A 108,906-nucleotide genomic window follows, 5' to 3' on the forward strand; every position below is an offset into this window, starting at 1 on the left:
GGCACAGGAATGATCGGCGCTGGCTCGGCCGCGTTGCGCAGGGTCATGTCCGCTTCCTTGAAGCTTCGCAAAGACTCCGAGGGCGATGATCAGTCCACCAATCCGGACAACCAAGCGCTTGCCGGCGACTCTATCAACGCAATCATCGAAGGCGAGATCATACCGCGCCTCCTGATGGCTCACGCCATTGGTACAGGCGGGGCCGTACCCCATTCGGAGATCGATCCTTCCGCCGCGAACAAATTCGCGCTGCTGCCCTTGCGGCTCGAGGCGGCAAACTTGCTCGAGGAGGTCGATGCTTTCCTGGCCGATGGTGTCAGTGTCGAAGCGGTTTTCCTCGACCTTCTTGCTCCGGCAGCGCGCCGTCTTGGCGAGATGTGGGAAGACGATGAAGCCGATTTCCTGGACGTCACGATGGGTTTGTGGCGACTGCAGGAAGTTATGCGCGAGATTTCCGCGCGCGCTCCCATTCGCCCGCCGCTTGCGCCGCCTGAGGCGGCCCGTGCGCTTTTCGCGCCGATGCCGGGCGACCAGCACAATTTCGGCGCGCTGATGATGGACGAGATTTTCGCCCGCGCAGGGTGGAACAGCAGGGTTCTGACCAAGCCTTTGCGCAAGGAACTTCTCGACGCGCTCTCTAGAGAGCCGTTCGACGTCGTAGGATTGACGCTTTCACGCGATTGCCCTAGCGCCGCTGTAACAAACATAATCAAGGCGATGCGCAGCGTGTCTGCAAATCCGCACCTCTCTATTTTAATCGGTGGTCGAATGATCAACCAAAACCCTGCACTAGTTGCCGAAGTGGGAGCCGATGGGACCGGCGCCGACGCTCGGGCCGCACTCGATGTGGCAGAGCGATTGGTCCAGTCCGCCGTGGTGCGTGCGCATATGCTGAAATAGGGTGGGCCTGTAGATGCTGACCCGAAAGCACTCCATCGAAGGTAAGAATCCGTTCGGCAAGGCCGCCGAGCTTTTCAACTCGCTTGACGCCGACGCGGCGATGAAGCTCGCGATGGTTGCTGGTGACATCACCCTCGTGCTCGACGACACCGGAATGATTGTCGACACCGCCTTCGATCCCAAGGAATTCCCCGGCTTTGAAGGCTGGGAAGGCACCAACTGGATCGACACGGTTACTGTCGAAAGTCGCCCCAAAGTCATGGAAATGCTGGCAGCCGCGAGGCGCGGTGAGGTGCAGCATTGGCGCCAGGTCAATCATCCGACCCGCGATGGCGATGTACCAATCCGCTATGCCGTTCTGACTGTCAATGGAGGCGAACACCGCATCGCCTTCGGGCGCGATCTGCGCGAGGCCGGCAAGATGCAGCAGCGTCTGCTTCAGGTGCAGCAATCGCTTGAACGCGACTATCTGCGCATGCGCCAGCTCGAAGCGCGATATCGGATGCTGTTCGAGATGTCGGGCGAGCCGGTCATGATCGTCGAGGCCGCAACCCTGCGAATCCGTGAGGCCAACCCCGCTGCTCACACGCTGATGGGTGTTCGGTCGGGAAGCTTGCCGGGCAAGAAGCTCCCCACGCTTGTGGAAAAAGCATCGCGTGACACGCTTCAAAATCTCGTCGGAGCGGCACTGGCGTCCGAGCATGTAACACCTTTGAGTGTGACCCTCACGAAGGGCTCCACAGAGGTAGCGGCCACCGCTGCGGCCTTTACTCAGGACAGGGGGCAATACCTCCTTCTCAAGCTTTCGCCTCAAATGGATCAAGGCGATGCAGGCGGCTTCTCTCCGGCGCTCGAGCTAGTCGATCAGATGCCGGACGCATTCGTCTTGGCCGATTCCAACCTCGACCTCGTCAGTTGCAACAACGCTTTCGTTGAGCTGGTGCAGGCCGCCAGTGTTGACCCGTTGCGAGGCCGGGCGCTGGCAAGCTGGATTGGACGTCCGGGCATCGATCTGGAACTGATCGAGGGTCAGATCGACCAGTATGGATGTGCCCGCAACGTCTCGACCGTGCTTCGCATCGGCGATAACATCGAGGGCGAGCCGATCGAATTGTCAGCGGTGCGCTCAAGTGGCGAAGGTGGGTTGTACGCTTTCGTGATCCGTCCGATCGGCCGCCGGTTGCGCGATTTGCCACCCGGATCGCAGGACCTGCCGCGTTCGGTGGAGCAACTCACCGACCTTGTCGGGCGGATGTCGCTCAAGGAAATCGTGCGCGAAAGCACCGATCTTATTGAGCGCTTGTGCATTGAGGCGGCGCTTCAATACACCTCGGACAACCGCGCATCGGCCGCGGAAATCCTCGGCCTGTCGCGTCAGAGCCTCTATTCCAAGCTTCACAGGCATGGGCTTGGCAACCTGCCGAGTGATCCCGAATAGGCCACTTCAACGCGCGCCGAGGGCCTGCGCAGGAGCTTTGGGTAGTCCTCCGCTGGCTCATTCACATCAATTGCATCGTGAAATCAGGTGTTTGGAGATTCGCGAGATCAAGGCGCTTTCGGCGAGGCTGTGCTGCATGCGCGCCCGCTCTGCGCCGCTAAAGACTCGCAATCGGCGCTCAAAATCCGGATATCGTCGCAAAACGGGTGATCGGACACATCATAGTGTCCAATTAGTTTGACGCATACGCCTGTCAGGCATAGATTTACGACATGGAGAGGTCCGCCGTCTCAACTCGCGAAGTGCCCATTACTCAGGCGCCAGCGCCCTTGCGTCCCAGACCTCGTGATATTCTCGAACTGCTCAAGCCGATCACGTGGTTCCCGCCGATGTGGGCTTTCATGTGTGGTGCTGTCTCGTCGGGAGCTGGCCTCGACGGGCGATGGCTCTTCGTGTTGGGCGGTGTGTTGCTTGCAGGTCCGCTCGTTTGCGGGACGAGCCAGGCCGTCAACGATTGGTTCGACCGCCATGTCGATGCCATCAATGAACCTGACCGCCCCATACCCTCAGGCCGCATTCCCGGACGCTGGGGGCTCTATATCGCCATCATGGCGACCATCGTTTCAGCAGTGGTCGCATGGCTGCTCGGACCGCTGGTCTTCGTCGCAGCACTCGTCGGGCTGGCACTCGCATGGGGTTACAGCGCGCCGCCGTTCCGCTTCAAGACAAGCGGTTGGACAGGTCCGGCGGTTGTCGGCCTTACCTATGAAGGGCTGAGCTGGTTCACTGGCGCTGCGGTCATTCTTGGCGCGATGCCGCGCTCAGAGATTCTGATCGTTCTGGTGCTCTACAGCCTGGGCGCCCACGGCATCATGACGCTCAACGATTTCAAAGCGGTTGAGGGCGACAGGGCGACAGGCCTTCGCTCGCTTCCCGTCATACTGGGGGTGACGCCCGCAGCGCGCTTTGCCTGCGCGGTCATGGCGCTCGCGCAAATCGCGGTCATTGCGCTTCTGGCCTATTGGGGCCTTACGCTTTCAGCTTTGATCGTCGGCGGGGTGCTGTTGGCTCAGTTTGCGGCCATGCCGCGCCTGCTTGGCAATCCGAAGCGCTATGCACCCTGGTATAATGGCGTGGGCGTGACGCTTTATGTTCTCGGCATGCTTGCCGCTGCCCTCGGCCTTGGGGGTTACATCTGATGCACGCGCCAGCAGCGCCTCCGGCGAATCGTGGCCTGTCATGGCTGGCGATTATCCGCATCGGCCTGGTGCAGGCCTCGATCGGGGCAATGGTGATGCTTATCACCACGGTCCTCAACCGGTTGATGGTGGTCGAGTATGCGTTGGCGGGAGCCATCCCGGCGGCACTTGTTGGTTGGCATTACGCGGTCCAGCTGGGTCGGCCCCTATGGGGACATGGCTCAGACAAAGGCGGTAGCCGTTCGCTCTGGATTGCGGGCGGGATCGTGGTCCTAGGCCTTGGCGCGATCATGGCGGTTCAGGCGACGGTGATGATCCAGCAGGATTTCACGCTCGCAATGGTCATCGCTGTGCTCGGCTACACGCTGATCGGCGTCGGTGTCGGGGCGAGCGGGACTTCGGCGCTGGCGCTGCTGGCATCGGGTGTCGCGCCCGAACGTCGCGCAGCTGCTGCGGCGGTCACCTGGATCATGATGGTCGCCGGTATCGTCGTATCGGCCATCACGGTCGGCGCTTTGCTACAACCGTTTTCGCCAGAGCGCCTGTTATCGGTCGCGTCGGGCCTGCTTCTCACCTGCATCGCTATTACCTGCATCGCGATCTACCGGATTGAGCCGCGATCGGGCGCGGTGCTTGCCTTTGCTGAAACCGCAAAGAGCGACCCGCCTCCCGACTTCAAGGAAGCCCTGCGCGAGATCCTGCACGAAAAGGCCGCGCGCCGCTTCACGCTTTTCATCTTCGTCTCGATGATGGCCTTCAACATGCAGGACCTGATCCTCGAGCCATTCGCAGGATTGATCTTCGGCATGACGCCGGGCCAATCCACGCAGCTTGGCGGCATGCAGTCTGGCGGCGTGCTCGTCGGCATGATCGTAGCCGGGATCGGGGGCAGCGCATTTGCCGGACGGCTCCCGTTCGAGCTTCGCCACTGGATCGTGTTCGGCTGCCTTGGATCGGCGCTCGCGCTCGCGTGCCTCGCGATGGCCGCGCAGGTTGGGCCGGGCTGGCCGATTGCCCTGAACGTCTTCGTCCTCGGCTTTTGCAACGGGTTGTTCGCGGTTGCTGCGATCGGCGCGATGATGGGTCTTGCCGGGGCCGGCGAGAAAACGCGCGAGGGCGTGCGTATGGGCGTCTGGGGCGCGGCGCAGGCGATTGCATTCGGTCTGGGCGGAATGCTCGGTGGGGGCGGCCTCGATCTTGCCCGCCGAGCGATCGCGCATGACCCCAGCGCATTTCAGATAGTTTTTGCCATTGAGGCGGGTCTTTTCGTGCTCGCCGCATGGCTCGCGGTGCGTGCCACCGCCAGAGGGCTCGCGCCTGCGCGCGCCATTATCGAGAGGGACGAAGAGGTGTTTGCATGAGCGAGAAAATCTACGATGTCGTTGTCGTTGGCGGAGGCCCCGCTGGCGCAACCGCTGCAAACGACCTCGCGCTTGCGGGCCATTCGGTGCTGCTGATGGAGCGCGGCGGACGGATCAAGCCGTGCGGCGGAGCCATTCCGCCGCGCGCCTTGGATGATTTCGACATTCCCCAATCGCTTCTGGTAGCCCGCGCTCGCTCTGCCCGAATGATTGCTCCCTCGGGACGCGCCGTCGATATGCCGGTCGGCGAGATCGGCTATGTCGGCATGGTCGACCGCGAGGAGTTCGATGAGTGGCTGCGTGAGCGTGCCCGCATGTCCGGCGTGGAGCGCCTGACCGCCACTTTCGACAAGGTCGAGCGCGACGAACACGCACACCCAATCGTAACCTTCAGGCGCGAACGCGGCGGGCCAATCGAAAAGGTCCGTGCACGCTGTATCATCGGTGCAGATGGAGCACGCTCCTCCGTTGCCAAGCAGTGCCTGCCTGATGCGGAACGGGTCAAATGCGTCTTCGCCTATCACGAGATCATCAAGTCGCCGCAAATGGGCATGATCGCAAACGACGATGCTTACGATCCGGACCGCTGCGACGTCTTCTATCAAGGCAAGCTCTCGCCCGATTTCTATGCGTGGGTGTTCCCGCACGGCGATACGGCTAGCATCGGCGTCGGCAGCGCAAACAAAGGCTTTTCGCTGCGCGGCGCGGTTTCCGAAATGCGCAGTGAGCTCGACCTAACCCGCTGCGAGACGATCCGCCGCGAAGGCGCGCCCATTCCCTTGAAGCCATTGAAGCGCTGGGACAATGGCGCTGACGTCATCGTCGCGGGTGACGCGGCCGGCATTGTCGCCCCGGCATCGGGCGAGGGCATCTACTACGCGATGGTCGGCGGACGCTACTCCGCTGAGGCGGCATCGCAGATGCTCCTGACCGGCGAGGCCAAGGCGCTCAAGACCGCGCGCAAACGCTTCATGAAGGATCACGGCCGCGTTTTCTGGATCCTCGGGATCATGCAGTATTTCTGGTATTCGAGCGACAAGAGGCGCGAGCGTTTCGTCGATATGTGCGACGACAAGGACGTCCAGCAGCTCACCTGGCAGGCCTACATGAACAAGAAGCTGGTTCGGAAAAAACCGCTCGCCCATGTGAAGATATTCCTGAAGGACACAGCGCACCTGCTCGGCCTCAGACCGGCGAGTTCGTAACGTTTTTCAAGCGGCGGGAGAGGGATCACCAGCCATGAGTATGAGCAAGACCTGGATATTGCCCGCTGTCGTGGCGGCCATTGCTGCGGCTATCGTTGCGGTTCTCGGAGCAACGATCACCGATCTGGGGCCATGGTATCAAAGCCTCGAAAAACCGGGCTGGAACCCGCCCGATGTCCTGTTTCCGGTGGGCTGGACGATCATATTCGCGCTTAATACCGCAGCGATTGTCTCGGCGTGGCGCGCCGCGCCCACGCCCAAGGTCTCGGATACGATCATCGGGCTGTTTGCGCTCAATGCGTTTCTCAACATCACGTGGTCGATGATCTTCTTCCGCATCCAGCGGCCCGACTGGGCGTTTATAGAAGTGTTGCTCTTGTGGCTCTCGATCGTGGCCCTGGTCGTCTATTGCGGAAGGTATTCGAAGCCAGCAGCCTTGCTGTTCCTGCCCTATCTGCTCTGGGTGACATTTGCCGCGGCGCTCAACTGGGCGGTGGTTGATCTCAACGGCCCATTCGGCTGAGCGCGCCTGAGCAACCATGGACATGATCGAAGCCTTCTTCGCGAGCGGTCATGCCGCCGATCTTGTGCTGGCGGTGCTAGGGGCGGAGGCGGTGTGGCTTCGCACCCGCGAATGGAGTTGGGCGCGGATATTGGGGCTGGTGGGGCCCGCGGTATTCATAGTGCTTGCTCTTCGCGCCGCCTTGGTCGGGGCCGGTTGGGAGTGGGTCGCGGTCTTGCTCGCATTTTCGCTGCCCCTGCACCTTATGGACCTGCGCACGCGGTTGTCAGGGGCCGGGTAGGTTGGTGCAGACTTTATCTGGTTGACGACCAGATTTGCGTACATTGACAGCGCGATCCCAAGGCGAAACAACGCGCTCCCACCTCGATGACGTCAAAGGCGCGCCTTGATCAGAATCCTCTTCGCTATTTTCGTTCTACTGGTCGGAGCCGCCGTTGCGTGGAATTTCGTACGGGGTGATGAGTATTCCTCGGTAACGATCTACAAGAGCGACCGAAGCCTGCGCAATGTGATGAAGTGCGTCTCCAGCAACCGCACACGGATCAAGACTGACATTCAGCCTATCAATACCTGCCGGACCAATCGCAGGGCTTGCTCAAGAGGTATGACGTATCTCTCAGCAGATGGGCAAATGCGTATTTCAGCGCGGCATTCCGATGACATCGTCGAGATCAGGGTTTCTCACAATCAGCTGCTCTCATCATCGGCTATCGAGACCTTGGAGCGCTGCATCCGATAGGTCCGTAACTCCCTAGTCCACCCGCTTCGCCTGCGCTCCCATCGGACACAAAGAGCCCTCATTCATTCTCAAACCAAAAAGCCCGGCCGCGCATCGCTGCGCAGCCGGGCCTTCTGGATAGATAGACCTATGAGGCGTTTGAACCGCCTAATTCATCGGAGCGTAGTAGTGCTCCTGTGCCCATAGGTACCAGTTGTCGACAACGGTTCCTGAAAGCAGGATGCCGATGCCGCCGGTAAGGGTCGTGAGAACCGCGAACCACCACGCCCAGCGGTGGATCGATTCCATCGTGGCGTTGAAGCCCATGGTCCAGCGCCAGAACAGACCTGCACGCTCAGACGCAGTCCCGCGATCGGTGATCTGCTCGATCTCGCGTTCACCGCCGTAGCGGCCAACCGCGAGGATCGTAGCGCCGTGCATGGCGAACAGAACTGCCGAGCCATACAGGAATACGATCGAAAGCGCGTGGAATGGATTGTAGAACAGGTTCCCGTGAATGAGCGAGAAGTTGTTGGTCCAATCCAGGTGGCTAAACACCCCGTAAGGCACTGCCTCTGCCCAGCTGCCAAGCAGCAGCGGCCGAATGAAGCCAAGCACGAGGAACAGCCAGATCGCCGAGGAAAACGCCCAGAAGATATGGAGGCCCATGCCAAGCGCCTTTGCCCGGTAATATGTCCGGGCGAGCCAGCAGAGTACCGCAATCGTCAGGAAAGCGCCGGTCATGATGAACCAGCCACCCTCATTGAGCGGCACGAACGGGCTGAAGCCGTATTCCGGTCCCGGAGGATCAAGCGAAAGCCAGAACAGCTCGCGCATGAAGGTCTGGGGATCCCAACCGGCCTGAGCCCAGAAGTTGAGCCCGATGATCATGAAGGCGGCAAAGCCGAAGACCAGCGAGAGCGTGCCGAGCAGGCCAAGATAGATCGGACCGATCTGAGCCTGACCGAACTTGCCCATCCAGTAGCTGTAGCCAGTGGCCTTGATCCGCGGCTCGTTACCGGGCGGCAGCGGCACGCCCATTTCGGGCGGCCCCTTGACCTGGATTTGGGTGAAGATGTTTTGATAGGTAGCCATCAGATCGGTTCTCCTTCCCAAATCGGGATAGCCCGCCAGAATTCCCAGAACTCGATCCAGCTTCCTGCGTACAAGGTACCCGAAATCACGATGCAGATGGCGCTCCAGAACCCTGCGTTGAGCGCAAGGAACAGCCCGACACGGTGGATGCCCAGCGTGCCGACCGAATAACCGATGAAGTCACGGAAATACGTGTCTTCGTATTCGGGTGAGCGGACCTCGTTGCCTTCGCCGGTGTTGACCGCCGAAAGAACCAGACCACCATGCAATGCAAGCGCGAGACAGTTCGTGAAGAAGAACGTGATCGCGAGCATGTGCACCGGATTGTAATGGAAATTCACGTAGTTGTAGCCCGTGTACGAAACCCAGTCCAAGTGCGACCAGATGCCATACGGGAATGCGTGCCCCCAGGCGCCCATCCAGAACGGACGGATCACGTTGAGAGTAACGAAGGCGAAAACCGCGACGCTGAATGCGATCGGCACGTGGTAATTCATGCCCAGCTTGCGTGAGATTTCCGCTTGCCTCATCACCCACGACCCGAAAGCGACGATCGCACACAGGGTAATCACCTGGTGGTATCCGCCCTCGGCAAGAGGTGCAAAGGCTAGCCCGGCTTCTATCGGCGGTGGCTGGATGTCGATAAGCCAGGGGTTGAGGGTCGGTCCCTGCGCTGCAGCGGCAAAGATCAGCATTGTGCCCAACAGGGCGCTGATCGCTACCAATACACCGAAGAACCCAACGTAAAACGGCCCGACCCAAAAATCAAAAAGGTCGCCGCCGATTATTGTGCCACCGCGCACGCGGTATTTCCGCTCGAAACTAAGGAGCGCCATAGGTCCATCCTTCCCACCTCAAGGGCGGGCGTTATCGTTGCGTGTCGGTCTGTGGGAGGCAGGCAGGCGAACCTGCCCCCTCACGAAGTTTGGCTGTTCAGCTTCAAAAGCTTGGCCAACTCAGCGGATTAGCTGAGCCAGTTGTAGCTTTCGGTGCTGAGCAGGATGAAGTGGATCGTGAACGCCAGGACAGCGAGGCCGACATGAAGTGCGACCAGAGTCCGGCGAACATCGAAATGATGCCAAATCTTGTACATAATTGTTTCCTTATTCCATGAGCTTGGTTTGCCGATGCGCACGCCCGATAAGGGCGAGAGCGAGGGCAATCAGGCGGTTTGGAAGATCAGAGCGGCAGCCAGGGCTTGTTAGCCCAGATGAGAATGTGGGCTACCACTGCAATCGCGACGTAGAGTCCAAAGGTTCCCATGAACGCGCCATGGATTTCCTTTGCTTCTTCGTCGGTCAGGTAAGTCCCCACGCTGGGGCGATCACCATCGGCCATAGTCGTATCTCCGTATAGTTACATTGGAGCGGGAGCTGGATTGCCCCCGACGGTATCCGCGCGTGATCCCCCACGTGGATTGCGGATGCCCGATACATTCAGGCAAGTTGCGTAGCCTCGTCATGCCACCTCTCCTTCGAGAAGCGCCTTGGCGAGACAATCTGCGGAAACTGTTGTTGCGCCCTTTTGGCGCGCGGCTGCCTCAGCGGCATCGCGCAGCCTCTTGGCAGCGGAAATTCGGATGAGCACCGGCTGCTTCTCTACCAGCTCGTCGAGCCGGACCTTGGCATCCGCATCCCATTGCAGCTCTCGTTCGAGGCGGGCAGGGGTTGCCTCGCCCTTGTCCATGTCGGTGCCGAGCGGGAGGATATGGAACAGCGCATCGAACAGCGCGTTGCACACTTCCTGCACAAGATAGGTCGCACCCGAATAGCCCATGAAGGGCGTGCCGATGTGGCGGCGAATGGCTGCACCGGGAAAGCTTGCCGGAATGAACATGCCGCTCGGGCCGAGCCCGCCGGCGCATTCGGCCATGTACATGCGCTCATTATAGCTGCCGAACACGACCAGGGGACGGCTGTTATGAATGGCGGCGCGCACTTCGTCGTTCTTGGGCTTTACGCCAGCCTCGCGGCTGAAGGCGAAGGCGCAAGGGAGCCCCATGTCTTCTTCGAGGAAGTGACGGATGCCGCGTGCGTAAGTGTCGTTTGCAACGATGCCGAAATTGGCGGTGCCGAAGAAGTCCTGCGTGACGGAACGCCAAAGGTCCCAAAGCGGCTTGATCGTCGTGTGTTTTTCGCGCTCGATGAAGGGTTCAGGGTCAAGCCCCAACTCTTCGCCGAGCGCACGGAGAAACTTGGTGGTGCTGGAAAGGCCCACTGGCGCTTGGAAATAGGGCCGTTCTAGCGTTTCGCACAGGTTGCGGCCGAATTCGCGGTACATGCAGACATTGGCGTCTGCCGTTCCCAGCGCGCGGATGTCGGCAAGATGGCAGCCGAGCGGGAAGACCACGCCGACTTCGGCTCCGATCCCTTCGATCAGGCGGCGAATTTCCGCGAGATCCGAAGGCATGTTGAACATGCCGTAGGACGGGCCAATGATGTTGACGACCGGCTTTTCGCCTTCCTTGCGCTCTTTCACCTTGGGCGCCTTTTTCGGCCCGAACTCGGTCCACAGCCATGTCAGCGCGCGGTCTGCCGATTGCCACTGATCCTCGTCGATCGTGCGCGGCAGGAAGCGCTTGATATTGGTGCCTTCGGGCGTGACACCGCCGCCGATCATCTCGGCGATGGAGCCGGTTACCACGACGGCAGGCAGTTCTGGATCCAACGTCTCCCAAGCGCGCTTCATCGCGCCTTCGGTGCCGGTTTTGCCCAGTTCCTCTTCGCCAAGGCCGGTCACGACAATTGGCAATTCATGCGGGGGCAGGGCGTCGGTGTAGTGCAGCACGCTGGTCACGGGCAGGTTTTCGCAGCCCACCGGACCATCGATGATGACCTGCAGGCCCTTTACCGCCGTGAAGACGTAAGTGGCGCCCCAATATCCGCCGGCGCGATCGTGATCCAAGACAAGCGTCATGTGCCCACCGCCTCGGACGCCTTGCGCGCCGCTTCGTTGAGGGCCGCGTATTTCTTGCGGAATTTGGGCCTGTCGATGGGAGTGTCTTCCCATACTCCGGTGGCGTGGCCATCGCCGACGCCTTCGAAGAAATCGCGCATCTTGTCGAAGCGATGTTTGTTCGAAATTGCCGCGTTCACGACCTGCGCGAGACTGCCTGCGCCAGCTGGCCCCATCAGGGGGCGAGCAGAAATCAGGTTGGTGAAATAGAGCGACGGGATCGCCTTCGCCTTTGCGTGCTGGACCACCGGGGTGGTGCCGATTGCAAGGTCGGGCTGGAATTCGTCGACAGCCGCGATGTCGTCTTCGAGGCTCGCGCGGAAGTTCACACGGATGCCCTTCGCCTCGAGCCATTCGCGGTCCGGATCGGACCACTTGGTCCGGGGGCAGGCGCTCCCGACATAGCGGACGTCCGCGCCGCTTTCGACAAGCAGGCGCGCGACCAGCAATTCGGAGCCTTCATAGCCCGACACCGTGATGCGTCCATTGACCGGCATTGCCGAAAGCGCGCCGCGGATTGCGCCTACAAAACGATCTTTCGCGCCGTCGACCTTCGCTTGCGCGATACCGCAGGTCTGTCCGATCGCATCGAGCCAGGCGGCGGTCCCTTCTGCGCCCACCGGGGCGGAGCCGAGGACCGGGCGGCCAGCGGCTTCGAATTCGCGAACGCTGGCGGTGTAGAACGGGTGGATCGCCGCGACCGCAGCACAGTCGAGCGCCGAATACAGTTCACGCCACTCGCGAGTAGGAACAACCGGACCGGCCGCAAGCCCTAGCGGTTCGAGCATCTGTGAGATGCCGACGGGATCAGCCGGGAACATCTCTCCTAACAGAGTGATGGTGGGCCGGTCCGGTCGTTCCTTTGGCGCTGCGACAGGGCCCTGGGTGGCCTCTTCGCGCGCATAAGCGAGCATCGCGCCCGCGAGTACGTCTTTCGCCTCGGCATGGGTAGGAATGCCGAAACCGGGAACGTCGATCCCGATGATGCGTACGCCGTTGATCTCGTTCTTGAGCAGCCGCAGCGGGACACCGCTGGCCGTGGGCACGCACAGATTGGTGACGACGATTGCGTCATAGTGTTCGGGATCGGCGAGGTCTTCGACCGCTTCCTTGATATCCTCGAACAGCTTGCCGGTGACGAGCGTTTCGGACGAGAAAGGCACGTAGCCCACCGTCCGCCGAGCGCCGTAGAAATGCGATGTGAAGGTCAGACCGTAGACACAGCAGGCCGAGCCCGACAGCACGGTCGCGGTGCGCTTCATGCGAAGGCCGACGCGCAATGACCCGAAGGCAGGGCACATCGATTGCGGCTGGTCGTGCGGGCCGACGGGGTAGTCCGCCTCGTAACGGTCGAGCACTTCGCTCTTACCCGCCTTGCGCGCAGCTTCGCGCATGGTCTCGCCGCTTGCGCAGCCGCCTTCGGCAGGCGCGCTCATGTCGAGCCGGTCAGCGGTGCGTTGCGCGTTCGAGGCGGGTAAATCGGTCAGATCAAATCTCGTCGTAAATCACTTCAAGTGACGGCTTTTCTTCGAATGTTCCGCCGCGCATATCGGCCTGGGTGGCCGGGATCAGCTCTACGTTCCCGCCCGTTTCTTCCGGGCTGAAAAGATTGAGCAAGCCATCCTGGTCGAGTGGAGAGGGTTGGCGCGGCGGTGCCTCCGCGACGTTCGTAGCAAGCTCTTCGAAAAGGCTCGCCCATTCGCCGCCCGGCGTTCCGATAATCTGGTAATTGGCGCTCTTTCGCCGGATGTCTTCGTTAGCGGGGATCGCGGTGAGAACCGGGATATCGACCGCTTTTGCGAAGGCTTGTGCCTCGCCCGTGCCGTCATCCTTGTTCACGATCATGCCGGCAACGCCGACATTGCCGCCCATCTTGCGGAAATATTCGACCGCGTGGCAGACATTGTTGGCGACATAGAGCGATTGCAGATCGTTCGAGCCGACCACGATCACTTTCTGGCACATGTCGCGCGCGATCGGCAGGCCGAACCCGCCGCACACCACGTCGCCGAGGAAGTCGAGCAGCACGTAATCAAAGCCCCATTCGTGGAAGCCGAGCTTTTCGAGCAGTTCGAAGCCGTGAATGATCCCGCGCCCGCCGCAGCCGCGACCGACTTCCGGCCCGCCAAGCTCCATCGCGAACACGCCGTCGCGCTGGAAACAGACGTCCTCGATCGTGACGTCTTCACCAGCGAGCTTCTTCTTGGACGATGTTTCGATGATGGTCGGGCAGCTCTTGCCGCCGAACAGCAGGCTGGTCGTGTCCGACTTGGGATCGCAGCCGATCAGCAGCACGCGCTTGCCTTGCTGCGCCATCATGTAGCTGAGATTGGACAGGGCAAAGCTCTTGCCCGAGCCGCCCTTGCCATAGATCGCGATGACCTGCGTCTCGCTCTTGGCTTCGCCGGTGTGGACCGGATCGGGCTCTTCTGCGGCTTCGTCGCGCAGGGCCTGAGCCTGGGATTCAAGCATCGTCATTCAGTACCGTTCCAATCGAGAACCATCTTGAGACAATCGGGATCGCTGAAGGCCTTGGGATAGGCCTCGCTTGCGGATCCTGCGGGACTGTGGTCCGAGATCAGTCCAGTGAGATCGAGATCGCCGCAGTCGATCAGCGCCAAAGCTTGGGCTAGATCGTCCGGGTGCCATTCGGCAGCGATGCGCAGGCGCGCTTCCTTCATGAAAGCGGGCGCAAAGGCGAAGTTGATGCGGTCGGAATAGAAGCCGGCGAGCGTCAGTTCGCCGCCCTTGGCGAGCCTGCCGATAAGCGTATCGAACAGCCCTGCATCGCCGCTTGCATCGTAGATCGAGCGATAATCGCGCCGATCATCGGTTTCGCCGTCCGTCACCGCGTAACCGACAGCGCCGCTGCTGCGATGCGCGTTCTTCTCCCAAACGGTGGGAGCAGGTGCGCCGAGCGCCAGAGTGAGCCGGGCCAGCAAGCGCCCGAGAACGCCGTGGCCGATGATGAGATCGGGCGGTGTGCCGCCATTGATTGCGTGAAGCGCGGTCGCGGTGAGGGCGCAAAGCACCCCGTCGGCGCCTAGCCGTTCTGGCACGGGAAGGGCGCGGGCCGATGGGAGCACCACCCGCTCAGCCGTGCCGCCGAACAGCCCGCGTGCGCCGGAATAGCAATTGGCACCGGGCACAAACACCCACTCACCAATGCGCGACCGGGCCGACGGACCTGCGTCGGCGACGCGTCCAACCGATTCGTAACCAGGGACCAGCGGATAACCCATGCCGGGAAATTCAGGCATCTGCCCGGTCCAGAGGAGCTTTTCAGTGCCGGAGCTGATTCCGCTCCACGCAATATCGACTAGGACGTCGCTGTCACCGAGCGCGTTCAACTCAAGCGCCTGAAGCGCAAGGCGCTCAGGTCCCTCAAGAATCACGGCCAATGTTTGCATGGTCCTGTCACACTCCCCGTCAAACCACTGCCCGAGCCGCGATCCCTTCGACTCGTCCAATGAGAGCAAAAACCTTTTTGCTCATCCGTGTGCTACGCCTTACACCCCTAAGTGTCAATTAAAGCGGACAGCTTATAGTCAGGCTGACGCGACAAGTATGCTGGCGTTGACCGGTTGCGGGGTCGCGACAAAGCGAACCCTGGCAAATCCGGCCTTGCGGAGCATGTCGGCAATCTCGCCCGTTGATCGGGCGCGGCCAGAGCCCATCGCCCATAGATAGAGCCCGAAGAACGCCTCCCCCATGCGCTCAGCGCCGGGCGCGCGGGCCATGGGCTCTGCGATCATCAGGCGGCCGCCGGGGGCAAGGTTGGCGCGGATATTGGCTAGCAGCCGTGAGGCGGGTCCGTCGTCGTGATCGTGCAGAATGCGAACGAGGCTGACGATGTCGTATCCGGTGGGGATCGGGTCTTCGAAGAAATTGCCTGGATGCGCGCTCACCCGATCGCTGCCGAACCTGTCCTCGAGCACCGTGGCGCCTTGGTCTGCGACTTCCGGCAGGTCGAACAGGCCGAGGTGGAGCGTTGTGAAGGCTTCGCCCATTCGCGAGAGAAACGCGCCGTGCCCGCCGCCAACATCAAGCAGGCGTGCGCCTTCGGGAAAGCGGAAGCTTGCTAGCACCTGGTCGGCGACGAAGTGCTGCGATGCGGCCATCAACTCGGAATATTCTGAGGTCTCCTGTCCGCGCTCGGCAGCTCCATGCAGTGCGCCTGCATAGGACCAGTAGCGCGAAAGCTCGGTCGGTTCCTTGCGGTCTTTTCGCAAAAGCTCCAGCGGGTCGGCGAGATCGCGGTAAAGGAGCCGATGGTGGCGGATCATCGCCTGCGCGCCCTTGTCAGCTGCCAGAACCGCGCCCGCTTCGCCGAGCATCCAGCCGTCGCTGATCGGCTCTTCCGATAGATTTAGCGGCCTTCCTGCGCGAAGCAGGGTCAGCGCCGCTTCCTCACTCAGATCGAGGTCGACCGCGACGCGCCGGTGGCTCACCGGGCCGGAAGCGAGCAGGTCGAACAACCCGCTTTCGACATAGGCGCGCAGGATCTGCGAATAGGTGAAGCCTGCCACCAGGTCGAAAGCCTCGCTCGCGCGGGTTTTGGCGATGCGCCGGATGAGCGGCAGCTTGGCAGCCCAGTACTGGAATCGCGGGTTCGCGAACACGCGGTTACGGCGTGCGACATAGCGGACCTTCCAGCTGTCCTTGGGCGATCCCTTACTCATGCGCGCGGCTGTGATTTACACTGCATATGTCCAAATGATTGGACAGATGCTAGGCTTGCGTCAATGATGTTGTCCGGACTCGGAGCTTTTGCAGCATCGGGCAAGGCGCACGGAAAGTGGGGAGATGGGCGGCAGAGTCGTCGTGATCGGAGCCGGAATGGGCGGGCTTGCCAGCGCCGCACGGCTCTCTGCGCGCGGCTATGACGTGACGGTCGTCGAGAAAGAGGAGGGCGTCGGCGGAAAGGCGCGCCGCGTCACTGTCGATGGCCACCCGGTCGATGCTGGCCCCACTGTATTCACCATGCGCGATGTGTTCGACGAGATCTTCGCCGAATGCGGGATGCGGCTCGACGATCGCGTCCGCATCCGCCGCGCCGAGATCATCGCCCGCCACGCTTGGGACGACAGCGAAACGCTGGACCTCTTCGCCGACCCTCTGCGCAGCGAGGAAGCGGTGGGCGACTTTGCCGGAGCAGAGGCAGCGCGCCTCTATCGCGAGTTCCGACACACGACGCGGCGCATGCATGACATTCTCGACAAGACGATGATGCGCGGCGACAACGTTTCGAGCCCGCTCCCGCTGTTGTGGCGCATCGGCCTGTGGCGCTTTTCAGACTTTGCCGCGATGCGCCCGCACCAGTCGATGTGGAACGCGCTGCGCGAATTCTTTCCCGATCCGCGCCTTCGCCAGCTGTTCGGGCGCTATGCCACCTATTGCGGCTCCTCGCCTTTCGATGCGCCTGCGACGCTCATGCTGATCGCGCATGTCGAGGCGACCGGCGTGTGGCTGATCGACGGCGGCATCCACGCGCTTGCAGAGGCGCTCCAACACGCAGCCGAGGCCAAGGGCGCGCAATTCCGGCTCGGCACATCTGTAGCGCAGATCCTGACTGAGCGTGGCAGCGGCGCGAAGGGAGTGCGGCTCGAAAATGGCGACGTGATCGAAGCCGATGCGGTAATCTGCAACGCCGATCCCAACGCAATCGCGCAAGGATGTTTTGGCAAATCGAGCGAGCGCGCGGTCAAGGCGCTCGCCCCAGAAAAACGCTCGCTTTCCGCGATGGTCTGGTTCGCCCATGCTAGGACGAGCGGTTTCGACCTCACCCATCACAACGTCTTTTTCTCGCGCGATTACCGGCGCGAGTTCGACGAGATCGCAAGCGGCCAGGTTCCGAGCGAACCCAGCGTCTATGTCTGCGCGCAGGACCGGGGAGGCCATGCGGCCACCGCCTCATCCATCGCGCAAGGCAAGCGCGAGCGCATCCAGATCATCGTCAACGCTTCCGCCAATGGCGACACACATTCCTACCCAGACGAGGAGAAAGAGCGATGCACCACGCAGATGAGAGCGACGCTCGAAAGATGCGGGCTGGAGCTGGAGCAGGACATGCCCCAAGAGCTCGCCAGCCCGGCGGAATGGGAACGGCTGTTCCCGGCAACCGGGGGGGCACTTTATGGCAGAGCGTCTCACGGCTCGGCAGCTTCCTTCCTGCGGCAAGGCCCGCGAACGAGGATGCCGGGGCTTTATTGCGCGGGCGGGGCGACGCATCCGTCAGCCGGGGTCCCGATGGCCGCCTTGTCCGGGCTGTTGGCAGCGAAGAAGGTCGACGCGGACCTCGCTTCAACGAGGCGATCGAGCCGGGTGGCTATTCATGGTGGTACGTCGATGCCATCAGCGAGGACGGGCGCCACGGGCTGACGATCATCGCGTTTCTGGGAAGCGTATTCTCACCCTATTACAAGCGCAGCGGGCGGGGCGATCCGCTGGACCATTCCTCGCTGAACGTCGCGCTTTACGGCCCTTCGCATCGCTGGGTGATGCATGAGCGGCCGCGCGCCGATGTGACGCGCGATGAGCGCAATCTCGAAATCGGGACGAGTGCTGTTCGCTGGGATGGGAATGTGCTCGAAATCGATATTGAGGAGCGCGACACGCGGCTCTTCAACCCGATCCACCGAAGGGTGGCTGGCAAGGTGCGCGTCCATCCCGAAGCTCTCAATCCAGCGAGCTTCGCGCTCGACCCGGCGCAGAACCATATCTGGCACTGCATGGCCCCGCGCGCCCGGATCGAGGTCGAGATGGAGGAGCCCGGCATCTCATGGAGTGGGAGCGGCTATTTCGACCACAATCGCGGACGCGAAAGCCTCGAGAGCGGCTTCAACATGTGGCATTGGTCGCGCGCTCACATGCGCGAAGGCGCGGTGGTCTGCTACGAAGGCGAGCGTTCGGACGGCTCGGTTTTCGCAAGCGCAATCCGTTTTAATGCCGACGCGATCCCTGAAGAGGTCGACCTGCCTCCCATTGCCTCGCTGCCCAAGAGCGGCTGGCGGATCGAGCGACGCACGCGCTCCGACATTGGCGTGGGCCATGTGCGCAGGACATGGGAAGATACGCCTTTCTATGCGCGCAGCGAGCTTGCCTCGAAGCTTTACGGTGAAGAGGTCGTCGCGGTGCAGGAAAGCCTCGACATGCGGCGCTTTGCCTCGCCGGTGGTGCAATTCATGCTCCCGTTTCGAATGCCGCGGAAGAAGGCTTAGTTCGCCTCTTCCCTCGTTTCAGCAGTGGCCTTCTCCGCAGCCTCGCGCGCCTCGCGCGCTTCGCGTTCGGCGCGCATTTCGCGCACTTCCTTGCGCATCTTCCACCACTGCCAAAAGCACACCCCGATCGCGATGCCGTAGAACAGCGCGATCTCGATCCAGCCGAAGTTTTCGGTGAAGTTTTCCATCGCGGTGGCTCCTCCTTAATCGGCGGGTGCGAGCGTTTCTGCGGCAAATTCGCGGATCATTTGCGCCGCGCGCTCGGGCTCTTCCTCATGCGCAAGATGGCCGAGGCCTTGGAGCACTTCAAGCCGCGACGTCGCAAGCCAGGAATGCGCTTCCTTCGCCCAATCGAGCGGGATCGCGGCGTCATCGGTCGAATGAACCAGCAGTACCGGATTGACGACCTCGTCCATGCGGGTGCGCAACGTCGGTAGATCCCAGTTTGCCATCATCGCCAGCGCGCCTTTTGTGTGGCGCGGGTTCTTGAGAAGCGCGGAATAGCAGGCAAGCCCTTCGGCATCGATGCGTGAATTGGTCGACTTATAGAGGAACCGATCCGCTTCTCCGCCAAAGCTCGCCGCCGCCGAGAAAATGCGCGGGACGAAGGGATTGACGAACAGCACCTTTGCAATCGCCGGAAAGACCTGCGCGGCGAGCCCCGGAAATGGGCGAAGCGCGGAATTGAGGCCGATTATCGGCCCGCGGAATCCGTGGTCGAGCGCGATCTGCAAGGCCAGCGCCGCTCCGGCTGAATGGCCGACGATAATGTCAGGCTCGAACGCGGTCTCGTCGAGCAGCCGCCTTATCGCGCGCGCCATGCGTAGGAGCGATGTGTCATCGGGCAGGTGACCATGCGTGAAGGCATGGCGCGGCAAGTCGCAGGCGAGCAGTTCGAAATCGTCCGCCAGCGCCGGCATGATACCGCGCCAGCTGTGCACCGATGCGCCCGTTCCGTGGAGCAGCAAGATGCGCGGGGTACCCGCGTCTCCCATACGCTGGACGTGCCAGTTCGCGCGTCCAATACGCACGAAGCTAGACGCCTCGCGATGCGGCCAGATTTGCCCTTCGCGGTTCCAGCTGAGCGCTGCGCTCATGCTGGCTCTCGCATGTTGGTCGAGATCGCTGAATGCAGCGCCTTGGCGTCAGCGCGGGGTAAGGCGAGGTAGCGCGCCTGCATGTTGGCAGCGAGTTCCTGCCCCTCGCGTCCCGGCCTTGCCGAAATGTCGACCACGAGCGCATCGTATCCTTCGCGGGCGATGGCCTTGGCGGCGACTTCGGCGTCTTCGCCCGCCTGCTTACGACCCGGCTGGCCCCTTGCATCGAGGTTGGCGCGTCCATCGGTGAGAACGATCAGGCTCGGCGTGCGGCCTTTGCCTGCGACCGACCGTGCCAGTTCGCGTGCGGCGCTGAGCCCCATGGCGAGCGGGGTTCCGCCGCCGCCAGGAAGCTCTGCCAGCGCGCGCCGGGCGCGGGTGAGCGAGCGGGTGGGCGGTAGGAGCAGGTCTGCATTCTCCCCGCGAAAAGCAATGAGCGCGACCTCCGAGCGGGTGACATAGGCCTGCGCGAGCATCAGTTCGACCGCGCCCTTGGCCTCGGCAAGCCGGGCAGCGGCAGCCGATCCGCTCGCATCGACCGCGAAGATCGTGACGCGCGCGGCCTTTTCCTCATAGCGGCGGATGCGCAGGTCTTCTTTGCGCATCAGGATCGGGGCATCGGGATCGGCATCGCGCTCGCGGCGTCTCACACCCTGCCACGGAACGGCGGCGCGCAGTGTGTCGATGAGCGCGAGTCTCGCACCTCCACGCGGCATACCGGCGCGTGCGCCCAGCGGCTTGCCGCGCAGGCCAGCCTTGCGTTTCTGCCCTGTGCCCGCCGCGCCGCGCTTGGGCGTCTTGCCATTCACCAGCTGTTCGAGAAGATCGCGCGGGATCGACGCTGCAGCAGCTTCGACGAGCATTTCCTCCAGCTGCTCGGGCGAGGGCATGTCGCTGTCGTCGGGTGTGTCGCTGCTCTCTGGCGGGGGAGGGGGCGGTTCCTGCTCCTGCTCTGGCGGTGGTTCGTGGGGCGGCAGCTGCGTGGCACGAGGCGCAATTACAAGACGCGCGGCTGCTTCGAGGTCGGGTTTGCCGACCTCCTTGCGCCCTTCCAATGCGGCGTGAGCGCGGGCGGCCTCGGCGGCGTGAATCAGCGGGCGCAGCGAAGGGACGCCAAGCGCGGCCCCGGTCGTGGCAATCGCTCCGAGCGCATCATCCGACAAAGGCGCGGCTTCGCCCAATGCCTTCGCGCCAAGCTCTACTCCGCGCCATTCGCGCGACTGCGATAGGTCGCACAGGAACGCCAGCCGCTCGGTCAATGCCGCAGGCGGGGCGTCCTCGGGCTCGATCCCATCGTCTAGCAGAACCAGCGCAACCCGCCGGTCATCCAGCGCTTGTGCGAGCCTGCCCGCAACAGCTTCGTCCAGCCGCTCAGCCATGGGCACGACAAGCACGCCGCCCTGAGCTTCGGCCAGCAATCCTGCGGTTTCGATCGGCTTGCCGGCAGCAAGACTCGCCGCGATGTCTATCCCGCCGAGCAGTCGCTCATCATCGACATGGCCCGGCAGGCGGCGGGTAGGGAGGGCATCGCCAATGGCTGCCACCAATGCGTCGCGCGCAGGCGAAGCGCCTCGCAGCACCATGCCGCCAAAAAGGGTGGGGTTCTGGATGAAGAGCTGTGCGGCGCGGATCGCGTCGTGGAGCGGATCAGGAGCGCTTCCGCTCACCCGAACAGCTCGTCAATCGCGCGCGTGATGCGCACGGTCGAGCCGGTTTCGTCGAGCACATCGCGCCGCAATCTGTGGCGCAGCGCCGAGGGAGCAACCGCAATCAGATGCTCGCGCCGCACGGCCTTGGCGCCCTTGAGTGCCGCCAGCGCCCGCGCTGCCCGCATCAAGGTGAGTTCACCGCGAAGGCCGTCGGCTCCCACCGCAAGGCACAGATGCGCCGCATCGGTCAGCACGTCTTCGCTCGGCTCAAGCTTTTCAAGCCGCTTCTTGCCCCGCGCGATCTGCTTGAGGATTTTCTCGTCTTCGCCCGCCCACTTCGCCGCAAAGGCTTCGGGGTCGCGTTCGTTCGCGGCGACAAGGCGCATGATCTCGACCCGCGTTTCAATGTCGGTGGGCGTGCGCACTTCGACCGAGAGGCCGAAGCGGTCGAGCAATTGCGGGCGAAGTTCACCTTCTTCCGGGTTGCCGCTGCCGATCAGGACAAAGCGCGCCGGGTGGCGCACGGAAAGCCCTTCGCGCTCGACCACGTTCTCACCCGAGGCGGCCACGTCGAGCAGCAGGTCGACAAGGTGGTCTTCGAGCAGATTGATTTCGTCGATATAGAGAAAGCCGCGATGGGCCTTTGCAAGAAGGCCTGGCTCAAAACCTTTCTCGCCTGACCTCAAGGCACGTTCGAGGTCGAGGCTGCCAATCACCCGGTCCTCTGTCGCGCCCAGTGGCAGGTCGACGAAGGGCACTGGCCTTTTGCGCAAGGGCCCGCCGCCGCACACCTCGGGATAACGCTCGGCATCCTCTTTCGAGCCGCCATAGGCGCAGTTCTGGTGCGCGGTAATCGGCGGTAGCAATCCAGCAAGCGCGCGCGCCGCTGTGCTCTTGCCTGTCCCGCGGTCGCCGAACACCATCACGCCGCCAACACTTGGGTCGACCGCTGCGATAAGCAGCGCTCGCTTCATTTCGTCCTGTCCGACGATTGCGGAGAATGGGAACCGGGCCATGTAAGGCGCCTTGTGAACCCTCAAGCGCCATTCGACAAGCTTAGGTTACACCTGGACTGACAATTTATCCTGACAGTTCAGCGCTTCGCGCTCCGCGTGAGCAGCAAGACCGGGAGCAATCCGGCGGCGAGCAGGATTAGCGCGGGGATCGAGGCTTCGACCAGCCGCTCGTCGCTGGCGAGGCGGTAGGTGCGCGTGGCGAGCGTTTCGAGATTGAACGGGCGAAGGATCAGCGTCGCGGGCAGTTCGCGAACCGTGTCGATGAAAACGAGCGCGGCGGCTGCGGCAAGGCTGGGCGAGAGCAGCGGCACGTAGATCTTCGCCAACACCCGTGCAGGGCCTGCGCCAAGCGAACGCGCTGCCGCGTCGAGCGAGGGCGGGATTGCAGCAAGCCCTCCATCGACGCTGTTGTAAGCGACGGTCAGGAATCGGACGGCGAGCGCATAGACAAGCACCAGCGACGTGCCGGTCAGCACCAGTCCGCCGGTATAGCCAAATGTGTCGCGCAGCCCCCGCGTCAGCCCGATATCAAGCGCGCCGAGCGGAGCCAGCAAGCCCACGGCGAGCAGCGCGCCCGGCATCGCATAGCCGAGCGTCGATGCCCGGATCGCCCCGCGCGTGATGCGACTTTGTGAGCGGGCTTTGGCAAAGCCGAGCACCAGCGCGGCGAAGAGGCAGACAAGGGCGGTGGCTAGACCAAGCCACAGGCTGCCGCTTGCATAGTCCCAAAGGTCGCCTGCCGCCGCGATTGCCGTATTGCTCACCGACATCATCGCGAGATGGACCGCCGGGATGACGAAGCCGAGCAACACCGGAAGCGCGCAGGCGAGGCTCGCCAGTGCCTTGCCCATGGGAGAAAGCTCCACCAAAGGCGTGTCCTCGCGCGCGGCAAGACCATCCTTGCTCGCTGTGCGACCCGTTCGTGTGCGCGCTTCCCAGGCGATCAGCGCGATGACGAAGATCAGCATGAAGGCGGCGAGCTTGAGCGCAGCCTGCTTGTCGCCCATCGCAAGCCAGCTGCGAAAGATGCCGGTCGAGAAGGTGGGAATCGCAAAGTATTGAGCCACGCCAAAGTCCGCGAGCACCTCCATCAAAACCAGCGCCAAACCCCCGGCAATCGCTGGACGAGCGGCGGGTAAGGCGACGCGCCAGAATGCCCGCGCAGGTGTCGCGCCAAGGCTACGCGCGGCGCGGAATTGCGACAGGCTCTGCGCGGCAAAGGCGGAGCGGGCGAGCAGGTAGACGTAAGGGTACAGTACGATGCCGAGCACAAACGCACCGCCGGTGAGCGAGCGGATTTCGGGGAACCAGTATTCGCCCACAGACATGCCGAAAGTGCTGCGGAGGCCGCTCTGCACCGGTCCTGTAAAATCGAGGAGGTCGGCATAGAGATAGGCCGCGATATAAGCGGGGACCGCGAGAGGCAGCACCAACGCCCAGGCGAACAGGCGCCTTCCCGGAAACCGAGCCGCGCTCACCAACCATGCGCATCCCGTGCCGACCACCAGCGCAAAGCCGCCTGCCATCACCATCAGCGCCAGCGTATTGGCGACATATCGTCCCAGCACGGTCTGCGCGAGATGCGCAATCGCCTCGAACCCGCCTTCGGGAGCTGCGACAAGAATGGCGACAATCGGCAGCGCGGCAAAAGCGGCCAGCACCAGAGCGCAAAGCGTCCAGCCATCAAGCTGCAAGCGCGCAGCTGAGCTTGCCTTGGCCCCATCGACCTGCGTAATGCGGCTCACCTGCATTTGCCGGGTGCGTTTCCAAAACGGACAATCATGTGAGCCTTGAATTTCGTCATATTGCCCATGCTTACGGAGATGTTGCGGCGCTCAAGGCCGTGTCCTTTAGCGCGAATGCCGGAGAAATCACCTGTCTGCTTGGATCGTCGGGTTGCGGCAAGTCAACCTTGCTGAACCTCGCGGCTGGCTTGCTCGAAGTGCAGGAAGGCAGCGTCAGCGTCGGCGGAGAGGTTATGGCGGAGCCCGGACGAAACCCGCCTCCCGAGGCGCGTCCGGTGGGCCTCGTGTTTCAGGACGGCGCGCTTTTCCCGCACATGACAATCGCGAAGAACATCGCGTTCGGCCTGCCGCGCGCAAGTGCGAGCGAGGCGTTGATCGAGGACTGGCTAGAGCGGGTCGGGTTGTCAGGGCTGGGTGGACGCTACCCGCATGAACTTTCCGGCGGGCAGCAACAACGCGCTGCTCTCGCCCGCGCGATGGCTCCGGGGCCAAAAGTGCTGTTGATGGATGAGCCATTTGCCAGCGTGGATATTGTTTTGCGGCGACGTCTGCGGCGCGATTGCCGACGCCTGCTGCGCGAGGCAGGGACGACCACGGTGATGGTCACGCACGACCCCGAAGAAGCGCTCGACGTGGGCGACCGGATCGCGGTGATGGAAGGCGGACGGATCGTCCAGTTCGGCACGCCTGAAGACTTGCATGAGCGGCCTGCGACCGCCTCGGTCGGGGCAATTTTCGGGGGCGCGCAGATTCTTGTCGCCGAGCGCGAGGGTGAGCAATTTCGCACGCCCCTTGGGACATGGCCGATCGAAAGCGTTGCTGGCGATGTGCCGCCGGGGCCGGATGTCGACTTGCTGATCCATGCCGAGGCACTGGTTTGCGAGCCGGACGCCGGTGGCCTCGCCGTGCTCGACGTTCACCCGCTCGGCGTTGCGAGCCGGGTGCTGGTCGCAAGCGAAAACGGCGAGGAAATCAGCATCCAGACCACCTCTCCGGTAGAGGAGGGACAGCGCTACCGCGTCACCCCGCGCGCAGGGAGCGTTCGCGCCTTTGAGCGCAATTAGAGCTTGCATTCGCCATTCTACTATTGCAAATCATTCGCAAGAATGACGGAAGGAACATCCATGAAGAAACTGATTCTCGGCAGCGCGTCGCTCGTGCTTGGCGCTCTTGCTGTGACGGCCTGTGCCGATGGTGAAGGTGAGGCGAGCGGCGCCGACAATGGCGAGGTCAACATCTATTCCTCACGCCACTACGACACCGATCTGGCGCTCTACGAGGACTTTACCGAGCAAACGGGGATCACCGTAAACCGCATCGAGGCCGATGCGGACGCGCTGATCGAACGGATCGAGAGCGAAGGCGAATTTTCGCCTGCCGACCTTCTCATCACTGTCGACGCAGGCCGCCTCTGGCGCGCCGAGGAAGCGGGCATTCTCTCCGCCGTCCAGTCCGACGTGCTGACCGAGCGTCTGCCCGATCACCTGCGCCATCCCGATGGCCTGTGGTTCGGCCTGTCGACCCGTGCGCGCGTCATCATCTACAACAAGGACGCAGGCGAACCAGAAGGCCTCGACACATATGCCGAGCTTGCCGATCCGGCATATCGCGGCGACATCTGCATCCGCTCCTCTTCCAACATCTACAACATCTCGCTGCTTTCCGCGCTCATCGCGCATGACGGGGTCGAAAGCGCAGAGGAGTGGGCGAGCGGCGTGGTCGCCAACTTTGCCCGCGATCCGCAGGGTAACGACACTGCGCAGATCGAAAGTGTTGCCGCAGGCGAATGCCGGATTGCGGTGGTCAACTCCTACTACCTCGCGCGCTTTGCCGGCGGCGATGAGGAGCAGCGCGCGATCTTCGACAAGCTTGGCGTTATCTTCCCCGACCAGGATGGGCGCGGCACGCACATCAACCTGTCGGGCGCAGGCGTAACGATGAACGCACCCAACCGCGAGAATGCGATTGCCTTCCTCGAATACCTGACCTCCGAAAGCGCGCAGCGTTACTTCGCGGATGGTAATAACGAGTATCCTGCCGTTGCCGGGCTCGAGGCCAACTCGGCGGTCGAACAGCTTGGCGAGTTCAAGGCCGACACGCTCAACGCAGCCGAAATCGGGCGCAATCAGGCGCAGGCGGTGCAGGTCTTCGACCGCGCAGGCTGGAACTGATCCAGCCTTGCCGGGCGCGTCACCTTCAAAAGGCGCGCTTTAGGGCGAAAACGCTAATCTACCTTGATGCGAGGGGGCAAAACCGCCATTTGCCCCTTCAAGCATGAGGCGCGCCCCGCGCCTGGCACACCTGAATTCGAGGCCGATGTTTTGACTGAGACTGCCACCACCACCTCTCCCATTCCCCCGCGCGATGCGTTTCAGGAAAGCGGAGCGATTTCCGTTGAGACCGTGACCGAGGTCCATCAATGGAACGAGGAACTTTTCAGCCTCAAGATGACGCGCCCAGCCGCATTCCGTTTTCGCTCGGGTGAGTTCATTATGATCGGCCTGCCCAAGGAAGACGGCAAGCCCCTGCTGCGCGCGTATTCGATGGCGTGCCCGTCCTATGCCGAAGAACTCGAATTCCTTTCGATCATCGTGCAGGACGGCCCGCTGACCTCGCGCCTTCAGCACATCAAGCCGGGCGATCCGATCTATCTGGGCAAGAAGCCGACCGGTACGCTCGTCACCGACGCGCTGCTTCCGGGCAAGCGGCTGTTCATGCTCTCGACCGGGACCGGTCTTGCACCTTTCATGAGCCTCGTACGCGATCCCGAAGTCTACCAGATGTATGACGAGGTGATCGTCGTGCACTCGGTCCGCCGGGTTGCCGACCTTGCCTATCGCGACCTGCTTGAAAGCAAGCTCGAAGGCGATCCGCTGCTTGAGGACGAAGACCGCGAAAAGATGATCTACGTCCCCACCGTGACGCGCGAGGAGTTCCACACCTCGGACCGCATCCAGGTGCTGATCGACGATGGCCGCCTGTTCAAGGACAGCAAGGGCCCCAAGAAATTCGACCCCGAAACCGACCGCGTCATGCTGTGCGGTTCGATGGCGATGATCAAGGACCACGCCGCCGACCTTGAAGCGCGCGGCTTCGAAGAGGGCGCGAACAACAAGCCCGGCCAGTTCGTGATCGAGCGCGCTTTCGTAGGCTGATCTCGGCCACGCCGCAGGGGCGAATTCACCCCGCGTTCATGGCCGATCCTGACACTCTCCTGCGGCGGGTAACAGGAGGTGTCTCAAATGTTCGCAAGGTCTCTTTTCGCAAAGTCCGCTGGCGCAGCCGCGCTGCTCGCTGCAACAATCGCCCCGGTCGCCGCTTCGGCGCAGGTGACCGAAGGCGCGCGTGGTTCGTTCCAGCCCAGCTATCACCTCGTGCAGTTGTCGGTCGCGTCGGCTGGCATGTCGACTGAAACATTTGAGGCGCGCACCAAGGAAATCGCTTCCTGCGCGGACGCGATCAACGTTGCCCGCGACATCGACGCAGAGATTACCCGCAATCGCTTCGTCCCGCAGGATCGCCTGCCGGGCGCAGTACAGGATTTGCTCCGCGATCTGCCCACCGGACAGGCCTCACCCGTCTTCAGCAATGACGGCGAAACGATGCGTGTGCTGGTGATCTGCAACAAGGCAAATTGAGCCGCCGCGGGCAGATTGCCCCCTTTACATGAGCGTGGCTCTGAGGTTCAGTTGCACCTCGCAACTGGACCTTAGAGAGAGACCACACCCGCATGCTCGATACCGCGCAACGCACCGCCTACAACGACGATCACGAAGCCTTCCGCGACACCGTTCGCAAGGTCTTCTCCGAACACATGGAGCCGTATCTCGACGATCACGAGGCGGACGGCCTTGTCCCGCGCAAGGCGTGGAAGGCGCTGGGTGAAGCAGGGATGCTGTGCCCGACGGTCAAGGAAGAAAACGGCGGGTTGGGCCTCGATTTCGGGTTCAACTGCGTGCTCGCCGAAGAGCTTGCTTACATGGGCTCGTCCGCCGGCTTCACCCTCCAGAACGACATCACCGTCAACTATTTCGAGCGGCTGGGAAGCGAAGAGCAGAAGGCGAAGTACCTCCCCGGCATGATCTCGGGCGACATCATCAGCGCCATCGCCATGACCGAACCGGGCACGGGCAGCGACCTGCAAGGGATAAAGACCACCGCGATTGAGGATGGCAATCACCTCGTCGTCAACGGCTCCAAGACCTACATCACCAACGGCCAGAACGCTGATGTCGTGATCGTGGTCGCCAAGACCAATCCGGCGGAAGGTGCCAAGGGCACGTCGCTGGTTCTGATCGATGCAGGCACTCCCGGTTTCGAAAAGGGCCGCAACCTCGACAAGATCGGCCAGCATTCGGCCGATACCTCGGAGCTGTTCTTCGCCGATGTGCGCGTGCCTAAGACGAACATCCTTGGCGGAGAAGGGCGCGGCTTCATCCATCTGATGGAAGAGCTGCCGCAGGAACGCCTCAGCATCGCGGTCTCCGCGCAGGCCGGAGCGCAGCGCGCTTTCGACGAAGCGGTCAACTTCACCAAGGACCGCAAGGCGTTCGGCACCACCGTCTTCGAATTCCAGAACACCAAGTTCACTCTCGCCGACCTCAAGGCCAAGCTGCAGGTCGGCTGGGCGCATCTCGACTGGGCGATAGCGCGCCACCTTCGCGGAGAGCTGACCACCGACGAGGCATCGGCTGCCAAGCTGTGGCACACCGAGATGCAGTGGGAGATGGTCGATGCCTGCCTGCAACTGCATGGTGGGGCAGGCTACATGAACGAATACGCCATTGCCCGCCTGTGGCGCGACGCCCGCGTCGCCCGCATTTATGGAGGTACAAGCGAGATCATGAAGGAAGTGGTCAGCCGCGCGATTTGAGGACGCCTAAACCAGTCTCGGTCCGATACACCCATTGTCCGAACCTCAACCATTGGCTTGGCCCGTGCTGGCGTGGGCCTGGATGGTGCTTATCGGCATTGTGGCTCCTGTCACGGTGACATTTTTGATTGCGCAGGGGCAATCTTCATTGCCGCTGAATTCGGCGATTGGCCCGATACTCGCCATCGGCATGATGGGCACCGGAATGATCGCGGCGGCAGCGGCGGGACGCTTTGCGGCAGGCGTGTTGCTCGGTCTGGCGATCGGTATCGGCCTGCTGTTGCTTGCACAGTCGCTGGGACGACAGGTGCTGCCCTATCTGCCTGCGCTCGGGCTCGCGGTTCTTGCCGCGAGTATCAGTTTCGCAGCGCGCGGCGCTCTATTCGCGAAGAGCATGGGCGGCAAAGGCTGGTTGATGGCGCTGTTCGTGGTCGCCGGTGAAGCGGCGATTTTGCTTACCGCTTTGGCAATGCCGGGCGCGCTGCCGGAATGGCTGCTGGCGTTGCTGCCAGCGCAATGGGCCAGTTTGGCAATACAATCCGGTTTCGCCGAGGCCGGAATGCTCGGAGCATGGGCGGCCTTACTCGCTCTGGGCGGAACGGCGGCGGCGACGCTCTTGGTGGCAAGGCTTTGGCCAAGCCGCTGGCCTTACCTGGTGATGTTTACAACGTGGCTAGGTTTGTCGGCACTGGTGTATTACCACTCGTGATCTCCGCTCAACTGACCGAAACCGTAGGAGGGTCGCGAATGTGCCAGTTCAAGATGCTCTTGCTCGCACCTCTCGTTTTGGTCGCTGGGTGTGATACCCCGAGCGGAGCAAGTTTTCCTCCTGATCGCCAAAAGCTGCTCGTATCTGACGAAGATTACCTCGCAAATGAGTATTGTTGGGGTGGCGTTAGGCTGGAAGAGAAAGGAACATGGATCCCGGTTGAGTTTGCCGTCGATGAAACTGAGAACTTTACCAAAGTCGGCATCTCGTCACAGACTTGCGAGCTTCTTTCGATAGTCGACTTCGAACGAGACGCGTCGCAAGTTCCACCATATTTTCCCTTCGAATGGCACGCAGATCATTTCGAGTTTGTGTTCTCCGATGACCTTGATGATCAAGACAGTTTGTTCCGATCATCAAGATTGCTCTCGTCGCTGAGCATGGTGAGCGTAAAATACTCGGATGCCGTGGTCTTTTTAGACGGCTATATGAAGCTCGGTCCCGATTTTAGCCTGCCTGCTGGCGGTGGCACCGCATTCACCGTTATTGCAGTCAAGAGTGGCCAAGCGAGAGAAAACCAATGACCAGCCCACTCGATTTCACCGACAAACGCGTCCTCGTGATCGGCGGTTCGAGCGGGATCGGAAATGGCATTGCGCAACGCTTTCAGGCGCACGGCGCTGAGGTTATCGTCACTGGCACCCGGCCCGATGCGGGCGATTATCTGGAAGCCGAGGACAGCGACTTTCGCGGCCTTTCTTATCGCCAGCTTGATGTGACCGACCGTGAGGCTGCGGCGAAGCTTGCCGCTGAGATCGGCGCGATTGATGTGCTGATCCAGTGCCAGGGGATCGTTCGCTATGGCCGCAAGGAGTTCGAGCGGCCCGGCTGGGACGACGTGATCGACGTCAACTTGAACTCAGTCGCCGACTGCGCGTGGGCGTTTCATCCTGCGCTTGGGCAAAGCGACGGGACGATGATCGTCGTGTCTTCGGTGGCGGCGTTCAAGTCGGTGATCGGCAACCCCGCCTATGCGGCGTCAAAGGCTGGCGCGGCGAGCCTTGTGAAAACACTGGGCGAGGCGTGGGCGAGGGATGGCATTCGCGTCAATGGCATCGCGCCGGGGCTGGTCCCGACCAAGTTGACCGCTGTCACTACCGAGCACCCCGAACGGCTGGAGGCTTCGCTGCGCTCGATCCCGCTTCGCCGCATGGGTACGCCCGAAGACATGGCGGGCGCGGCGCTGTTCCTTGCATCGCCCCTGTCGAGCTACATGACCGGGCAGACGCTGGTGGTCGATGGCGGACTGACGCTGAGTTGAGGCCCGCGTCGGTTTCCTACTGGATGGGCGACTGCTAGAACGCAGTCTCAAGCATTGTCACGCCGCCGAGATCTGGAAAGTCACATATCCTACAGCCGCATTTCTCGAAATTGCCAATTTTCACAGGGCCTTGCGGGCAGGGCTCATATTTTCAAACCAACCCCTTGCGTGGTCCATCGAAGGAGTAACCGCTCATGAAATTCACCCGTCTTGGAAACTCGGGCCTGATGGTCTCGCGCCTGTGTCTTGGCTGCATGAGCTATGGCGACACGACCAAGGGATGGCACGGCGACTGACTGCTTGATGAGGATGCAAGCCGCCCGTTCTTCCGGCAGGCGCTGGAGGGAGGGATCAACTTCTTCGATACCGCCAACGTCTACTCCGGCGGAACGTCGGAAGAGATCACGGGCAAGCTGCTCGGCGAGATGGCGCGGCGCGATGAGATCGTGGTTGCGACCAAGGCGTACTTCCCGTGGCGGCAGGCTCCCAATGCCGGGGGCAATTCGCGCAAAAGCCTGATGCAGGCCATCGATGACAGCCTGACGCGGCTGGGCATGGACTATGTCGACCTGCTCCAGATCCACCGCTGGACGATGCGACGCCGATCGAGGAGACGATGGAGGCGCTGCATGACATCGTGAAGGCGGGCAAGGCGCTGCATATCGGGGCGTCCTCGATGTATGCATGGCAATTCGCCAAGGCGCAGGAAACCGCGCGGGCGAATGGGTGGACGCCCTTCATCTCGATGCAGAACCAGCTGAACCTGCTCTACCGCGAGGAAGAGCGCGAGATGCTGCCTCTGTGCGAGGATGAAGGCGTGGGCGTGATCCCGTGGAGCCCGCTTGCACGCGGGCGGCTGGCAAGGCCGCTTGGCGAGGAGACGGTGCGCTCGAAAACCGACGGGGTGGGCAAGGCGCTCTACAAGGACGAGGACGAGGCCGACCAGTCGATCATCACGGCGCTTGCAGAGCTTGCCGAGAAACGCGGCGATGCGATGGCGAGCATCGCTCTCGCCTGGCACTTCACCCGGCCAGCCATGTGCGCGCCGATCATCGGCGCGACCAAGCCGCACCACCTCGAAGCTGCGCTTGCCGCAGTGGAGCTTGAACTGGCCGATGACGAGGTTGCTTTGCTGGAGAAACCCTATCGTCCCAAACAGCCCACTGGCCTTGGCATGGGGCTACCGCCGATGGAGACGGTTTCGGTCAGGAGTTGAGCGTCTTAGCGCCGGTTTCGGGCGGTTTGTGACAAGCATGACGAACTCGTGTGCTTCTCGTCACGAACGCGTCACAAGCGCGCGTCAGTTCCCGTGGTGCACTGCCTTTGCAACCACTGGACTTGGCCCGGCTCATGGATGTCATAACCGTCTTCCTGACCAGCGATCTCGGCGATGGCCCGGATAGCTTTCGCGAAGACTTCATCCATGATGGTCGCCGGATCACCTTCGACCGGCTGGGGGCCGATGGCCCCAAACGGCTCGTCGATGGCGCATTGTGGGTCTTCGTCGACTGGGTGATGGAGGACCTCGCCGGGCTCGAAATGTGCCGCCGGTTGCGCGCTGATGAGCGCACCGCCGAAGCGCATATCACGATGGTGCTTGAAGAGGACGACGAAGAGGATCGCCGCCGGGCGCTGAAGGCCGGAGCTGATGACTATGTGGTTGGTCCGCTCAGCCGCACTGGCGTGCTCGACCGGGTGCTCGCGCTGCAGAGCAAGACGCCCGACCGGCACGCAACACGCCGCACCCAGATTGGCGAGCTGTCGATCGACATGGCGGCCCTTCAGGCGCGCTGGGCCGATGAGCCGATCAAGCTGCGGCCCAACGAGTTCCGACTGCTGCGCTTCTTCGCGGAGAACCCCAACACGGTGATGAGCCGGGATGACCTCATCGCGGGGCTGGGCAAGCGCGAACCGCAGATCGACGAGCGAACGGTCGATGTCTGGGTCGGACGGCTGCGGCGCGCGATCAAGGCGGCGGGTGGCGGCAACCCACTGCGCACCGTGCGCGGGGCAGGTTACGTCTTCGACATCGGCTGAGCGCGCCAGCACTTCCAGAGCTCCAACGAAAAGGGCCGCTCCCATGATGGAAGCGGCCCTTTTGGAGTGCCGGAGAGGTCAGGCGATCAGAAGTCGGCCTTGATCCCCAGCGAGAAAGACGTTCCCACGTCGAAGGTGTTGAACTCCACTCGGTTCGCGCCGAGCTCCTGGAACTCGAAGTTGTCGCGGCCAGTGATGTTGCGGACCTCGAAGCTCAGCTCCATCGGAACACCAAGCTGAAGCTCGGTGCGAGCGACGATGTCGATCGTGAGGCCCGGATCCTCGACGAAATCGGGCTGCGCGCCGGCACGCTGCGTCACACGCTCGCTCGCATAGTTGAAGAGCACTGAGAGCTGCTGCGTCTTCTCGGTGTCCTCGATCCCGATCGAGATGTTGGCGAGGTGATCGGACTGACCCACCAGCGGAGCGCCATCGTCGAAGATGAGGCTGGCAAGCTGATTGGCGTTGCCGGGCACCGGTGCAATGTCGGTGTCGCTGACCGAAAGCTCCGACTGGGTGTAGGTGTAGTTGGCGATGAAGAGCAGCTGCTTGGTCTCCCAGAAGCTGCCGCCCATGCCATACAGGTCAATGCCGTAGACCGCGTCGAGCTCAAGCCCGTAGAGCTCAGCCGAAGGTGCGTTTGCAAAGCTGGTGAAGACCTGGCCCGATGCGACGTTGAACGTGCTCTCGATCGGGTTGTCGATCTCCTTGTAGAAGCCTGCTAGGCTCACCCGGTTGGGACCGCCCATATAGTACTCGGCGCGGACTTCGGCGTTGATCAGCTCGGAGTCCTGAAGCAGCGGGTTACCCTGGAAGAGCCGGTTGGATTCCGGATCGAAGTAACGCTGCTCGACGAGCTCGCGGAACTGCGGACGGGCGATCGTCTGCGATGCCGAAGCGCGCAGCTGGAAGTCGGGAATCGGCTCCCACGTAATCGTACCCGAGGGCAGGAAGTAGTCGTTGAAGATGTTGGTCGGCGTCGCACCTGCAATCGGGGTGTTGAACACAGACTGGTCAAGCGCCACGACCTGGCTTGCATCTTCGTAACGAAGACCCGCTTCCAGCGTCAGCGTGTCGGTCGGCAGCCAGCGCACGAGGCCGTAGCCAGCCTGCGTTTCGAGAGCTGCATCAAACACAGGGAATGGCGTTGCTTCGGTCAGGTTCACATTGAACCCTGAGAGAGTTGCGCCGTTGATAATGTCGCCCGGACGACGAAGGCCGAGCGCAACCGCTGCGGTTTCGTTCAGGCCCAGATCGACATTGGCAGGGTCGGGCGAAATGAACGGACGAAACTCGCGGCTCTCCGAACGGCGGTCGGTGTCCGAATAGGCGTAGCCGACGGTCGCCTCGAAGTTGTCGGTGATCTCGTAGCCGAGGTCGATGCCGCCATACCAAAGCTCTTCTTGCAGGTCGTCGAAGGCGACCGTGGTGATCCCTGCGTCGGACAGCTGGTTGAAGTAGGCGACGAACAGATCGCCGAACTGGTTGCCGGTGAAGTTGGTGCGGGTGTAGCTGAAGGTCGTGTTGAACGGCGCTTCGCGATCGGTGCGAGCATAGCCGCCACGCAGATCAACGCTGAGACGATCAAAATCGAGCTCAGCAACAAGCTGCGTGTCCATCAGCTGACGCTCAAACCATGCGGTCTGCTGGTTGATGAAGTCAAAGCCTGTCTCACCGGGGAAGGGATCGAAGGCTTCCTCAAGACGTGCGGTCTTGAGAGTGTCGCGGATGTAGAGGTTGGTCCAGCGAACGGTGTGCGGTCCGAAATCCAGACCTAAGCCGAGGAGGCCGTTCACCAGGATGTTCTCATCGGTGATGAAGGTCTCGCTGGTTTCGAAAACCTCGCTGAGGTCGTTGTTGCCGCGCTGCGAGAGGACCTGGCGGTTGCGCAGGCTGTTCTTGATAGAAGCCGTCGCAATCACGCCGAGGAAGGTGTCATCGCCAAGCTCAAACGAAAGCCCGCCGGTGATCGAGCCCGAGAAATTCGGGCGCTGCGAGTTGTCACGCTGGAGAGTTACCAGGTTCAGCGGGAAAAGCTGACCGGCAATGCCTTCGGACGTTGCAAGGTCGACCGTACCGATACGCTCGCCGCTGTCGAAGAAGGCCTGCAGGTTCGACGGAATGTCGCGGTTGCCGTTGTCGAAACCGAACGAGTCCAGATCGGAGCCGAAATAGGTCAGGCCGTTCTCGAACGTGGTCTCGCTGTCACCGCTGATGCCGAAGCTGACGGAAAGGAAGTCCTCTACCGGGACTGCCTTGGTGGTGAGGTTGATCACACCGCCGCCGAACTCGCCCGGATAGTTGGCAGAATAGGTCTTCTGCACAAGGCTCGATGCAATGACGTTGGTCGGGAAGATGTCGAGCGGAACGACGCGGCTGAGCGGTTCCGGGCTTGGAAGGGGAAGACCGTTGAGGAGGGCGAGCGAGTAACGATCACCCAGACCGCGAACGAAGACGCGGCCGTCGCCGACGAGCGAAAGGCCCGTCACACGGCCGAGCGCGCCTGCAATGTCGCCTTCGCCGGTACGTGCGATGTCCGCTTCGGACAGGACGTTGAGCACCTGCGTGGAGGAACGCTCCGGATTGCGGTTGCGACGTCCGGTAACGATGATCCCCGATCCTCCGGGAACCGAGATATCGGGCTCTTCAACCTGTTCGTCCTGCGGGTCCTGCTGGACGTCCTGCGCCAGTTCGTCGGTCTCGTTCGTATCGGTCGACTGAGCGTGCAGGACCGTTGGAAAAGTGAGCGACGTGGTGAGAAGCAGCAGCCCTGCCAGGCGCTTGCCAGTCGACATAGTGTGAGACCCCCTCATGATTAGGTCTTGTAGATCGGATCGAGCCGGAAGGGCCCGTAAATGGCAAAATGGGAGGCGCCAGAAACGGGCGCCTCCCACAAAGATCGAAAGGCGCCGATTAGTAGACCGGCAGCGAGGTGCAGTCGCCGGTGGCGCTGCCGAAGTCGAGGATCGACGAGTTGCAGGTCCAGTCACCGAAGTCGTCGGCGATGGCGCTTGCAATGGCGCCAACGAAGCCGAGGTCGGTGAAGAAGGACGAACGGGCGGTCGCGTCGAAGGCGGTCACGCCGTTCTCGAACGAGCCGTTCACAACCGTGTCGACCAGCGTCAGCGTCGCGGTCACGTCGTTGTTGGTACCGGCATCGACAACCGCCTGAACCTGTGCGTCCGAAGGACCGTCAGAGCCGCGAACCGGGCGATCAACGCCGTCGCAAACCACTGAGTCGAAGCCGATCAGAGCGTCGAGCGTGATCTGCTCGTCGACGCGGATGCAGACGTCGGCTGCGGTGTCGAGGTCGATGACTGAGTTGGTCACGCCGAGAGCAGCACCGCCGCGAACGCGCAAAGCCTGGCCCGAAGCTGACGAACGCTGGACGAAGGTGAAGTTATTGAACTGGCCACGGCTCTGCGGGAGAGCGTTGCCAGGCGTGCCGTCACCCAGATCGTCGGGCGAGTCGAATTCGACCAGGCTGTCACCGGTGTTGGTGCGCTGAACAGCGATGCCGGTTTCGATGTTGGTCTGAACGCCGCTGTCGAGGTCGATCGAGTCGTCCGACGCGCCGATCACGGCGAGGTTACGGACGTTGACCGAGCCGCCGAAGAATTCGACACCGTCATCCGAGCTGTTGAACGAGAGGAGGTTCTCGATAACCGTGCCCGAACCGGTGCCGCCGGTGGTCAGCGACTGAAGTTCGTTCGCCTGCTGAAGCTCAAAACCCGAGAAGCGGATCTGGTTGAAGGTGAACGAACCCGAGCTGTCTGCATCGTCGGTGCCGCCGAACGGCGTTGCAACGACGGTACCTTCGAGCTGCTGCTCACACTGCGGGTTGGCGTTGGGAGCCGAAGCGGTGTTGAAGACCTGGGTCGAACAATCCGAGACCGGAGCGCGGCCAAGAAGAACGACGCCACCCCACTGTGCATCGCTGCCGTCGCTCGAGAGGCCGAGAACGTTGTCGCGGCTTGTCCAGACGATCGGGCGATCGGCGGTGCCGTCAGCTGCGATGGTGTTGCCGCGGTTCACGACGAAGAACGATTCGGCCTGCGCGAAGAGGATCACGCCCGGTTCGATCGTCAGGTTGACGTCGCTGCCGGTGCTCGAGAAGCCCTGGTCGGTGCCGACGTTTACGCGGCCCGAGATCTCATAAAGAAGGCCGTCGATGAAGGGCAGGGTGTCGTCTGCGTTGAAGGTCGTCGGTAGCTGACACACGCGATATTCGCCGGTCGGGCCTTCGATCGTGCCTGCGTCGGTAAGACCGCCGGTCGATGCAATTGTCGGGCAGCCAGCAGCCGGAGTGACCAGTGACTGGGTCGGCGTCGGGGTCGGGGTCGGGGTGGGAGTTGGCGACGGATTGTTGATGATGATGTCGCCGCTGGTGCCAGGCGAGACGATTTCGTCTGCGCCGCAGCCCGCAAGAGCAACAATGCTGGCGCCAAGGACGAGAGTGCGTTGGATATTCTTCACAGCGAGCGGTCCCCTAGAAAAACCGAGAATCGAAAAATCGAAAGCGCGCGAATGGTGGCGCCGCAGACTCCGCTAGGGACGGTAAGTGACAGAATTTTTGCTGTGCGATGCTTTTTGCGACAGGACTGTCACATGACTGAAAAAAGACAAATGCGACTGAGCAAAATTACGTAACTGTAACATAAATGAAATAGGGGTTCGCATTCAAACTACTGAAATATCGATGAAAAATACCGTTCAATGGCAGCTGTATGACAATGTTACAGTTGTATTGCATTTTTAAGAAACACGTCGCATCATGCTCTCACAAGAAAAGGAGGGCATGCCAATGTCATACAAAAACAAGAACCGGCTCGGCCTGACAGCGATTCTCGCAGCGAGCGCTGCAATCGCGGTGCCTGCACACGCACAATCTGTGACGCCAACCGATGCAGGTCTGTCGGCGCAGACACTGTCGGACGGAGAGACTATCCGCGCCATCGCCGCGCTCGAGGCTGAGCTTGAAGCGCATCCGGGCGATCCTGCGCTGCTCATCAATCTTGGCATCGCACATGCGCAGATAGGCGAGATCGATAAGGCCCGTGCAAATTTTGAAGCAGCGATGCGCAGTCGCGAAGTGCTCGACCTCGAGACAGCTAACGGAACCACGACGGATTCGCGCCGGTTGGCACGCAAGGCCATCGCAATGCTGGATCGCGGGGAGTTCCTTCCTGAGCGGGCAAGTGGCAGCCAGTTCACCTTGCGTGACTGATTGACGGCCACAGCAACAAGCGCGGTTCGGGCTCGCAAAGGTTGGCCGTGCTCTTTGCTTTGAAAGCGGATGCCAAAAATCCGCACTTGTGGCTTTATACTTTAGGGCGCGTCTGAGGTGCCCTTTACAGCGGGCGCGAAGCACATCGCTTCGCGCCCGCTTTTGTTTGCCACTTCGTCGCGAAGAAAGGCCGCAAGGACGGTCTGGAGCAGAGTGTGTTCTGCGAGACTGTCACCCGCTTGTCATTTACGGTAGACAAAGGAGAAGCCTCTGGAGGACAGCAATGATTCTCGCGCGTGCGAGCAGATCTGTATCGCTGGGCATGACACTCCCGTCGGCGCTTCTGGCGCTGGCATTTATGGCGAGCACGGCCCACGCTGACGTCATGGAAGTTGACGCAGACGGTGCCCGTTGGGTGGCCGGAGGTCAGCGCGTGGAGGCTGCGAACTCCGTGCTTGTCGGCGAAACGGATCAGGGCTTTCTGGTCGAAGACGGCGCGACAGAATTAAGCGCGATCTACGTCCCGGAAAACATCGTGGGCGACACGGTCCGTCACGCTTCCGGCATCCCGCCGCAATATGCAGCCAAGATCCATGAGCTCGCGCAGCGGTTCGATCTGAGCCCCGCTTTGCTCGAAGCGGTCGTCTGGCAAGAAAGCCGCTGGCGCCCCACCGCTGTGTCGCATGCAGGAGCGCGCGGTCTTGCTCAATTGATGCCTGGCACGGCGCGTGATCTTGGCGTCGATCCGGATGATCCAATGCAGAATCTCGAGGGCGGGGCGCGTTACTTGCGCGAACAGCTCGATCGTTTCGAAGGCGATCTCGAAAAGGCGCTCGCCGCCTACAATGCAGGGCCGGGGCGGGTGATCCGTGCTGGCGGCATTCCCAATATTCGTGAGACGCGCCAATATGTTGCCGCCATTATGGGTCGGCTGTCGAACCATTCTCGCCCCGGCGCGCAATAGGCGCAAGATTGCCCGGGCTTCTCCGTTTAAAGGACTATGGATTACCCAATGACTTCGCTTTCTCGTCTTTCGGCCCGTCTGGCTGCTTTCCTCGCGCTCATCGCCATGCCGAGCGCCGCCTTCGCGCAGCAGACGCCCCAGCAGAGCGGTGATCCGATCACGACCGCGCTCGTCTGGATGCAGTCGATCCTGCTTGGCCCTATTGCGACCACGGTTGCCGTCATGGCTGTCGCTGGTGTTGGCTTCATGATGCTGACCGGCCGGATGAACTGGCGCTATGGCGCAACGGTCATAATCGGCGTCTTCATCATTTTCGGCGCGCCGCGCCTCGTTGCGACGATCAGCGCGGTGTGACCTAGGCGATGAGCGATCTCGTCCGTCACCCGGTGCACCGCACGCTGACCCGCCCGCAGATGTTCATGGGCGTGACGATGAATTTCTTCATCATCAACATGATGGTGACGACGATTTCGTTTCTGATCCTGAATTCGTTCTGGATCGTGCCGGTGCCGTTCGTGATGCACGCCATCGGCTATTTTGCTTCGCTGCGCGAACCGCGTATCTTCGATTTGTGGATCACGAAGGTATCGAAATGCCCGCGCATTCCGAATTTCCGTCGTTGGGGCTGCAACAGCTACGCGCCTTAAGCGACGATTTATCCGCCTCTTAGGGAGGGGCACAGATGGTGAAATGGATCGGACCTGCCGCATGGAGCGCGCGAGAAACGCGTGTCGGCGATCGCCTGCCTTACGAGCGGCTGATCGACGAAAGCACCGTGCTGCTGCGCGATGGATCGGTCATGAGCGCGATCCAGGTGCCCGGCCTGCTGTTCGAGACTGAGGATTCCGACGCTCTCAACGCACATGCCGCGACGCGCGAAGTGGTCTTGCGTTCGACGCTAGATGCGCGCTTCGTTCTGTATCACCATGTGATCCGTCGCCGGGTTGAGGTTGAACTCGACGCCGAGTTCCCCGATCCGCTCTCGCGCCATATCGATGCGCGCTGGAAAGAGCGGCTTGCTGGCGGCTCGCTGTTCATCAACGATCAGTTCGTCACGCTCATCCGCCGTCCCGCACGCGGTAAGACCGGCTTGCCGGAGCGCATGAGCAAGTTCTTCTCTCGCCAGGGCAAGGAAGAGCTTGAGGCCGATCCCAACGATATCCGCAGCCTGAAAGCGGCAGTTACCGGTCTGACGGCCTCGCTGTCGGCCTATGGTGCGGCAGTCCTCGGCGATTATGTCGCGCCGGGAACCAAGGACGGCACCAATTCCGAGATGCTCGAGCTGCTCTCGGCGCTCTATAATGGCGAGATGCGCCCAGTTCGTCGTCCCGATGCCGACACTGACATTGGACACATGCTGCCTTATCGTCGGTCCAGTTTCGGTCTCGATGCGATGGAGCTGAAGGGTTCGGGCAAGCCAGACTTTGCAGCGATCATCGGATTGAAGGATTATCCCGAGGCGACCTCGCCGGGACTGCTCGACGGGCTGCTGCGCCTTCCATACGAGATGGTGGTCACCGAAAGCTACGCCCCGAATGAGCGTACAACGGCGCGCGAGAGGATCGACCTTGCGCTGCGTCGCTCGCGGTCGGTCGATGAAGAGGCAGCTGCTGAACGCGCCGACATGATGGCCGCGCGCGACGAGCTTGGTAACGGCTCGGTCGGCTTTGGCGATCATCACCTCACCGTGCTGGTGCGCGAGCGTTCGCTAGACCGGCTTGACGAAGCGACGGCCGCTGCATCTGCGGCGCTTGCCGACACCGGTGCGATCGCCGTGCGCGAGGACACAAATCTCGAGCCGTCGTTCTGGGCACAGTTCCCCGGTAACGAGGAATTCGTCGTGCGCCGCGCGCTCATTTCCTCGGCCAACATGGCGAGCTTCGGCAGCTTCCACGGCTTTGCGCTGGGGCAGGCATCGAACAATCACTGGGGCGATGCTGTCACGCTGCTGGAGACGACCAGCGCGACGCCGTTCTTTTTCAGTTTCCACCACGGCGACCTTGGCAACTTCTCGGTGATCGGGCCGTCGGGTTCGGGTAAGACGGTGGTGATGAATTTCCTCGCCGCGCAGGCGCAGAAGTTCAAACCGCGCACGATCCTTTTCGACAAGGATCGCGGGGCGGAGCTGTTCATTCGCGGCATCGGTGGGCGCTACGACCGAATCAATCCGGGTGAGCCGACCGGCTTCAATCCGCTCTCGCTCCCCGATACGCCTGCGAATAAGGCATTCCTGCGTGACTGGCTGGGCGTGCTGCTAAAGGCCGAGGGGCCCGAGGAATACGCGACGATCAGCGCGGCGGTCGATGCGACTTATGCCAACGATCCAAGCCTTCGCCGCCTGCGCCACTTCAAGGAATTGCTGGCCGGTGCGCGCCGGCCAGAACCGGGCGACCTCGCCGACCGCCTGAGCGCTTGGATCGGAAGCGCCTCTGGCGATGGCGGCGAACATGCGTGGCTCTTCGACAACGAGAAGGACGCGCTCGACCTCGACCAGCGCGTGCTCGGTTTCGACATGACGCAGCTGCTTGAAAACCCGCGTCTGCGCACGCCGACCATGATGTACCTGTTCCACCGGATCGATGAGCGGCTTGACGGTGAGCCGACCATGATCCTGATCGACGAGGGCTGGAAGGCGCTCGACGACGAGGTTTTTGCCGCGCGCATTCGCGACTGGCTCAAGACCTTGCGTAAGCGCAATGCGCTGGTCGGATTTGCGACGCAGTCCGCCCGCGACGCGCTCGAAAGCCGCATCTCGACGGCTCTGGTCGAGCAGACTGCTACGATGGTCTTTATGCCGAACAGTCGCGCACGCCCCGAAGATTACTGCGACGGTTTCGGCCTTACCGACCACGAACTTGCGCTGATCCGCACTTTGCCCGCGCATTCGCGCTGCTTCCTCGTGCGTCAGCCCGATGCGAGCGTGGTGGTGCGGCTTGATCTGTCGGGCGCACCCGAAGTGCTGACCATCCTTTCGGGCCGCGAAAGTGCTGTCCGGCGGCTCGACCTACTGCGTGAAGCCGTCGGTGACGAGCCAAGCGCATGGTACCCGGCGCTCACCAACAAGGCGTGGCCCGACGGCGGGAATGGCGCGGTCGACGAGGACGGCTCGCCCGTCTGGCAGGCGGCGGAATGACGACAAGCTGCGACCTTGCAGCCCAGGACATGGGCACAGGCGTCGCTGCGGCGCTGACCGCGGTCGACTGCATCGCCAGCCAGGTGAGCGAGCAGGCTTTCAACCGTCTGTTCGGCGCCGAAGGGCAGCTTGGCGTGGTACTGACTGTCCTGCTGACGATGTATGTCGCGTTTTTCGGCTTCAGCCTGATGCTGGGCCGCTCGAACCTGTCGGTGCGAGCAGTCATCCCGAAAATGATGACCATCGGCCTCGTGCTGACTTTCGCGACGAGTTTTGCTGCGTTCCAAACCGTGTTCTACAATCTCGTGGTTGGCGGACCCGACCAGATCGCTGGCATCCTGACCGACAGTCAGGGCTCGGCGACTGCCACCTTCGCAACCAAGCTCGACATCGTGTTTATCGCTGTGCAGCAAGCATCGACCGGGCAGACCGACATCAACCTGTTTTCACCACCTGGAATGATGTGGGCGGGGGCGATGCTCCTCCTGCTGGGAACAGTCGGCTTGCTTGTCACTGCGCGTATTGGGATTGCCCTGCTTCTGGCAGTTGGTCCGATCTTTGTCGTGCTTGCCCTGTTCAATGGGACGCGCGGTTTGTTCGTTGGATGGCTCAAGGGACTGGTCATGCTCGCGCTCGGCCCGCTTTTCGCAGTGGTGGGCGGTTCGATCATGCTGGAGCTTGCTGTGCCGATCCTCGCCGCACTCGTCGCCGTACCGGGCCAGATCGATCAGCAAGCCGCGATGGGTTTCTTCGTGGTCGGCTTCGTCCACGTGGTGCTGATGCTGATGGCATTGCTCGTTTCCGCAGTGATGGTCGCCAAATGGGAAGTCTTCGGCTTCGCGCGGCCCGACAAGGTTGTCGACCGCGCTCCGGAACCTGCCCTCGCAGCCGCTCAAGCTGCCCCGGCGAGCCAGCCCCGGTCCACTCAAGTCGCCCCGACAGCGTCCGCCAACGCTGCAGCGCAGCGCCGCATTGACGTAAACGTGCCCAGCCAATCCGCAGCGAATGATAGTGGCTCCAATGGGCCGACGACCGTTCGCGAGACGAAGGTCTTCGCGACATCTTCAGGCAGCGGTCAGGCCGCGCCGGGCAATGCGCAGGTTTCGCGCACCCGTGGGATCGGCAACCGGTTCCGCTCGGCAGGTGCCAACAACGCTCTTTCGAAATCGGAGACCAAGTAATGATCCGCGCCGAACAGCTTCGGCTCCCACTGACTGCTCTGGCGGTTGCGCTTGCCCCGGTGGCTGCGCTGCCCGTCGCAGCGCAAGAAGCAGAAACCGTTCAGGAAACGCCCGGCGGCGATCCTCGGCTTGTGACGCTCGTTTTCGACGAAACCCGCGTTTACACCATTAACGGAAAAGTCCGCGTCCAGACGACGATCAAGTTCGCGCCTGATGAAACGATCCAGAATGTCGGCATCGGCGACAGCAATTCCTGGCAGGTCCAGCCAAATCAAGCGCAGTCGATCCTGTTTGTGAAGCCCTTGGAAGCGAGCGCTCGCACCAACATGACGGTCGTGACCAGCAAGCGCACCTACCTGTTCGATCTCGTGGCGAGCCCTCGCAACGCGCCGCTTTACGTGATGCAGTTCCGCTATCCCGAGCTTGAGAAAGCGGCTGAGGAAGCCGCACTGGCTGCCGCCGCCGCTCAGGAGCGGGAGGAGGCCAATGAGGTCGAGCTTGCAGCGGCGAACGATCCCTATGCTGTGGCGGACCCTGCCATGCTCAACTTTGAATGGGCGGGCGAAGGCAAGAGCGAGCTTTTGCCAGCGCGCACCTATGACGATGGCGAAGCGGTATTCCTGACCTGGCCCGCCGGCACAGCCATTCCGGCGATCCTGATCACCAACGATCAAGGCGATGAAGGGCCTGCCAATTTCACCGTGCGCGGCGATACTGTCGTGCTCGATATGGTCCCGAGCGAAATCATCCTGCGCTCGGGCAATGATAGTGCTACACTGACCAACAATGGCCCGGTGCCTTCGCGCCGCGTCAGCGCCGCGAGCGATCGCGGTCGCGGATCATGAGGGAGATGAAGTAATGCGTCTTGCCATGCGTCTTCCGCCCAAGAAGGGCGATAACGGCAATGCCGAGGGCGGCGACCCGCGCGACGGCGAATCCGCAGAAGTCATCGATCTTGCGAGCCGCAACGGTTATTCCGCCGTCGCCGAGCGCAAGACCAAGACCGAAGGGCTGGGCCTTGCTGCAGGTGTTGCGATTGTCGGCTTGCTCGGAGCGACAACCTTCTGGGCGATGACGGCGGCGGAACTGCCCGATGCGGAAAACACGGGCGGGGTGGGCGCGCAGCCAGCCCAGGCCGCTGCGGTCCCTGCGACCGAGCCTGCGTCGGTTCCTGTTCCTGCCCCCGTCGTTGCACGGCCCGATCCGGCACCGGCTCCGATCCTCGCCAATCCGCCTGCCGTTGCTGCAGGTCCGGCGACCAACCCGCTCGCCAGCCCGACCATGATCTATGATGCAAGCCGTAACGCGTTGAATGCGCAGGCTGCTGAAGCTGCACCCGGTGCGGTGGTCGCCAGCGGACCGGGTGTCGGCGATTCCGGGGCCATCGGTTCTGCAGCAGCCTTTGCAAGCGCTGTGGGCGGCGTCGGCGGTGCTCCCGCGCAGGCTCGACCGATGGTCAATCCGGCCACCACCGTGACCGAAGGCACGATGATCCCGGCGGTGCTCGAAACCGCGATCAACACCGATGTTCCGGGCTATGTCCGCGCGGTCGTGAGCCAGGACGTGCGTAGCTTTGACGGGACGAACGTGCTGATCCCGCGCTCCTCGCGTCTGATCGGCCAATACCAATCGGGCGTGCAGCAGGGTCAAAAGCGTGCTTACGTGATCTGGACCCGCCTAATCCGTCCGGATGGCGCATCGGTCAACATCGCCTCGCCCGCTGTCGCCTTTGACGGCACCACTGGTCTGGAAGGCGATGTGAACAACCACTTCTTCCGCCGGTTTGGTTCCGCCATGCTCTTGTCGGTTGTCGGCGGCCTTGGCGCTATCGCGTCGGGCGGGACTTCAGTTGTCCTAGGCGGAGCAGGGCAGAGCGCTGCCAGCATCGCTGCGCAGCAAGACGGCCAGATCGGCCCGACGATCCGCGTGCGCATGGGTGAACCGATCCGTGTCTTTACCGCGCGCGACCTCGACTTCACCGGCGTTGCCGAGTGATTTGAACCGATAGCGACGATTATGACTGCCGATATCCATCCGCTTCCTTCAGGAGCAGGCCAGTCCGCCTCCTCGCAGGAGCCGGAGGCGGCGAGCGCGTCTGACGCGCCCATCGGCGGTGAGCGCAGCGTCTATCTCGACGCCTATCTCGCGCCGTTCAAGCGCTGGCTCGACCGCGATACCGTGACCGAGATCATGGTCAACGAACCGGGCGAGGTTTGGGTCGAAGATGCGTCGGATCCTGGCATCAAGAAGATCATCACGCCTGAAATCGACGACCGGCTTGTCCAGCGACTTGCCGAGCAGGTGGCGCGGGTAAGCCACCAGGGCATCAACCGCGAACACCCGCTCCTGGGCGCAACACTGCCCGATGGTGCACGCATTCAGTTCTGCGGCCCTCCCGCAAGCCGCAAGCATTGGGTCATGGCGATCCGTCGCCACCGCCGCCTTGATCTACCACTCGATGCCTATGACACCGGCCCGCTCGCTGGAGAGCAGGTGATCGAGATGCCGGATCCGCAATTCCAGCCTATCGAATATCTGCGCGAAGCCATCCGACATCGTCGCACGATCCTTATTTCCGGCGGGACCAGCACGGGCAAAACGACGTTCCTCAACGCCATGCTCGGCGAAATCCCACGCGAAGAGCGCGTCGTTTTGGTCGAAGATACGCCTGAGCTGAAGTTTCCGGGCGAGAACTCGGTTGGCCTCGTCGCGGTGAAGGGCGAGTTGGGTGAGGCCAAGGTCACGCCCAATGAGCTGCTACAGGCTGCCCTACGTCTTCGCCCTGACCGGATCGTTCTGGGTGAGCTTCGCGGTGCCGAAAGCGTCTCCTTCCTTCGCGCGATTAATACAGGTCACCCAGGGAGCTTTTCGACCATTCACGCCAACTCGCTGCGCGGCGCTTTGGAGCAATTGTCGCTTATGGTGATGCAGACCGGGATTGGCCTGACCCGAAGCGACACGATCTCTTACGCCGCCAGCGTGATCGATGTGATCGTCCAGTTGGGACGGGACGCGAATGGCAAGCGCGGTATCACGGCGATAGCGGACAGTCGCACCTTGGTTTGAAGCTTCGCGCGCCGGTTCACGCGCCTGCGAATTTGACATTCGTGTGACAACAGCGTTTGCGTGATTTACACGTCGCGCGCACACGAACATTGGGCGCAGTGTGTAACGCAGTGAGCGCAACGCGTTGGCGTGCGTCAACAGCCGTGTGGAGCTTCGACAGAAACGCGAATGAGCAGCCAGCCTATCACCAGCGATCAGACCGTTTCGGCTGCGTCTCCGCCGTCGGCACCTCCTGCGACCATCGCGCCCGGTGGCGACGCTTACTTCAACCGCGAATTGTCGTGGCTTGCCTTCAACGAGAGAGTCCTCGCAGAGGCATGTAACGAGCGTTATCCGCTGCTTGAGCGCCTGCGGTTCCTGTCGATCTCTGGCAGCAACCTTGATGAATTCATGATGATCCGCGTAGCGGGCCTGGTCGGTCAGGCGCAGCGCGGAATCGACAAACCAGCCATCGATGGCCGCACTCCAACCCAGCAACTCAGCGCCATACGCGAAAAGCTGGCCGAATTGTCCGCGCGCCAACAGGATATCTGGCGCAACCTGCATGCGCTGCTTGCCGAAGCCGACATTCATATCGCCGACGAACAGCGCGTGAAGCCCGCCGCTCACAAGTGGCTCGAGGCGTTCTTCCTCGAAGAAATTCTTCCCGTGATCACGCCGCAGGCGCTCGATCCTGCGCACCCATTTCCTTTCGTGCACAACGAAGGAATGGGCCTGCTGTTCACGCTCAGCCGCGATGCGGACAAGGAACAGATTATGGAGATGATCCTGATCCCGACCGCCTTGCCGCGTTTTGTCCGGGTGCCGGGTGACATCGCCGGCGCAGGGGAGGCGGTCTACATCTCGATAGCAAGCCTCATCCAGCGCTACGCAAAGAAGCTCTTTCCGGGCTTTACAATCGAAGGCGACGGACTTTTCCGCGTGCTGCGCGACAGCGATATCGAGATCGAGGAAGAGGCCGAGGACCTCGTGCGCACCTTCCGCAGCGCGATCCAGCGCCGTCGGCGCGGGCAGGTGATCCAGCTTGAGCTGGAAGAAGACTTTGATCCGCAGGGCGAGGAGATCCTGCTCCAGCAACTCGGAGTGCACGAGGCCGCCGTCATCAAGACCGACGGAATGATCGGTATCGACGGCCTTGCCGAGATTGTCGATGAAGACCGGCCCGATCTCAAGTTCGACGCCTATTCACCGCGCTATCCAGAGCGCATTCGCGAACATGACGGCGACGCCTTCTCCGCCATTCGCGAGAAAGACATCGTCATTCACCACCCCTACGAGAGCTTCGAAGTGGTGGTCGATTTCATCCGGCAGGCGGCTGCCGATCCGGATGTCGTCGCGATCAAGCAGACGCTTTACCGTGCAGGGTCTCAGTCCGCCGTCATCAGCGCACTGATCGAGGCGGCGGAGAACGGCAAGTCGGTAACTGCGGTGGTCGAACTGAAAGCCCGCTTCGATGAGGAACAGAACCTCAAATGGGCAACCAAGCTGGAGCGTGCCGGGGTGCAGGTCATCTACGGCTTCACCGACTGGAAAACCCACGCCAAGGTTGCGATGGTAGTGCGGCGCGAGGAGAGCGGTTTTCGCACATACTGCCACTTTGGGACCGGAAACTACCACCCGATCACGGCCAAGATTTACACTGACATGAGCTTCTTCACCGCCGATCCCAAGCTGGGTCGCGATGCGGCGAAGATGATGAATTTCGTAACCGGCTATGTCGAACCGCATGGCCTTGAAATGATCTCGATCGCGCCGCTGGACCTGCGCGAAGAGATCTACGAGCGCATCGACGCCGAGATCGCTAATGCGCGCAAGGGCAAGCCAGCCGCGATCTGGATGAAGTGCAACCAGATCACGGACGAAGGCATGATCGACCGCCTCTACGCCGCCAGCAATGCAGGTGTTCGCGTGGAACTGGTGGTTCGCGGCATTTGCTGCCTGCGCCCGGGGGTCGAGGGCCTTTCGGAGAACATCAGGGTCAAATCGATCATCGGACGCTTTCTTGAGCATTCGCGCATTTACGCTTTTGCGAACGGCCGCGCGATGCCGGGGCCAAATGCGCGAGTTTACATCTCTTCGGCCGATCTGATGGGCCGCAACCTCGATCGCCGTGTGGAATCGCTTATTCCGATTACCAACCGGACCGTCCATGACCAGATTCTACAGCAGGTGCTGCTCGCCAACATGCTCGACACCGAGCAAAGCTGGTGGCTCCATGCCGATGGCAGCTATTCGCGGGTCGAGACCGATGGGAAGCCTTTCAACTGCCACCGCTACTTTATGACCAACCCCTCTCTGTCGGGGCGCGGGGGCGCCTTGGAGGCGGGAGCGGTGCCTAAGCTCAGCTTGCGCCGGGGACGTGCTGGATGAGCTCGAAACGGAGGCGTGCCGAGCGCGATGGAACATTTGCTGGGGCAACTCCGGGCCGTGCAATTATCGATATCGGCTCCAACACGGTCCGCATGGTCGTTTACGGTGGCACCATGCGCGCGCCGACGGTGCTGCTCAACGAGAAGGTGAGCGCGCGGCTTGGCCGTGATATCGCAACTGATGGTAAGCTTGCCGATGAGGCAATCGAGTTCGCTATGCGCGGGCTCAAGCGGTTCGCCCTGTTACTCGAAGACCTCGGTGTCGACGACGTTGAGACGGTCGCAACTGCCGCAGTCCGCGAGGCGAGCAATGGCTCCCAATTTGTCAAAGAACTGAAGAAGCTGGGCTTCAAGCCCCGGATCATTTCGGGCGAAGAGGAAGCGTGCTTGAGTGCGAGCGGAGTGGCCGGCGCTTTTCCCGGCGCGACCGGGACCGTCGCCGATCTTGGCGGCGGGAGCCTCGAACTCGTCACCATCGAGAATGGCAAGCCAGGCAAGGCGGTCTCGCTTCCACTCGGCACTCTGCGTCTTCCAGAATACCGCGGAGACTCGCGAAGCGAGATGCGCAAAGCGCTGGAAAAAGCGCTCAAGAAGGGCGCACCTCAAATCGAGAAGGGGCAGCCGCTTTATCTTGTGGGCGGCACGCTGCGCACAATGGCGGTTTACGCCATGCAGGAGCAGGGGCATCCGCTATCGGACCCTCATGGCTTTATGCTCGAGCCCGATGAAGCCAAGTCGCACATCGGCAAGGCGCTTGCCAAAGAGAGCGTTGAGAGCCTGAAAGAGCGCGACCGTATCTCCTCGATGCGTGCTGAGAAGCTACCTGATGCGTCTGTCCTTGCAGAGGCGATGCTTTCGCGCTTTGGCCCGAGCTGCCTGATCTTCTCCTCATGGGGCCTGCGCGAAGGCCTGCTCTACGACCGGCTACCCGATCACGCGAAAGCGCAAGACCCACTGCTTGCCGGTGTAGGCGTTTTTGCGACCCAGCGCGGCTCTCCCCAGACGCTGGCTGCGCGCATAGCGGGCTGGACCGTCGATGCTGCCCCGCCGCAGAAGCATGGGACCGAACGGCTTAGGTTAGCTGCGACCATGCTTGCTCTCGCATCGATGCAGATCGAGCCCAACATCCGTTTGCCGCAGGCAATCGACTGGGCGCTGCACAAACGCTGGATCGCGGTCAGCAGCAAGGACCGCGCTATGCTCGCCGCAGCAATCGCGGCGAACGGCAACGCTCTCGATCTGCCCGACGAAGTCCGCGAGCTTGCCAGTGAAGACGCCTTGAACGAAGCCATGTGCTGGGGCCTTGCGGTGCGCCTCGCTCGCCGCTTGGGCGCGCGTTCGCGGCGTTCGCTTCAGGTCAGCCGTCTGCTGGTCGCGGAAAAGACCCTCGTCCTGCGCCTTGCCGAAAGCCACGAGGCCTTGTTCGGCATTCCGACCGAGAAGGACATGAAGCTCCTAGCAGGCAGGCTAGGATTCGACTGGAAAGTCGACATCATTCCCGATGATGAGCTTCTCGAAAACGAGCTGATCTAGGCTGCTGACTTAGTTTCCTTGCCCGAAAAGGGTGAGAAATCGGTGTCGGTGTCGAACAGGTCCACGCCTTCGGCCTTCTTGAGCTTCGCGACGACCAGATAGGTCACGGGCGTGAGCGCGGCTTCCCAGATCACCTTGAGCAGCCAGTTTGTGATCATCACGGTGATGACGGCTTCGGTTGTCCAGATGCCGAGGAAGGCGACCGGGTAGAAGATCAGGCTGTCGACACCTTGTCCCACCACGGTCGAGCCGATGGTGCGGGTCCACAGGGCCTTGCCCTTGGTCCAGACCTTCATCTTTGCCATGACATAGGAATTGACGAACTCGCCAGCCCAGAACGCGGTGATCGAGGCAAGCACGATGCGCCAGGTGCTTCCAAAAACGCTTTCATAGGTTTGTTGGCAGATAGAGCCTGTTGGTCCGTCGGGATCGGTGGTGGAGGTAAGAGGGCCTTGCCCGTCAAACCCGCTCGCCCCGCAAGCCCATCCGTCAAAGGCTGGCAAGCTGACCACGACGTAGCTCATGAACGCGAGGAAGATCATCGCCGCAAAGCCGGTCCAGATCACGCGGCGCGCGCGGGCAAAGCCGTAAATCTCGGTGAGGACATCGCCGATGACATAGCCAAGCGGAAAGAACAGGATGCCCGCGCCATAGATAAACACGCCATCGGGAGCGGGCCACCAGCCTTCGGGCCAGAAGGCGACGTCGACAAAAGTCAGTTTGGCCGCACCGATAATATTCGACAACAGCAGGATCGCGACAAAGGCCGCCATCACGAAATCGTAGTATCGGAAAGTCACCGGGGCATGGCTGGTCGCCTGGATTCCGTCATTCGGGTCTTGGTCGAAGGCGGCGCCGGGATCGGCCGGGTCGGATGTGTTTTCCATATGCGCGGGCACTAGCGCGATTCCCATTGGCCGCAAAGCACGCTAATGGGTGCCGGTTCCGAACAGGAATGCGCGCCCGTAGCTCATCTGGATAGAGCGCGAGACTTCTAATCTTGAGGCAGCAGGTTCGAGTCCTGCCGGGCGCGCCATCTCATACAGTAAATATCTGATTTTATTGAGAGAAAAAGCGGTTGGACAATACCCGTTTTTGATGGGGTGCGCATAAGGTGCGTATTGCCGGCGAAAAACGGTCCGGATCAGTTGACCCTGTTCATTTTTTCCGCCACATATGAGGCAGAAAAAATGAACAGGTGGTGATTCCATGGCGACAGTAATCGTAGCAAAGCCGAACGAGATCCGTAATGAATTGGAACGCATCGGCTTAACCGCTGAGCAGGTTCTTGAGATTGTCCACGCAATGGCAGGCGCCAAGGCGGATGCGACAGAGAATGACCCGCCTGGCGCAGCTGGTTGGTCGGCATGGCGAATGGGCATTCGGCGGTCACGCGAAGTCACGATCCATGACAAACGTTTTCCTGACTGGGAGCGCGATGAAGACGGCCAGGTGAGTTCGGTGGTTAATCGCAAGCTGGGTGTGCGGTTGCTTGTTTCGAATACCGGCGACGGAACCGGGATCGAGGCGGACGATCGTTTTCCGCAGAATCGCTCAAAGAAGGGCGCTGCGACTGACCGTATTGTTCAAACCAATCAGGGCGCGTTCGAGTTCATGGAGGAGGCGACTAATGTCGTAGCCTTCCCGAAGGTGGCAGATGCGGAGCATGGGCTTACATCATGGTATGTCTGTGTCTATTCAGACGGACAAGATGTTCGCGCCGAAGTGTCTTGTCCCATTGATATCGAAGGTGGCTTTTTCACAGGTTTCAGTAAGCGGATTATCATCATCGGAGACGATGGATCCGGCATTGGGCCAATTGATGGGTCGAAAACGGATGGCGACGTAATCGAGATCGATATTCCCATCGCTCGGAAGTAATTATGTCTTTTAGTTCTGCGCGCTTCAGCGTCGCCCGACAAAGGCGATTGCTGAAGCAAAAAGGATTCGCTGAGTTACTTGGGGTGGCGCAGCATACCGTTTCCCGATGGGAGAAAGGCCTGACTGAGCCTGATACTGAAATGGTGGAGAAAATCGCCCGAGCTCTGAATTATCCGGTCGAATTCTTCTTTCAACCCGACATCGAAATACCAGAAGCTGAGTTGGTTAGCTTCCGCAGCCAGACATCAATGAAAGCCGCAGTTCGCGATGCGGCCTTGTCCGCAGGCGCGTTGGGGTTCTTGGTATCTGACTGGGCTGAAGAACGATTTTCTTTGCCTTCAGTCGATGTGCCAGACCTTCACTCTCTAGACCCAGAAAGTGCTGCCAGGACTTTGCGCGCCGATTGGGGGCTGGGTGAACAACCGATTTCAAACATGATTCATTTGATGGAGGCTCATGGGGTCCGTGTGTTCTCGCTGGCCGAGAATTCAGTTACCGTGAATGCATTCTCTTTTTGGAAAGACGGCACGCCCTTTGTTTATCTGAATACGATAAAGAGTGCAGAAAGTAGCCGTTTTGATGCCGCACATGAGTTAGGCCACCTCGTTCTTCATCAAGATGGGAAAACGACAGGCCGTGAAGCGGAAGATCAGGCAAACAGGTTTGCATCTGCATTTCTGATGCCGCGCGCAGACGTTCTGGCGCATATTTCTGACGTCTATTCGCTAGATCAGTTGATTAGATTGAAACGTCGTTGGAAAGTTTCGTTAGCCGCACTCAATTATCGCGTTCATAAGCTGGGCATCACAACCGATTGGCGAAATCGCGATCTGTGTATCCAAATCTCACGCCAAGGATTCCATAAGAATGAGCCGATGCCGATCGAGCGCGAACGGTCGATGGTATGGGAGAAGGTCCTCAAACTGCTCTGGAATGACAAGATGACTATTAGGGTCATTTCAGAGGAACTGTCCCTGCCACATGCTGAAGTCGATGCATTGATTTTTGGGGTGGTGTCGAACAACGCGGCCCCACCTTCGTCTTCGCCTCAAGGGTTGTCGCTCGTGCGATCTGAGGCGAAACGATAGTTTATCACTTTGGAACAGCCTTAGATCTAAACACTTTAAGGCTGCTGACTCGCCCAAACATAAGTTGGACAACGCGCAATGGGATGTGGCGGGTTCCCGTGGGCTATTTGGGTAGGTTGGACATCGGCAAGATGCTGAAAATAGGCAATTGCGCTATTCCTGCCGGGCGCGCCAACTTTCATCCATCGCAGCTCAGACACGGCTGGTGCCGGGACGGATCTCGTCGCGCGCCGAGTCCGCTCCCGTTCATATTGGAATGACAAGTGTAGTCATCGAAGCAAACAGGAGACCAACCATGACCCGTATCCTCGTCGCCTCGCTGGCAGTTGCCGGAACTCTCTTTTCGGCGCCTCTAGCTGCGCATGACCGCGAAATTGTTGTCGAGCGCTACCGCTCGCTTCCGCCTTCACCCAACAATTTCACGAACAAATGGTGGGTCGATTACCAGACCGACATCAGCGAGGCTCGCCGCGAGCTGCGCAGCGATCTGCGCCGTGCGACCGATGCAGAAGACCGCTTCGATGCGCGCCGCGAATATGAGCGCGAGCTTGAAGATGCCAAATACGATTACGAGAAGGAGATGCTCGAGCGCGGCTATCGCGTCGTCAGTTTCCGCGAGAACCGCTACCGCATGGCGCGTCGGTAAAGCGCACGGTCAGCCGCGTGCGACAGTTTCGAGCAGTTCGGAAGTGATCGGGTAGCCCGCGTCCTCCATGATCGTCAGCATCGGTTGGGCACCAGTGGTGTCGACGCGCGGGACGATCGTCTTGACGGGGATCGCTTCGGCCTGCGCGCGTGCCTCTTCGAAACTTGCGAAGAGCGCAAGGCGCTCAAGATTTCGCCGGGTCGGAAAGATCAGCTTGATTTCGCCTTCCTCTGCCATCCTCAGCGCGCCCTTTGCGCTGGTCCAGAAGAGGCGGGTGTTCTCCGAATTGTCGATCGAAACGTCGACTTCGCCGGTGCCCAGATCGGCAAGGTAGAAGCGCGTGTCGTAAAGGCGTGACAGGTTCTCGTTCTTGGGGAACCAACGAGCGAAGGGCACGATCTGATCGAGGTCGAGTGTCCAACCGAACGCTTTCAGCACTGGCTCAAGTTCGTTGCGCTTTTCAAGCATCGCGCGGGCCTCGGCGGCTTTCGATGCGTCGATATCGCCTGCAAGTCCAAGCGCCAGTCCGGTTTCCTCGAGCGTTTCGCGAATTGCGGCGATCTGGTGTGCAGCCTCATCGGAGGTGATCGCGCCGCCGCTGTCTGCCGCGGCATCCTCGCCGAGCGCGAAGTCCTCAGGATCGACCCGGCCACCGGGAAACACCGCCATACCGCCAGCGAACACCATGGTGCGCGATCGGACCGTCATGAGCACCTGAGGGTCGCCGCCTTCAGGATCGTTTCGGAAGATGATGATTGTGGCGGCGGGAATACCTTGCGGTGCAGATTCGCTTGTCATGCAGCCAGTGATGGCGCGCCTTCGCCCGCTTGCCAAGGGCAGTGAGGCGCGGTGTCGGGATCCCTTACAGCCGAAACAAAGGTTAAAGGCTGCTAACCATCATGAACGGCACAATTCCGAGGCTTCGCTGTTTTGGCACGGCAAGTGCATAAGAGAGCGCGAAGAATGTGGTCTTCGAATTGAGGTGCGGCCTTCCTGGTCTCTGGGTCTCACCTCCTCAAAGAAAAAGCCGCCTCGCACTTCCCGTTGCGAGGCGGCTTTTTTCTTTGCCGATCAGCGAAGTCGGTCAGCTTTCGATCTTGGCGACTTTGTTCTCGTCCATCATCTGCTGGAGTTCGCCCGCTTCGAACATTTCCATCATGATGTCGCTACCACCGACAAACTCGCCCTTCACGTAGAGCTGGGGGATGGTCGGCCAATCGGAGAAGGTCTTGATCCCCTGACGCACTTCCATGTCCTGGAGCACATCGACGCTTTCATACTGAACGCCGCAATGGTCGAGGATCGCCACAGCGCGGCTTGAAAAGCCGCATTGCGGGAAGAGCGGGGTGCCCTTCATGAACAGGACGACGTCGTTCTCGCCGACGAGGGTGGAAATGCGGGTGTTGATATCAGCCATTCTAATGGGCCTTCGTTCTGCGTGTTCTTGTGTCGAAAACTACGTGGGGACCACGGTGGTCACTTGCAAGGCGTGCAGTTCGCCGCCCATGCGCCCGCCGAGAGCGGCGTAGACCATTTTGTGCTGCTGCACGCGGGTCTTGCCGACGAATTGCGGAGCGGTCACGACCGCGGCCCAGTGATCGTTGTCGCCTGCAAGGTCAGTGAGTTCTACGCTCGCACCGGGCAGAGCAGCGAGAATCGCCGCTTCGATATCAGGGCCGGACATGGGCATGGGGCGATCAGCTCTCGCTCATGTATTGGCGCTTGGCCTCGATCGCCATTTCTTCGAGCTTCGCGCGGATGTCGGCTTCGCTGACATTGGTGTCCGCTGCGGTCAGATCGCCGAGCAGCTTGCGAATGACGTCTTCATCACCAGCTTCCTCGAAGTCGGCCTGTACGACAGACTTCTTGTAGGCCTCGGTTTCTTCGGGCGTGAGGTTCATGATCCCGGCAGCCCATTCGCCGAGCAGGCGGTTGCGGCGTGCCGCGATCTTGAATGCGGTTTCTTCGTCGAGTGCGAACTTGGCTTCTTCGGCGCGTTCGCGGTCTTTGAAATCGGTCATGGTGATCCCCTTGGAAAATACCTCTTTGAAATAGGGTCGGGCAGGGCGCGCGGCAACAGGCATTCGCTCTGCTGACCCGTCAATTTAGTCCATCGTAACGACAAGCTTGCCGACTGCCTCGCGGTTTTCGAGCTTGGCAATCGCTTCGCCCGCGCGTTCGAGCGGGAAGGTTTCGGAAACGAGCGGGTCGATCTTGCCTTCCTTCATAAGCGCGAAAAGCTCCTTCACCTGCTCGACGAACTTGGCCGGCTCGCGTGCGGTGAAGGCTCCCCAGAAGACGCCGCAGATATCGCAGGACTTGAGGAGCGTAAGGTTGAGCGGCATCTTCGCGATCCCCGCCGGGAAACCGACGACCAGAAACCGGCCTTCCCATGCGATCGAACGAAGCGCGGGTTCGGAATACTGGCCGCCCACGATGTCGTAAACGATGTTGGCGCCGTTGGGGCCGCATGCTTCCTTGAACTTGTTGGCGAGTTCCTTGGATGCGGCCTTGTCCATCTCTTCGCGCGGATAGATCACCACCTCGTCAGCGCCGGCCTTGCGGGCGACTTCGCCCTTGGCCTCGCTCGACACAGCTGCAACCACGCGCGCACCGAACGCCTTGGCGAGTTCGACTGCGGAAAGGCCAACGCCGCCTGCCGCGCCGAGCACAAGCACGACATCGCCTTCCTTGATGTGTCCGCGATCCTTGAGGCCGTGGATCGTGGTGCCGTATGTCATCAGGAGCGATGCAGCTTTTTCATGCGGCACCCCGTCGGGCACCGGGAACATGCGATTGGCCGGAACGATCGCCTTTTCGCGAAGCCCGCCATTGCCGATCCCGGCCATGACATTGTCGCCGACCTTGAAGCCTTCGACGCCTTCGCCAACCGCTTCGATCACGCCCGCGATCTCACCACCCGGCGAATAGGGACGCTCCGGCTTGAACTGGTAGAGGTCGCGGATCATCAGCGTGTCGGGATAGTTGATCGCACAAGCCTTCACCGCGACCAGCACCTCGCCCTTGCCGGGCGTGGGCGTTGCGATCTCGTCGAGCGTCAGCGTCTCAGGGCCGCCGACTTCGTGCGTGCGGATGGCTTTCATGTGAGGTCTCTCCCTTAGATATTGGTGCCTGCCGCAACCCACGCTTGCGCGGATTTGCGACGGTCTTCGAATGTCGTGATCGCGTCGCTGCTTTCGAGCGTGAGCGACACTTCATCAAGCCCGCCGAGAAGGCAGTGCTTGCGGAACGGATCGATCTCGAAGGTGAAGCGGTCTTGGAACGGCGTGGTGACGGTCTGGTTTTCAAGGTCAACGGTGATCTCATGGCCATCCTTTGCCACTTCCATCAGCCGGTCGATCACTTTCTGCGGCAGGACGACGGGCAGGATCCCATTTTTCACCGCATTGCCTGAGAAGATGTCCGAATAGCTCGGTGCCATCACCGCGCGAATGCCGAGGTCGAGGATTGCCCATGCGGCGTGCTCCCGGCTCGACCCGCAGCCGAAATTGTCTCCCGCGATCAGGATCGGAGCGCCCTTGTAGGCGGGGTCATCGAAGACATTGTCTTCGCTTGCGCGAATGCTCTCAAAAGCGCCTTCGCCAAGCCCTTCGCGGCTGATGGTCTTCAGCCACTTGGCCGGGATGATGATGTCGGTGTCGACATTCTTGGCGCCGAAGGGAATGGCGCGGCCTTCGACCTGAGAGATGGGATCCACTTGCCCGTCCCTTTAGTCGGTTTCGGGCGGCTCGCCCGAGGGGATTGTCTTGGAGGGCTCTACGGGCTTCTTCGCTTTCGAGCGCTTTCCTGCATAAAGGAGAGCGGCGGCGATAGCTGCGGAACCGATGGCACCGGCAGCGGCGATAGCGGCTTTGGAGGTCTTGGTCATTGGTGTCTCATGCTGAGGGGTGAGGGGAAAGGCAAGGGGCAGTTGAGTAGGTGGGCAGTTCTGTCGTCAGGCGATCAGCACGTCTTGTCCGATCACGCCTCGTTCGCGCCGCTCGCTTGGCTCTGATACTCCATCCCACCCAAGGCCGTCCATGAAGCGAGCTTCGATACCTGCGACCTCGGCAGGTGTGAACAATCGCATATTCGCGCCCATCCGGTCCGCTTGCGAGGCCTCGCTGGCAATCCAGTGGGTCGTCACGCCGCAGTGGCTGCATGAATGAAGTTCGACCATCGGATTGTCGATGTCTTCGCGTTGAAAGCAGACCGTCTCACCCGTCACACGAAGCGCTCCGCGTGAGAAGTAGCTCCACGCCGCTCCGCTTTTCCGGCACAGGCTGCAGTCGCAAAATGTGATCGAGGTTGGGCGCTCGGGCAACGCTACCTCCACCTTGCCGCACAAGCAGGTCGCCTTCATTCGGTCAGTTCCCTCACGTCCGTGAGCCTGCCGGCGATTGCGGCCGCAGCGGCCATGGCGGGCGAGACGAGGTGCGTGCGAGCGCCGGGGCCCTGGCGGCCTACGAAGTTGCGATTGCTGGTCGAGGCGCAGCGTTCGCCGGCAGGGACCTTGTCGGGGTTCATGCCGAGGCAGGCCGAACAGCCCGGTTCGCGCCATTCGAAGCCCGCATCAACGAAGATGCGGTCGAGCCCTTCTTCCTCCGCCTGGCGCTTCACAAGGCCCGATCCGGGCACGACGATCGCCCAGCGCACGTTGTCCGCCTTGTGGCGGCCCTTCAGAACCTTTGCTGCGTCGCGCAGGTCTTCGATGCGGCTGTTGGTGCAGCTCCCGATGAAGACGTTTTCGATCGCGATCTCGGTCATCGGCGTGCCGGGGGTAAGGCCCATGTAATCGAGGCTCTTGGCCGCCGCTGCTTGCTTGGATGGATCAGCGAAGCTGTCAGGTGATGGGACTGTGCCAGTGATTGGGAGCACGTCTTCAGGGCTGGTGCCCCAAGTGACGGTTGGCGCGACATCGGCGGCGTCGATAGTGACCGATTTGTCGAACTGGGCGCCCTCGTCGGTGCGAAGCGTGTTCCAATATGCGACCGCATGATCCCATGCGGCGCCCTTGGGCGACATCGGGCGGTCCTTGAGGTAACGGAACACGGTATCGTCGGGCGCAATTAGACCGGCACGCGCGCCAGCCTCGATGCTCATGTTGCAGACGGTCAGACGCTGCTCGACGCTCATTTGCTCGAACACCCGGCCGCGATACTCGATGACGTGGCCTGTGCCGCCAGCGGCGCCAATCACTCCAATGATGTGAAGGATGAGATCCTTTGCGGTGACGCCCGGTCCAAGCTCGCCCGTGACGCGCACCTCCATCGACTTCGAGCGCTGGAGCAGCAGCGTTTGCGTCGCGAGCACATGCTCGACCTCGCTCGTCCCGATCCCGAAGGCGAGCGCGCCGAGGCCGCCATGGCTCGCCGTGTGCGAATCGCCGCATACGATCGTGGTGCCGGGGAGCGAGAAGCCCTGTTCCGGGCCGACCACGTGGACGATCCCCTGCTCGGCATCGGCATCGCCGATATAACGGATGCCGAAATCGGGAGCGTTGCGTTCAAGCGCTGCGAGCTGCGCTGCGCTCTGCGGGTCCTCGATTGGCACCTTGCCGCCTGCCGCATCGCGCCGCGCCGTCGTCGGCAGATTGTGATCAGGCACAGCAAGTGTGAGTTCGGGCCGACGAACTGAGCGCCCTGCAAGCCGCAGTGCCTCGAAAGCTTGCGGGCTGGTCACTTCATGCACGAGATGGCGATCGATATAGATGATCGCGGTCCCGTCATCGCGGGTCTCGACCACATGGTCGTCCCAGATCTTGTCGTAGAGAGTGCGCGGTTTGCTGGCCATTTGAAGGGGTCTTTCGGGTATTTAGAGCCATGCGTTAGCGTCGGGCTGAGGCTTGAAGCAAGCCGCACTCTGCTTTCGATGCGATTTCGGTGCAGTTTGTCATGGCAATGCAGGGTTACTTGGGCTAACTGACATTCATGTCAGCAATGCCCTTCCGCTTCCCCATCACCGTTACCCCTGAAGACATCGACTTCATGGGGCACGTCAACAATGCGCGTTACCTCAACTGGGTGCAGGATGCGGTGCTGGCGCATTGGCGGGGCCTTGCTCCGGCGGAAGAGGTCGCGTCCAAGGCCTGGGTCGCTCTCAAGCATGAGATCACCTATCGCAAGCCCGCCTTTCTCGAAGACGATGTCATCGCACAGACCGTGCTCGAACGCTTCAACGGGGCTCGCGCGTTCTATCATACGGTGATCCGCCGCGGTGAAGACGTGCTGGCCGAAGTGCAATCGAGCTGGTGCTGCATTGATGCCGAAACGCTGCGTCCCGCGCGCATCGGAGAGCATCTGCGCGAGTTCTTCTTCCCCGAAGACTGAGCGTCTACAAGCGATTGTACAGGCGCGCCCGGCTCCCCTATACGCAACCCGATGGCCGCCCCTAGCGTATCTACCAACATGAGCGAGCAACGCTTCACCTTGCCTTATCGCAGCGTGCAGGGGCTGATCGGCCTTGCCCTTGCCGCGCTGATTGCTGGCGGGTGGCTGGGTATCCATGCCTACGCGATGTTCGTGTTTGAGCTTTCGTGGTCGAACCTGCCCTTCGCGATCCTTATGGCGGCGGTGCAGTGCTGGCTTTCCGTTGGCGTCTTCATCGTCTGCCACGATGCGATGCATGGCAGCCTGCTGCCGGGCAAGGGGAGAGTGAACGCTGCGATCGCGACGGTGCTTCTGTTCCTCTATGCGGGCTTTGCTTGGCGCACCTTGCGCGACGCGCATCATACGCATCACCGGCTCGCTGGGCACAAGGGTGATCCCGATTTCGACGAGGACAACCCGTCGAGTTTCGCGCGCTGGTACTGGACCTTCTTCAAGCGCTATTTCGGTTGGCAGTCGCTGATCTTCGTGCACACCGTGGTCGGCATCTACTGGCTGGTGCTGGGCATTCCGATGGTCCAGATCGTGCTGCTTTACGGAGCGCCTGCGCTGCTTTCCTCGCTCCAGCTGTTCTACTTCGGCACTTACCGCCCCCATCATCACGCCGACGCCAAGCCGTTCGCCGACAAGCACAATGCGCGCACCGATGGTTTTTCGACACTGACGAGCCTTTTGACCTGCTTTCATTTCGGCTATCATCTCGAGCATCACCACCGGCCCGACGTGCCATGGTGGGCGCTGCCCGCCGCGCGCCGCGCGAGGGTGGTTGAACAGTCGTATGAAGCAGGAACCGTGAGGAAGGAGATCGCAGCATGAGTTGGCCCGCAGCCATCGCCGTCACGCTCGGCGCTCTGATCTTCATGGAGTTCTTTGCGTGGTATGCACACAAGTACATCATGCACGGCTGGGGCTGGGGCTGGCACCGCGACCATCACGAGCCGCACGACAACAAGCTTGAGAAGAACGACCTGTTCGCGGTCGTCTTCGGCACGATCAACGCAGGCATGTACATCTTCGGCGCGCTCTATTGGGACGCGCTTTGGTGGGCGGCCTTGGGCGTCAACCTCTACGGCGTGATCTACGCTCTCGTTCACGACGGCCTCGTCCATCAGCGCTTTGGCCGATACGTGCCCAAGAACGCCTATGCCAAGCGGCTGGTGCAGGCCCACCGTCTTCACCACGCCACCATCGGCAAGGAGGGCGGGGTGAGCTTCGGCTTCGTGCTCGCGCGCGATCCGGCCAAGCTCAAGGCCGAGCTCAAGCGCCAGTCGCAGAGCGGCGAGGCTATCGTCCGCGAGAGTGCCGGGGCCTGATCGGCCTGACCGGCGCGGATGGGCGGCAACCACAACCTCTCCGGCGAGTGGGACGGCACCTTCGCTTATCCCGATGTCCCCGAAGCGGGGCCCGTCACGCCCTTCCTTGCTCGCCTCAGCGAAGCGGGCGGCGTGCTGAGCGGCAGCGTGATCGAACCGCACGAGTTCGCCGGAGGCACCGCCGAAGCGACGATCAGCGGCACCCGCATCGGCAAGGCGGTCCACTTCGCCAAGACCTATCACGGCGCTGGCTGGGAATACCGCCAGACCGTGCTCTATTACGGCACGCTCAACGATGACGGGACGCGCATTGCGGGCGAGTGGCATATCGACCACTGGCGCGGACCCTTCGAGATGACCCGCGATCCCCCTCCGGCTGTCGAAGTCAGCGTCAGCGAGGAAGCCGAGGTCAGTGTTTAGAACTGATCTGCTGGCAAGTGATGGAACGCGCAAAGGGGTGTTTGGGAAAAACGCAGCTGCCTTGCTGAACTTCGCAAAAGTGTGCAAATTCAATGGTTTGAATGAGGCGTTCGCGCGAGTTCCCATGTAGGACGTGTGACCTTTCGATTTTCACCAACATCTTGCTGAAGTCGATCGAAGATACAGGTCATCACCCGTGTAGGAAAATTGTGAGGCGCTATCCGGTGTCGGCCCCTTCACCGAGCGGGCTGAGTGCCTATTCTGCGCGCGTCACGATCCAGCCGCCGATGATCACCAGCACCGCAACCGACGCCCAGACCCACGGTTGGCCAAGCGTAAAGCCCGTGAATGCGACCCCGGCGCTCATGGCTGCTACAGAGGCGACCTTGGCCTTGCGCGAGATCGCCCGGCGTTCGCGCCAGTCGCGGATTTGCGGCCCCCAGCGCGGATCGGCGAGAATGCGCTGCTCCCATTCCGGATTGCTGCGCGCAAAGCAGAACGCGGCCAGCAGCAGGAACGGCACAGTCGGCATAAGCGGCAGAACCGCTCCAATCGCGCCAAGCGCAACGCAGATGATCCCGGAGACGAGGTAAAGCCAGCGCACCGGATCAGCCGCCCGGTCCGCTTTGACGCAAATCCATTCCCAGCACCGGCAACACACGTCCGGATACCGAGCCCGATGGCTCCTCCCCGACCGGCTCAAATCCAATGCTGCGGTAAAACGGGACGGCATCAGGATCGGCAGTCACGACCATTCTGGCTGCCCCTTTGCGCTCTGCGGCATCGCGTGCCCAGGCGAAGAGCGCCTTGCCGAGCCCTGTTCCGATCAGGCGCGGCTCCACGAAGAGTTTCTCAAGCTCGCTCAGCGCTCCGTCGATCCGAAGTTGCGCAAGCCCAGTGATGCTGGCGTCATCCTCTGCGACGATGACATCGCTTGTCGCAAGGTCTTCGCGGGTTAGCGTCAATTCCACCCGGCATGCCTCGATGAAAGCAGCGTCGTATCCCCAATGCGCCTTTGACCGCAGGCAAAGCGCGCTCGCTCGCTCCAGCTCCTCCGCACGCAGCGGGCGGAGCAGGGGGTCAGGCATCGGCCAGACGCGCCGCGTGCTCCTTGACGAGCGCGATCATGTTGGGAACGCCCTGTGTGCGATTGGACGAAAGCTGGTTCTTGAGATCGAAGGGGTCGAGCGCGGCGGTCACATCCATCTCGGCCACTTCGCGCGCGGGCTTGTCCTGCACGGCGGCGATGACGAGCGCGACGATGCCCTTGGTGATTGCCGCGTTGCTGTCGGCAAGGAAGTGGAGGGCGCCATCGCCTGCCGTCTCGGTGGGATAGACCCACACCGCTGCCGAACAACCGCGCACGAGGGTCGCTTCGGTTTTCAGCGCGTCGGGCATGTCCTCAAGCTCGCGCCCGAGCTCGATCAGCAGGCGGTAGCGTTCATCGCCTTCGAGGAATTCGTATTCTTCCTGGATATCGTCAAGACTTCGCATGGGGGCGCATTTAGGATGCGCGGCTGCGAAGCGAAAGGGGCGTGGGCGAGTAAGCCGCGAAACAATTCGCTTAAAGCTCAACTCCGCTGGCAATCGCTTCGAGCTTCTTGATCCGCTCTTTCATGTCGGCAAGCTCGATCCGGGCTGCACCGACGCTGGCGCCGCCTTCGATTTCGGCTGCGGGATCCGGGCGGGTGGTGCCGCGTTCGATCTCCTCGCGCTTCAGTTGGAGCCAGCCCTGCCACGCTCGCAAGAGCGCAAAGGCGACCACGGTGATGCCAACAAGGCAGGTTGCGGCGATAACGAGTACGGGGTCCATCATCATTGGCTCTGCTCCTCCTTGGACGGGAGTGGGGTTGAAGCTATCGATCCCTCGCCAGGGCTTCTGAGAGCTTCGATTTCAGCGGCGATGCGCGCACGTTCGCGGGCATCCATCGTGTTGTTGTCGGTTGCGATGCGTTCGAGAACGTGAAGGCGCTCGCGCAATTGTTCCATTTCGCGCCGGGTCTCTTCGATCTCGGCGCGGCTTGGGCGGTCGTCTTCGTCATGGGCGCGCGGCGTCCACGTTTCGTTGCCTTCGGCATCGGTCGTGATGCCGTGGCGCGCCTTGGCCATCTGGACGATCCCCCAGACGACGATGGCGATAACAGCGACGATGGCCCACGAACTCATTACTGGTTTCCTCCAAGCTTCGGTTTGGCAGCCGGTTCACGCAGCGCCTCGATTTCTTCGGCAAGGTCGATCGAGCGGTCGGTCGCGATGCGTTCAAGCACGCGGACGCGTTCTTCGAGGTTCATGCCTTCGGACCTGTCGATGGCCTTTCGGTTCTTGCTCGTCCGGCGCCAGCGCATGGCGAAGTAGACCGCTGCGCCCGTGACACCGGCCACGACTGCCGACATCTGCATGGCATCGAACATCAAGGCGGTGTCAGGGCCAAACATCAGCCGTTCTCCAACTGGCGGCGCGATTTCACATCGTCGCGCAGGGCTTCGATCTCATCCGACAGCAGCGAACCGCGATCGGTTGCGAGGCGTTCGAGCACCTTGAGGCGATCTTCGATCATCTCGGTGCGTTCGGCGATCTGGCTCACCGTTTCGCTGGACTTCGATCCGATCAGCGAATGTTCGCGTGCCCACTTCTTGTGGGCGTAGACCTTGGCAACGATCGCGTTGATGCTGATGCCGGTGATCGCGACCACGACAGTGATGAAACTGAAGATGAGGACGAGATCCATATCCATTATGCGTTCCCTTCATCCTTGCGGTTTTCGAGGCGGCGATCCTTCAATTGGTCGATCTCGCTCGACAGGTGATAGCCGCTGTCGGTGACGATGCGTTCCACGTTCGCGAGCCGGTCCTTTACCGAGCCCAGTTCCGCGCGAAGCTCTGCGTTTTCCTGGGTGAGCAGGGTCACGCGCTGCTTGGCTTCGTGGTCGGTTTTCGGGTGGAGAGCCTGTCCCCACGAACCGTCAAGCGGGTAGCCGTTCTGGATGCGCAGCTTGGTCGTGTAGATCCAGCCGAGCACACCTGCGCCTCCCACGGCGAGAGCGCCGCCGATGATCCAGGGAAGGTTCGGAATGATGACTGCAGCAGCGTCGGGGCTCATTGCTGTGTTTCCTTCTGGCCAAAGTTCAGGGGAGTGCCGCTGTCGGTGCTGGAGGGTTTGTCGCGCAGCGCCTCGATCTCTTCGGAGAGCGTGTAGCCGCGGTCTGTGACGATCTTTTCGAGCACGATCATGCGGTCCTGCATGGCGTCGAGCTTATTGTTGAGCTCGCGGTTTTCCGCCTTGAGCTTCTCATTCTCGCCGCCCGTGTCGCGCTTGGAGGTCTTGCCGCCCCACTCGTCTTCGAGGTCATAGCCGTGCTTGGCGCGGATCCAGTTGTTGATCAGCCATCCGCCCATGCTGACAGCGATGATGGCGATGACGAAAGAGGGGCCGCCCCAATCCATTATGCGGTTTCCTTGTTGCTGATGTTGAGGGGGACACCGGCGTCGCTGTCCTCGACCGAACGCGTGTCACGCAGTGCTTCGATCTGGGTCGCGATGTCGTAGCCGCGGTCGGTGACGATGCGTTCGAGCACCTGGACCCGGTCTTCGAGCTTCTGGACCTGCGCGGCGTATTGCGCGGCTTTCTCAGCCGTCGCGTCGGCGGTCGCGTCCATCTTGAGCTCTGCCATCTTTTGCTGATGCTTTGCCCAGATCGCGATGACCGGGATCGATACCCCAATGATCGGAATGAGAAGTGCGAGTTGACCCGGATCCATGACTTAATTGCCCCTTCGTGTGTTGACGCGCCTCAGCGCAGTTTTTCAATCTCGTCGGCCGTTCTGCGGGCCGGGTCGATGGCGATCTGCTCGAGCACCGCGATCCGGTCCTGCATCAGGCTGACGGTTTCCTTCAGCTCGACGTTCTCGTGTGTGAGAGCCGCTGACCTGTTCTGATTGCCAGACTTGATCCGCGCCATTTCGCGGCGGTGGCTCAGGAACATGCTGGTCAGTCCCAACACACCGGAGAACGCCAGGATCACGAGCATTGCGTTCAGGAATACTTCGCCGATTGGCATGACCCTATCTCCCCTACGAACGCTGGATCAGCGCAGTTGTTCGATCTCGGCCGTCAGGCGCGGGTTGTTGCTGACATAGTAGGTTTCAACGTCAGCAAGCCGGCGGTCGATGTCCCGGAAGCGGGAGCGAATTTCGCGCGCCGTGCGCTTCGGGCTCTGGCGGACACGCTGCCAGTACTGCTGTTCCTGATTGTCGCGGTACAGGTGCGGCGGCTTCTTCTGGAGGAGCGCGCCAGCAATGAAGTAGGCGATCAGCGGCCAGCCGAGCGTGATGGTGAGAACCACCATGCCGAGGCGCAGCCAGAAGGCGTCGATCCCGGTGTAGTCCGCAATGCCGGAGCACACTCCCATCAGCTTTGCATTGTGCTTGTCTCGATAAAGCGAGGTGCGGGGACTATTCATTGGCTGGCTCCTTTCTTTTCGGCCATCAGCTGTTCGAGTTCGCGCAGCTGCTGGTTGTCGGTGTCCTGGTCGGCCTGAAGGCGCTTGACCGGATTGAATGATGGGTCATCGGAAGCGACCAGACGCTCCACCGTATCCATGCGCTCGTCGAGGCGCTTAGCGAGGTTGTAGAGCTCTTCGAGCAGCACCTCGTCGTCAGTGGTGATCGTGGCTGCCGTCTTCCACTTGGTCACGTAGTGGAGGATCAGCCACGGCAGGCCGATGAAAAGCATCGGGATGATTATAAATTCGGGGTCCACGGTTCAATTCCCTGTCGTGTTTCTAATCGTTGTTCAGTCGTCTTTTTCAGGCTTGCCGAGCGCTTTTTTCATTTCCGCAAGCTCATCGTCGATCGCATCGGCACCTTCGAGCGCGGCGATCTCGTCAGAGAGCGACGGCGGCTGGTCCTGACCGATCTGGATCGCATCGGCGCGCCCTTCGGCATAGTCGACGCGGCGTTCAAGCTGGTCGAAGCGGGCAAGCGCCTCGTCCGTGCGTTCGGTGCTCATCAGCGTGCGCAGCTTCACACGGTTTTCCGCGCTTTCGAGACGCGCCGCGATAGCGGTCTGGCGGCTGCGGGCTTCGCGCAGGCGATGCTGCAGCTTCTGAATGTCGTCTTCGTAAGCGCGCAGCGCGTCGTCGAGTACGGCGATCTCGGCGCGCAGCTGGTCTGCCATGCCGGTCGCTTTCTTCTTCTCGACGAGAGCAGCGCGAGCCAGGTCTTCGCGGTCCTTCGAAAGCGCGAGCTGCGCTTTCTCGCCCCAATCTGCCTGGAGCTTGTCGAGCTTGACGACGTGACGGTGCATTTCTTTCTGGTCTGCAATCGTGCGCGCCGCGCTTGCCCGGACTTCCACCAGCGTTTCTTCCATCTCGAGGATGATCATGCGGATCATCTTCTGCGGGTCGTCCGCCTTGTCGAGCATGTCGTTGAAGTTCGCGGCAATGATGTCACGAGTGCGGCTGAAAATGCCCATAAAGGCTACTCCATCTAGGAACGGGTTAGTGCTCTGGCGCGAGTCGTCGTCACGATCGCTTGAGCCATGAGTTTGCGTCGGGGTGGGGCTGCGACGCAAGGCCTCGATTTCTTCGTCGAGACGCGAGAGCTTTGAGGGGTGGGCCGAAGCGCTGCCGTCGGAGCGAACGCGCATCGGGGTAAGCGCGTCGCTGAGATCGGCATTCGCGACTGGAGACTTGCGCTCCGGCCCGAAAGGATCACCACCTGGAATATCGTCCCGCTTGCTCACAATCAGCCTCAAGCGAGCTCGACCAGCATGGTGCTGTTGCCGCTGGGTTGTGCAATGTGAGCATCTTCCAGACCCAGGTTCATCTGGCTGGTCAGAGCGATCATCGCGACCATTGCAGCGACGCTGGCGAGCGAGGCGTGGCCAAGCTTGCTGCGGAAGAATGAGGCGTTGTACATTGTGGGTCTCCAAGAACGTGTCTGCGTTTGCCCCCATGTCTGCAACCAGCGTGCCAAACTTGAAAACCGGCGGAAACCCTTGGTTTTTGGATGACTCCCGCATGAATGGCATGGTTCCTATTGCCAAACATTGGGATTTTTCACTATAGGTTAGTGCAAGGAGGGATCATGGAGCGCGAAAACCAGTTTATCGGCCAGTCCGGCGCCTTTCTCGACGCGGTCGAGCGCGCCTCGCGTGCTGCGCCCATGAGCCGACCCGTTCTGGTCATCGGCGAGCGCGGAACCGGCAAGGAACTGATCGCCGAACGTCTCCACCGCCTGTCGACCCGTTGGGACGAACCGCTCGTCACCATGAACTGCGCCGCGCTTCCCGAAAGCTTGATCGAGGCCGAATTGTTCGGTCACGAGGCGGGCGCTTTTACGGGTGCTACCAAGGCGCGCGCGGGAAGGTTCGAGGAGGCCGACAAGGGCACTCTGTTTCTCGACGAACTGGGCACCTTGTCGATGGGCGCACAAGAACGCCTGCTGAGAGCAGTCGAATATGGCGAAGTGACCCGCATCGGTTCCTCGCGCCCGGTCCGCGTCGATGTGCGCATTGTCGCCGCAACCAATGACGACCTGCCCAATCTTGCCGAAACCGGGGAGTTTCGTGCCGACCTGCTTGACCGACTGAGTTTCGAAGTCATCACGCTTCCTCCCCTGCGCGTGCGCGAAGGCGACGTGGGCGTTCTGGCCGAGTATTTTGCACGGCGAATGGCGGCAGAGCTCGACTGGCATGGCTGGCCGGGCTTTGCGCCGCACGTGATGAACCAGCTCGAAGAATATGGCTGGCCCGGAAATGTGCGCGAGCTGCGCAACGTGGTCGAACGCTCAGTCTATCGCTGGGACGATCCCGACACGCCGATCGCGCATGTTCAGTTCGACCCGTTCGACAGCCCTTGGAAACCGGCAGCGCCGAGCCACCGCCGCTCCAATGCTCCAGTTCCCGCTGCGCCGTCTTCCGCGCCCGCCGCCAGCGACTTTGCGACGCAGGCTCCGTGTTTCGACGAGATCGAGGATCTGCGCGCTGCGGTCGATGCGCATGAGCGAGCCATCGTCGAACATGCCCTTGGCAAGCATCGCTGGAATCAGCGCCAGACCGCAAAGGCGCTTGGCCTCAGCTATGACCAGCTGCGCCACTGCATCAAGAAGCATGCCCTGATGGAAGAGGCCGACTGACCTGTTTCGCGTAAACATGGGCCAATCGGCACGTCTCTAGGGCAACCAATCCTTAAGCGCGGGCCTCTACGCCTGCTTTGTGATGCGAAAAAGCACCCTCCTGCAAAGTGTGTCGTCCGGGATTCGTTCCTATGGCCAGAGCATCATCCTGACCGCAATCTTCGCGACTGCGGTCTGGTATCTGGGCCCGATGTTGCTTCACGACCTGATGGATCCAGAGATGCGGGAGATCGTGGAGTTGCGCGAAGAGGCGGGAGAACGCGCCATCGCTGGCTATGAGGCGGCTTCCCAGCGCAGCGAGCACGCGTCTCAGCTAGCCGATGAAGGCTGGGGCGACGAGGTTGCCGATGATGCGTGGGGCGATGATGCCCGACAGCAACCTCCGGCTAATGGCCTAAGGGAAACACCCTAGGTACGCCTCAAGAACGGCTTTGCCATAAGGCCTTAGCAATGCTTGGCCATGAACCGCCCATCTGCTCTTTTACGTAAAGCCTATGCTCCTGACGATCCGATCCAGGTCGGCAGGCGCGGCGCCCCGCGACTTCGACTGGCGATCCCTGCGAAGCTCGTCTCGCGCTACGATACGCGCCGGTGCATTCTTGTGGATCTTTCCCTCACCGGGGCGAAGGTCAGTCTCCAAGATCCGCTCGCCAAGGGCGAAGACGCTCTGCTGCAAGTTGGCACGCTCGAGCCGTTTGGCGAGGTGGTGCGGTGCCAAAAGGGAGTCCATGGCGGGACAGTCGGTCTTTCATTCGATCCTCCTCTCAGAGAGGCCGATGTGCTGGGCGTGCGCGCCTTTGCTGAACGGTACGAAGAAGACGAGGTGCGCGCACTCAGAGCAGAGGTGAGGCGCTGGGTCACCGGAGTTTGATAAACCCACGCGGTAAAAAACATTCTGCGTGTGACGCGGGGCTTGCCAAAGCCGGGTCGGACGCCTAACTGAGCACCCATCCCGACATCGTCGAAACTTTGAAGGGGCTGGCGCCGCGAGGGGCCGGCACAAACGGCCCTTGCCATTTCGATGATGTCACAATTGAAGAGTAACACGCCGCCGCATGACCGACATTGCACGTCTTACAGACCTGATCGAACCTGAAGCCGAGGCTTTGGGTTTCGAACTGGTGCGCGTGAAGATGATGCCTTCCGAGGCTGGCGATGGCGGGGAAGCCTTGCAGATCATGGCGGAAGACCCCGCCACCGGTCAGCTGGTGATTGAACAATGCGCCGAGCTCTCGCGCCGCGTTTCCGACATGATCGATGCGCGCGAGGAAGCGGGCGAAGTTCTGATCGAAGGCGCGTATCATCTCGAAGTGTCCTCGCCCGGCATCGACCGCCCCCTCACCCGTGAAAAGGACTTCACGAACTGGGCCGGTCACGAAGCGCGGATCGTCATGACCAAGGGCTTCGACGGCCAGCGCGTCTATAAAGGCGAGCTTGGCGGCATCGAAAATGGTATGGTGACCATCGACGATGCCAAGGCGGGTGAGGCAAAGCTCCCGCAAGACCAGATTCACAGCGCAAAGCTTGAGCTTACCGACAAGCTTATCGCTGCAACCAAACCCATCGACACCACTGGTGCCGAAGACATTGTAGAAGACCAAGAAGAAAAGGCAGACGACTGATGGCCAGTGCCATTTCCGCCAACAAGGCAGAACTGCTCGCGATTGCAAACTCCGTCGCTAGCGAGAAGATGATCGACAAGACCATCGTCATCGAGGCGATGGAAGAAGCGATCCAGAAATCGGCTCGCAACCGTTACGGCGCCGAGAACGACATTCGCGCAAAGCTCGATCCCAACACCGGCGACCTGACGCTGTGGCGCGTGGTCGAGGTCGTTGAAGAGGTCGAGGACTACTTCAAGCAGGTCGATCTCAAGCAGGCTCAGAAGCTTCAGGACGGCGCGAGCGTCGGCGACTTTATCGTCGATCCGCTGCCCCCGGTCGACCTTGGCCGTATCGACGCGCAATCGGCAAAGCAGGTGATCTTCCAGAAGGTCCGCGATGCAGAGCGTGAGCGCCAGTTTGAAGAGTTCAAGGACCGCGCAGGCGAAATCATCACCGGCGTGATCAAGTCGGTCGAGTTCGGCCACGTGATCGTGAACCTTGGCCGCGCAGAAGGCGTCATCCGCCGCGACCAGCAAATCCCGCGTGAAGCCGCCCGTGTTGGCGAGCGCGTCCGCGCTCTCATCACCAAGGTCGAGCGTAACAATCGCGGACCCCAGATCTTCCTGTCGCGCGCTGCGCCTGACTTCATGCGCAAGCTGTTCGCTCAGGAAGTGCCCGAGATTTACGACGGCATCATCGAGATCAAGGCCGCTGCCCGCGATCCGGGTTCGCGCGCCAAGATCGGCGTCATCAGCCACGATTCCAGCATCGACCCGGTCGGCGCTTGCGTCGGTATGAAGGGTAGCCGCGTTCAGGCTGTCGTTCAGGAGCTTCAGGGCGAAAAGATCGACATCATTCCGTGGTCGGAAGACACCGCGACCTTCGTCGTGAACGCGCTTCAGCCGGCAACGGTTGCCCGCGTGGTCCTCGACGAAGAAGATGGCCGCATCGAAGTGGTCGTCCCGGATGACCAGCTGTCGCTCGCCATCGGTCGCCGCGGCCAGAACGTGCGTCTCGCCAGTCAGCTGACCGGTCACCAGATCGACATCATGACCGAGGAAGAAGCTTCGGAGAAGCGCTCCAAGGAATTCGCCGAACGCTCCAAGATGTTCGAAGAAGAGCTCGACGTCGACGAGACGCTTTCGCAGCTGCTCGTGGCCGAAGGCTTCGCGATGCTGGAAGAGGTCGCCTACGTCGAAATGGCCGAACTCGCCGCAATCGAAGGCTTTGACGAAGAACTCGCCGAAGAGCTTCAGAGCCGCGCGATCGAAGCCCTTGAGCGTCAGGAAGAAGCGCATCGCACCGCCCGCCGTGAACTTGGCGTTGAAGATGCGATTGCCGAGCTGCCTCACCTCAACGAAGCGATGCTTGTCACGCTTGGCAAGGCGGGTCTCAAGACGCTCGACGATGTGGCCGATCTTGCCACCGACGAACTAATCGCGAAGAAGCGCGAAGCACCGCGCCGCCGAAACAACACCGACGGTCCGCCGATGCGTCGCCCGCAGCGCGAGCAGGACAAGGGCGGTGTGCTTGGTGAATATGGCCTCACCGAAGAGCAGGGCAACGAGATCATCATGGCTGCCCGCGCACACTGGTTTGAAGACGAGGAGCCCGCTAGCGCTCCCGCTGAGGAGGCCGCCGATGCGGACTCCACCCAATGAGCGCGTAAACCCCGACATCGCTGAAGAAACAGCTCCCGGAAACGCTTCCGGGAGCGAACGCCGCTGCGTCCTTTCCGGCGAGGTGCACCCTCGCGAGGAATTGATCCGGCTTGCCGTTGCGCCTGATGGATCCGTCCATCCCGACCCTGCGGGCAAGGCCCCGGGCCGCGGGGCGTGGATCGCGCCCGATCGCGCTGCGCTTGAAAGCGCGATGGCGGATGGCCATCTCAAGCGGGCGCTGATGCGCGCATTCAAGGGTGGGCCAGCCAATGACGACGGAAAGCGCGTTCCGCTTTCCTACAGCGACGATTTGCCGCACAGGATCGGATCCGCGCTGGTCAAGGTCCTTGCCGACAGGCTGGGTCTTGAACTGCGCGGTGGAAACATCGTGCTTGGGTCTGCGAAGATCGAAGAACATGCCCGCACGGGCCGCATCGCGCTTTTGCTGCACGCCACCGACAGCAGCGAGGACGGGCGCAAGAAGCTCGACCAGGCATGGCGCGTGGGGATGGAAAAGCAAGGATCGGGTCAGCGCGGGACAGTCTTGCCACTGGACCGCGATGCTCTGTCTGTGGCATTGGGCCGCGAAAATGTCGTCCATCTGGGCGTTTCGGGCCCGCGCGGTGTCCGGTCGAAAGGACCGAGCGCGGCAGACCGGGTAGGGCAGGCGGCCATGCGCCTGTCTCGTTTTATGGGGAGCGACCCTCCCGAATAGCGGCCCCTGATGACGTAGAAGCACTGATGCAGATATGCGCGCCGGGATCTGCCCAGCGCGGCGACAGAAGAATTTTTGAAGGACGAACGAGCTAGAATGAGCGACGAAGAAAAAAAACCTGCACGTAAACCGCTGGGCCTGAAAAGGGCGGTCGATGCTGGCGAGGTCAAGCAGACCTTCAGCCATGGCCGTACCAACAAGGTGGCGGTGGAAGTGAAGCGCCGCCGCAAGCTCGTGAAACCGGGCGAAGCGCCTGCGCCTGAGCCGACACCTGCACCGGAGCCTGCGCCAGAACCTGCGCCCGAACCGGTCGCCAAGAAAGAGCCGCCCAAGAAGGCCGCTCCCAAGAAGCCTGCACCGGCTGCGGAAACCCCGCAGGAACGTGTCGCTCGCCTTCAGCGCGAAGCCGAGGAAGACCGCCTGAAGCTCGCCGAAGAAGCGCGCAAGCGTGAAGAGCAGAAGGCAAAGCAGGCTGCCGAGGAAGAAAAGAAGCGCCAGGAAGACAACAAGAAGGCCGAGGAAGAAGCCGAAAAGCGCGCCAAGGAAGAAGCCGAAGCCGCCAAGCAGGCCGAAGCCGAACCTGAGGCTGCACCGGCCAAGGAAGAATCGCCTGCCGCCAAGGGCAGCCCGACGCCTGCTGCGCGCAAGTTCACGCCTGTCGCCCGGCCCGAGCCCAAGCGCCCGGCCAAGAAGAAGGAAGACAAGCGCGCCGCCAAGGACACCGGCGGCGGCGGCAAGGACAAGCGCCGCTCTGGCAAGCTGACCGTCACCAAGGCTCTGAACGAGGACGAAGGCCGCCGTGCACGCAGCCTCGCCGCATTGAAGCGTGCGCGCGAAAAAGAGCGCCGCATGCAAGGCGGCGGCTCCTCCAAGCCGCGTGAAAAGCAGGTCCGCGACGTGATCGTCCCTGAAGCCATCACGGTTGGCGAGCTTGCCAAGCGTATGGGTGAGAAGGGCGCCGACCTCGTAAAGGAGCTGTTCAACCTCGACATGATGGTCACGGTCAACCAGACCATCGACCAGGACACCGCAGAGCTGCTGGTCGAACAGTTCGGCCACAACATCGAGAAGGTCTCTGAAGCCGACGTCGATATCGACACCGAAGAGGACGTCGATCCGGAAGAAACGCTCAAAGCCCGTCCTCCAGTCGTCACGATCATGGGCCATGTCGATCACGGCAAGACCTCGCTGCTCGACGCTCTGCGCGGCACCGATGTGACCAAGGGCGAGGCCGGTGGCATCACCCAGCATATCGGCAGCTACCAGATCACGACGAAGGACAAGCAGAAGATCACCTTCCTCGACACGCCGGGCCACGCCGCGTTCACCGAAATGCGCCAGCGCGGCGCCAACGTGACCGATATCGTGGTGCTGGTTGTCGCGGCGGATGACGGCATCATGCCGCAGACGATCGAGGCGATTAATCACACCAAGGCAGCCGGCGTCCCGATGATCGTTGCGATCAACAAGATGGACAAGCCTGAGGCTGATCCCAACAATATCCGCAGCCGCCTGCTCGAGCACGAAGTGATCGTCGAGGCGATGTCGGGTGACGTGCAGGACGTGGAAATCTCCGCCAAGGAGAAGACCGGCCTTGATGAACTGCTCGAGAAGATCGCGCTTCAGGCCGAACTGCTCGAACTCAAGGCGCGTCCGGATCGCGATGCCGATGCAACCGTGATCGAGGCACAGCTCGACAAGGGCCGTGGTCCTGTCGCAACGGTGCTGATCACGCGCGGCACTCTCAAGCGCGGCGACACTTTCGTCGTCGGCACCGAGAGCGGCCGTGTGCGTGCGATCGTCAACGACCAGGGCAAGCAGATCAAGGAAGCCGGTCCGTCGATGCCGGTCGAAGTCCTTGGCCTTGGCGGCGTGCCGTCGGCTGGTGACCAGTTGACCGTGGTCGAGAACGAACAGCGTGCCCGCGAAGTTGCGGAATATCGTCAGGAAAAGGCGACCGAGCAGCGCACCGCGCTTGCTCCGACCAGCTTCGACACGATGTTCAACAACCTTCAGTCGAACGTCATCGAGTGGCCCGTTTTGGTGAAAGCCGACGTGCAGGGTTCGGTCGAGGCAATCGTCAACGCGCTGCACAACATCTCGACCGACGACATCAAGGCACGCGTGCTGCACGCAGGCGTTGGCGCCATCACCGAAAGCGACGTGACGCTCGCGGCGGCTTCGAACGCTCCGATCATCGGCTTCGGCGTTCGCCCGAACGCGAAGGCGCGCGAGCTGGTGAAACGCGACGGTGTGCGCATGATGTATTACGATGTGATCTATCACCTCACCGAAGACGTCGCGAAGGAAATGGCCGGCGAGCTTGGTCCCGAGCGGATCGAAACCGTTGTTGGCCGTGCTGCGGTCAAGCAGGTCTTCAAGTCCGGCAAGAAGGACAAGGCAGCCGGTCTGCTGGTCGAGGAAGGCGTCATCCGCAAGGGTCTGTTCGCCCGTCTCACCCGCGAGGATGTCATCGTTTCGGCGACCACCATCGCCTCGCTGCGGCGCTTCAAGGACGACGTCGACGAAGTCCGCGCTGGCCTCGAATGCGGTGTCGTGCTCGAAGACACGAACGACATCCAGCCGGGCGACCAGCTCGAGGTGTTCGAAGTCGAAGAGCGCGAACGGACACTGGAAGTCGGGTAACGACTGCCCAGCTGCGTCATGGATTGGCGACACCAGATCGAGGAGGGGGCCGAAGGGTCCCCTCACTCCAACCTTCTCGGCTCGCGGTTCGTTTCCTTCGACGAGGAGACAGCGACCGCGACCATGCATTTCACCGTCAAACGCGAGATGACCACCTGGCGCGGAGGCGTTCAGGGTGGGCTTGTTGCGGGCTATCTCGACGATGTGATGGGCTATGCTTATGTCGCCGCGACCGGCGGAGAGATGGCACCGCTCAACCTCGACATTTCGATGAGCCTCATCCGGCTGATCCCTGATGGCGCGACAATCATCGGCAAGGGCCGGGTGGTCAAGGCCGGGCGGCGCGTGGTCTTCCTCGAAGGCGAACTCCTGGGCGAGGATGGGACAGTCTATGCCCGCTCCACCTCGACCGCGATCCCGACGCCGCGCCCGTCTCCAACCGAAACGGGCATGGGCTGATGGCAGCCAGCGGGCAACGCTATCTCGCGCTTCTCGGAAGCATCAATATTGGCGGCAACCGCATCAAGATGGCTGACCTAAGGGCGGCTTTGGAGGATGCTGGGTTCAAGGATGTCGCGACCGTCGCCGCCAGCGGCAACGTGATCCTCACGGACGAGCGCGATCCCGCCATGCTCGAAGTGCAGCTGGAAAGCCTCGTTCAGGATCGCTTCGGCTTCAAGTCCTGCGCCATGGTGCGAACCGTCGACGAGGTGCGCTATTCGATTGATGAAAACCCGTTTCACGGGACCGGACCAGAGCATGGCTCAGACAAAATGGTTCACTCGATCTTTCTCAGCCAGCGGCCCGAGCAAAGCGCGGTCGACGCACTGATTGCCGATCATGCCAGCAAAGGAAGCGAGCGGCTTGCTCTCGGCGACCGGGTGCTGTTTCTCGATTACATTTACGGCGTTGGTGTGTCGGATCTGTCGAACAAGGTGCTCGAGCGCCGCCTCAAGTGCAAAGGCACCGCGCGCAACATGAACTCGCTGAAGAACATCCTATCGAAGATGGGCTGAGCGCAAGCGCGCTCTGCTTACGCAAACAGAAACGGGCGGGCGATGGCATTCCATCACCCGCCCGCTTAACGCCCGTCCGAGCGTTATCTCTTAGTTCGGCGAACCCACAGCCGGAGCAGCGGTGTTGACCTTGCCAGCCTTGGCGGCAGGCACGCGGTTTTCATTCGCATTGCGATCGTTTTCGGCGCGGCGCTCGGTCGTACGAGCTTCGGCGCGCTTGTCGTCGGCCTTTTCAAGGTTCTGTTCGTGGCGCTCAAAAGTGCCGGGGGTGGCAATGCGCTGTGCTGAAGCCATCGTGGGGGCGACGAGAGCAGCAGCAACGAGTACCGAAGTCAGCTTTTTCACGGGGGACATCCTCATCTGGTTTCATAAGTAACTAGGGGACTTTGTATCTATGCAATTGCGACTTAATGTCAAGTAGAGCCGCTGAGCCCATTTGCTGATGAATTGGCAAATCGGTCGCGAGACTGTACGGCGGCGCGCAAACGAAGGTTACAACCATGGCCAAACGACAAGATTTCACCGCAGAACAGCAATCGGTCCGCGTCCTAAAAGTGGGCGAGCGGGTGCGTCACATCCTGTCCGAACTGCTCGCGCGGCAGGAAGTGCATGACGAGGTGGTGAGCGCCTCGAACATCGCGGTCACCGAAGTGCGCATGACGCCAGATCTGCGCCACGCGACTGCTTATGTGAAACCGCTTCTGGCCGCTGGCCCCAAGATCACCGATGCCGACGTGGTCCACGCGCTGCGGCAGAATACCGCGTTTCTCCAGCGCGAGGTTGCAAAGCGGCTCGGGCTCAAATTCGCGCCCAAGCTCAAGTTCCGCAGCGATGAAAGCTTTGCTGAGGCGGACCGGATCGAAGCGCTGTTGCGCGATCCGAAGGTGGCGCGTGATCTCGACGAAACGGGTGAGGAAGACGCCGAATAGGCGCTTACATCCCGCGCGGCACCATTCGCGCGTCCAGCTTGATATCGACCTTGTTGCCAACGATCAGCTGGTAACTGCGCATCCCGTATTCGCGCCGGTCGATCTCCATGTCTCCGGTGAAGCGAACTGCTTGGCTGCTCGCAATGCTGGGGTCGCTGGCGAAGGTTACTTCGAGCGTTTCGGTGTTGGTGACGCCGCGAGCGGTCAGCTCTCCGGTCACTTTGCCTTTTGTCGGTGAGGTGAGATTGAGCGACGTGCCGACGAAACGGATTGTCGGATAACGCTCGACCCAGAAGAACTTTTCTCCGCGTAGCCTGCGCAGTGTGGTTTCGTCAGGCGCCTCAAGCGCACGCGCATCGAAGGTTACGTCGATGACCGCACGCTCAGGCGCGCCGGGCACGATGCGGACATTGCCCGACATTTGCGGGAAGCGGGCGGTCTTGCTCGATAGGCCGAAGAAGGGAACGCGCGCCGACACCTGGCTTGCCGTCGCATCGAGGCGATAATTGAGGGTCGATTGCGCCGCCGCTGTCGTCGGGCCCGACTGCGCGACGATTGCCGTCGGGACAGCCAAAGCCATTGCGCTGGCGAGGATCAGGCGAAGGACGGTCATGGCATTGCTCTCCTTACACCTTACTACGCCCGAGGGCCGGGTTAGGTTTCACCCTTCACCCGGCGCCTGGGCCTGTTTGGCGCGTATCTCAGCCCGTCGGCAGGACGTAGCCAACCGGCGCGTCCGGACCGAGCGGGATACCGAGATAGAACCATACCACGATCAGCAGCGTGCCCGAAACGAGCAGCCAGATCGAATAGGGCAGCATCATCGCGGTGAGGCTGCCGAGACCGAAGCTTGGCTGCCAACGCTGCGCAAAGACAAGGATCAGCGGGAAGTACACCATCAGCGGCGTGATGATGTTGGTCGCGCTGTCGCCGACACGGTACGCTGCCGTTGCGCCTTCCGGGCTGATGCCGAGGAGCATGAGCATCGGCACGAGGATCGGCGCAAGCAGCGCCCACTTGGCGCTCGCCGAACCCACGAACAGGTTCAGAAGGCCTGCGAACAGAACCATCAGGCCCAGAACCAGCGGCAGGGGCAGTCCGGTCGACTGGATCGCAGCTGCGCCATGTACTGCCGAAATTAGGCCAAGGTTCGACCAGCCGAACATCGCAACGAAGTGAGCGGCTGCAAAAGCGAGGACGAGGTAATAGCCCATGTCCTTCATCGATTCCGACATCATGCCGACAAGGTCGCGGTGATCCTTGATCGTGCCGGTGGCGCGGCCATAGGCCCAGCCGGTTGCGAGGAAGAGAACGAAGAACGCCGCCACCAGCGACTGGTAGAACGGGCGAAGCACCGAGTGGATCGAGCAGTCCGCTGCCGGGATGCCGTCGCAAGCGGCTTCGTTCATCAGCGGCGTGCCGGGCGCAAAGACCATCACGGCCCACAGTACGACGACAGCAAGCGCAGCGAGCCCCGCTGCGCGCAGGCCCTTGCTAACGGTGGCCGGATCGCCCTGGCTGAGTTCGTCTTCCTCGCTTGCACCGGCCTGAGCGCCGCCCTTCCACGGGCCTAGCTTGGGCTCGATAATCTTGTCGGTGACATACCAGATGATGGGGAGGAAGATCAGCGTCATCGCGCTGATGAAGTACCAGTTTCCTGCAAGGTTGGCGGTCCAGCTGGGGTCGAGCGCGCTTGCGCCGACGGCCTCTTCGGTAATGCCGAACAAAAGCGCATCGAGCTGACCCGGCGACACATTGGCTGAGAAGCCGCCTGAAACGCCCGCAAATGCCGCCGCGATACCCGCCATCGGATGGCGACCGGCTGCGGCAAACAGGATCCCTGCAAGCGGGATCAGCACTACGTAACCGGCGTCAGCCGCGTGGTTGCCGATCATCGCGACCAGCGCGACGACGGGGGTGAGGAGCTTCTTGGGAGCGCTCTTGACCGCGCTCGCCATGCCGGCGGCGAAAAAGCCCGAACGCTCGGCCACGCCTGCGCCCAGCATCACTACCAGCACATATCCTAGCGGGTGGAAGTGTGTGAAAGTCTTGGGCATTTCGACCCAGAGTTTCTGGATGTTCTCGGCGGAAAGCAGGCTCACGGCCGCGATCACCTGCGGCTGTCCGGTAGCCTCGTCGATCGTGGTCGGATGGAGCGCCGAAACGCCAAGTGCCGCGCTCAGCACCGAGATCGCAACCAGCGCGATGATCAAGTAGAAAAACAGGAATACCGGGTCCGGCAGCTTGTTTCCGTTTCGCTCGATCCAGCCGAGAAAGCCGGTCATGTGCTGCTCGTTATTGGTCGCTTGTGCGGCCGATGCCATATTCGTGATCCCCGTAAGTCAATTCCAGTAGTTCGCGTGAGGGCTAGCATCGCGCAGCGTGGCTGTCACAGGGATTAATCAACAGCCTTGCGCGGGGGACATTCTGGTGCGCTTCGAGCACGCTCGCTAGGCTCGGCGGTGATGGCAAAGCTCTATTTCTACTATTCCAGCATGAATGCCGGAAAATCGACCACGCTGCTTCAGGCCGACTTCAACTACCGCGAGCGCGGGATGCGAACGATGCTGTGGACTGCGGCGCTGGATACGCGCAGCGAAGGCATGGTGCGCAGCCGGATCGGGCTTGAGGCAGGCGCGCATCTTTACACCCCTCAGACCGACCTGCTCGCTGCGATCAGCGCGGCGCATGAGGACACGCCGCTCGACTGCGTGCTGCTCGACGAGGCGCAATTTCTGACCGAGGAACAGGTCTGGCAACTTGCCGCGCTGGCCGACGAAAAGGGCATTCCTGTGCTGTGCTACGGCATCCGAACAGACTTCCTCGGCAAGCTGTTTCCCGGCTCCGCAGCGCTGCTTGGCATCGCCGATGCGCTCGTCGAGCTGAAAGCGGTGTGCCATTGCGGGCGAAAGGCGAGCATGAACCTGCGCGTCATGGAGGACGGCACCCCTGTCAGCGAAGGCGCCCAGACCGAGATCGGCGGAAACGACCGCTATCTCGCCTTGTGCCGCAAGCATTTCAGCAAGGCGCTCAAGACTGGCGTGGTCGGCGCAGACTAGCGAAGCTTCGTGCGCCGCCCCATATGGGGGCCATGTACGACAACCTTGTCTTCGCAGCGATGGTCATCCCTTGCATCGTCATTGCGATTGTCTTCCACGAAGTTGCGCACGGCTACGCAGCCAAGGCGCTTGGCGATCCGACCGCCAGTGAGCGCGGGCGGCTGACGCTCAATCCGATCAAGCATGTGGATCCCATCGGCACACTGCTTGTGCCGGGCGGGTTGTTGCTCTTGGGCGGCCCGCCGTTCGGCTGGGCGAAGCCGGTGCCGGTCAACCAGCGGCGGCTCGACAACCCGCGCTTCGGCATGATGGCGGTCGCCGCCGCGGGGCCGGGGATCAACTTCGTGCTCGCGACCCTAAGCGCGTTTCTCCTCGCAAGTTTCGGACAGGGTGTGGGGCTGGTCGAAGGGCCGGGCGGACTGGTCTTTGTCGCTGACGCGGTTGGCGAAGCGCTGACAGCGGAAACCGCGCTACTCTATTTCGTGCTGATCAACCTGTTCCTGGGCCTCTTCAACCTGTTGCCGATCCCACCGTTCGACGGTTCGCACATCGTTGGCGGGCTCTTGCCAGATCGTCTGCGTCGCCACTGGATGCGGTTGCAGAGCGTGGGCGTTCTGCTGATCGTCGGAGTGATCGCCTACAGCTGGATTTTCGGCACTGGCTGGCTTGAGGTCACGATCCTGCCGTTGGTCGATGCGGCCTTCGTCTTCCTGTTCGGCCTGTTCGGATACAATCCCGGCTTTTTCTAGGCCGCGCTGGCTGCGTCGATAAAGCGCGCCTGAGGGTGACGCTTGAGCAGTTCGGCCATCCAGACGCCGCGCTCGCTTGCGGGGATGCAGGCGACGATGCATCCGCCAAAGCCGCCACCGGTCAAGCGCGCGCCAATTGCACCGAGGCCTTGAGCAGTTTCCACCAGCGTGTCGATCTCGGGCAGCGACATTTCGAACAGGTCGCGCATCGAGACATGGCTTTCATTCATCAATTGCCCAAGCCGAGCGACATCGCCATCGCGCAGCGCCTTAGCCGCCGCGAGCGTGCGCTGGTGCTCGGTCACGCAATGAAGCGCGCGGCGCTTAGGCACTTCGTCGATATTGGCGCTCTCGACTTCGGCTTGATCGAGCAGGCATAGGTCTTCGGTGCCAAAATGGCGTTTGGCCGCATCGCATTCGGCCTTTCGGGCGCCGTAGCGTCCGTCCGTCAGCTTACGGGTCAGACCGGAGTGCACGACCACCATCTCATGCCCCGCTGGCAGCGGCAGGATTTCCCAGTCCAGTGACTTTGTGTCGAGCGCCATCGCGCTTCCGGTTGAGGCCAGGGCGACTGCCATCTGGTCCATGATGCCGCACGGTACGCCCATATACTCGTTCTCGACCCGCCGTGCTGCGATAGCGAGGTCTACGTCGCTCAGGTCGCTCCCAGCCGCTTCCCGCGCAGCCTTGAGGATCGCGACGATCAGGGCCGCGCTGGAGGACAAACCCGATCCTTCGGGAACGCTTGAGGTCACGTCGAGCGCCGCGCCCCCTTTCAGCAAGCCGAGTGCGTTCGCCTCGCGCAATGCTCCGACGCATGGGTCCGACCATTCGCCCTCCGCATCGTCGGAAAGCTCACGCATGGCGGGCGCGTCGTAGTTGAGCGAGCTCACCGCCACCGAGCTGTCGCTTCGCGGGGCCAACGTCACCTCGATCCCGACCGACAAGGCAACGGGCAGCACCCAGCCGCCATTATAGTCGGTGTGCTCGCCGATCAGGTTGACGCGGCCCGGCGCGCGTGCGGTGAATGTGGCGCTCACGATCCGGCCTGTTCGCGCAGGGCCTTGGCCGCGCTTTCGGGCATCACGTCGACGGTGAAGGTGCCCGTGTGCTGTTCGACAGAGGCAAGATACTTGATCCGCCCTGGCGCGCGCAGCAGCGGATAGAATTGCACGGTGAAGTGGTAGTTCGTGGCCCCGTTGCAGCGGTCCGGATTGGGCGCGGCGTGGAATGCCATCATGGTTGCCGCGGGTCCTTCGAACAAAGCGTCGTAGCGCCGGGTCAATTCGCCAAGCCAATATGACAGCGCGCCAAGCTCTTCATTGGTGCAATCCCATGGCCCTGCGCGGCGTGTCTGAGGGGCGATCCATGTTTCATATGGAAAGCGAGCGAAACGCGGCACGAAGGCCGCCATGCCGCCCTCGGTGCCGAGGCCGTAATCGGGCATCGCCGCTTCGATCTCGGCAGCAAGGTCATAGCCACTTGCAAAGGCATCGACGGCGCGGGCCTGCACTTCGGGTATGCGGTTGAAGCCGTAGATTTGCCCGTGCGGGTGGTGGAGCGTGACGCCCACCTCGTCGCCGCGGTTTTCAAACGGCAGGACGTAATCGCAGCCATTGGCGAAGTGCGTGTCGTATCGATCAAGCAATGCGCCGATGAGCACCTGCCTCCGGTCCGATCCAATCGTGTGCAGGCTGCCTTCCGCCTCGGGCGCATAGACGACCACGTCGCATGCGCCCAGCGCAGGCTCGGTCTCGACCCCATCGATGACGGCCGCTTCGCTCGCGCCGGAATGATAGGCGGCAAACTTGTTCTCGAACACGGCGCATTCGAAGTCCGCGAAGGGGATTTCGGTTTCGGGACCGCCGGGGAGGGTGGGAGCGAGCGGGTCCTCGGCTGCCGATGGCTTGAAGGTCCGGTTCTGCCGATGCGCGGCGTACACGTTCCATTCCTGCCGCAAAGGGTGGCGGCGAAGTTCGCCGCCTTGCGCGATGTCTTCGTAGCTCTCCGACACGATCGGAAGGGTGTGCGGCGTGCGGCCATAAAGGTGCAGCATGCGCCCATCGGCCTTGCGGTGATCGCGCCGATGGAGCGGCCCGCCAAGCGCGCGTTTGAGGGCAACATTGTCGCTCACGCAGTCACCTTGCGGGCATCGAACCAGCGCGCCACTTTCGCCTGCGCGGCGTCGTCGATGTGAAGGTAGAGTTTCGAGCGGCGCTTGAGCACATCTTCGGCGGTTGCAGCGAATTCGTGCTCGACCAGATATTCAAGCTCGCTCGCATAAAGATCGCCGCCAAGGTGCTCGCCAAGGTCGTTGATCCCCTGCGCATCGCCCAAGAGGTCGATCATGCGCGTTCCATAAGCTCGCGCGAGGCGCAGAACCGTCTTCTCATCAAGCCACGGGAAGATCGCCGCTTGATCTCCCACGAACCGGTCGAAATAGATCGGGTCGATCTCGCCGCCCGGCAGAACTGCGTCCGCAGTCCAAGATCCGCCATCTATCCCAATTCTTTCAAGCGCATGTTCGGCAAGCTTGCGATAAGTTGTCAACTTACCTCCGAAGATCGAGAGCAGCTTTGGCCCGTCCTCCTCGAGCTCGAATTGGTAATCGCGCGTGACGGTGGAATTCGACGCGGCCTTGTCCTCGTAAAGCGGGCGCACCCCGGCATAGCTGGCGACGGCTTGGTCGGGCGAGACGTCGGTGCGAAGATACTCGTTGGCGGCCTTGCAAATGTAGTCGGCCTCGTCAGCGCTGATGTCGATGTCCGACGGGTCGCCGGTGAACAGCACGTCAGTGGTCCCGACGAGCGTAAAGTCGCGCTCATAGGGGATCGCGAAGATGATTCGGTCGTCCTTGTTCTGGAAGATGTAACAATGCTCGCCATCGTACAGCTTCGGGAAGATCAGGTGGCTGCCCTTTACAAGACGCAGATTGGCATGGGTTTCGCCCGGAATGGCGCGGCCAAGCACTGTGTCGACCCAGGGGCCGGCGGCGTTGACGACCATCCTTGCGGTGAGTGTTTCCTCGCTGCTTTCGCTGCGCAATCTCGCGGTCCAATGCGCATCCCCGCGTGTCAGCCCGATGCATTCGGTGCGCGTGCGGATCGACGCGCCGCGTTCCTTCGCGTCCATGCAATTGAGCACGACGAGACGCGAGTCTTCGACCCAGCAGTCGGAATATTCGAAGCCATGCGTAAGGCGTTCTTCGAGGACGTCCGCATGCGGGGATTGGCGCAGGTCGACATTGCGCGTGGGCGGGAGGAGTTTGCGACCGCCCAGATTGTCATAAAGAAACAGACCAAGGCGCAGCATCCACTTGGGCCGCAGTCCCTTGTCATGCGGCAACACGAAGCGAAGCGGCCAGATGATATGCGGTGCCATCTTGAGCAGCCGCTCGCGCTCGATCAGGCTCTCGCGGACTAACCGGAATTCGTAATGCTCGAGATAGCGCAAACCCCCATGCACCAGCTTGGTCGAGGCGCTTGAAGTATGCTGCGCGAGGTCGTCCTTTTCGACGAGGCAGACCTTCAGCCCGCGCCCAGCCGCATCGCGCGCGATGCCTGCGCCATTGATGCCGCCGCCGACCACCAGAAGATCGAAATCTGTTTCCATAAGAGTCGCTTACTCGCAGGACTTGAGGTGATAGATGAGGCAGGTGTCAGGATGGGTCAGCGGCGGTTGAATACCATAGGTGGTCAGCACCGCGCCGGATACTACGGTTCCCTCTCCTTGAAGGTCGGCCGCGTCAATGATCGATGGCGATGAGATCGAGGGATTGTGCGGCGGCCAAGCGAGCTTGATGCGGTAGCTCTTCGCTGGATCTAGGCCGGGGAAGATAATGCGCGCAGGCAAGGTCGCGGTTTCGAGGTCCAGCACGGTGAAGGCGAACAACGCCTCGCCTGCATCCTTGGCCACGCAGCCGACAAGGTTGGTGTTGGGCGCGCTCTCGCCGCGCCAGAATCGGCCCGAGTGGATCAGGTCGCGATGCTCTTTGTGAAGCGCAATTCCCGTTTTCAGCACATCGATATCGCGCTCGTTCTCGCGCCTCAGGTCGAGTTCCATGCCCATGTGGCCGAAGATCGCGCTTGCGACCCGAAAGGCCATCGAGAAACGGCGCCCGGTGATGTGACAGGTCTTAGGCCCGACATGGTTACCTAGCACGCGAAGCGGGAGGAAATGTGACGCGCCGCGCATGATCGAATGGCGATGACGCGCATCGTTATTGTCCGACGTCCAGACGCGGTCGGCGTGGCGCAAAATGCCGAGATCCGCGCGAGCGCCGCCCGACGAACAGCTTTCGATTTCCAGAGCCGGATGCGCCGTGCGAAGTCGCTCAATCAAGGCGTAAACGGCCCGCGTCTGCCGGTGCATAACCGCGCGTCCGCCGCTCGCCGGGTGCTGCGCGTCGCGGTTCATGTCCCACTTGATGTAGGCGATGTCGTATTCCTCCACGAGCGCGTTGATGCGCTCGAAAAGATACTCGGTAACAGCCGGATTGGTGAGGTCGAGCGTCAACTGATTGCGCGATGCGATAGGCTCGACGCCATCGACCCCTAGCACCCAGTCGGAATGCGCGCGGTAGAGGTCGCTGTCGGGGTTGACCATTTCCGGTTCGAACCAAAGACCGAACTCCATCCCGAGCTCGCGCACGCGATTGGCGATCGGGTGAAGACCGTTCGGATAGACGTCAGTCGAGACCCACCAATCGCTAAGGCCCGCAGCGTCATTGCGGCGCGAGCCGAACCAGCCATCGTCGAGGACGAAGCGTTCTGCTCCGACGTCAGCCGCTCGCTCAGCGAGTTCGAGGAGCGTCGCTTCATCATGGTTGAAATAGACCGCTTCCCACGTGTTGTAGTGGATCTGGCGCGGCTTCGCGAAGGCTCGTTTGTCTAATAGCTTTTCTTGCAGGTGATCGTGGAAGGCGTGGCTGACGCCGTTCAGGCCATCCATCGACCACGCGGCGAGCATGTCCGGCGTGCGGTAACTCTCGCCCTCGGCCAACCTCATTTCGCCGGGGAAGAACATCTCCCCCATCTGCACGAAACCGCGCCCGTCGCTGTGGCGGTCGATGCGCTGGCGGTGGTTGCCGCTCCAAGCGAGGTGGAAACCGAGCGCGAGGCCGCTTGTCTCGCCGGTTCTCTCGGCCGCGAGGATGCCGCCAGGGTAAACATCGTGGCTGGTGCGCCCGGCCTTGTTCTCGCGCACGATGCTGCCTTGGAAGGCTGGGACTTCCTCGACCTGAAACTCGTTTGCCCAGCGGCCTGTGAAGCTGAGGTAGCGGGACAGGCGCTGGTCGAAGGGCAGGCAAAGAGCCGCACACCACTCGAGCTCGAAGGGCTCGCTGGCATTGTTTGTGATCTCGGTGCTTGTCGTCAGGAGGCCAGTAATGGTGTCGAGGGCGAAGCGGTGGGTGCTCGAAAGGCTGCTATTTGCATGCTCACATCGGATGGAGAGCGAGGCTGGACCGTGCGTATCCACGGATACGACCCTCAAGTCGACAGCCCAGTCCTTGCCGCCGCGATGCCCGATCAACCCCGCCGGACCCGAAATGCCTGTCCCGATCGTGTGAAGCAGCGACCCGCGCTGGTGCTCCGCGGGTCCTCCCGGCGCGTGCTGGCGGGTTGCGAGCAAGGCGAGTTCAGCAGTGGAAGCTCCGACGATATCGGGCCCCGCATAGACAATATGGGCCCGCTCGCCGACCGCAGCCTCGAACGCGACCAGCGTCCCGCCCGCGCGAAGTTCGAACCATGCAGCATTGTCATCAACAGGCCTGCTCATCGAGGATCGCCATGCGGCACCGACTGTTATAGGACAACCCAAATCCGCGACGAAGAAGCGGAATTGCGGAGAGAACAGTCGACATGAGCACCACCCAGGTCGCGGTATTTTTGGTCATCACCGCGCTGATTGCGCTCGCAACCTACCTGCATTGTCGCGGCAAGCGCGGCGCAGGGCCGCAGGATGAGCGCGACTACTTCCTCGCGAACGGGGGTCTTGCCTGGTATTTCGTGGCAGGCTCGATCACGCTTACGAACCTGTCGACCGACCAGCTTGTCGGCATGAACGGCAACCAGATGGTGCTCCTCGCATGGTGGGAATTTGCGGCAGTCGCGGGGCTGTTCATCCTCGCTTATGTCTTCCTGCCTGTTTACTACAAGAACAACTGCACGACGACGACCGAGCTTTTGCAGAAGAAGTACGGCGACAAACACATTCGCGCACTCATCAGCGTGCTGTTCCTGTTCGGCAACCTGTTCATCTTTCTGCCTGCGATCCTCTATGGCGGTTCGCTGTTCCTGCTCTCGCTGGCGGGGCTGCCGACCGATCTCGGCACGATCATGGTGAGCGCTGTCGTGCTTGCCGCCGTTGGAGCCGCTTACGCGATCTTCGGGGGACTGCGCGCTGTGGCCGTATCGGACACCTATTCCGGCGTGCTGGTTCTGAGCCTTGCGCTGCTGGTCGTGTTTCTGGCGCTGCAAGCCATTGACTTCGACTTGACCGGCATTCCGGCAGAGCGCCTGACGCTGGTGGGTGACAATGACAGCCCGATCCCTTGGCACACACTGCTCACCGGCATGATCTTCATCCAGACCTTCTACTGGTCAACCAACCAGACGATCACCCAGCGCGCCATGGCTGCGCCCAACATTCGCGAGGCTCAAAAGGGCGTCGTGGTTGCAGCCGGCATACGCTTGCTCATCGTGCCGATCATCGTGGTGGTGCCCGGCATCGTCTCCTACAAGTTGTTCGGCGATGTCGGAGACGTCGCTTATGGGCGGATCGTGGGTGAGGTACTGCCGATCTGGCTTTCCGGAGCCTTTGCCGCGGCCATTGCCGCTGCGATCCTCACCAGTTTCAACTCGATCCTGAACGCGAGCGCCGCGCTGTATGTTTGCGACTTGCACGAGGCGTATATCGGCGACGTCACGCGGGTCGGAAAGCTTGGCGCGGCGGTGTCGATTGTGATGAGCGTGCTTGCGCTCGCCCTCGTGCCGTTCTTTGCAAGCCAAGAAAGCCTCATCAACACGGTGCAGCAGCTTTACGGCCTGCTCTCCATGCCGATCCTCTCCGCTTTTGTCGTGTGCCTCATGTTCAAAAACGTGAAGGCGGGCGCGGCGATGATCGGGGTGGTGACGGGCGTCGCGTTCTATGGCTTCTGGAGCATGGTGTGGGAACCTGCGCACTACATCCACGGCATGTTTGCGACGCTGATCCTGTCGATTGTAACCGCGCTGGTCGTCAACAAGCTGGTGTTCGGCGCGACGCCGCAATTTTCGCTGGGCGGTGAGGACACCGAAGAGGCCAGCGACAGCCTTGCAGCGAGCACCGCTTGAGGCTTGTCATCTGATCGCCTAGCGGGAGCGCGATGAGCGAAACAAAGCCTGCACCCCACGGATGGATCATCCTCGACAAGCCGCGCGAGCTTGGCTCGACGCAGGCGGTGGGGGCTGTGAAGCGCAATTTGCGCGAAGGCGGCTATGCCAAAACCAAGGTGGGGCACGGAGGCACGCTCGACCCGCTGGCTGAAGGCGTGCTTCCGATTGCGCTGGGTGAAGCGACCAAGCTTGCTGGCCGCATGCTCGATGCGAGCAAGATCTACGACTTCACCGTGAAGTTCGGGGTGGAGACCGACACGCTAGATACCGAAGGCGAGGTGATCGAGCGCAGTGACGTACGGCCAGGCCTGCCGGAGATTGAAGCCGTGCTGCCGCAGTTCACCGGACCGATCGAGCAGGTTCCGCCCGCCTATTCCGCGCTGAAGGTCGACGGCAAGCGTGCCTACGATCTTGCACGGGCAGGGGAGGAAGTGAGCCTCAAGACCCGCGCTTTGACGATCCATTCGCTCACCATTGCCGATGGCCCGCATGAACGGGACGAAATCACTCTCACCGCGCATGTTTCCAAGGGCACATACATCCGCAGCCTTGCACGCGATATCGCACGCGCTCTTGGAACCTGCGGGCACGTTACCTATCTACGTCGCACCAAGGCCGGGCCGTTCCTTCAGGAACAGGCGATTTCGCTGGACAAACTCAACGAAGTCTCTAATGGCGCTGCCCTTGAAGATCTCCTCCTGCCGTTAGAGGCAGGGCTGGACGACATCCCGGCCCTCAACCTCACCCAGACAGACGCGCAGGCGGTCCGACAAGGCCGGGTCCTGTCTGGAATGCCCCAATCATCCGGGCTCTATTGTGCGATGCTGGACAGTGTGCCGGTGGCGCTGATGGAAATTTCGGATGGCATCGCGAGAGTGGTGAGGGGGTTCAACCTTCCCGATGTCGCTGAGTAGAAAGAGAAATACATGTCGGTAGCACCCGAACGTAAAGCTGAAATCATCAAGGACAACGCACAGGCCAAGGGCGACACCGGTTCGCCGGAAGTCCAGGTCGCGATCCTTACCGAGCGCATCAAGAACCTGACCGAGCACTTCAAGTCCAACCACAAGGACAACCACTCGCGTCGCGGTCTGCTCATGATGGTCAACAAGCGCCGCAATCTGCTCGCATACCTCAAGAAGAAGGATGTCGAGCGCTACAACGCCCTGATCCAGAAGCTGGGTCTGCGTAAGTAAGAGTTTCGGGAAGGCGGCTCTCACGGGTCGCCTTTCTCGCATCTGGGGAGGGATCAACGGCGACGATTCACGTCAGACCGCTCTTCCTGTAAAAAGGGGCCGCGATCACAATTCGGTGATCCAGCCTTGGGGCATTCGCAAACCAAGCCCCACACCGGACCGGGACGGTACACCCGGCACAAGTAGGCCCCGCGCATGCAATGTGGCTGTGCGGGTTCAGAAGGAAAATCCATGTTCGACACGAAAACCGTATCGCTGGAGTGGGGCGGAAAAACCCTCACTCTGGAAACCGGCCGTATTGCCCGTCAGGCTGACGGCGCGGTCCTCGCCACCTATGGCGAAACTGTTGTTCTTTGCGCGGTCACCGCAGCCAAGAGCGTCAAGGAAGGTCAGGACTTTTTCCCGCTGACCGTTCACTATCAGGAAAAATTCTCCGCTGCCGGCCGTATTCCCGGCGGCTTTTTCAAGCGCGAAGGCCGCGCGACGGAAAAAGAGACGCTTACCTCGCGTCTGATCGACCGTCCGTGCCGCCCGCTTTTCCCCGAAGGTTTCTACAACGAAATCAACGTCATTGCTCAGGTCCTGTCCTATGACGGCGAAACCGAGCCTGACATTGTCGCGATGATCGCGGCGTCGGCTGCTCTGACCATTTCGGGCGTTCCGTTCATGGGCCCAATCGGCGCAGCACGCGTCGGCTTCACCAATGATGGCGAATATGTCCTCAACCCGACCGTCGCTGATGCGCTCGGTGAAGATGGCCGCCTCGACCTCGTTGTCGCTGCAACGCAGGACGCGGTGATGATGGTCGAATCCGAAGCGAAAGAACTGACCGAGGAAGAAATGCTCGGCGCTGTGATGTTCGCACACGAGGAAAGCCGCAAGGTCATCGGCGCGATCATTGAGCTTGCCGAACAGGCCGCGAAAGCTCCTTGGGAACTGGACCCGGTCGAAGACAAGACCGCCAAAATGGACAAGCTTCGCGCAGCCATCGGTTCAGACCTCGAAGCCGCTTACAAGATCACCGACAAGTCGGCCCGTCAGGATGCTGTGAACGCAGCACGCGAAAAGGCGCGCGAAGCATTTGCTGACCTCGCCGAAAGCGATCCGGCAGAATATCTCGGCACGCTAAAGCTCGTTAAGAAGCTTGAGAGCGAAATCGTTCGCGGCTCGATCCTCAAGGACGGCACGCGTATCGACGGTCGTAAGCTCGATCAGGTTCGTCCGATTGAGGCTATGGTCGGCCTGCTGCCGCGCACTCACGGTTCGGCGCTGTTCACCCGCGGTGAAACGCAGGCGATCTGCACCACCACGCTCGGCACCAAGGACGCCGAGCAGATGATCGATGGTCTCGAAGGCCTCAGCTACAGCAACTTCATGCTGCACTATAACTTCCCGCCTTATTCGGTCGGCGAAGTGGGTCGCTTCGGCTTCACCAGCCGCCGCGAAACCGGCCACGGCAAGCTCGCTTTCCGCGCGCTGCGTCCGGTTCTGCCCGATGCAGAGGAATTCCCGTACACGATCCGCGTCCTGTCCGACATCACCGAGTCCAACGGTTCGTCCTCGATGGCGACCGTTTGTGGCGGCGCGCTGTCGATGATGGATGCGGGCGTTCCGCTTGCGCGCCCGGTTTCGGGTATCGCGATGGGCCTGATCCTTGAAGGCGAGGACTTCGCGGTTCTCTCCGACATCCTGGGTGACGAAGATCACCTTGGCGACATGGACTTCAAGGTTGCAGGCTCGGAAGAGGGCATCACCAGCCTTCAGATGGATATCAAGGTTGCCGGCATTACGCAGGAAATCATGACTCAGGCGCTCGAGCAGGCGAAAGCTGGCCGCGCGCACATCCTGGGTGAAATGGCGAAGGCCCTGACCGGTGCCCGCACCGAGGTTTCCAAGCACGCACCGCGTATCGAGACGATGCAGATCGACAAGTCGAAGATCCGTGACGTCATCGGCACGGGCGGCAAGGTGATCCGCGAGATCGTGGCTGAAACCGGCGCCAAGGTCGACATCGACGACGAGGGCACGATCAAGATCAGCTCGTCCAACGCCGATGAAATCGAAGCCGCGAAGAAGTGGATCGAAGGCATCGTCGAGGAAGCCGAAGTCGGCAAGATTTACACCGGCAAGGTCGTCAACATCGTGGACTTCGGTGCATTCGTGAACTTCATGGGCGGCAAGGACGGTCTCGTCCACGTCTCCGAAATGAAGAACGAGCGCGTTGAGAAGCCGACCGATGTTGTCTCCGAAGGCCAGGAAGTGAAGGTCAAGGTCCTCGAGATCGACAATCGCGGCAAGGTCCGCCTGTCGATGCGCGTCGTTGACCAGGAAACCGGCGAAGAGCTCGAAGACACCCGCCCGCCGCGCGAACCGCGCGGTGATCGCGGTGGCAAGGGTGGCCCCAGAGGCGATAGGGGCGGCGATCGCCGCGGTGGCCGTGGCGGTCGCGGCCCGCGCCGTGATGGCGGCGGCAATCGCGACGGGGGCGGAAATGACGGCCCTGCGGCGATGCCGGACTTCCTGAAGGACTAAGTCTTTCGGGCAAACCGAACACAAGATGGCCCGCCGGAAGCGATTTCGGCGGGCCTTCCTTTTGGGTAAGAGATATCAATGCTAAAACGCGAACTCATCGACACGGCCGAAATCGAAGACGGCGAGACTCTCGAACTTTTCAGCCACGGGCGCGATTTCATGATCGTGCTGGGGCGCAACGAGCTCATGAGCACGCGCATGCGGTTCTCTGAAGAGCAACTTGCCGAGATGACGCTCGACCGCCTCGACAATGATTCGCCGCGCGTCCTGATCGGCGGCTACGGCATGGGCTTCACCTACCGCGCCGCGCGTGAGCGGCTGGGCGAGGGGGCCGAAATCGTTGTCGGCGAAATCTCGCACAAGATCGTCGAATGGGCGAAAGGCCCGATGAAGGACCTCACCGGCGAGACCCTCTCCGACCCGCGTCTTGACCTCAAGATCTGCGATGTCGCGGCGCTCATCGACGATGCCAATGACGGGACATGCGAAAAATTCGACGCCATCATGCTCGATGTCGACAACGGTCCCGACGGGTTGGTGCGGGCGGACAACAATCGCATCTATTCGAGAACCGGTCTCGGCAAGGCGCGCGATGCGCTGAAGCCCGGAGGGATCGTTTCAGTCTGGTCGGCAGCGCCCGATCCTGCCTTTCGCCGCCGGCTGAAGGAGGCTGGTTTTGCGGTTGAGGAAAAAGGGGTGCGTTCCCGCCCGAACAACAAGGGCGCGCATCACACTATCTGGTTTGGGCGCAAGGTACGCTGAGCCTGCGAGGAATTTCGTGCGAAATGAAAATGGCCCACACTCCCCCCGAAGTGTGGGCCAAGTCGGCGGTAGGGGACAGCCCTCCGCTCGGGTCGCTCCCAGAACCCCATTGCTAAAGCCGTGTCTAAGCCCTCTCTCACGATCGGTCTGTGATGGTCGTCACAAATTAACCATTTTTGGGACAGCCGAGATCAAAGTCCTTTGCAATCAGTGGTTTTGAGACCAAGGCTTGTGAGCGAGCACGCACGAAAGCTCGCGTGAGCTCGTCAGATTCGCATGGTGGGAAAACGTGATGGAATCATTGAACGAGATGATGGCCAATCTGGCCCCCGACAGCCTCCTGATGGCGCTTGAGCCCGAACAGATCGAAGCGCTGCTCAAGAACGCCACTCGCAAGGATCTGAAGCCCGACGACATTGTTATCAATCAGGGCGACGAGGACGGCGACTATGCGGTTTACGTCCTGTCAGGCGGGCTCAAGATCAGCTTTGTGAGCGCGAGCGGTCGCGAGATCATTCTCAGCTATTGCTCGCCGGGTGAAGTGATCGGCGAGATCGCTCTGCTCGACAGCGAACCGCGGACTGCGACTGCAACCGCTGTCGTGGAATCGAGCGTTCTGCTGCTGCCTTCGAAGCAATTCCTTGAGGCCGTATCCTCGAACCCAACATCAGTGGCCCGGATCATGCGCGAGCTTGCGCAGCGGGTGCGGCAACAAAACCTTATCATCGAAAGCGACCGTACTTTCTCGATGGGGCCGCGACTTGCCCGAGCGCTGGTTCGCCTCATCGACAAGGACCGGAACGACGGCGGCTTGCTCTACAATCCGAGCCAAAGCGATCTTGGTGCATTTGCCGGTTTGGCGCGCGAGAATGTCAGTCGCTTGCTGTCCGAATGGGAAAGCCAGGGGATCATTGCGCGCGACGGGCGCACTTTGAGCGTACGCGATATCGAATACCTACGTTCGCTGGCCGAGTTTGGCGAAGAGGTCTGAGCTGCGATCAGAAATCGTAGATCAGGGTTATCCGGCTCAGAGTATCGGTCTTGACCGCGCCTGCTGGTGGGTCGGTGTCATGCTCCACCGTGTAAGACAGGCGCACTTTTACATTGTCCACCAGCGCCGCTTGAAGTCCGGTGTCCGAGATAAAGGTGCTGCTACCGGATTGGATGAAAGCGCTCGCGTCCTGAGTAAATGCGATGCTCTCAGCCAGCTGCCAGTCGAAGTCGAGACTGCCGAGGCCTGCAAGATTGCTGGTGCTTCCGCCGCCTACGAATTCGGTGCGGCGATAAGCCGGGCCTGCCTGCACGGACAGCGTCATATCGTCTTCGTCGATGACCTCGTAACCGAGACCGCCTGAAAGCGAGTAGCGTCCTGAGAAGCCCTGGAAGCGGTCACGCTCATATTGTGCCAGCGCAAACGCGAATAAGCGGTCGCTGAGCTTCAGGTTGGGCTCGTAGGCGGCAAGAAATTGTTCGCGCGTTGTGACGCCATTGTTGCGCTGATAGTCGGCCCTGGCGCGCAGCTTGTGGCGCCAATTGATGCCTTCGCGCGTCAGGCCGAGCGATGCGGTGATGCCGGTGTTCGACGCATTGCCGGTCGAGTTGAAAGCGCCCAATTCACCGCGCCCACTCCAGTTCTCGAACAGTCCGGCGCTGCGGATTTCCTGCTTTTCAAGCGCTGCAGCTTCGGCCTCGGCAGCGGCGAGGTTGGTTTCGAAGCTTGCCAGGATTGTGTCGAGCTCGACCGCGTCATCGGGATTGGTAGTGCGAGCGAGCTCGATGACGGTGCGCACTTTCTCTTCGTCGCCGGTGGCTATGGCCGCATCGATCATTGCGCGCACAGGTTCAGGCAATTGAGCCTGTGCTGTGTAGGCCGGGGCACTCAGCGCGAGAGCAAAGGCCGCGATCCGAACGTTCGTAAACTTCATTCGCCTTATCCCTGCTGCGCCCGCACGCGGCCCATGAAATCCATTTTGCCGATCTCAACGCCAAGGTGACGCGCGATGGAGTAAGCGGCGCTGCAATGGAAATAGAAGTTGGGTTGGGCAAAACTCAGCAGGAAATCCTCAGCCGTGAAAGCAAGCCGCGTGTCCTTGAACTCGAAGCGCATGTCGCGCCCGATCCAGCTTTCCATCTCGTCTTCGTCGAGGCCTTTCAGAAGCGCTTTCGCACCGGCAAGCTTCTCGCGCAGCGCGTCAAACGTGGCGGGCGGAGGATTGAGGTCAGGCGTCGCCAGTCCTTCGCGCACAGCTGAAACGGCGCCTGCCGTATGCTCGGCGACGCTTTTGATCTGATATGTGAAGGGCAGCATGTCATCGATCAGCTGCGCGCTCAGGATCGCCGAATGATCGCATTCGCGTTTCGCACACCAGCCCTCGGTCTTGTCGAGAAGATGCGATGCGGTGCCAAGCATCTGGAGTGCGCTCGGGACAAAAGCTGCGTGAAGAGTGAGCGGCATGGGCTGTTCCTTACTGAAAACAGAAAGGCCCGGCGGCGCTTGGTGCGCTGCCGGGCCTCACGTGACTGTGATTGTTAGCGGACCCGCGGGCCGCCAAACGGAAGCGGCGGCGGGGGACGGCGCGCACCGCGAGGCAGCTGTGCCTGATAAGCGCGGCCGCAATGTTCGACGCAATAGGGGAAGCCGGGGTTCACCGCTTCGCCGCAGAAATGGAAATCAGGCTCACCCGGATGGCCCATCGGCCAGCGGCAAACCTTGTCCGACAGGTCAAGCAGGCTGGTCTTGTCCGCGATCTCGGGGCTCGGCTTGGCGGGCACGAGGCGACGCGGCGGTGCGGGCGGGATCGGTGCCTGCTGGTCGCCGGGGCCCTGTCGCAAAAAGCCGCCGGGGCCGACCGAGACGATCTTCGGCAGGTTTGGCGTGGGATTGGGGATGGCTTGCGAATTTGTGGACTTGGGATCTGCTGCCTTCGCGCTGGAGGCTTCGCTCTCGACTTCGGCTGCCGGAGCGTCGGCCTTGGGCTCGGGCTTAGCGGCGGGCTTCGCCGCCGGTTTGCTCGCCGTCTTCTTTGGCGCGGGTTTGGGAGCCGCTTTTTTGGCCGCAGCCTTCTTCTTTTCGTTCGCCTTCACCGGTGACGGGCGCGATTTCAGGCCAAGGCGGTGTGCCTTGCCGATCACTGCATTACGGCTGACGCCGCCCAATTCTTCTGCAATCTGGCTGGCGGTCGATCCGCCTTCCCACATTTTCTTGAGCGTTGCGATGCGCTCGTCAGTCCAACTCATAAAACATCCGTTCCTGTCGTGCCCGACCTTGTCGTCGAGGCCTAGATAGGTTGCTTGTCACATCTTGCCAGAGGCCGTAGGCGACCTTTCCCATGACAGACGAGCTTTCAGCAAACCCCAATCGTCCGCGAAACTTCCCGGAGCGCGGTGTCCCGGTGATAACCGGCATCAACCGCGTGGGTCTTTTCGCGCTCTATATGAAGGAGGTGCGCCGGTTTCTCAAGGTCCAGACGCAGACGATCTGGGCGCCAGCGGTCACGACGCTGCTGTTTTTGATAATCTTCACCGTCGCGCTGGGCCGTGGAGGCCGCGAGGTGCTGGGTGTGGAGTTTGCAAGCTTTGTCGCACCGGGCCTGATCGTGATGGGCATGATGCAGAACGCATTTGCTAATTCGTCCTTCTCACTGCTCTCGGGCAAGATCCAAGGGACGATTATCGACCTACTGATGCCGCCGCTTTCTCCCGGAGAGCTGATGGGCGGGATCGTGGCGGCTGCTGTCACGCGGGCGATCGCTGTGGGCTGCACGGTTGCGCTCGCGATGGCGCTTTGGCCGGGCGTTTCTCTGGCCGTGACACACATTTGGGCGGTGATCTGGTTTGGGCTGATGGGAGCTGTGATGCTGGCGCTGCTTGGTCTTGCGACCTCGATCTGGGCCGAGAAGTTCGACCACAACGCCGCGATTACCAATTTCGTGATTGCGCCCCTCTCGCTGCTGTCGGGCACGTTCTACGTCATCGACAACCTCGCGCCCGCTTTCCAGGCTGTGAGCCGTGCGAACCCGTTCTTCTACGTGATCTCGGGCTTCCGCTATGGCTTCCTCGGGCAAAGCGATATCGGAGAAGCGAGCGCCGTCACGATGGCCGCCATCGGCATCGCGGTCTTTAATCTCGTAATCGCTTTTGCGGTCTATGCTGTCCTGCGCACCGGCTGGAAGCTTAAGAGCTAGCCCGGCGATGGCCCAGCCAGCCGCGGGGCATCAATGCGTGAGGCTGCGCCGCATCCGATAGCGCCCGTCCTTGAACTGCTCGAACAGCTGGGGGACGGTAGGATGGTCGATCGGCCCACCGCTGGGGTCAGCAACGAGATTGCCCTGGCTCACATAGGCGACATAGCTCGACTCCTCGTTCTCGGCGAGGAGGTGGTAGAATGGCTGGTCGCGGGGAGGACGGATTTCTTCGGGTATCGATTCGTACCATTCCTCGCTGTTGGCGAAGACCGGGTCGATATCGAAAACAACGCCGCGAAAATCGAACAGGCGGTGGCGAACAACTTCGCCAATACCAAACCGGCTGCGTGAAGAGCGCGGAGCGTTGATGGTCCGTCCCGCTTGGCTGGAAAAGAAGTGAGCGCGTTCCATAACTTGCAGAATATGGTCCTTCGCACGTGCAAAACAAGTTTCCTGCTAAGGTTGCGACCGAGATATGCCCGCATTTTGACGCCCCAATGCCGCGATCAGGGGTTGGCAAGCGCATGAGCCTGCGCTAACGGGCGCGCTCCTTGTCGTCGGCAGGACCAAGCCGACGCGCCTTTCCTTCGCGAGAATTCAGCGAAGCGGCAGCGCAGACAGGGCGTTGACAGCACTCAAGCAGCGAAGCGAGAGCGCGAACAACATGCGGAGAGGTGCCGGAGTGGTCGAACGGGGCGGTCTCGAAAACCGTTGTGCTCTCACGAGTACCGAGGGTTCGAATCCCTCCCTCTCCGCCATTTCTCTCGATTAATGATCGCAAGTTTCCGATCCCTACGTAATTTGCAGCAGCGCGTCACGAGAAGCTGTGCGTGTCGCTATTCTCAAACGTGCCGAATTACGACGCAAGCAGAGAACGTGCTGTCGCATGGATCGAAACGAGAACATTAGCCGATCTTCTTGGAAGCGAAACGTTGGTTAGTTTGAGTTAGAGATTTTCGCACATAAGAAACAGACCATTAGAGAGTAAGTTTGCTTAAAGACGGGATTTGAAGGTATTCGGGGCTGTTAACGCGAAGTCCAAATAAGTCATAATCATTGCGATCTAACAATAAGTTACACTGGCTGGAAGTCGCTTAATGTGCTAACAGCATTACTTAGCCACGGGTGCATTGGAGGGGGGAAATGGTCGTTGCCCTCGCGCTGAGGAATGCGTTGTATCGCACTGCATTATCCGACAGCTTGTCGCGGTTGGGTCATACGGTCGCAGATGTCGCTCCTTCGGTAGACCTGCTTGAGCTTTGCCCGTTCTCCGAAAACAATGAACCGCTGGTGGTGCTGGCCGAAGCACCGTCGACTCTGCGACCTCTGGCGCGCGCGCTTAAACCCTTGCGCGATGAAGCAGGGCAATTGCGGTGCGTGATGCTCGAAGAAAAGTTCGACCTGTTTCGTCTGGCGGATTGCTTCTCGATCGGTTGCCACGGTTTCCTCCTGACCTCGATCCCGATCAAAGCCTTGAGCTGCGCCCTCAAATTTGTCGCCTCGGGTCACCGGGTTTATCCTGACAATCTGGGCGAAGCCCTGAACGGCTGGCGGCGCGACAATCTCGAGCATACCCGATCCAATCCCAAACTGACCGATCGCGAACGCCACGTCGGGACTGAAGTAGCGCAGGGGCATCCGAACAAGGTCATAGCAAGGGATCTCAACCTGTCCGAAGCAAGCGTGAAGCTCTCAATCCAGGCGTTGCAGCGCAAGCTTGGCGTGAGGAACCGCACTCAGGTTGCGGTTGCACTCGTGGTAAGAGGGCTGGTGCCAACGCCGTGCGTGCGGGACCTTTGATCACCGCTTTTACGTCAGCGCCTTTGCCAGATCGAGCGCATCGGTCAGCTTTTCGACGAGCCTGTCGACATTGCCACCCGCGTCGGGCGCTGAAGGCTCCGAACCTAGGTTGAGCTTCGACCAGTCGGGAATGCCTCTGCCCCAAAGCTGTGCATCACCCAGCGGCCTGCAGGCCTCGAACAACGCATCGCGAATGGCAGAGGAGCGTGCATCGTTGCGGGCGATCTCCCGAAGCTCGGCATTGTGTTGCAACAGCCTTGCGGTGAAGCCCGCGACGTGCGGACTGGCCATCGACGTACCGCTGAGCTCGGCGAACGGCACGGGATGATCCGAAGGATATGTCGAGATGACGCCCACTCCTGGCGCCGCGACATCAATTTCGGGTCCGCGGCAGGAGAAGCGCGCGATGAAGTAGACGTCATCAGGGTCGGTATCGTCGGTCACGGCGGCGCTGTTCGTGCTGTCCTCGGGGAAGCGGTCGGCGCGACCGAGTGCGGCAACCGCGATGACATTGTCGAACGCCGCGGGGTAGTTCACTTTCCCGCCCGAATTGCCAGCGGCGGCAATCATCACGACCCCGCTTTCAAAGCATCGATCGATCTCGTCGTTGAGCAATTGCGAGGGGCTGGCCATGCCAAGGCTCATATTGACGACGTCGATCTCGTTCTCGCGACAGTACCGAAGAGCCTTGATGAGCTTTGAAATCTTGGCCTGCGGGAATACGCGCAAGCCGTGAAGCTCGGCTTCGGGCGCAACGCCTTGCACGCCGAATGCGTTTGCTGCCTGTCCGGCGGCGGTCCCGGCAACGTGTGTCCCGTGGCCTGAACTGTCGAGGTTGAACGTGTCATCATCAGGTTCATCGCCGATCGCGAAGGCCTTGCCGCGTGTAGCATGAGCGAGGTCGGGGTGATCGTTGTCGATCCCGCTGTCGATGATTGCCAGCCGCACGAGCGGCGGGTCTTCGGGATGGTTGGTGACGTTGAGATCCTGCATGCCCCAGGGGGTGCCCTGTTCTTCGGGAAAGCCCGGCAGGCCTCCAGTCCCTTCGGCAAGCGAAAGCAGCGTTATAACGTTGGTCGCTGCGGCTCCGGTGCCGCTAACGAGGTCTGGGCGCGCGATTGTGCGTGACCAGAAACCGGCTGCTGGCTTGATGGTGAGCGAATTGAGGCTTTCCAGCGTCTCGCCAAGCATATTGAGTTCCGCAACGCCGTTATTGCCGGTGAGCGCCTGGTCGAACCACATCTCTCCGCCGAGGCTTACGCGCGCTTTCGGGATCGCCTTGCCATCCGCGTCCACGACCTTGATCCGGATGCGCAGGCTGTCGGCATCGAGCGGGACCATCGTGGTGAGCCCATGCATGCGTAGCAAGCCGCCCGTGTCCAGCATCTCGATATCTTCGTCGAGCTCAACGAGAAGATTGGCATGGCGGTTGCGCAGATTGTCCGCTGCCGCCTCTGTCAGCTTGGCTGTGACGATGGTCGAATCCGGCTCGCCTTCTTCGGCGAGGGCCAGTTCGTTCCCTTCGGGCGGCGCGATCACCGACATGATTTCCATCTCGTCTCCCTCATCGGCTTCGGCTGCCGGGGTGACCGAGATGACCTGCTCAATCGCTTCCTTGATCTGCGCTTCGCTCATCGGTTGTCCGTCGAGCGGCATCGTCTTCTTGTTGCTCACCAGATAGACTGGGTTGCGCGGCTTGATGGTGTTGGCCACGTCGCTTCTCCTCGTTCTCGCCTTCAACCTTCACATGTTTGTACAGGGACAAACGGCAGGGAAGCGGCTAGGCGACCCTTACCGTTTGATCCCTCGCGAGCTCCTCAACTCGGCCGCGGGGCCAGTTCTGCGAGTGTCTCCAGCGCCGCATCGATCTGTTTGACGAGCCGCGCGACAAGCGCCGCGCGTCGTTCGCGTTCGGCGCCGCCGGCGGTCTCTCGGTACCAGGCGTCGAGAAACTCGACCTGCTCATCGATGTTCGCGGTGGTAATCGACTGATCTTCAGGCATCGCGGTAGCCCTTCTTCGACAGGTTTGGTTTGGGGAGGGCCACTGGCCGGCACCGCGAGGCGCCGCCAGTGAGATCCCCCGATCGAACTAGAGCTTCGATCTGATGCACCTGTAAGCGGCCCAGGCTCGGCGAAGCGCAGTGGCGTATTTGCCGCGCTTGAACGCAATGACGGCAGCCGTGACCTTCGGCACACAGCTTGCGAGCTTGCGATACTTCTTCACAAGCCGGATGAGCTTGCGGATCAGTTTCTTGACCTTGTTGCGGAGAAACCGTCCGACAAAGAGCGCATCGGCTTCGTTTTCGGCCATGGCGCTCAGCGACATTACGTCGCCGTCACCGGCATCGGCGCCGAACACTTCGAGTTCCGTGCCGCTAAGTTCCGCTTCCAGTTCGCCCAATTCTCCGGAACTCGCACCGGCGGAATCTTCGTCGGACATTTCAAAGTCACCGAAGTCGGCGGCGAGTTCGCCCAGTTCTGCTTCGAGTTCGCGCAATTCCTGCGCTGTGAATTCGTCGGACATACCTTTGACTCCCATATTTACGTAGCCGCAGGGCGTCTGCGACATGAAACATGGTCCGAATTTCTCAGGGAAGTTTAAGAGTTCGTCCGAATAATCACTGACAGCGTTTGTCTTGAGATTTGCGAAGATTGAGAATTGGATTGGATAGACTGCGTATGTCGCGTCACTTGATCGCCAAACGCACTATTCTTTGATCTGAACTCTAGAATTGGTAGCCAAACGATTAGAGAAATGGTGAAACGAGGAGCCACCGCGCCCGTTTGGCTACAGACAATTGGACAAACGGCTTAACTGGCCCTGGTCCTGGAAGGGTTAGAGGTAAAGGGGTTTGACCTCTTATTCAGCTATCCGAACCGCGACAACCTGCCAGTCCGCACTCGCGCGATTGTCGACTAGGTGATCCAGACTTTCCGGCGTCATCGGTCTGTTGAGCAGGTCGATTGCTCCGGTGCTGACTTGGCGAGCGCCAGAAAAGCATTGCCATTGAGGTCCGCGAACCTAATGCTTGTGCCTGCACGCAATCGTCGCTCCAAAATGCGCGATGCGAAAAACGGGTGGGCATGTTGATTAATACCGAGCTGAAAACTGATCCATGACCCTTCGCTTGCAAGGGGTTTCCAAATCAGTCGATGGCGAAGCCCACATCCACGCTCTCGATCTGGAATTGCACAAAGGGACAATGAACGTCCTTCTTGGGCCGACGCTTGCAGGCAAGACCACGCTGATGCGGCTGATGGCGGGGCTGGACGAGCCGGACACCGGCCAGATATTCTGGAACGGTGAGGACGTAACGGGACAGCGGGTGCAAAAGCGCGACGTCGCGATGGTTTACCAGCAATTCGTGAACTACCCGTCGATGACGGTTCGCGAAAACATTGCCTCTCCGCTCAAGCTGCGTGGTGTCTCGGTGCAGGATATTGAGCGAAAGGTCGGCGAGATGGCCGATCTGCTTCAGCTGACACCGCTGCTCGATCGCAAGCCAAGCGAGATATCCGGAGGGCAGCAGCAGAGATGCGCAATCGCGCGCGCCCTCGTGAAAGATGTCGGCCTTGTGCTCATGGACGAACCACTTGCCAATCTCGATTACAAGCTGCGCGAGGAGCTTCGCATAGAGATCCCGCGTCTGTTCGCCGCATCGGGAAGCATCTTTGTGTATGCCACGACCGAGCCGGAAGAGGCGCTGCTACTTGGCGGGAACACTGCGACCTTGTGGCAGGGCAGGGTGACGCAGTTCGGACCCTCAACACAGGTTTATCGGCAGCCTGTGGATATGGTCACGGCAAGCGTCTACTCCGACCCTCCGATGAACTTCCTGCCCGTCAGGATAAATGATGGTGCGATCCACTTTCCGAGTGGGCAAGCGCATGTGTCGAGCGATGCCGCATTGCGCCTTCCCAACGGCAACTACAAAGCTGGCTTCAGGGCGCACAATCTAGATGTCGGCGAAGGCGGCGGGAACAAGATCGCGTTCGACGCGACGGTGAGCGTCACAGAGCTCACTGGATCAGAAACCTATATTCACATCGACGCGGCCGGCGAAACATGGGTCGGGCTCCTCAGGGGACCGCGCAGCTTTCGGTCGGGCGAGAAGCTGCGCGTCTCTATCGATCCTTCAGATCTGCTGTATTTCGATGAAGAAGGTAGGCTCGCACACCCTCTGCCTCAATTGGTGGAGGCGTAAGGATGGCGGCGATCACCCTCGACAAAATTGCGCACAGCTACCGCCCTGACCCGACGGAAGAAGAGGATTTTGCTCTCAAGGAGCTCAATCACCAGTGGGAGGATGGCCGCGCCTACGCGCTGTTGGGCCCCAGCGGGTGCGGCAAGACGACCTTGCTCAACATCATGTCGGGACTGCTCGAACCGAGCCGCGGACGCATCCTGTTCGACGGTGAGGACGTGACGCATGCCTCGACGGCGCAGCGCAACATCGCGCAGGTGTTCCAGTTTCCGGTGGTCTACGACACGATGACGGTGCGCGAGAACCTTGCCTTTCCGCTGCGCAATCGCGGGATGGAAGCGGGCTACATCGCGGAGCGCGTCGCGAAGGTTGCGCAGATGATCGGGCTGGAGGATCACCTGCGAAAGAAAGCGCGCGGCCTCACTGCAGACCTCAAGCAGAAAATATCGCTCGGACGCGGTGTCGTACGCGATGACGTGAATGCAATATTGTTCGACGAGCCGCTGACTGTCATCGATCCGCATTTGAAGTGGGAACTGCGCACCCAGCTCAAGTCGCTGCACGATGAGTTTGGGCACACGATGGTTTATGTCACTCATGACCAGACAGAGGCGCTAACTTTTGCGGATGAAGTCGTGGTCATGCATGAAGGGCGGGTCCTGCAGATCGGCACGCCTCAGGCGCTTTTCGAAGAACCAGCCCATACATTTGTCGGCTATTTCATCGGTTCGCCGGGGATGAATTTCCTGCCCGTGCAGATCGAGGGAGCGCAGGCCCACGCGCAGGGCAAGACGATCAGTCTCGGATCGAACTATGGCCGTCCCGTAGGTCGCGCAGCACTAGGCATCAGGCCCGAGTTCCTGACGCTCACGAAAGGCGAGGGGCTGCCTGTCACTGTAAACCGCGTTCAGGACGTGGGTCGCCAGAAGTTCATCAATGCAAGTGTCTTTGGCACTGAGATAAACATTGTTGCCGACGCAGGATTCGAAATTGAAGCGGGCATGGACAAAGTCACCTTCGATCCGCGAGCGGCGAGCATCTTCTGCGACGAATGGCGCATCGAAGGCACTCCGATCACGTCCGAAAATGCGGAGGGATCGTGATGGAAAAGACCACAAATCAGCGCGCATGGTTTCTGGTTCTGCCGGTGCTCGTGCTGGTCGCCTTCTCCTCGATCATTCCGATGATGACGGTGGTCAATTATTCGTTCCAGGACAGCTTCGGCGGAAACGAGTTCTTCTGGGTCGGCCTTGAATGGTACCGCGAGCTTTTGCGTTCTGAACGGCTGTGGGACGCACTCGGCCGGCAGTTGCTCTTCTCCTCGATCATTTTGGCGATCGAGATACCGCTTGGCATCTTGGTTGCGCTCTGCATGCCGAAAAAGGGATGGCTTGCATCCCTTTGCCTTGTCCTGATGGCCTTGCCGTTGCTCATTCCATACAACGTTGTCGGCACGATTTGGCAGGTCTTTGCCCGCAGCGACATCGGACTTATGGGGCGCTTCGTCACCGATCTCGGCATTCCATACAATTACGCGCAAAATGCATTCGATGCGTGGGTGACGGTGATCGTGATGGACGTTTGGCACTGGACGTCGCTGGTTGCGCTGCTTGCCTATGCGGGGCTGCGCTCGATCCCGCAGGCTTACTATCAAGCGGCTGAGATCGACCAGGCGAGCCGGTGGAGCGTCTTTCGCTATATCGAATTGCCCAAGATGCAGGGCGTGCTCATCATTGCGGTGCTGCTGCGCTTCATGGACAGCTTCATGATCTACACCGAACCCTTTGTCCTGACCGGTGGAGGGCCGGGCAACGCGACAACCTTCCTGTCGATCGACCTTGTGAAGATGGCGCTTGGCCAATTCGACCTTGGGCCCGCGGCCGCTTTCTCGTTGATGTACTTCCTGCTGATCCTGCTCATTTCCTACGTGTTCTACACGGTCATGATCAGCGCGGACAAAGACGAGGTGGCACGATGAAAGGTTCGAGCTTTCGGCCCTCCGCGCTGGTGCTGGTTGCCTATCTGCTGTTCCTGCTGGTGCCGATCTACTGGCTCGTCATCATGAGCTTCAAACCGAACTCTGAAATACTCGGCGCGTTTACTCTCTGGCCCGAGAATTTCACGCTCGACAATTACCGGACGATCCTGACCGATGCATCCTGGTATATGGGCTATGTGAACAGCTTCATCTACGTGACGCTCAACACCGCGATTTCGCTAAGCGTCGCGCTGCCGGCCGCTTACGCTTTCAGCCGTTATCGCTTCATGGGCGACAATCACCTCTTCTTCTGGTTGCTAACTAACCGTATGGCGCCGCCTGCGGTGTTCGCGCTGCCCTTTTTCCAACTGTATTCGAGCGTGAACCTGTTCGACACGCATATCGCGGTTGCACTGGCGCATTGCCTTTTCAACGTGCCGCTTGCGGTGTGGATCCTCGAAGGCTTCATGCGCGGCGTTACTCGCGAAATCGACGAGACGGCATTCATCGATGGCTACAGCTTCCCCCGTTTCTTCACGCGCATCTTCATACCCATGATTGCCCCTGGGATCGGGGTCGCGGCGTTCTTCTGTTTCATGTTCAGCTGGGTAGAACTGCTTCTGAGCCGCACTCTGACAAGCGTAGATGCAAAGCCGATAACCGCGACAATGACGCGCACAGTTTCAGCATCAGGGCTCGACTGGGGCGTGCTCGCAGCGGCGGGCGTTTTGACGATCATACCGGGAGCGATCGTGATCTATTTCGTGCGCGGATACATCGCCAAGGGTTTTGCCCTTGGCAGGGTTTAAGATGCGAGGAGCCTGATCATGGACTGGATGGCTTGGACTTGGCCCACAGCGCTGTTCTTTGCAGCAATTGCGCTGACATTGACCGTCATGGCGATCTTGCAGGTTCGCTACCCGAGCACGCCGAGGACTGGCATTCTGGGTATCGAGACCGCCAGGGGCGATCGGTTGTTCATTAGCTTGTTGGGTAGCGCATTCATCAACCTTGCCTGGATCGGGCTTTTGGACTTGCCGCAATATTGGGCAATCATCTTATCTGCCCTATTTGCATTCTGCGTTTTCCGCTGGGTATGATGCAGGCGAGAGAGACATAGGGACGGGACTGATAACCTAATGAAAATTGCGATTGTTTTGGGCGTTAGCCTCGCGCTGGCGGCGTGTTCGGATGCTGCCGACAGCGATTTCGTGGTGCTGAGCGAGGCGGAGCGGCAGCAAGCAGCGAGCGACTTTCTCGACAATGAAATCGGCGAGATGTCCGCGCTTTCTCGAGAGGAGCAGCAGGCCGAGCTCGACTGGTTCATGGACGCGGCAACGCCGTATCAGGGGATGTCGATCTCGGTCGTGTCGGAAACGATCGCGACCCACGAATACGAAGCCAAGGTTCTCGCCCCGGCATTTTCTGCGATGACCGGCATCGACGTCACTCACGACCTGATCGGTGAGGGCGATGTGGTCGAAAAGCTACAGACCCAGATGCAGTCAGATGAGAACATCTACGACGCCTACGTTAACGATTCCGACCTTATCGGAACCCACTGGCGTTATCAGCAGGTACGCAATCTCACCGACTGGATGTCTGGCGAGGGCAGCGACGTCACCAGTCCAACGCTCGACCTTCCCGACTTCATCGGCACGGATTTCACCACTGGCCCCGACGGCAAATTGTACCAGCTGCCCGATCAGCAGTTCGCGAACCTTTATTGGTTCCGCTACGACTGGTTCACTGATCCGGAGATCAAGGCGGATTTCAAGGCAGCCTACGGTTACGACCTCGGTGTTCCGGTTAACTGGTCGGCTTACGAGGACATCGCAGAGTTCTTCACCGGCCGCGAAATCGACGGTCAGACGGTCTATGGCAGCATGGACTACGGCAAAAAGGACCCGTCGCTCGGCTGGCGCTTCACCGATGCCTGGATGTCGATGGCTGGTATGGGCTCGGTCGGAGAACCCAATGGCCTGCCGGTCGATGAATGGGGCATTCGCGTAAACGAGAATTCGCAGCCGGTCGGCTCCTGTGTCGTTCGCGGCGGGGCGACCAATTCGCCTGCAGCGGTCTATGCACTCGCCAAGTACTCAAAGTGGCTCAATGAATATTCGCCGCCGTCCGCGGCTGGGATGACCTTCTCCGAGGCTGGCCCTGTGCCCGCCCAGGGTGCGATTGCGCAGCAGATCTTCTGGTACACCACATTCACCGCCAACATGGTGGGCGAAGAAGCGTCGGCAGTCCTCTACGACGACGGCACTCCGCGATGGCGCATGGCACCCAGTCCGCACGGCGCGTATTGGGAAGAAGGGATGAAGGTCGGTTATCAGGACGCAGGTTCGTGGACCCTGATGAAGTCGACACCTGTCGACCGCGCCAAAGCGGCATGGCTCTATGCCCAGTTCGTCACGTCGAAGACTGTCGATGTGAAGAAGGCGCATGTCGGCCTCACCTTCATTCGCGAAAGCACGATCCAGCACGAAAGCTTTACCGAACGCGCACCAAAGCTGGGCGGTCTGGTCGAGTTCTACCGTTCGCCTGCGCGCACCCGCTGGTCGCCCACCGGAACCAATGTTCCGGACTATCCGCGCCTCGCACAGCTATGGTGGCAGAATATCGGCGACGCATCCTCAGGGACCAAGAGCCCGCAGGCCGCGCTCGATGCGCTGTGCGAACAGCAGGAGCGCGTACTCGAGCGTCTAGAACGCGCCGGGCTTCAGGGCGATCTCGGCCCCAAGCTCAACGAGGTTCGAAGTGCCGATTACTGGCTCAACCAGCCAGGGTCTCCGAAGGCAAAGCGTGCCAACGAAGACCCCGCGCCGATCACGATCGAATACGACGAGTTAATCCAGACCTGGCAGTAGTACGCGCTTTACAGGCCCAGGTCGCTTAGTCCCGGATGATCATCGGGGCGGCGGCCGAGTGGCCAGTGGAAGAGCCGCTCTTCTTCGCGAATTGGCTTTTCGTTGATGCTTGCGTGGCGCTCTTCCATCAGGCCGTCAGCGTCGAACTGCCAGTTCTCGTTGCCATAGGCGCGAAACCAGTTGCCGCTATCGTCGCGGTACTCATACGCATAACGAA

118 protein-coding genes, 2 tRNA genes and 1 pseudogene (2 of these 121 only partly in view) are annotated in these 108,906 nt (G+C 61.2%); 65 read left to right on the top strand and 56 right to left on the bottom strand.

From position 1 onward, the window contains the following. The 7 genes from AC0V6T_RS02475 to AC0V6T_RS02505 all read left to right on the top strand — a co-directional run. Positions 1–900: the 3' portion of a cobalamin B12-binding domain-containing protein gene (locus AC0V6T_RS02475; RefSeq protein ID WP_486124037.1), read on the top strand. The gene continues 15 nt to the left of window position 1, outside the view; only the last 900 of its 915 coding nucleotides appear in the window; its start codon lies beyond the left edge, outside the window; the stop codon is at positions 898–900. Between the two features lie 13 nt (positions 901–913). Then, the gene (gene ppsR / locus AC0V6T_RS02480) at positions 914–2,338 is read left to right on the top strand and encodes a transcriptional regulator PpsR (RefSeq protein ID WP_486124039.1); all 1,425 of its coding nucleotides are present in this window, start codon (positions 914–916) and stop codon (positions 2,336–2,338) included. Positions 2,339–2,610: 272 nt separating this feature from the next. Then, on the top strand, positions 2,611–3,537 hold the full coding sequence (chlG, locus tag AC0V6T_RS02485; protein WP_486124041.1) for a chlorophyll synthase ChlG: 927 nt from the start codon (positions 2,611–2,613) through the stop codon (positions 3,535–3,537). Continuing rightward, entirely contained in the window at positions 3,537–4,898 is a 1,362-nt protein-coding gene (locus AC0V6T_RS02490; protein WP_486124043.1) for a BCD family MFS transporter, read from the top strand. Before chlG ends, AC0V6T_RS02490 begins: the two co-directional genes overlap by 1 nt. Continuing rightward, a complete protein-coding gene (locus AC0V6T_RS02495; protein WP_486124045.1) occupies positions 4,895–6,103 on the top strand; it encodes a geranylgeranyl diphosphate reductase in 1,209 nt (402 codons plus the stop codon). Before AC0V6T_RS02490 ends, AC0V6T_RS02495 begins: the two co-directional genes overlap by 4 nt. Before the next feature lie 34 nt (positions 6,104–6,137). Continuing rightward, entirely contained in the window at positions 6,138–6,626 is a 489-nt protein-coding gene (locus tag AC0V6T_RS02500; RefSeq protein WP_241761204.1) for a TspO/MBR family protein, read from the top strand. A gap of 16 nt (positions 6,627–6,642) precedes the next feature. Continuing rightward, entirely contained in the window at positions 6,643–6,906 is a 264-nt protein-coding gene (locus AC0V6T_RS02505; protein ID WP_486124047.1) for a hypothetical protein, read from the top strand. A gap of 606 nt (positions 6,907–7,512) precedes the next feature. On the opposite strand, the gene pufM is transcribed toward AC0V6T_RS02505, so the two are convergent. From pufM to AC0V6T_RS02550, 9 genes are all read right to left on the bottom strand, one after another. After that, on the bottom strand, positions 7,513–8,439 hold the full coding sequence (gene pufM / locus AC0V6T_RS02510; protein ID WP_007164992.1) for a photosynthetic reaction center subunit M: 927 nt from the start codon (positions 8,437–8,439) through the stop codon (positions 7,513–7,515). Further along, positions 8,439–9,275, bottom strand: a complete 837-nt coding sequence (gene pufL, locus AC0V6T_RS02515) for a photosynthetic reaction center subunit L (RefSeq protein ID WP_486124049.1) — start codon at positions 9,273–9,275, stop codon at positions 8,439–8,441. Before pufL ends, pufM begins: the two co-directional genes overlap by 1 nt. A 128-nt stretch (positions 9,276–9,403) precedes the next feature. Further along, positions 9,404–9,532, bottom strand: a complete 129-nt coding sequence (pufA, locus tag AC0V6T_RS02520) for a light-harvesting antenna LH1, alpha subunit (protein WP_007164990.1) — start codon at positions 9,530–9,532, stop codon at positions 9,404–9,406. 86 nt (positions 9,533–9,618) lie between these two features. Beyond that, positions 9,619–9,777: a light-harvesting antenna LH1, beta subunit gene (gene pufB / locus AC0V6T_RS02525; RefSeq protein ID WP_007164989.1), complete on the bottom strand. Its 159-nt coding sequence runs from the start codon at positions 9,775–9,777 to the stop codon at positions 9,619–9,621. A 120-nt stretch (positions 9,778–9,897) separates the two neighbouring features. Then, positions 9,898–11,355, bottom strand: coding sequence for a chlorophyllide a reductase subunit Z (gene bchZ / locus AC0V6T_RS02530; RefSeq protein ID WP_486124052.1), 1,458 nt, complete (start codon positions 11,353–11,355; stop codon positions 9,898–9,900). Next, on the bottom strand, positions 11,352–12,830 hold the full coding sequence (gene bchY, locus AC0V6T_RS02535) for a chlorophyllide a reductase subunit Y (RefSeq protein WP_486124054.1): 1,479 nt from the start codon (positions 12,828–12,830) through the stop codon (positions 11,352–11,354). The genes bchZ and bchY overlap by 4 nt, the downstream gene beginning before the upstream one ends. A gap of 52 nt (positions 12,831–12,882) precedes the next feature. Further along, positions 12,883–13,872, bottom strand: coding sequence for a chlorophyllide a reductase iron protein subunit X (locus tag AC0V6T_RS02540; RefSeq protein ID WP_007164986.1), 990 nt, complete (start codon positions 13,870–13,872; stop codon positions 12,883–12,885). Next, positions 13,869–14,804 carry a chlorophyll synthesis pathway protein BchC gene (gene bchC, locus AC0V6T_RS02545; protein ID WP_486124056.1) on the bottom strand — a complete coding sequence of 312 codons (936 nt, stop codon included), beginning with the start codon at positions 14,802–14,804 and terminating at the stop codon, positions 13,869–13,871. Before bchC ends, AC0V6T_RS02540 begins: the two co-directional genes overlap by 4 nt. A 138-nt stretch (positions 14,805–14,942) precedes the next feature. Further along, positions 14,943–16,076 carry a methyltransferase gene (locus AC0V6T_RS02550; RefSeq protein WP_486124058.1) on the bottom strand — a complete coding sequence of 378 codons (1,134 nt, stop codon included), beginning with the start codon at positions 16,074–16,076 and terminating at the stop codon, positions 14,943–14,945. 124 nt (positions 16,077–16,200) lie between these two features. On the opposite strand from AC0V6T_RS02550, the gene crtD reads away from it, so the two are divergent. Together crtD and AC0V6T_RS02560 are read left to right on the top strand one after the other, a co-directional pair. Beyond that, positions 16,201–17,775, top strand: coding sequence for a 1-hydroxycarotenoid 3,4-desaturase CrtD (gene crtD, locus AC0V6T_RS02555; RefSeq protein ID WP_486124060.1), 1,575 nt, complete (start codon positions 16,201–16,203; stop codon positions 17,773–17,775). Positions 17,776–17,894: 119 nt separating this feature from the next. After that, on the top strand, positions 17,895–18,614 hold the full coding sequence (locus AC0V6T_RS02560; RefSeq protein ID WP_486124062.1) for a hydroxyneurosporene dehydrogenase: 720 nt from the start codon (positions 17,895–17,897) through the stop codon (positions 18,612–18,614). On the opposite strand, the gene AC0V6T_RS02565 is transcribed toward AC0V6T_RS02560, so the two are convergent. From AC0V6T_RS02565 to AC0V6T_RS02585, 5 genes are all read right to left on the bottom strand, one after another. Next, complete coding sequence (locus AC0V6T_RS02565) at positions 18,611–18,802, bottom strand: hypothetical protein (protein ID WP_486124064.1); 192 nt, start codon at positions 18,800–18,802, stop codon at positions 18,611–18,613. The genes AC0V6T_RS02560 and AC0V6T_RS02565 overlap by 4 nt on opposite strands. A gap of 15 nt (positions 18,803–18,817) precedes the next feature. Next, complete coding sequence (gene bchO, locus AC0V6T_RS02570; RefSeq protein WP_486124065.1) at positions 18,818–19,711, bottom strand: alpha/beta fold hydrolase BchO; 894 nt, start codon at positions 19,709–19,711, stop codon at positions 18,818–18,820. Then, positions 19,708–21,378, bottom strand: coding sequence for a magnesium chelatase subunit D (locus AC0V6T_RS02575; protein ID WP_486124067.1), 1,671 nt, complete (start codon positions 21,376–21,378; stop codon positions 19,708–19,710). Before AC0V6T_RS02575 ends, bchO begins: the two co-directional genes overlap by 4 nt. Next, the gene (gene bchI, locus AC0V6T_RS02580) at positions 21,375–22,376 is read right to left on the bottom strand and encodes a magnesium chelatase ATPase subunit I (protein WP_486124069.1); all 1,002 of its coding nucleotides are present in this window, start codon (positions 22,374–22,376) and stop codon (positions 21,375–21,377) included. The genes AC0V6T_RS02575 and bchI overlap by 4 nt, the downstream gene beginning before the upstream one ends. Positions 22,377–22,453: 77 nt before the next feature. Beyond that, positions 22,454–24,127 (bottom strand): ABC transporter permease, encoded by a 1,674-nt coding sequence (locus AC0V6T_RS02585; RefSeq protein WP_486124071.1) that lies wholly within the window; start codon positions 24,125–24,127, stop codon positions 22,454–22,456. A gap of 32 nt (positions 24,128–24,159) precedes the next feature. Between AC0V6T_RS02585 and AC0V6T_RS02590 the strand changes: the two genes are divergently transcribed. The 10 genes and pseudogenes from AC0V6T_RS02590 (at position 24,160) to AC0V6T_RS02635 (ending at position 33,061) form a co-directional block, all read left to right on the top strand. Beyond that, positions 24,160–25,185 carry an ABC transporter ATP-binding protein gene (locus AC0V6T_RS02590; protein WP_486124073.1) on the top strand — a complete coding sequence of 342 codons (1,026 nt, stop codon included), beginning with the start codon at positions 24,160–24,162 and terminating at the stop codon, positions 25,183–25,185. 60 nt (positions 25,186–25,245) lie between these two features. Next, a complete protein-coding gene (locus AC0V6T_RS02595) occupies positions 25,246–26,292 on the top strand; it encodes a Fe(3+) ABC transporter substrate-binding protein (RefSeq protein WP_486124075.1) in 1,047 nt (348 codons plus the stop codon). Positions 26,293–26,442: 150 nt separating this feature from the next. Beyond that, positions 26,443–27,276, top strand: coding sequence for a ferredoxin--NADP reductase (locus tag AC0V6T_RS02600; RefSeq protein ID WP_486124077.1), 834 nt, complete (start codon positions 26,443–26,445; stop codon positions 27,274–27,276). An 87-nt stretch (positions 27,277–27,363) separates the two neighbouring features. Next, complete coding sequence (locus tag AC0V6T_RS02605; RefSeq protein WP_486124079.1) at positions 27,364–27,759, top strand: hypothetical protein; 396 nt, start codon at positions 27,364–27,366, stop codon at positions 27,757–27,759. A 92-nt stretch (positions 27,760–27,851) separates the two neighbouring features. Then, the gene (locus tag AC0V6T_RS02610; RefSeq protein WP_486124080.1) at positions 27,852–28,994 is read left to right on the top strand and encodes an acyl-CoA dehydrogenase family protein; all 1,143 of its coding nucleotides are present in this window, start codon (positions 27,852–27,854) and stop codon (positions 28,992–28,994) included. 82 nt (positions 28,995–29,076) lie between these two features. Then, complete coding sequence (locus AC0V6T_RS02615) at positions 29,077–29,703, top strand: hypothetical protein (protein WP_486124082.1); 627 nt, start codon at positions 29,077–29,079, stop codon at positions 29,701–29,703. Between the two features lie 38 nt (positions 29,704–29,741). Next, a complete protein-coding gene (locus tag AC0V6T_RS02620; RefSeq protein ID WP_486124084.1) occupies positions 29,742–30,287 on the top strand; it encodes a hypothetical protein in 546 nt (181 codons plus the stop codon). Further along, positions 30,284–31,024: an SDR family NAD(P)-dependent oxidoreductase gene (locus tag AC0V6T_RS02625; protein ID WP_486124086.1), complete on the top strand. Its 741-nt coding sequence runs from the start codon at positions 30,284–30,286 to the stop codon at positions 31,022–31,024. Before AC0V6T_RS02620 ends, AC0V6T_RS02625 begins: the two co-directional genes overlap by 4 nt. A gap of 350 nt (positions 31,025–31,374) precedes the next feature. After that, a pseudogene (locus AC0V6T_RS02630) lies at positions 31,375–32,240 on the top strand (aldo/keto reductase). 134 nt (positions 32,241–32,374) lie between these two features. Beyond that, the gene (locus tag AC0V6T_RS02635; protein WP_486124088.1) at positions 32,375–33,061 is read left to right on the top strand and encodes a response regulator transcription factor; all 687 of its coding nucleotides are present in this window, start codon (positions 32,375–32,377) and stop codon (positions 33,059–33,061) included. 86 nt (positions 33,062–33,147) lie between these two features. Here AC0V6T_RS02635 and AC0V6T_RS02640 read toward each other — a convergent pair whose 3' ends face one another. Continuing rightward, positions 33,148–35,856, bottom strand: coding sequence for a TonB-dependent receptor domain-containing protein (locus AC0V6T_RS02640; protein ID WP_486124090.1), 2,709 nt, complete (start codon positions 35,854–35,856; stop codon positions 33,148–33,150). Positions 35,857–35,974: 118 nt separating this feature from the next. Further along, a complete protein-coding gene (locus tag AC0V6T_RS02645; protein WP_486124092.1) occupies positions 35,975–37,537 on the bottom strand; it encodes a hypothetical protein in 1,563 nt (520 codons plus the stop codon). Between the two features lie 328 nt (positions 37,538–37,865). Between AC0V6T_RS02645 and AC0V6T_RS02650 the strand changes: the two genes are divergently transcribed. From AC0V6T_RS02650 to AC0V6T_RS02700, 11 genes are all read left to right on the top strand, one after another. Continuing rightward, the gene (locus AC0V6T_RS02650) at positions 37,866–38,288 is read left to right on the top strand and encodes a tetratricopeptide repeat protein (protein ID WP_486124094.1); all 423 of its coding nucleotides are present in this window, start codon (positions 37,866–37,868) and stop codon (positions 38,286–38,288) included. Positions 38,289–38,571: 283 nt separating this feature from the next. Next, entirely contained in the window at positions 38,572–39,252 is a 681-nt protein-coding gene (locus AC0V6T_RS02655; RefSeq protein ID WP_486124096.1) for a lytic transglycosylase domain-containing protein, read from the top strand. 48 nt (positions 39,253–39,300) lie between these two features. Next, on the top strand, positions 39,301–39,606 hold the full coding sequence (locus AC0V6T_RS02660) for a TrbC/VirB2 family protein (protein WP_486124098.1): 306 nt from the start codon (positions 39,301–39,303) through the stop codon (positions 39,604–39,606). A gap of 8 nt (positions 39,607–39,614) precedes the next feature. After that, on the top strand, positions 39,615–39,899 hold the full coding sequence (locus AC0V6T_RS02665) for a VirB3 family type IV secretion system protein (RefSeq protein ID WP_111993170.1): 285 nt from the start codon (positions 39,615–39,617) through the stop codon (positions 39,897–39,899). Between the two features lie 35 nt (positions 39,900–39,934). Continuing rightward, entirely contained in the window at positions 39,935–42,385 is a 2,451-nt protein-coding gene (locus AC0V6T_RS02670; RefSeq protein ID WP_486124100.1) for a VirB4 family type IV secretion/conjugal transfer ATPase, read from the top strand. Then, complete coding sequence (locus AC0V6T_RS02675; protein WP_486124102.1) at positions 42,382–43,566, top strand: TrbL/VirB6 family protein; 1,185 nt, start codon at positions 42,382–42,384, stop codon at positions 43,564–43,566. The genes AC0V6T_RS02670 and AC0V6T_RS02675 overlap by 4 nt, the downstream gene beginning before the upstream one ends. After that, complete coding sequence (locus tag AC0V6T_RS02680) at positions 43,566–44,411, top strand: TrbG/VirB9 family P-type conjugative transfer protein (protein ID WP_486124104.1); 846 nt, start codon at positions 43,566–43,568, stop codon at positions 44,409–44,411. The genes AC0V6T_RS02675 and AC0V6T_RS02680 overlap by 1 nt, the downstream gene beginning before the upstream one ends. Positions 44,412–44,424: 13 nt before the next feature. Further along, positions 44,425–45,561 (top strand): TraB/TrbI/VirB10 family type IV secretion system protein, encoded by a 1,137-nt coding sequence (locus AC0V6T_RS02685; RefSeq protein ID WP_486124106.1) that lies wholly within the window; start codon positions 44,425–44,427, stop codon positions 45,559–45,561. 21 nt (positions 45,562–45,582) lie between these two features. Next, positions 45,583–46,632 (top strand): P-type DNA transfer ATPase VirB11, encoded by a 1,050-nt coding sequence (gene virB11 / locus AC0V6T_RS02690; protein ID WP_486124108.1) that lies wholly within the window; start codon positions 45,583–45,585, stop codon positions 46,630–46,632. A gap of 168 nt (positions 46,633–46,800) precedes the next feature. Beyond that, positions 46,801–49,002, top strand: coding sequence for an RNA degradosome polyphosphate kinase (locus AC0V6T_RS02695; protein WP_486124110.1), 2,202 nt, complete (start codon positions 46,801–46,803; stop codon positions 49,000–49,002). Continuing rightward, entirely contained in the window at positions 48,999–50,534 is a 1,536-nt protein-coding gene (locus tag AC0V6T_RS02700) for a Ppx/GppA phosphatase family protein (protein WP_486124111.1), read from the top strand. Before AC0V6T_RS02695 ends, AC0V6T_RS02700 begins: the two co-directional genes overlap by 4 nt. On the opposite strand, the gene AC0V6T_RS02705 is transcribed toward AC0V6T_RS02700, so the two are convergent. After that, positions 50,531–51,421, bottom strand: a complete 891-nt coding sequence (locus tag AC0V6T_RS02705) for a queuosine precursor transporter (RefSeq protein WP_486124113.1) — start codon at positions 51,419–51,421, stop codon at positions 50,531–50,533. The genes AC0V6T_RS02700 and AC0V6T_RS02705 overlap by 4 nt on opposite strands. Positions 51,422–51,493: 72 nt before the next feature. On the opposite strand from AC0V6T_RS02705, the gene AC0V6T_RS02710 reads away from it, so the two are divergent. From AC0V6T_RS02710 to AC0V6T_RS02725, 4 genes are all read left to right on the top strand, one after another. Then, positions 51,494–51,570 (top strand) — tRNA-Arg (locus AC0V6T_RS02710). Between the two features lie 173 nt (positions 51,571–51,743). Further along, on the top strand, positions 51,744–52,415 hold the full coding sequence (locus AC0V6T_RS02715) for a hypothetical protein (protein WP_486124115.1): 672 nt from the start codon (positions 51,744–51,746) through the stop codon (positions 52,413–52,415). Positions 52,416–52,417: 2 nt separating this feature from the next. Continuing rightward, on the top strand, positions 52,418–53,503 hold the full coding sequence (locus AC0V6T_RS02720) for an ImmA/IrrE family metallo-endopeptidase (protein ID WP_486124117.1): 1,086 nt from the start codon (positions 52,418–52,420) through the stop codon (positions 53,501–53,503). Positions 53,504–53,798: 295 nt separating this feature from the next. Further along, positions 53,799–54,149: a hypothetical protein gene (locus AC0V6T_RS02725; protein ID WP_007164953.1), complete on the top strand. Its 351-nt coding sequence runs from the start codon at positions 53,799–53,801 to the stop codon at positions 54,147–54,149. A 9-nt stretch (positions 54,150–54,158) separates the two neighbouring features. Here the strand turns inward: AC0V6T_RS02725 and AC0V6T_RS02730 are convergent, their stop codons facing one another. The 9 genes from AC0V6T_RS02730 to leuC all read right to left on the bottom strand — a co-directional run bounded on the left by AC0V6T_RS02730 (position 54,159) and on the right by leuC (position 59,942). Continuing rightward, positions 54,159–54,947: an NUDIX hydrolase gene (locus AC0V6T_RS02730; RefSeq protein WP_486124119.1), complete on the bottom strand. Its 789-nt coding sequence runs from the start codon at positions 54,945–54,947 to the stop codon at positions 54,159–54,161. A 286-nt stretch (positions 54,948–55,233) separates the two neighbouring features. After that, positions 55,234–55,566 (bottom strand): Grx4 family monothiol glutaredoxin, encoded by a 333-nt coding sequence (gene grxD, locus AC0V6T_RS02735; RefSeq protein WP_007164951.1) that lies wholly within the window; start codon positions 55,564–55,566, stop codon positions 55,234–55,236. A gap of 39 nt (positions 55,567–55,605) precedes the next feature. Next, the gene (locus tag AC0V6T_RS02740) at positions 55,606–55,839 is read right to left on the bottom strand and encodes a BolA/IbaG family iron-sulfur metabolism protein (protein WP_040464368.1); all 234 of its coding nucleotides are present in this window, start codon (positions 55,837–55,839) and stop codon (positions 55,606–55,608) included. Positions 55,840–55,846: 7 nt separating this feature from the next. Then, complete coding sequence (locus AC0V6T_RS02745) at positions 55,847–56,170, bottom strand: DUF1476 domain-containing protein (protein WP_007164949.1); 324 nt, start codon at positions 56,168–56,170, stop codon at positions 55,847–55,849. A gap of 84 nt (positions 56,171–56,254) precedes the next feature. Continuing rightward, on the bottom strand, positions 56,255–57,253 hold the full coding sequence (locus tag AC0V6T_RS02750; protein ID WP_486124122.1) for an NADPH:quinone oxidoreductase family protein: 999 nt from the start codon (positions 57,251–57,253) through the stop codon (positions 56,255–56,257). A gap of 14 nt (positions 57,254–57,267) precedes the next feature. Then, entirely contained in the window at positions 57,268–57,867 is a 600-nt protein-coding gene (gene leuD, locus AC0V6T_RS02755; protein ID WP_486124124.1) for a 3-isopropylmalate dehydratase small subunit, read from the bottom strand. A 12-nt stretch (positions 57,868–57,879) separates the two neighbouring features. Beyond that, on the bottom strand, positions 57,880–58,038 hold the full coding sequence (locus tag AC0V6T_RS02760) for a hypothetical protein (protein WP_007164946.1): 159 nt from the start codon (positions 58,036–58,038) through the stop codon (positions 57,880–57,882). A 66-nt stretch (positions 58,039–58,104) separates the two neighbouring features. Next, entirely contained in the window at positions 58,105–58,512 is a 408-nt protein-coding gene (locus AC0V6T_RS02765) for a GFA family protein (protein ID WP_486124126.1), read from the bottom strand. Beyond that, positions 58,509–59,942: a 3-isopropylmalate dehydratase large subunit gene (leuC, locus tag AC0V6T_RS02770; RefSeq protein ID WP_486124128.1), complete on the bottom strand. Its 1,434-nt coding sequence runs from the start codon at positions 59,940–59,942 to the stop codon at positions 58,509–58,511. Before leuC ends, AC0V6T_RS02765 begins: the two co-directional genes overlap by 4 nt. Positions 59,943–60,079: 137 nt before the next feature. Between leuC and AC0V6T_RS02775 the strand changes: the two genes are divergently transcribed. From AC0V6T_RS02775 to AC0V6T_RS02790, 4 genes are all read left to right on the top strand, one after another. Beyond that, on the top strand, positions 60,080–60,478 hold the full coding sequence (locus AC0V6T_RS02775; protein ID WP_007164943.1) for an acyl-CoA thioesterase: 399 nt from the start codon (positions 60,080–60,082) through the stop codon (positions 60,476–60,478). A 78-nt stretch (positions 60,479–60,556) separates the two neighbouring features. Beyond that, entirely contained in the window at positions 60,557–61,351 is a 795-nt protein-coding gene (locus AC0V6T_RS02780; RefSeq protein WP_486124131.1) for a fatty acid desaturase, read from the top strand. Then, positions 61,348–61,848 (top strand): sterol desaturase family protein, encoded by a 501-nt coding sequence (locus AC0V6T_RS02785; protein WP_007164941.1) that lies wholly within the window; start codon positions 61,348–61,350, stop codon positions 61,846–61,848. The genes AC0V6T_RS02780 and AC0V6T_RS02785 overlap by 4 nt, the downstream gene beginning before the upstream one ends. Positions 61,849–61,866: 18 nt before the next feature. After that, entirely contained in the window at positions 61,867–62,268 is a 402-nt protein-coding gene (locus AC0V6T_RS02790) for a hypothetical protein (protein WP_486124134.1), read from the top strand. A gap of 256 nt (positions 62,269–62,524) precedes the next feature. Here the strand turns inward: AC0V6T_RS02790 and AC0V6T_RS02795 are convergent, their stop codons facing one another. The 15 genes from AC0V6T_RS02795 to AC0V6T_RS02865 all read right to left on the bottom strand — a co-directional run bounded on the left by AC0V6T_RS02795 (position 62,525) and on the right by AC0V6T_RS02865 (position 68,185). Then, positions 62,525–62,872 (bottom strand): YbaN family protein, encoded by a 348-nt coding sequence (locus AC0V6T_RS02795; protein ID WP_486124136.1) that lies wholly within the window; start codon positions 62,870–62,872, stop codon positions 62,525–62,527. A gap of 4 nt (positions 62,873–62,876) precedes the next feature. Continuing rightward, positions 62,877–63,356: a GNAT family N-acetyltransferase gene (locus AC0V6T_RS02800; protein WP_486124138.1), complete on the bottom strand. Its 480-nt coding sequence runs from the start codon at positions 63,354–63,356 to the stop codon at positions 62,877–62,879. Further along, positions 63,349–63,762, bottom strand: coding sequence for a SufE family protein (locus AC0V6T_RS02805; RefSeq protein ID WP_486124140.1), 414 nt, complete (start codon positions 63,760–63,762; stop codon positions 63,349–63,351). The genes AC0V6T_RS02800 and AC0V6T_RS02805 overlap by 8 nt, the downstream gene beginning before the upstream one ends. Before the next feature lie 70 nt (positions 63,763–63,832). Then, entirely contained in the window at positions 63,833–64,084 is a 252-nt protein-coding gene (locus tag AC0V6T_RS02810) for a hypothetical protein (protein WP_111993765.1), read from the bottom strand. Then, positions 64,084–64,434, bottom strand: a complete 351-nt coding sequence (locus AC0V6T_RS02815; RefSeq protein ID WP_486124142.1) for a hypothetical protein — start codon at positions 64,432–64,434, stop codon at positions 64,084–64,086. The genes AC0V6T_RS02810 and AC0V6T_RS02815 overlap by 1 nt, the downstream gene beginning before the upstream one ends. After that, positions 64,434–64,703 carry a hypothetical protein gene (locus AC0V6T_RS02820; RefSeq protein ID WP_486124144.1) on the bottom strand — a complete coding sequence of 90 codons (270 nt, stop codon included), beginning with the start codon at positions 64,701–64,703 and terminating at the stop codon, positions 64,434–64,436. Before AC0V6T_RS02820 ends, AC0V6T_RS02815 begins: the two co-directional genes overlap by 1 nt. Then, positions 64,703–65,002: a hypothetical protein gene (locus AC0V6T_RS02825; protein WP_007164933.1), complete on the bottom strand. Its 300-nt coding sequence runs from the start codon at positions 65,000–65,002 to the stop codon at positions 64,703–64,705. Before AC0V6T_RS02825 ends, AC0V6T_RS02820 begins: the two co-directional genes overlap by 1 nt. After that, complete coding sequence (locus tag AC0V6T_RS02830; protein WP_486124146.1) at positions 65,002–65,367, bottom strand: hypothetical protein; 366 nt, start codon at positions 65,365–65,367, stop codon at positions 65,002–65,004. The genes AC0V6T_RS02825 and AC0V6T_RS02830 overlap by 1 nt, the downstream gene beginning before the upstream one ends. Further along, positions 65,364–65,711 (bottom strand): hypothetical protein, encoded by a 348-nt coding sequence (locus AC0V6T_RS02835; protein ID WP_486124148.1) that lies wholly within the window; start codon positions 65,709–65,711, stop codon positions 65,364–65,366. The genes AC0V6T_RS02830 and AC0V6T_RS02835 overlap by 4 nt, the downstream gene beginning before the upstream one ends. After that, positions 65,711–66,025, bottom strand: coding sequence for a hypothetical protein (locus AC0V6T_RS02840; RefSeq protein ID WP_007164930.1), 315 nt, complete (start codon positions 66,023–66,025; stop codon positions 65,711–65,713). The genes AC0V6T_RS02835 and AC0V6T_RS02840 overlap by 1 nt, the downstream gene beginning before the upstream one ends. 32 nt (positions 66,026–66,057) lie before the next feature. Then, complete coding sequence (locus tag AC0V6T_RS02845; RefSeq protein ID WP_486124150.1) at positions 66,058–66,324, bottom strand: hypothetical protein; 267 nt, start codon at positions 66,322–66,324, stop codon at positions 66,058–66,060. 27 nt (positions 66,325–66,351) lie between these two features. Next, positions 66,352–66,726, bottom strand: a complete 375-nt coding sequence (pspC, locus tag AC0V6T_RS02850) for an envelope stress response membrane protein PspC (protein WP_486124152.1) — start codon at positions 66,724–66,726, stop codon at positions 66,352–66,354. After that, positions 66,723–67,025 carry an envelope stress response membrane protein PspB gene (gene pspB, locus AC0V6T_RS02855; protein WP_486124154.1) on the bottom strand — a complete coding sequence of 101 codons (303 nt, stop codon included), beginning with the start codon at positions 67,023–67,025 and terminating at the stop codon, positions 66,723–66,725. The genes pspC and pspB overlap by 4 nt, the downstream gene beginning before the upstream one ends. 33 nt (positions 67,026–67,058) lie before the next feature. Continuing rightward, entirely contained in the window at positions 67,059–67,913 is an 855-nt protein-coding gene (pspA, locus tag AC0V6T_RS02860) for a phage shock protein PspA (protein ID WP_486128480.1), read from the bottom strand. 104 nt (positions 67,914–68,017) lie between these two features. Continuing rightward, positions 68,018–68,185 carry a hypothetical protein gene (locus tag AC0V6T_RS02865; protein WP_007164925.1) on the bottom strand — a complete coding sequence of 56 codons (168 nt, stop codon included), beginning with the start codon at positions 68,183–68,185 and terminating at the stop codon, positions 68,018–68,020. 168 nt (positions 68,186–68,353) lie between these two features. Here AC0V6T_RS02865 and pspF point away from each other — a divergent pair, with 168 nt between their 5' ends. The 9 genes from pspF (at position 68,354) to AC0V6T_RS02910 (ending at position 77,045) form a co-directional block, all read left to right on the top strand. After that, complete coding sequence (gene pspF, locus AC0V6T_RS02870) at positions 68,354–69,403, top strand: phage shock protein operon transcriptional activator (protein WP_486124156.1); 1,050 nt, start codon at positions 68,354–68,356, stop codon at positions 69,401–69,403. Between the two features lie 82 nt (positions 69,404–69,485). Continuing rightward, a complete protein-coding gene (locus tag AC0V6T_RS02875; protein WP_486124158.1) occupies positions 69,486–69,815 on the top strand; it encodes a hypothetical protein in 330 nt (109 codons plus the stop codon). Positions 69,816–69,863: 48 nt separating this feature from the next. Then, complete coding sequence (locus tag AC0V6T_RS02880) at positions 69,864–70,274, top strand: PilZ domain-containing protein (RefSeq protein WP_007164922.1); 411 nt, start codon at positions 69,864–69,866, stop codon at positions 70,272–70,274. A gap of 184 nt (positions 70,275–70,458) precedes the next feature. Further along, positions 70,459–71,025: a ribosome maturation protein RimP gene (gene rimP, locus AC0V6T_RS02885; RefSeq protein ID WP_486124160.1), complete on the top strand. Its 567-nt coding sequence runs from the start codon at positions 70,459–70,461 to the stop codon at positions 71,023–71,025. Continuing rightward, positions 71,025–72,668 carry a transcription termination factor NusA gene (gene nusA, locus AC0V6T_RS02890; RefSeq protein WP_007164920.1) on the top strand — a complete coding sequence of 548 codons (1,644 nt, stop codon included), beginning with the start codon at positions 71,025–71,027 and terminating at the stop codon, positions 72,666–72,668. The genes rimP and nusA overlap by 1 nt, the downstream gene beginning before the upstream one ends. Next, positions 72,649–73,383 carry a DUF448 domain-containing protein gene (locus AC0V6T_RS02895; RefSeq protein ID WP_486124162.1) on the top strand — a complete coding sequence of 245 codons (735 nt, stop codon included), beginning with the start codon at positions 72,649–72,651 and terminating at the stop codon, positions 73,381–73,383. The genes nusA and AC0V6T_RS02895 overlap by 20 nt, the downstream gene beginning before the upstream one ends. A 96-nt stretch (positions 73,384–73,479) precedes the next feature. Continuing rightward, positions 73,480–76,029, top strand: a complete 2,550-nt coding sequence (gene infB, locus AC0V6T_RS02900) for a translation initiation factor IF-2 (RefSeq protein WP_486124164.1) — start codon at positions 73,480–73,482, stop codon at positions 76,027–76,029. Positions 76,030–76,047: 18 nt separating this feature from the next. Further along, complete coding sequence (locus AC0V6T_RS02905; RefSeq protein ID WP_007164917.1) at positions 76,048–76,488, top strand: PaaI family thioesterase; 441 nt, start codon at positions 76,048–76,050, stop codon at positions 76,486–76,488. Next, positions 76,488–77,045: a DUF1697 domain-containing protein gene (locus tag AC0V6T_RS02910; RefSeq protein ID WP_486124166.1), complete on the top strand. Its 558-nt coding sequence runs from the start codon at positions 76,488–76,490 to the stop codon at positions 77,043–77,045. Before AC0V6T_RS02905 ends, AC0V6T_RS02910 begins: the two co-directional genes overlap by 1 nt. Before the next feature lie 90 nt (positions 77,046–77,135). Here the strand turns inward: AC0V6T_RS02910 and AC0V6T_RS02915 are convergent, their stop codons facing one another. Further along, complete coding sequence (locus tag AC0V6T_RS02915; protein ID WP_486124168.1) at positions 77,136–77,390, bottom strand: hypothetical protein; 255 nt, start codon at positions 77,388–77,390, stop codon at positions 77,136–77,138. Positions 77,391–77,545: 155 nt separating this feature from the next. On the opposite strand from AC0V6T_RS02915, the gene rbfA reads away from it, so the two are divergent. Next, complete coding sequence (gene rbfA / locus AC0V6T_RS02920) at positions 77,546–77,974, top strand: 30S ribosome-binding factor RbfA (RefSeq protein WP_486124170.1); 429 nt, start codon at positions 77,546–77,548, stop codon at positions 77,972–77,974. A 4-nt stretch (positions 77,975–77,978) separates the two neighbouring features. On the opposite strand, the gene AC0V6T_RS02925 is transcribed toward rbfA, so the two are convergent. Then, a complete protein-coding gene (locus AC0V6T_RS02925) occupies positions 77,979–78,587 on the bottom strand; it encodes a YceI family protein (RefSeq protein WP_486124172.1) in 609 nt (202 codons plus the stop codon). A gap of 88 nt (positions 78,588–78,675) precedes the next feature. Next, on the bottom strand, positions 78,676–80,298 hold the full coding sequence (locus AC0V6T_RS02930; protein WP_486124174.1) for an AbgT family transporter: 1,623 nt from the start codon (positions 80,296–80,298) through the stop codon (positions 78,676–78,678). Between the two features lie 141 nt (positions 80,299–80,439). Between AC0V6T_RS02930 and AC0V6T_RS02935 the strand changes: the two genes are divergently transcribed. Together AC0V6T_RS02935 and AC0V6T_RS02940 are read left to right on the top strand one after the other, a co-directional pair. After that, entirely contained in the window at positions 80,440–81,033 is a 594-nt protein-coding gene (locus tag AC0V6T_RS02935) for a thymidine kinase (protein WP_007164911.1), read from the top strand. A gap of 32 nt (positions 81,034–81,065) precedes the next feature. Then, positions 81,066–81,782, top strand: coding sequence for a site-2 protease family protein (locus tag AC0V6T_RS02940; protein WP_486124176.1), 717 nt, complete (start codon positions 81,066–81,068; stop codon positions 81,780–81,782). Here the strand turns inward: AC0V6T_RS02940 and galK are convergent. The 4 genes from galK to AC0V6T_RS02960 are packed head-to-tail and all read right to left on the bottom strand — an operon-like array spanning position 81,779 to position 87,560. Further along, positions 81,779–82,822, bottom strand: a complete 1,044-nt coding sequence (gene galK / locus AC0V6T_RS02945) for a galactokinase (RefSeq protein WP_486124178.1) — start codon at positions 82,820–82,822, stop codon at positions 81,779–81,781. The two genes, AC0V6T_RS02940 and galK, sit on opposite strands and share 4 nt — an antisense overlap. Further along, positions 82,819–83,916, bottom strand: coding sequence for a galactose-1-phosphate uridylyltransferase (locus AC0V6T_RS02950; protein WP_486124180.1), 1,098 nt, complete (start codon positions 83,914–83,916; stop codon positions 82,819–82,821). The genes galK and AC0V6T_RS02950 overlap by 4 nt, the downstream gene beginning before the upstream one ends. Next, positions 83,913–85,394, bottom strand: coding sequence for a glycerol-3-phosphate dehydrogenase (glpD, locus tag AC0V6T_RS02955; protein WP_486124182.1), 1,482 nt, complete (start codon positions 85,392–85,394; stop codon positions 83,913–83,915). The genes AC0V6T_RS02950 and glpD overlap by 4 nt, the downstream gene beginning before the upstream one ends. A gap of 9 nt (positions 85,395–85,403) precedes the next feature. Continuing rightward, complete coding sequence (locus AC0V6T_RS02960) at positions 85,404–87,560, bottom strand: alpha-galactosidase (protein ID WP_486124184.1); 2,157 nt, start codon at positions 87,558–87,560, stop codon at positions 85,404–85,406. Positions 87,561–87,643: 83 nt separating this feature from the next. Here AC0V6T_RS02960 and AC0V6T_RS02965 point away from each other — a divergent pair, with 83 nt between their 5' ends. The 6 genes from AC0V6T_RS02965 (at position 87,644) to AC0V6T_RS02990 (ending at position 94,639) form a co-directional block, all read left to right on the top strand. Then, on the top strand, positions 87,644–89,116 hold the full coding sequence (locus AC0V6T_RS02965) for an SLC5 family protein (protein WP_486124185.1): 1,473 nt from the start codon (positions 87,644–87,646) through the stop codon (positions 89,114–89,116). Between the two features lie 32 nt (positions 89,117–89,148). Next, positions 89,149–90,072 carry a tRNA pseudouridine(55) synthase TruB gene (truB, locus tag AC0V6T_RS02970; RefSeq protein WP_486124187.1) on the top strand — a complete coding sequence of 308 codons (924 nt, stop codon included), beginning with the start codon at positions 89,149–89,151 and terminating at the stop codon, positions 90,070–90,072. 12 nt (positions 90,073–90,084) lie between these two features. Further along, on the top strand, positions 90,085–90,354 hold the full coding sequence (rpsO, locus tag AC0V6T_RS02975) for a 30S ribosomal protein S15 (RefSeq protein WP_007164903.1): 270 nt from the start codon (positions 90,085–90,087) through the stop codon (positions 90,352–90,354). 231 nt (positions 90,355–90,585) lie between these two features. After that, positions 90,586–92,886, top strand: a complete 2,301-nt coding sequence (pnp, locus tag AC0V6T_RS02980; RefSeq protein WP_486124189.1) for a polyribonucleotide nucleotidyltransferase — start codon at positions 90,586–90,588, stop codon at positions 92,884–92,886. A gap of 78 nt (positions 92,887–92,964) precedes the next feature. Continuing rightward, positions 92,965–93,648: an MnmC family methyltransferase gene (locus AC0V6T_RS02985; protein WP_486124191.1), complete on the top strand. Its 684-nt coding sequence runs from the start codon at positions 92,965–92,967 to the stop codon at positions 93,646–93,648. A 292-nt stretch (positions 93,649–93,940) separates the two neighbouring features. After that, entirely contained in the window at positions 93,941–94,639 is a 699-nt protein-coding gene (locus tag AC0V6T_RS02990) for a Crp/Fnr family transcriptional regulator (RefSeq protein ID WP_486124193.1), read from the top strand. A gap of 7 nt (positions 94,640–94,646) precedes the next feature. Here the strand turns inward: AC0V6T_RS02990 and AC0V6T_RS02995 are convergent, their stop codons facing one another. The 3 genes from AC0V6T_RS02995 to AC0V6T_RS03005 form a co-directional block, all read right to left on the bottom strand. Beyond that, a complete protein-coding gene (locus tag AC0V6T_RS02995) occupies positions 94,647–95,573 on the bottom strand; it encodes a DUF481 domain-containing protein (RefSeq protein ID WP_486124195.1) in 927 nt (308 codons plus the stop codon). Positions 95,574–95,578: 5 nt separating this feature from the next. After that, on the bottom strand, positions 95,579–96,103 hold the full coding sequence (locus tag AC0V6T_RS03000; protein WP_486124197.1) for a DUF1993 domain-containing protein: 525 nt from the start codon (positions 96,101–96,103) through the stop codon (positions 95,579–95,581). 74 nt (positions 96,104–96,177) lie between these two features. Next, a complete protein-coding gene (locus tag AC0V6T_RS03005; protein WP_486124199.1) occupies positions 96,178–96,885 on the bottom strand; it encodes a GcrA family cell cycle regulator in 708 nt (235 codons plus the stop codon). Between the two features lie 92 nt (positions 96,886–96,977). On the opposite strand from AC0V6T_RS03005, the gene AC0V6T_RS03010 reads away from it, so the two are divergent. Continuing rightward, positions 96,978–97,832 (top strand): ABC transporter permease, encoded by an 855-nt coding sequence (locus tag AC0V6T_RS03010; RefSeq protein ID WP_486124201.1) that lies wholly within the window; start codon positions 96,978–96,980, stop codon positions 97,830–97,832. A 30-nt stretch (positions 97,833–97,862) separates the two neighbouring features. Here AC0V6T_RS03010 and hspQ read toward each other — a convergent pair whose 3' ends face one another. Then, positions 97,863–98,243: a heat shock protein HspQ gene (gene hspQ / locus AC0V6T_RS03015; RefSeq protein ID WP_111993115.1), complete on the bottom strand. Its 381-nt coding sequence runs from the start codon at positions 98,241–98,243 to the stop codon at positions 97,863–97,865. A gap of 257 nt (positions 98,244–98,500) precedes the next feature. Here hspQ and AC0V6T_RS03020 point away from each other — a divergent pair. Together AC0V6T_RS03020 and AC0V6T_RS03025 are read left to right on the top strand one after the other, a co-directional pair. Then, positions 98,501–98,590 (top strand) — tRNA-Ser (locus tag AC0V6T_RS03020). Between the two features lie 385 nt (positions 98,591–98,975). Then, positions 98,976–99,632 carry a LuxR C-terminal-related transcriptional regulator gene (locus tag AC0V6T_RS03025; RefSeq protein WP_486124203.1) on the top strand — a complete coding sequence of 219 codons (657 nt, stop codon included), beginning with the start codon at positions 98,976–98,978 and terminating at the stop codon, positions 99,630–99,632. A gap of 9 nt (positions 99,633–99,641) precedes the next feature. Here AC0V6T_RS03025 and AC0V6T_RS03030 read toward each other — a convergent pair whose 3' ends face one another. From AC0V6T_RS03030 to AC0V6T_RS03040, 3 genes are all read right to left on the bottom strand, one after another. Continuing rightward, entirely contained in the window at positions 99,642–101,345 is a 1,704-nt protein-coding gene (locus AC0V6T_RS03030) for a S8 family peptidase (RefSeq protein WP_486124205.1), read from the bottom strand. A gap of 104 nt (positions 101,346–101,449) precedes the next feature. Continuing rightward, entirely contained in the window at positions 101,450–101,635 is a 186-nt protein-coding gene (locus AC0V6T_RS03035; RefSeq protein WP_007164892.1) for a hypothetical protein, read from the bottom strand. Positions 101,636–101,722: 87 nt separating this feature from the next. Next, positions 101,723–102,157, bottom strand: coding sequence for a hypothetical protein (locus AC0V6T_RS03040; protein WP_007164891.1), 435 nt, complete (start codon positions 102,155–102,157; stop codon positions 101,723–101,725). A 592-nt stretch (positions 102,158–102,749) separates the two neighbouring features. Here AC0V6T_RS03040 and AC0V6T_RS03045 point away from each other — a divergent pair. Genes AC0V6T_RS03045 through AC0V6T_RS03070 form a run of 6 tightly spaced genes read left to right on the top strand, consistent with a single transcriptional unit; the run spans position 102,750 to position 108,689 of the window. Then, entirely contained in the window at positions 102,750–103,838 is a 1,089-nt protein-coding gene (locus tag AC0V6T_RS03045; protein WP_486124208.1) for an ABC transporter ATP-binding protein, read from the top strand. Positions 103,839–103,840: 2 nt separating this feature from the next. After that, positions 103,841–104,941 (top strand): ABC transporter ATP-binding protein, encoded by a 1,101-nt coding sequence (locus AC0V6T_RS03050; protein ID WP_486124210.1) that lies wholly within the window; start codon positions 103,841–103,843, stop codon positions 104,939–104,941. Next, a complete protein-coding gene (locus AC0V6T_RS03055; RefSeq protein ID WP_486124212.1) occupies positions 104,941–105,816 on the top strand; it encodes a carbohydrate ABC transporter permease in 876 nt (291 codons plus the stop codon). The genes AC0V6T_RS03050 and AC0V6T_RS03055 overlap by 1 nt, the downstream gene beginning before the upstream one ends. After that, positions 105,813–106,625 carry a carbohydrate ABC transporter permease gene (locus AC0V6T_RS03060; protein ID WP_486124214.1) on the top strand — a complete coding sequence of 271 codons (813 nt, stop codon included), beginning with the start codon at positions 105,813–105,815 and terminating at the stop codon, positions 106,623–106,625. Before AC0V6T_RS03055 ends, AC0V6T_RS03060 begins: the two co-directional genes overlap by 4 nt. Positions 106,626–106,643: 18 nt before the next feature. Next, positions 106,644–106,916 carry a DUF2160 domain-containing protein gene (locus tag AC0V6T_RS03065; RefSeq protein ID WP_486124216.1) on the top strand — a complete coding sequence of 91 codons (273 nt, stop codon included), beginning with the start codon at positions 106,644–106,646 and terminating at the stop codon, positions 106,914–106,916. Between the two features lie 39 nt (positions 106,917–106,955). Then, positions 106,956–108,689, top strand: coding sequence for an ABC transporter substrate-binding protein (locus AC0V6T_RS03070; protein WP_486124218.1), 1,734 nt, complete (start codon positions 106,956–106,958; stop codon positions 108,687–108,689). Between the two features lie 8 nt (positions 108,690–108,697). Here the strand turns inward: AC0V6T_RS03070 and AC0V6T_RS03075 are convergent, their stop codons facing one another. Further along, positions 108,698–108,906, bottom strand: partial view of a nuclear transport factor 2 family protein gene (locus tag AC0V6T_RS03075; protein WP_486124220.1) — the final stretch only. It continues 256 nt past the right edge of the window; 209 of the gene's 465 nt are visible here — the last part of the coding sequence; the start codon falls outside the window, past its right edge — the gene reads right to left on this strand; it ends in the stop codon at positions 108,698–108,700.

This window comes from Erythrobacter sp. S158, from assembly GCF_057364915.1.

Coding starts and splice junctions, on each gene's coding strand:
- AC0V6T_RS02930 (WP_486124174.1), bottom strand. CDS start 80,298: ATGGCATCGGCCGCACAAGCGACCAATAACGAGCAGCACATGACCGGC.
- pufB (WP_007164989.1), bottom strand. CDS start 9,777: ATGGCCGATGGTGATCGCCCCAGCGTGGGGACTTACCTGACCGACGAA.
- pspF (WP_486124156.1), top strand. CDS start 68,354: ATGGAGCGCGAAAACCAGTTTATCGGCCAGTCCGGCGCCTTTCTCGAC.
- AC0V6T_RS02560 (WP_486124062.1), top strand. CDS start 17,895: ATGCATGAGCGGCCGCGCGCCGATGTGACGCGCGATGAGCGCAATCTC.
- rpsO (WP_007164903.1), top strand. CDS start 90,085: ATGTCGGTAGCACCCGAACGTAAAGCTGAAATCATCAAGGACAACGCA.
- AC0V6T_RS02490 (WP_486124043.1), top strand. CDS start 3,537: ATGCACGCGCCAGCAGCGCCTCCGGCGAATCGTGGCCTGTCATGGCTG.
- bchZ (WP_486124052.1), bottom strand. CDS start 11,355: ATGACGCTTGTCTTGGATCACGATCGCGCCGGCGGATATTGGGGCGCC.
- AC0V6T_RS02675 (WP_486124102.1), top strand. CDS start 42,382: ATGACGACAAGCTGCGACCTTGCAGCCCAGGACATGGGCACAGGCGTC.
- pufA (WP_007164990.1), bottom strand. CDS start 9,532: ATGTACAAGATTTGGCATCATTTCGATGTTCGCCGGACTCTGGTCGCA.
- grxD (WP_007164951.1), bottom strand. CDS start 55,566: ATGGCTGATATCAACACCCGCATTTCCACCCTCGTCGGCGAGAACGAC.
- AC0V6T_RS03045 (WP_486124208.1), top strand. CDS start 102,750: ATGACCCTTCGCTTGCAAGGGGTTTCCAAATCAGTCGATGGCGAAGCC.
- AC0V6T_RS02865 (WP_007164925.1), bottom strand. CDS start 68,185: ATGTACAACGCCTCATTCTTCCGCAGCAAGCTTGGCCACGCCTCGCTC.
- AC0V6T_RS03040 (WP_007164891.1), bottom strand. CDS start 102,157: ATGTCCGACGAATTCACAGCGCAGGAATTGCGCGAACTCGAAGCAGAA.
- AC0V6T_RS02805 (WP_486124140.1), bottom strand. CDS start 63,762: ATGCGAAGTCTTGACGATATCCAGGAAGAATACGAATTCCTCGAAGGC.
- AC0V6T_RS02595 (WP_486124075.1), top strand. CDS start 25,246: ATGAAGAAACTGATTCTCGGCAGCGCGTCGCTCGTGCTTGGCGCTCTT.
- pufM (WP_007164992.1), bottom strand. CDS start 8,439: ATGGCTACCTATCAAAACATCTTCACCCAAATCCAGGTCAAGGGGCCG.
- AC0V6T_RS02640 (WP_486124090.1), bottom strand. CDS start 35,856: ATGTCGACTGGCAAGCGCCTGGCAGGGCTGCTGCTTCTCACCACGTCG.
- AC0V6T_RS02995 (WP_486124195.1), bottom strand. CDS start 95,573: ATGAAGTTTACGAACGTTCGGATCGCGGCCTTTGCTCTCGCGCTGAGT.
- AC0V6T_RS02840 (WP_007164930.1), bottom strand. CDS start 66,025: ATGGATCCGGGTCAACTCGCACTTCTCATTCCGATCATTGGGGTATCG.
- chlG (WP_486124041.1), top strand. CDS start 2,611: ATGGAGAGGTCCGCCGTCTCAACTCGCGAAGTGCCCATTACTCAGGCG.
- AC0V6T_RS02745 (WP_007164949.1), bottom strand. CDS start 56,170: ATGACCGATTTCAAAGACCGCGAACGCGCCGAAGAAGCCAAGTTCGCA.
- AC0V6T_RS02760 (WP_007164946.1), bottom strand. CDS start 58,038: ATGACCAAGACCTCCAAAGCCGCTATCGCCGCTGCCGGTGCCATCGGT.
- AC0V6T_RS02875 (WP_486124158.1), top strand. CDS start 69,486: ATGCGAAAAAGCACCCTCCTGCAAAGTGTGTCGTCCGGGATTCGTTCC.
- AC0V6T_RS02775 (WP_007164943.1), top strand. CDS start 60,080: ATGTCAGCAATGCCCTTCCGCTTCCCCATCACCGTTACCCCTGAAGAC.
- rbfA (WP_486124170.1), top strand. CDS start 77,546: ATGGCCAAACGACAAGATTTCACCGCAGAACAGCAATCGGTCCGCGTC.
- pnp (WP_486124189.1), top strand. CDS start 90,586: ATGTTCGACACGAAAACCGTATCGCTGGAGTGGGGCGGAAAAACCCTC.
- nusA (WP_007164920.1), top strand. CDS start 71,025: ATGGCCAGTGCCATTTCCGCCAACAAGGCAGAACTGCTCGCGATTGCA.
- AC0V6T_RS02750 (WP_486124122.1), bottom strand. CDS start 57,253: ATGAAAGCCATCCGCACGCACGAAGTCGGCGGCCCTGAGACGCTGACG.
- bchC (WP_486124056.1), bottom strand. CDS start 14,804: ATGCAAACATTGGCCGTGATTCTTGAGGGACCTGAGCGCCTTGCGCTT.
- AC0V6T_RS02635 (WP_486124088.1), top strand. CDS start 32,375: ATGGATGTCATAACCGTCTTCCTGACCAGCGATCTCGGCGATGGCCCG.
- AC0V6T_RS02500 (WP_241761204.1), top strand. CDS start 6,138: ATGAGTATGAGCAAGACCTGGATATTGCCCGCTGTCGTGGCGGCCATT.
- AC0V6T_RS02620 (WP_486124084.1), top strand. CDS start 29,742: ATGTGCCAGTTCAAGATGCTCTTGCTCGCACCTCTCGTTTTGGTCGCT.
- AC0V6T_RS02800 (WP_486124138.1), bottom strand. CDS start 63,356: ATGCCTGACCCCCTGCTCCGCCCGCTGCGTGCGGAGGAGCTGGAGCGA.
- AC0V6T_RS02625 (WP_486124086.1), top strand. CDS start 30,284: ATGACCAGCCCACTCGATTTCACCGACAAACGCGTCCTCGTGATCGGC.
- AC0V6T_RS02705 (WP_486124113.1), bottom strand. CDS start 51,421: ATGGAAAACACATCCGACCCGGCCGATCCCGGCGCCGCCTTCGACCAA.
- AC0V6T_RS02935 (WP_007164911.1), top strand. CDS start 80,440: ATGGCAAAGCTCTATTTCTACTATTCCAGCATGAATGCCGGAAAATCG.
- virB11 (WP_486124108.1), top strand. CDS start 45,583: ATGACTGCCGATATCCATCCGCTTCCTTCAGGAGCAGGCCAGTCCGCC.
- AC0V6T_RS03035 (WP_007164892.1), bottom strand. CDS start 101,635: ATGCCTGAAGATCAGTCGATTACCACCGCGAACATCGATGAGCAGGTC.
- AC0V6T_RS03070 (WP_486124218.1), top strand. CDS start 106,956: ATGAAAATTGCGATTGTTTTGGGCGTTAGCCTCGCGCTGGCGGCGTGT.
- AC0V6T_RS02720 (WP_486124117.1), top strand. CDS start 52,418: ATGTCTTTTAGTTCTGCGCGCTTCAGCGTCGCCCGACAAAGGCGATTG.
- AC0V6T_RS03000 (WP_486124197.1), bottom strand. CDS start 96,103: ATGCCGCTCACTCTTCACGCAGCTTTTGTCCCGAGCGCACTCCAGATG.
- AC0V6T_RS02990 (WP_486124193.1), top strand. CDS start 93,941: ATGGAATCATTGAACGAGATGATGGCCAATCTGGCCCCCGACAGCCTC.
- AC0V6T_RS02685 (WP_486124106.1), top strand. CDS start 44,425: ATGCGTCTTGCCATGCGTCTTCCGCCCAAGAAGGGCGATAACGGCAAT.
- ppsR (WP_486124039.1), top strand. CDS start 914: ATGCTGACCCGAAAGCACTCCATCGAAGGTAAGAATCCGTTCGGCAAG.
- AC0V6T_RS02730 (WP_486124119.1), bottom strand. CDS start 54,947: ATGACAAGCGAATCTGCACCGCAAGGTATTCCCGCCGCCACAATCATC.
- AC0V6T_RS02665 (WP_111993170.1), top strand. CDS start 39,615: ATGAGCGATCTCGTCCGTCACCCGGTGCACCGCACGCTGACCCGCCCG.
- AC0V6T_RS02610 (WP_486124080.1), top strand. CDS start 27,852: ATGCTCGATACCGCGCAACGCACCGCCTACAACGACGATCACGAAGCC.
- rimP (WP_486124160.1), top strand. CDS start 70,459: ATGACCGACATTGCACGTCTTACAGACCTGATCGAACCTGAAGCCGAG.
- AC0V6T_RS02680 (WP_486124104.1), top strand. CDS start 43,566: ATGATCCGCGCCGAACAGCTTCGGCTCCCACTGACTGCTCTGGCGGTT.
- AC0V6T_RS03010 (WP_486124201.1), top strand. CDS start 96,978: ATGACAGACGAGCTTTCAGCAAACCCCAATCGTCCGCGAAACTTCCCG.
- AC0V6T_RS02830 (WP_486124146.1), bottom strand. CDS start 65,367: ATGAGCCCCGACGCTGCTGCAGTCATCATTCCGAACCTTCCCTGGATC.
- hspQ (WP_111993115.1), bottom strand. CDS start 98,243: ATGGAACGCGCTCACTTCTTTTCCAGCCAAGCGGGACGGACCATCAAC.
- AC0V6T_RS03055 (WP_486124212.1), top strand. CDS start 104,941: ATGGAAAAGACCACAAATCAGCGCGCATGGTTTCTGGTTCTGCCGGTG.
- AC0V6T_RS02765 (WP_486124126.1), bottom strand. CDS start 58,512: ATGAAGGCGACCTGCTTGTGCGGCAAGGTGGAGGTAGCGTTGCCCGAG.
- AC0V6T_RS02825 (WP_007164933.1), bottom strand. CDS start 65,002: ATGGATATGGATCTCGTCCTCATCTTCAGTTTCATCACTGTCGTGGTC.
- AC0V6T_RS03005 (WP_486124199.1), bottom strand. CDS start 96,885: ATGAGTTGGACTGACGAGCGCATCGCAACGCTCAAGAAAATGTGGGAA.
- AC0V6T_RS02660 (WP_486124098.1), top strand. CDS start 39,301: ATGACTTCGCTTTCTCGTCTTTCGGCCCGTCTGGCTGCTTTCCTCGCG.
- pufL (WP_486124049.1), bottom strand. CDS start 9,275: ATGGCGCTCCTTAGTTTCGAGCGGAAATACCGCGTGCGCGGTGGCACA.
- bchY (WP_486124054.1), bottom strand. CDS start 12,830: ATGAGCGCGCCTGCCGAAGGCGGCTGCGCAAGCGGCGAGACCATGCGC.
- AC0V6T_RS03060 (WP_486124214.1), top strand. CDS start 105,813: ATGAAAGGTTCGAGCTTTCGGCCCTCCGCGCTGGTGCTGGTTGCCTAT.
- AC0V6T_RS02905 (WP_007164917.1), top strand. CDS start 76,048: ATGGATTGGCGACACCAGATCGAGGAGGGGGCCGAAGGGTCCCCTCAC.
- AC0V6T_RS03065 (WP_486124216.1), top strand. CDS start 106,644: ATGGACTGGATGGCTTGGACTTGGCCCACAGCGCTGTTCTTTGCAGCA.
- AC0V6T_RS02780 (WP_486124131.1), top strand. CDS start 60,557: ATGAGCGAGCAACGCTTCACCTTGCCTTATCGCAGCGTGCAGGGGCTG.
- AC0V6T_RS02670 (WP_486124100.1), top strand. CDS start 39,935: ATGGTGAAATGGATCGGACCTGCCGCATGGAGCGCGCGAGAAACGCGT.
- AC0V6T_RS02845 (WP_486124150.1), bottom strand. CDS start 66,324: ATGCCAATCGGCGAAGTATTCCTGAACGCAATGCTCGTGATCCTGGCG.
- AC0V6T_RS02985 (WP_486124191.1), top strand. CDS start 92,965: ATGCTAAAACGCGAACTCATCGACACGGCCGAAATCGAAGACGGCGAG.
- AC0V6T_RS02550 (WP_486124058.1), bottom strand. CDS start 16,076: ATGAGTAAGGGATCGCCCAAGGACAGCTGGAAGGTCCGCTATGTCGCA.
- AC0V6T_RS02655 (WP_486124096.1), top strand. CDS start 38,572: ATGATTCTCGCGCGTGCGAGCAGATCTGTATCGCTGGGCATGACACTC.
- AC0V6T_RS02835 (WP_486124148.1), bottom strand. CDS start 65,711: ATGGATTGGGGCGGCCCCTCTTTCGTCATCGCCATCATCGCTGTCAGC.
- AC0V6T_RS03025 (WP_486124203.1), top strand. CDS start 98,976: ATGGTCGTTGCCCTCGCGCTGAGGAATGCGTTGTATCGCACTGCATTA.
- AC0V6T_RS03050 (WP_486124210.1), top strand. CDS start 103,841: ATGGCGGCGATCACCCTCGACAAAATTGCGCACAGCTACCGCCCTGAC.
- AC0V6T_RS02880 (WP_007164922.1), top strand. CDS start 69,864: ATGAACCGCCCATCTGCTCTTTTACGTAAAGCCTATGCTCCTGACGAT.
- glpD (WP_486124182.1), bottom strand. CDS start 85,394: ATGGAAACAGATTTCGATCTTCTGGTGGTCGGCGGCGGCATCAATGGC.
- infB (WP_486124164.1), top strand. CDS start 73,480: ATGAGCGACGAAGAAAAAAAACCTGCACGTAAACCGCTGGGCCTGAAA.
- AC0V6T_RS02965 (WP_486124185.1), top strand. CDS start 87,644: ATGAGCACCACCCAGGTCGCGGTATTTTTGGTCATCACCGCGCTGATT.
- AC0V6T_RS02820 (WP_486124144.1), bottom strand. CDS start 64,703: ATGTTTGGCCCTGACACCGCCTTGATGTTCGATGCCATGCAGATGTCG.
- AC0V6T_RS02495 (WP_486124045.1), top strand. CDS start 4,895: ATGAGCGAGAAAATCTACGATGTCGTTGTCGTTGGCGGAGGCCCCGCT.
- AC0V6T_RS02615 (WP_486124082.1), top strand. CDS start 29,077: ATGGTGCTTATCGGCATTGTGGCTCCTGTCACGGTGACATTTTTGATT.
- leuC (WP_486124128.1), bottom strand. CDS start 59,942: ATGGCCAGCAAACCGCGCACTCTCTACGACAAGATCTGGGACGACCAT.
- AC0V6T_RS02790 (WP_486124134.1), top strand. CDS start 61,867: ATGGGCGGCAACCACAACCTCTCCGGCGAGTGGGACGGCACCTTCGCT.
- AC0V6T_RS02605 (WP_486124079.1), top strand. CDS start 27,364: ATGTTCGCAAGGTCTCTTTTCGCAAAGTCCGCTGGCGCAGCCGCGCTG.
- AC0V6T_RS02960 (WP_486124184.1), bottom strand. CDS start 87,560: ATGAGCAGGCCTGTTGATGACAATGCTGCATGGTTCGAACTTCGCGCG.
- AC0V6T_RS02715 (WP_486124115.1), top strand. CDS start 51,744: ATGGCGACAGTAATCGTAGCAAAGCCGAACGAGATCCGTAATGAATTG.
- AC0V6T_RS02925 (WP_486124172.1), bottom strand. CDS start 78,587: ATGACCGTCCTTCGCCTGATCCTCGCCAGCGCAATGGCTTTGGCTGTC.
- AC0V6T_RS02585 (WP_486124071.1), bottom strand. CDS start 24,127: ATGCAGGTGAGCCGCATTACGCAGGTCGATGGGGCCAAGGCAAGCTCA.
- AC0V6T_RS02910 (WP_486124166.1), top strand. CDS start 76,488: ATGGCAGCCAGCGGGCAACGCTATCTCGCGCTTCTCGGAAGCATCAAT.
- crtD (WP_486124060.1), top strand. CDS start 16,201: ATGGGCGGCAGAGTCGTCGTGATCGGAGCCGGAATGGGCGGGCTTGCC.
- AC0V6T_RS02505 (WP_486124047.1), top strand. CDS start 6,643: ATGGACATGATCGAAGCCTTCTTCGCGAGCGGTCATGCCGCCGATCTT.
- AC0V6T_RS02700 (WP_486124111.1), top strand. CDS start 48,999: ATGAGCTCGAAACGGAGGCGTGCCGAGCGCGATGGAACATTTGCTGGG.
- AC0V6T_RS02740 (WP_040464368.1), bottom strand. CDS start 55,839: ATGCCCATGTCCGGCCCTGATATCGAAGCGGCGATTCTCGCTGCTCTG.
- AC0V6T_RS02815 (WP_486124142.1), bottom strand. CDS start 64,434: ATGAGTTCGTGGGCCATCGTCGCTGTTATCGCCATCGTCGTCTGGGGG.
- AC0V6T_RS02540 (WP_007164986.1), bottom strand. CDS start 13,872: ATGACGATGCTTGAATCCCAGGCTCAGGCCCTGCGCGACGAAGCCGCA.
- bchI (WP_486124069.1), bottom strand. CDS start 22,376: ATGGCCCGGTTCCCATTCTCCGCAATCGTCGGACAGGACGAAATGAAG.
- bchO (WP_486124065.1), bottom strand. CDS start 19,711: ATGAGCGCAGCGCTCAGCTGGAACCGCGAAGGGCAAATCTGGCCGCAT.
- truB (WP_486124187.1), top strand. CDS start 89,149: ATGAGCGAAACAAAGCCTGCACCCCACGGATGGATCATCCTCGACAAG.
- AC0V6T_RS02785 (WP_007164941.1), top strand. CDS start 61,348: ATGAGTTGGCCCGCAGCCATCGCCGTCACGCTCGGCGCTCTGATCTTC.
- pspA (WP_486128480.1), bottom strand. CDS start 67,913: ATGCGCGTTCGCTCCGACGGCAGCGCTTCGGCCCACCCCTCAAAGCTC.
- AC0V6T_RS02565 (WP_486124064.1), bottom strand. CDS start 18,802: ATGGAAAACTTCACCGAAAACTTCGGCTGGATCGAGATCGCGCTGTTC.
- pspC (WP_486124152.1), bottom strand. CDS start 66,726: ATGAATAGTCCCCGCACCTCGCTTTATCGAGACAAGCACAATGCAAAG.
- AC0V6T_RS02895 (WP_486124162.1), top strand. CDS start 72,649: ATGCGGACTCCACCCAATGAGCGCGTAAACCCCGACATCGCTGAAGAA.
- AC0V6T_RS02650 (WP_486124094.1), top strand. CDS start 37,866: ATGTCATACAAAAACAAGAACCGGCTCGGCCTGACAGCGATTCTCGCA.
- AC0V6T_RS02695 (WP_486124110.1), top strand. CDS start 46,801: ATGAGCAGCCAGCCTATCACCAGCGATCAGACCGTTTCGGCTGCGTCT.
- AC0V6T_RS02940 (WP_486124176.1), top strand. CDS start 81,066: ATGTACGACAACCTTGTCTTCGCAGCGATGGTCATCCCTTGCATCGTC.
- AC0V6T_RS02725 (WP_007164953.1), top strand. CDS start 53,799: ATGACCCGTATCCTCGTCGCCTCGCTGGCAGTTGCCGGAACTCTCTTT.
- AC0V6T_RS02810 (WP_111993765.1), bottom strand. CDS start 64,084: ATGATGGACCCCGTACTCGTTATCGCCGCAACCTGCCTTGTTGGCATC.